The sequence below is a fragment of the Paenibacillus sp. FSL R10-2796 genome (assembly GCF_037965315.1).
GTDB lineage: Bacteria > Bacillota > Bacilli > Paenibacillales > Paenibacillaceae > Paenibacillus_AQ > Paenibacillus_AQ odorifer.
In genome coordinates this window covers 980414-1095756 of record NZ_CP150178.1, presented here as the reverse complement: position 1 = coordinate 1095756, position 115343 = coordinate 980414, and the positions used below count along the sequence as shown (strand labels likewise).

75 protein-coding genes, 15 tRNA genes, 3 rRNA genes and 1 riboswitch (1 of these 94 cut by a window edge) are annotated in these 115343 nt (G+C 46.3%); of the genes, 24 read left to right on the top strand and 69 right to left on the bottom strand.

Features of this window, described 5'->3' with window-relative positions:
• Positions 1–179 precede the first annotated feature (179 nt).
• The 3 genes from NST58_RS04890 to NST58_RS04880 all read right to left on the bottom strand — a co-directional run bounded on the left by NST58_RS04890 (position 180) and on the right by NST58_RS04880 (position 3813).
• Positions 180–953: a glucose 1-dehydrogenase gene (locus NST58_RS04890; RefSeq protein ID WP_036680744.1), complete on the bottom strand. Its 774-nt coding sequence runs from the start codon at positions 951–953 to the stop codon at positions 180–182.
• Positions 954–1030: 77 nt separating this feature from the next.
• Entirely contained in the window at positions 1031–1843 is an 813-nt protein-coding gene (locus NST58_RS04885; protein WP_081386450.1) for an acetoacetate decarboxylase family protein, read from the bottom strand.
• A gap of 29 nt (positions 1844–1872) precedes the next feature.
• A complete protein-coding gene (locus NST58_RS04880; RefSeq protein WP_339246537.1) occupies positions 1873–3813 on the bottom strand; it encodes an NAD(P)/FAD-dependent oxidoreductase in 1941 nt (646 codons plus the stop codon).
• Positions 3814–3934: 121 nt separating this feature from the next.
• Between NST58_RS04880 and NST58_RS04875 the strand changes: the two genes are divergently transcribed.
• Positions 3935–5209 carry a helix-turn-helix domain-containing protein gene (locus NST58_RS04875; RefSeq protein WP_339246534.1) on the top strand — a complete coding sequence of 425 codons (1275 nt, stop codon included), beginning with the start codon at positions 3935–3937 and terminating at the stop codon, positions 5207–5209.
• Positions 5210–5296: 87 nt separating this feature from the next.
• Here NST58_RS04875 and thrC read toward each other — a convergent pair whose 3' ends face one another.
• The 5 genes from thrC to NST58_RS04850 all read right to left on the bottom strand — a co-directional run bounded on the left by thrC (position 5297) and on the right by NST58_RS04850 (position 14595).
• Positions 5297–6688 (bottom strand): threonine synthase, encoded by a 1392-nt coding sequence (gene thrC / locus NST58_RS04870; protein WP_339246531.1) that lies wholly within the window; start codon positions 6686–6688, stop codon positions 5297–5299.
• A gap of 261 nt (positions 6689–6949) precedes the next feature.
• Positions 6950–7453, bottom strand: coding sequence for a CYTH domain-containing protein (locus tag NST58_RS04865; protein ID WP_036680734.1), 504 nt, complete (start codon positions 7451–7453; stop codon positions 6950–6952).
• A gap of 1120 nt (positions 7454–8573) precedes the next feature.
• Positions 8574–9539, bottom strand: a complete 966-nt coding sequence (locus NST58_RS04860; protein WP_076194460.1) for an alpha/beta hydrolase — start codon at positions 9537–9539, stop codon at positions 8574–8576.
• 324 nt (positions 9540–9863) lie between these two features.
• The gene (locus NST58_RS04855) at positions 9864–12017 is read right to left on the bottom strand and encodes an alpha-galactosidase (RefSeq protein ID WP_339246528.1); all 2154 of its coding nucleotides are present in this window, start codon (positions 12015–12017) and stop codon (positions 9864–9866) included.
• A gap of 25 nt (positions 12018–12042) precedes the next feature.
• On the bottom strand, positions 12043–14595 hold the full coding sequence (locus NST58_RS04850; RefSeq protein WP_339246525.1) for a glycoside hydrolase family 2 protein: 2553 nt from the start codon (positions 14593–14595) through the stop codon (positions 12043–12045).
• A 312-nt stretch (positions 14596–14907) separates the two neighbouring features.
• Here NST58_RS04850 and NST58_RS04845 point away from each other — a divergent pair, with 312 nt between their 5' ends.
• The 6 genes from NST58_RS04845 to NST58_RS04820 all read left to right on the top strand — a co-directional run bounded on the left by NST58_RS04845 (position 14908) and on the right by NST58_RS04820 (position 22227).
• The gene (locus tag NST58_RS04845) at positions 14908–16254 is read left to right on the top strand and encodes an extracellular solute-binding protein (RefSeq protein ID WP_076130663.1); all 1347 of its coding nucleotides are present in this window, start codon (positions 14908–14910) and stop codon (positions 16252–16254) included.
• 107 nt (positions 16255–16361) lie between these two features.
• Positions 16362–17255 (top strand): sugar ABC transporter permease, encoded by an 894-nt coding sequence (locus tag NST58_RS04840; protein WP_076105422.1) that lies wholly within the window; start codon positions 16362–16364, stop codon positions 17253–17255.
• Positions 17256–17257: 2 nt separating this feature from the next.
• A complete protein-coding gene (locus NST58_RS04835; RefSeq protein WP_076130664.1) occupies positions 17258–18091 on the top strand; it encodes a carbohydrate ABC transporter permease in 834 nt (277 codons plus the stop codon).
• Between the two features lie 35 nt (positions 18092–18126).
• Positions 18127–19959, top strand: coding sequence for a sensor histidine kinase (locus NST58_RS04830; protein ID WP_339246522.1), 1833 nt, complete (start codon positions 18127–18129; stop codon positions 19957–19959).
• 17 nt (positions 19960–19976) lie between these two features.
• Positions 19977–21476: a response regulator gene (locus NST58_RS04825; RefSeq protein ID WP_076187430.1), complete on the top strand. Its 1500-nt coding sequence runs from the start codon at positions 19977–19979 to the stop codon at positions 21474–21476.
• Positions 21448–22227: a fused MFS/spermidine synthase gene (locus tag NST58_RS04820; RefSeq protein WP_081394104.1), complete on the top strand. Its 780-nt coding sequence runs from the start codon at positions 21448–21450 to the stop codon at positions 22225–22227. Before NST58_RS04825 ends, NST58_RS04820 begins: the two co-directional genes overlap by 29 nt.
• Positions 22228–22314: 87 nt before the next feature.
• Here NST58_RS04820 and NST58_RS04815 read toward each other — a convergent pair whose 3' ends face one another.
• From NST58_RS04815 to NST58_RS04795, 5 genes are all read right to left on the bottom strand, one after another.
• On the bottom strand, positions 22315–23202 hold the full coding sequence (locus NST58_RS04815; protein ID WP_076310568.1) for a sugar phosphate isomerase/epimerase family protein: 888 nt from the start codon (positions 23200–23202) through the stop codon (positions 22315–22317).
• Positions 23203–23238: 36 nt separating this feature from the next.
• Positions 23239–24261 (bottom strand): LacI family DNA-binding transcriptional regulator, encoded by a 1023-nt coding sequence (locus NST58_RS04810; RefSeq protein ID WP_036686912.1) that lies wholly within the window; start codon positions 24259–24261, stop codon positions 23239–23241.
• Positions 24262–24329: 68 nt separating this feature from the next.
• A complete protein-coding gene (locus NST58_RS04805) occupies positions 24330–25907 on the bottom strand; it encodes a DUF3502 domain-containing protein (protein WP_076105428.1) in 1578 nt (525 codons plus the stop codon).
• Positions 25908–25987: 80 nt separating this feature from the next.
• Complete coding sequence (locus NST58_RS04800; protein WP_076105429.1) at positions 25988–26884, bottom strand: carbohydrate ABC transporter permease; 897 nt, start codon at positions 26882–26884, stop codon at positions 25988–25990.
• 28 nt (positions 26885–26912) lie between these two features.
• The gene (locus NST58_RS04795; RefSeq protein ID WP_305953532.1) at positions 26913–27857 is read right to left on the bottom strand and encodes an ABC transporter permease subunit; all 945 of its coding nucleotides are present in this window, start codon (positions 27855–27857) and stop codon (positions 26913–26915) included.
• A gap of 644 nt (positions 27858–28501) precedes the next feature.
• Here NST58_RS04795 and bglX point away from each other — a divergent pair.
• The 4 genes from bglX to NST58_RS04775 all read left to right on the top strand — a co-directional run bounded on the left by bglX (position 28502) and on the right by NST58_RS04775 (position 33611).
• Positions 28502–30661, top strand: coding sequence for a beta-glucosidase BglX (bglX, locus tag NST58_RS04790; protein WP_339246519.1), 2160 nt, complete (start codon positions 28502–28504; stop codon positions 30659–30661).
• A 116-nt stretch (positions 30662–30777) separates the two neighbouring features.
• Complete coding sequence (locus NST58_RS04785; RefSeq protein ID WP_076302802.1) at positions 30778–31746, top strand: metallophosphoesterase family protein; 969 nt, start codon at positions 30778–30780, stop codon at positions 31744–31746.
• Between the two features lie 186 nt (positions 31747–31932).
• A complete protein-coding gene (locus NST58_RS04780) occupies positions 31933–32685 on the top strand; it encodes a 3'-5' exonuclease (RefSeq protein WP_036686897.1) in 753 nt (250 codons plus the stop codon).
• 173 nt (positions 32686–32858) lie between these two features.
• Positions 32859–33611: a MerR family transcriptional regulator gene (locus NST58_RS04775; protein ID WP_076219776.1), complete on the top strand. Its 753-nt coding sequence runs from the start codon at positions 32859–32861 to the stop codon at positions 33609–33611.
• A gap of 84 nt (positions 33612–33695) precedes the next feature.
• Here NST58_RS04775 and aroD read toward each other — a convergent pair whose 3' ends face one another.
• Both aroD and rbsK read right to left on the bottom strand, forming a co-directional pair.
• Positions 33696–34460, bottom strand: coding sequence for a type I 3-dehydroquinate dehydratase (gene aroD, locus NST58_RS04770; protein ID WP_076276801.1), 765 nt, complete (start codon positions 34458–34460; stop codon positions 33696–33698).
• A 61-nt stretch (positions 34461–34521) separates the two neighbouring features.
• A complete protein-coding gene (gene rbsK / locus NST58_RS04765; protein WP_218641460.1) occupies positions 34522–35451 on the bottom strand; it encodes a ribokinase in 930 nt (309 codons plus the stop codon).
• A gap of 256 nt (positions 35452–35707) precedes the next feature.
• Between rbsK and glgP the strand changes: the two genes are divergently transcribed.
• On the top strand, positions 35708–37324 hold the full coding sequence (glgP, locus tag NST58_RS04760) for an alpha-glucan family phosphorylase (protein ID WP_076219778.1): 1617 nt from the start codon (positions 35708–35710) through the stop codon (positions 37322–37324).
• A gap of 262 nt (positions 37325–37586) precedes the next feature.
• Positions 37587–39044, top strand: coding sequence for a catalase KatA (gene katA / locus NST58_RS04755; RefSeq protein ID WP_076187446.1), 1458 nt, complete (start codon positions 37587–37589; stop codon positions 39042–39044).
• 151 nt (positions 39045–39195) lie between these two features.
• On the opposite strand, the gene NST58_RS04750 is transcribed toward katA, so the two are convergent.
• Positions 39196–39390, bottom strand: coding sequence for a sporulation protein Cse60 (locus NST58_RS04750; protein WP_036686883.1), 195 nt, complete (start codon positions 39388–39390; stop codon positions 39196–39198).
• Between the two features lie 396 nt (positions 39391–39786).
• Between NST58_RS04750 and NST58_RS04745 the strand changes: the two genes are divergently transcribed.
• Positions 39787–40242 carry a GreA/GreB family elongation factor gene (locus NST58_RS04745; protein ID WP_036686880.1) on the top strand — a complete coding sequence of 152 codons (456 nt, stop codon included), beginning with the start codon at positions 39787–39789 and terminating at the stop codon, positions 40240–40242.
• A gap of 69 nt (positions 40243–40311) precedes the next feature.
• Here the strand turns inward: NST58_RS04745 and NST58_RS04740 are convergent, their stop codons facing one another.
• From NST58_RS04740 to NST58_RS04650, 19 genes are all read right to left on the bottom strand, one after another.
• On the bottom strand, positions 40312–40776 hold the full coding sequence (locus NST58_RS04740) for a YdeI/OmpD-associated family protein (RefSeq protein ID WP_076279888.1): 465 nt from the start codon (positions 40774–40776) through the stop codon (positions 40312–40314).
• Positions 40777–40877: 101 nt separating this feature from the next.
• A tRNA-Gly gene (locus NST58_RS04735) sits at positions 40878–40948 on the bottom strand.
• Between the two features lie 12 nt (positions 40949–40960).
• Positions 40961–41034 (bottom strand) — tRNA-Pro (locus tag NST58_RS04730).
• A 32-nt stretch (positions 41035–41066) separates the two neighbouring features.
• Positions 41067–41143, bottom strand: a tRNA-Arg gene (locus NST58_RS04725).
• 10 nt (positions 41144–41153) lie between these two features.
• Positions 41154–41228 (bottom strand) — tRNA-Gly (locus NST58_RS04720).
• Between the two features lie 7 nt (positions 41229–41235).
• Positions 41236–41320: transfer RNA gene (locus NST58_RS04715), tRNA-Leu, on the bottom strand.
• A gap of 15 nt (positions 41321–41335) precedes the next feature.
• Positions 41336–41411 (bottom strand) — tRNA-Lys (locus tag NST58_RS04710).
• A 7-nt stretch (positions 41412–41418) separates the two neighbouring features.
• Positions 41419–41493, bottom strand: a tRNA-Gln gene (locus NST58_RS04705).
• 16 nt (positions 41494–41509) lie between these two features.
• A tRNA-Asp gene (locus NST58_RS04700) sits at positions 41510–41587 on the bottom strand.
• 25 nt (positions 41588–41612) lie between these two features.
• Positions 41613–41689 (bottom strand) — tRNA-Met (locus NST58_RS04695).
• A 71-nt stretch (positions 41690–41760) separates the two neighbouring features.
• A tRNA-Met gene (locus NST58_RS04690) sits at positions 41761–41837 on the bottom strand.
• 15 nt (positions 41838–41852) lie between these two features.
• Positions 41853–41928 (bottom strand) — tRNA-Val (locus NST58_RS04685).
• A 6-nt stretch (positions 41929–41934) separates the two neighbouring features.
• Positions 41935–42006, bottom strand: a tRNA-Glu gene (locus NST58_RS04680).
• Positions 42007–42022: 16 nt separating this feature from the next.
• Positions 42023–42115: transfer RNA gene (locus tag NST58_RS04675), tRNA-Ser, on the bottom strand.
• A gap of 5 nt (positions 42116–42120) precedes the next feature.
• Positions 42121–42196: transfer RNA gene (locus NST58_RS04670), tRNA-Asn, on the bottom strand.
• Between the two features lie 3 nt (positions 42197–42199).
• Positions 42200–42276, bottom strand: a tRNA-Ile gene (locus NST58_RS04665).
• A 57-nt stretch (positions 42277–42333) separates the two neighbouring features.
• Positions 42334–42450 (bottom strand): 5S ribosomal RNA (rrf, locus tag NST58_RS04660).
• Between the two features lie 73 nt (positions 42451–42523).
• Positions 42524–45449, bottom strand: a 23S ribosomal RNA gene (locus NST58_RS04655).
• Between the two features lie 262 nt (positions 45450–45711).
• A 16S ribosomal RNA gene (locus tag NST58_RS04650) occupies positions 45712–47269 on the bottom strand.
• Together the 16S, 23S and 5S rRNA genes with 15 tRNA genes alongside form the textbook arrangement of a ribosomal RNA operon.
• A gap of 472 nt (positions 47270–47741) precedes the next feature.
• Here NST58_RS04650 and NST58_RS04645 point away from each other — a divergent pair.
• Entirely contained in the window at positions 47742–48029 is a 288-nt protein-coding gene (locus NST58_RS04645) for a hypothetical protein (protein ID WP_076302934.1), read from the top strand.
• A gap of 44 nt (positions 48030–48073) precedes the next feature.
• Here the strand turns inward: NST58_RS04645 and NST58_RS04640 are convergent, their stop codons facing one another.
• From NST58_RS04640 to NST58_RS04580, 13 genes are all read right to left on the bottom strand, one after another.
• Positions 48074–50821: an alpha-mannosidase gene (locus tag NST58_RS04640; RefSeq protein ID WP_339246513.1), complete on the bottom strand. Its 2748-nt coding sequence runs from the start codon at positions 50819–50821 to the stop codon at positions 48074–48076.
• A 21-nt stretch (positions 50822–50842) separates the two neighbouring features.
• Entirely contained in the window at positions 50843–54061 is a 3219-nt protein-coding gene (locus NST58_RS04635; RefSeq protein ID WP_339246510.1) for an alpha-amylase family protein, read from the bottom strand.
• Entirely contained in the window at positions 54001–55320 is a 1320-nt protein-coding gene (locus NST58_RS04630; protein WP_076098666.1) for a glycoside hydrolase family 125 protein, read from the bottom strand. Before NST58_RS04630 ends, NST58_RS04635 begins: the two co-directional genes overlap by 61 nt.
• 36 nt (positions 55321–55356) lie before the next feature.
• Positions 55357–58515: an alpha-mannosidase gene (locus NST58_RS04625; protein ID WP_339246507.1), complete on the bottom strand. Its 3159-nt coding sequence runs from the start codon at positions 58513–58515 to the stop codon at positions 55357–55359.
• Between the two features lie 4 nt (positions 58516–58519).
• On the bottom strand, positions 58520–60814 hold the full coding sequence (locus NST58_RS04620) for a glycoside hydrolase family 3 N-terminal domain-containing protein (protein WP_339246504.1): 2295 nt from the start codon (positions 60812–60814) through the stop codon (positions 58520–58522).
• Positions 60811–61734: a carbohydrate ABC transporter permease gene (locus NST58_RS04615; protein ID WP_248549462.1), complete on the bottom strand. Its 924-nt coding sequence runs from the start codon at positions 61732–61734 to the stop codon at positions 60811–60813. The genes NST58_RS04620 and NST58_RS04615 overlap by 4 nt, the downstream gene beginning before the upstream one ends.
• Positions 61735–61758: 24 nt before the next feature.
• Positions 61759–62688, bottom strand: coding sequence for an ABC transporter permease subunit (locus NST58_RS04610; RefSeq protein WP_036684959.1), 930 nt, complete (start codon positions 62686–62688; stop codon positions 61759–61761).
• Between the two features lie 100 nt (positions 62689–62788).
• Positions 62789–64291 carry an ABC transporter substrate-binding protein gene (locus NST58_RS04605; protein WP_076130103.1) on the bottom strand — a complete coding sequence of 501 codons (1503 nt, stop codon included), beginning with the start codon at positions 64289–64291 and terminating at the stop codon, positions 62789–62791.
• 175 nt (positions 64292–64466) lie between these two features.
• Positions 64467–65987 (bottom strand): response regulator transcription factor, encoded by a 1521-nt coding sequence (locus NST58_RS04600; protein ID WP_076105357.1) that lies wholly within the window; start codon positions 65985–65987, stop codon positions 64467–64469.
• Positions 65980–67803 (bottom strand): sensor histidine kinase, encoded by a 1824-nt coding sequence (locus NST58_RS04595; protein ID WP_076208103.1) that lies wholly within the window; start codon positions 67801–67803, stop codon positions 65980–65982. Before NST58_RS04595 ends, NST58_RS04600 begins: the two co-directional genes overlap by 8 nt.
• 178 nt (positions 67804–67981) lie before the next feature.
• Positions 67982–73036 carry an S-layer homology domain-containing protein gene (locus NST58_RS04590; protein ID WP_339246500.1) on the bottom strand — a complete coding sequence of 1685 codons (5055 nt, stop codon included), beginning with the start codon at positions 73034–73036 and terminating at the stop codon, positions 67982–67984.
• An 88-nt stretch (positions 73037–73124) separates the two neighbouring features.
• Positions 73125–73346: a hypothetical protein gene (locus tag NST58_RS04585; RefSeq protein WP_339246498.1), complete on the bottom strand. Its 222-nt coding sequence runs from the start codon at positions 73344–73346 to the stop codon at positions 73125–73127.
• Between the two features lie 891 nt (positions 73347–74237).
• Positions 74238–78584 carry an S-layer homology domain-containing protein gene (locus NST58_RS04580; RefSeq protein WP_339246495.1) on the bottom strand — a complete coding sequence of 1449 codons (4347 nt, stop codon included), beginning with the start codon at positions 78582–78584 and terminating at the stop codon, positions 74238–74240.
• A gap of 168 nt (positions 78585–78752) precedes the next feature.
• Between NST58_RS04580 and NST58_RS04575 the strand changes: the two genes are divergently transcribed.
• Positions 78753–78878 (top strand): DUF4023 domain-containing protein, encoded by a 126-nt coding sequence (locus tag NST58_RS04575; protein WP_051491363.1) that lies wholly within the window; start codon positions 78753–78755, stop codon positions 78876–78878.
• 98 nt (positions 78879–78976) lie between these two features.
• Here the strand turns inward: NST58_RS04575 and NST58_RS04570 are convergent, their stop codons facing one another.
• Entirely contained in the window at positions 78977–79681 is a 705-nt protein-coding gene (locus NST58_RS04570; protein ID WP_076130101.1) for a hypothetical protein, read from the bottom strand.
• Between the two features lie 186 nt (positions 79682–79867).
• On the bottom strand, positions 79868–80389 hold the full coding sequence (locus NST58_RS04565) for a GNAT family N-acetyltransferase (protein ID WP_036684918.1): 522 nt from the start codon (positions 80387–80389) through the stop codon (positions 79868–79870).
• Between the two features lie 169 nt (positions 80390–80558).
• Here NST58_RS04565 and NST58_RS04560 point away from each other — a divergent pair, with 169 nt between their 5' ends.
• Positions 80559–82154, top strand: a complete 1596-nt coding sequence (locus NST58_RS04560) for an AMP-binding protein (RefSeq protein WP_036684916.1) — start codon at positions 80559–80561, stop codon at positions 82152–82154.
• A 91-nt stretch (positions 82155–82245) separates the two neighbouring features.
• Here the strand turns inward: NST58_RS04560 and NST58_RS04555 are convergent, their stop codons facing one another.
• Together NST58_RS04555 and NST58_RS04550 are read right to left on the bottom strand one after the other, a co-directional pair.
• The gene (locus NST58_RS04555) at positions 82246–82824 is read right to left on the bottom strand and encodes an SMI1/KNR4 family protein (RefSeq protein WP_076305196.1); all 579 of its coding nucleotides are present in this window, start codon (positions 82822–82824) and stop codon (positions 82246–82248) included.
• Positions 82825–82835: 11 nt separating this feature from the next.
• Positions 82836–83273: a HEAT repeat domain-containing protein gene (locus tag NST58_RS04550; protein WP_036684913.1), complete on the bottom strand. Its 438-nt coding sequence runs from the start codon at positions 83271–83273 to the stop codon at positions 82836–82838.
• 227 nt (positions 83274–83500) lie between these two features.
• Here NST58_RS04550 and NST58_RS04545 point away from each other — a divergent pair, with 227 nt between their 5' ends.
• The 3 genes from NST58_RS04545 to NST58_RS04535 are packed head-to-tail and all read left to right on the top strand — an operon-like array spanning position 83501 to position 86553.
• The gene (locus NST58_RS04545) at positions 83501–84001 is read left to right on the top strand and encodes a DUF4358 domain-containing protein (RefSeq protein WP_036684911.1); all 501 of its coding nucleotides are present in this window, start codon (positions 83501–83503) and stop codon (positions 83999–84001) included.
• A gap of 6 nt (positions 84002–84007) precedes the next feature.
• On the top strand, positions 84008–85393 hold the full coding sequence (locus tag NST58_RS04540) for an MBOAT family O-acyltransferase (protein WP_339246492.1): 1386 nt from the start codon (positions 84008–84010) through the stop codon (positions 85391–85393).
• Between the two features lie 20 nt (positions 85394–85413).
• The gene (locus NST58_RS04535; RefSeq protein ID WP_076305194.1) at positions 85414–86553 is read left to right on the top strand and encodes a DHHW family protein; all 1140 of its coding nucleotides are present in this window, start codon (positions 85414–85416) and stop codon (positions 86551–86553) included.
• Positions 86554–86724: 171 nt separating this feature from the next.
• Here the strand turns inward: NST58_RS04535 and NST58_RS04530 are convergent, their stop codons facing one another.
• From NST58_RS04530 to NST58_RS04500, 7 genes are all read right to left on the bottom strand, one after another.
• Entirely contained in the window at positions 86725–88134 is a 1410-nt protein-coding gene (locus NST58_RS04530) for a HAMP domain-containing sensor histidine kinase (RefSeq protein ID WP_339246489.1), read from the bottom strand.
• Complete coding sequence (locus NST58_RS04525; RefSeq protein ID WP_036684906.1) at positions 88118–88765, bottom strand: response regulator transcription factor; 648 nt, start codon at positions 88763–88765, stop codon at positions 88118–88120. Before NST58_RS04525 ends, NST58_RS04530 begins: the two co-directional genes overlap by 17 nt.
• Before the next feature lie 84 nt (positions 88766–88849).
• On the bottom strand, positions 88850–90127 hold the full coding sequence (locus NST58_RS04520) for a cellulase family glycosylhydrolase (RefSeq protein ID WP_076219448.1): 1278 nt from the start codon (positions 90125–90127) through the stop codon (positions 88850–88852).
• A gap of 136 nt (positions 90128–90263) precedes the next feature.
• Positions 90264–91199 (bottom strand): catalase family peroxidase, encoded by a 936-nt coding sequence (locus tag NST58_RS04515; RefSeq protein ID WP_339246486.1) that lies wholly within the window; start codon positions 91197–91199, stop codon positions 90264–90266.
• A 64-nt stretch (positions 91200–91263) separates the two neighbouring features.
• A complete protein-coding gene (locus NST58_RS04510; protein WP_143762704.1) occupies positions 91264–91758 on the bottom strand; it encodes a hypothetical protein in 495 nt (164 codons plus the stop codon).
• A 2-nt stretch (positions 91759–91760) separates the two neighbouring features.
• A complete protein-coding gene (locus NST58_RS04505; RefSeq protein ID WP_339246483.1) occupies positions 91761–93125 on the bottom strand; it encodes a Dyp-type peroxidase in 1365 nt (454 codons plus the stop codon).
• Between the two features lie 239 nt (positions 93126–93364).
• Positions 93365–93919, bottom strand: coding sequence for a hypothetical protein (locus tag NST58_RS04500; protein WP_339246481.1), 555 nt, complete (start codon positions 93917–93919; stop codon positions 93365–93367).
• Positions 93920–94092: 173 nt separating this feature from the next.
• Between NST58_RS04500 and NST58_RS04495 the strand changes: the two genes are divergently transcribed.
• Complete coding sequence (locus NST58_RS04495) at positions 94093–94311, top strand: hypothetical protein (RefSeq protein ID WP_339246479.1); 219 nt, start codon at positions 94093–94095, stop codon at positions 94309–94311.
• An 80-nt stretch (positions 94312–94391) separates the two neighbouring features.
• On the opposite strand, the gene gshAB is transcribed toward NST58_RS04495, so the two are convergent.
• Both gshAB and NST58_RS04485 read right to left on the bottom strand, forming a co-directional pair.
• On the bottom strand, positions 94392–96722 hold the full coding sequence (gene gshAB / locus NST58_RS04490; RefSeq protein ID WP_076306719.1) for a bifunctional glutamate--cysteine ligase GshA/glutathione synthetase GshB: 2331 nt from the start codon (positions 96720–96722) through the stop codon (positions 94392–94394).
• A gap of 19 nt (positions 96723–96741) precedes the next feature.
• Positions 96742–98094, bottom strand: a complete 1353-nt coding sequence (locus tag NST58_RS04485; RefSeq protein ID WP_339246476.1) for an MATE family efflux transporter — start codon at positions 98092–98094, stop codon at positions 96742–96744.
• Between the two features lie 318 nt (positions 98095–98412).
• Between NST58_RS04485 and NST58_RS04480 the strand changes: the two genes are divergently transcribed.
• Positions 98413–99324: a winged helix-turn-helix domain-containing protein gene (locus NST58_RS04480; protein ID WP_076306717.1), complete on the top strand. Its 912-nt coding sequence runs from the start codon at positions 98413–98415 to the stop codon at positions 99322–99324.
• Positions 99325–99393: 69 nt separating this feature from the next.
• A complete protein-coding gene (locus tag NST58_RS04475; RefSeq protein ID WP_076279426.1) occupies positions 99394–100668 on the top strand; it encodes an MFS transporter in 1275 nt (424 codons plus the stop codon).
• A 318-nt stretch (positions 100669–100986) separates the two neighbouring features.
• On the opposite strand, the gene NST58_RS04470 is transcribed toward NST58_RS04475, so the two are convergent.
• The 5 genes from NST58_RS04470 to NST58_RS04450 form a co-directional block, all read right to left on the bottom strand.
• Entirely contained in the window at positions 100987–101715 is a 729-nt protein-coding gene (locus NST58_RS04470) for an ECF transporter S component (protein WP_036684891.1), read from the bottom strand.
• A complete protein-coding gene (locus tag NST58_RS04465) occupies positions 101697–103367 on the bottom strand; it encodes an energy-coupling factor transporter ATPase (protein WP_339246472.1) in 1671 nt (556 codons plus the stop codon). The genes NST58_RS04470 and NST58_RS04465 overlap by 19 nt, the downstream gene beginning before the upstream one ends.
• Positions 103340–104230 (bottom strand): energy-coupling factor transporter transmembrane component T, encoded by an 891-nt coding sequence (locus tag NST58_RS04460; RefSeq protein WP_081387201.1) that lies wholly within the window; start codon positions 104228–104230, stop codon positions 103340–103342. The genes NST58_RS04465 and NST58_RS04460 overlap by 28 nt, the downstream gene beginning before the upstream one ends.
• Complete coding sequence (locus NST58_RS04455; RefSeq protein ID WP_076130086.1) at positions 104230–105219, bottom strand: DUF4430 domain-containing protein; 990 nt, start codon at positions 105217–105219, stop codon at positions 104230–104232. The genes NST58_RS04460 and NST58_RS04455 overlap by 1 nt, the downstream gene beginning before the upstream one ends.
• Positions 105220–105290: 71 nt before the next feature.
• Positions 105291–110900 (bottom strand): S-layer homology domain-containing protein, encoded by a 5610-nt coding sequence (locus tag NST58_RS04450; RefSeq protein WP_339246466.1) that lies wholly within the window; start codon positions 110898–110900, stop codon positions 105291–105293.
• Between the two features lie 162 nt (positions 110901–111062).
• A riboswitch (cobalamin riboswitch) is annotated at positions 111063–111264 on the bottom strand.
• 341 nt (positions 111265–111605) lie between these two features.
• Between NST58_RS04450 and NST58_RS04445 the strand changes: the two genes are divergently transcribed.
• Positions 111606–113327, top strand: coding sequence for a cellulase family glycosylhydrolase (locus NST58_RS04445; RefSeq protein ID WP_339246463.1), 1722 nt, complete (start codon positions 111606–111608; stop codon positions 113325–113327).
• Between the two features lie 69 nt (positions 113328–113396).
• Here the strand turns inward: NST58_RS04445 and NST58_RS04440 are convergent, their stop codons facing one another.
• The 3 genes from NST58_RS04440 to arcC all read right to left on the bottom strand — a co-directional run.
• Positions 113397–113690: a transposase gene (locus tag NST58_RS04440; protein WP_076128620.1), complete on the bottom strand. Its 294-nt coding sequence runs from the start codon at positions 113688–113690 to the stop codon at positions 113397–113399.
• Between the two features lie 21 nt (positions 113691–113711).
• Positions 113712–114293: a hypothetical protein gene (locus NST58_RS04435; RefSeq protein ID WP_076128618.1), complete on the bottom strand. Its 582-nt coding sequence runs from the start codon at positions 114291–114293 to the stop codon at positions 113712–113714.
• Positions 114294–114485: 192 nt separating this feature from the next.
• A protein-coding gene (arcC, locus tag NST58_RS04430; protein WP_076128616.1) for a carbamate kinase crosses the window boundary here: on the bottom strand, positions 114486–115343 show its 3' portion. It continues 93 nt past the right edge of the window; the window shows 858 of its 951 coding nt (coding positions 94–951); the start codon falls outside the window, past its right edge; it ends in the stop codon at positions 114486–114488.

The following is a 115343-nucleotide window of genomic DNA, read 5'->3' as shown; positions in this document are numbered from 1 at the left end:
CTTTTTAAGGCAAATTAACGACAATTTCTGATAAATTCAGCAATTCTCTTGTTACTGGCGGAGCACCGCTCATCGTACAACGCAAAAAAAGGCGTATCCCAGCCACCCTTTCATGGCTTTTGAGATACCCTTTTTTTGGAGTTACAATCATTCCCCGAGCTTACAGAACCAGATGAACTCTATATAATTGTCCAGCCGCCATCTACAAACAAGGTCTGACCTGTAGTGTAGCTGGAAGCATCTGAAGCAAAGTAGAGCACGGCGCCGTTTAATTCTCCCGGATTACCAGGGCGCCCCATCGGACACACTGCGTTGTACATTTTTAGCGCTTTTTCTGCAAATAACGTATTCTCAGTCATTTCAGTTTTGAACAAGCTTGGTCCAATCGCATTAACAGTGATACCATGCTTAGCGTAAGTTGCCGCCACCCCTCTTGTCAGATGGATCACTCCACCTTTAGCAGCATTGTAAGAATGCGTAGGAACCGAAGCAGAAGCTGTAAGGCCTAGCATTGAGGCTGTATTGACGATTTTGCCGTAATTCCGTTCCTTCATATGCCGGATCACATGTTTCGACATCAGGAAAACACCTTTTAAATCCGTATCCAGTACCCGATCCCAAGCTTCTTCTTCCAGCGCCTCAATCGGAACCGCATCCACCACACCAGCATTATTCAACAGAATATCAATTTTGCCAAAGGCTTCCATAACCTTTTGAACAGCCACAATAATCTGGTCCTCTTTTCTTACATCACACTCGATAGGAATTATTCTGCGTTCAGGGTATTTAGCCCGGATATCCTCGGCTACTGCTACAAGCTTGTCATATCTTCTGGCCAAAATAGCAATGTCTGCTCCTTGCTCAGCAAGCATCTCTGCGAATTGTACCCCGATCCCACTGGATGCTCCTGCGATAATAGCTGTCTTACCCGTCAAATCAAAAAGGTTAGTCATTCTAATTCCTCCTAATGTTTAGTTAGCCGATCCTTCTTCGGTTTCATTTCGCACAAACTCACTTCAAACACGTAGGCTTATACTGAGGAAACAGGTTGCAAATTGTTCTCCCACCAGTCCCAGCGGAGATAGCAGTATGGAAGATACTCCATTGGATTCAGAGGCTCCAGAATTTTACCTTTTTCAAGCACATTTGTACTGACGGTGTAAACCGCGCCCAGCATATTCACAACTTCAAGCTCACTCCAAGGATCATGCGGGGAGTCTTGGAAGGTGATAGAGGCTTCAGCCGCTTTATAGACTTTAACCTCACTTACTAAACGCTGTGTGACCAAGGTTGGCATCAGATCGAAGCCGTTTCCGTCAATTGCATTGGCATATTTGATGTTATACAAAGGGATATCTTTGCCGTAATATTCCTCCAGAATCTTCTCGGCTCCATTGTCATTGAAGTGTCCATCCATAGTGGCTTTTACGTTGAAAAAGTCAATGCCATGCCGGCCGATTGCCCCATCAATGCCATCTTCTGAGGTGTTCATACGCACATCGGCCATTTTCTTAGGCAGCCCACATACTTCCCGGCCCATAGCCATCCCGATATCGCTTGTAATAGGCATCGACAGGCAGTAGTTGCCTAATTGTCCGTTATAGTCCGCTAGAACGAACAATCCAGCTTCACGATAAGGTGGACAAAAGTTCGTAGCTGGGTAATTGGCGATAAAAGCATTTACCAGCGGCCGGCTTGTTGGCTTCAGTGGCTTCGGCAACAAACGCTCGATAATCTCTGGTTTGGTCTCCCAATACACCGTCAGCATCTCTGCATCATAAAAGGTGGTTGGCTTGCCTCCGTATTTCTGCATATCTGCGAAACTTTTCACAAAACTCACCATGAATGAACCCTCCTTAGATTAGTAACCCTTTAGTTCAGCACAAAAGCCGTTTCGAATCCAGATTGAATGGCCTGTCCGATTCGGCCTGGCTTGCCTGCATCGCCGATCACCTTCACATTGGGCAGTACTTGCTTCAACTCATCAACAAATGAGCGATCGGGTGTAACACCAATGGATAATACAACAGCATCCGTCTTTTTCAGCGAAGTTTCCCCCGTGGACGTATTCTCAAGCACAATCGCGCCATCCTGCACTTCTACCAGCTTGGTTGATGCTAGAAGCTCCACGCCGTTCTTTTTCAGTCTAGTCACAATGTCGATCAGATTTGGCAGATAGGCATCTGGACCAACCCTCGGCTGCATTTCCACCACCGTGACCTGATTTCCCATATCGGCTAAATATTCAGCCGTTTCCAGCCCTGTCATGCCGGAGCCGATGACCACAGCCTGCTTGTTCTTAATCACAACTGACCCACTAAGTACGTCAACAACGGTGCAGACCGCTGCCTTCTTTACTCCCGGAATAACAGGCACTATAGGCTGTGCCCCAGCAGCAACAAATACCGCATAAGGGTTCAGTTGCTTCAGTTGTTCCAGCGTAGGTTTCGTAGAGAGACGGACATCAACATCCAGATCCTCTAACTGATGCTGCATATTATCAATAAACCAGTTGAGCTTCTCCTTCAATGGTGGCCGGCTTCCCAGCTCCACGCTGCCGCCTAGCACATCTCTGGCTTCGAACAATACAGGTTTAAAATCTCTGAGCGCCAGAATCCGTGCTGCTTCCATACCTGCTGGACCCCCGCCGATCACAGCTACTACTTTGCCATCGCCATCCTTGGTTGGTTCTGCAAATTCAAGCTCCCGGCCCACTCTGGCATTGACAGCACACTTGATTACCTTGCACTCCATCACTTCCTGAATACAGTACAGGCAAGAGATACAGGTTCTTATCTCTGCTTCTTTGCCTGCTGCCGCTTTGTTACCCCACTCCGGATCGGCCAGTTGGGCTCTTCCAAGGGCTACAAAATCCGTATTTCCTTCCTGTAGTAGACTCTCAGCAAATTCAGGCTTACGGATCACATCACAAGCAATCACTGGAATTTGCACCGCTTGCTTAATGGCTGCGGAGAGATGTTTTTTCCAGCCTTGCGGGTAGGATATCGGCTCAATGATCGTATTGGATGATTCATAAGTGCCGGAGCTTACATTTATGCAATCCACTTCGATGCTTTCCAGATGTTTCGCAGTCTGGATAGCCTCATCCAGTGTAATCCCGCCTGAGACAAATTCATCGCCGTCGATTCGCACCGATACAGGGAATCCTGCGCCACAGGTCTTTTTGATGCCAAGCACAATTTCGTTCAGGAATGACATTCTACCTTCCAGTGAACCGCCATATTTATCAGTTCTCAGATTGGTAAGTGGGCTCAGAAACTGTCCTACGAGATAGCCGTGGGCACCATGGATCTCCACGCCATCAATACCTGCTGTTTTAGCTATATAAGCTCCGAACACAAATTTACGAACTAACTCTTCTACCTCTTCAGTAGACAGCTCCCGGGGCATTTCCCCAATCGCTGAAGACATCACTGCGCTAGGAGCAACAATTTGTTTGCCTCCAATAAGCCGTCCGTGATTTTGCCGGCCCGGATGCTGGAGCTGAAGAAATATTTTGCTGTCATGACGATGCACAGCTCTTGCCAGTTTCTCCAGACGCGGCACAAACAGCAAGTCACTTGCATTCAGCTGGTTCGGTGTACCTACTCCGGTCTCATTATCCACACGCGTAATTTCCGTAATGATTAGACCACAGCCACCCGCGGCACGTTCCTCATAAAAAGCAATCATTTCATCCGACGCTTCACCACTGGCCGCGGCCAGTGACGTTCCCATAGCCGGTAATACAATTCTATTCTTAAGTTCAAGGCGTCCAATTTTACCTGCTGCAAACAGTTTTTCATATTTCATCTGCTTAGCACCTCCACCTTTAGTTTAAGGCGTCCAATACTTTGTGAATATATTTACAAGCACCAAAAATCACTTCTTTATAGTGCATATTGCACTATTATTGAAACAGGGGGCGATATGAATGGATGTTTCCTTAAATGAGCAAGTATCAGGTAAAATCGAAATGGAGCATTATACCGCATCTTTGTTTACTGCATACATTTCAGGTGCAGGCCTTTCAGCTATCGTACAGACAGCTGCCGAGCTACTGCAGAATCCCGTCATTGTATTTGATTGCAGCTTCAAAATTGTAGCTCACTCTGACCTTTCCGATATCGACGATTACATATGGAGTAATAATATCCGCAAAGGTTATTGCTCTTACGACTTCATTGCGGCTGTGAGCAAAATGAACAGTGTCCAGCGTGGGAAACAAAGCGATGAATCTTATGAGGTAACCTGCGAGGAAACATCAAACTCCAAACTGATCTCCAAAATAAAAGTAGCCGGCAAACAAATCGGCAATGTATTGCTTCTAGGATGCACAAATCCTTTTCGCGCCAGAGATAACGAGCTGCTGTCCATCACCGCTACCATACTTGCCGAAGAGATGGGCAAAAATAGCTACTATCGCAACGCCAAAAATATAAAAGTTGAAGATTTTATCTGCGCATTGCTAGAGGAACAGCTTCAGGACAACCGGATTATTCAGGACAGGATGCGGAGTGCAGGACTAAAGTTCGGGAATCAGCTGCTTGTGCTGCTGTTCGATCTTACCTGGTATGAAGGTTCAGGCCGTTATGATGATTATTTAAGAGAACGTTTGCAACAGCTTTTTCCGGGCAGTCCTTCCACCTATTATGACGGGCAGATTGTAATGATCCATGATGGAAATCTCTCCAAAGAGCTTGTAAATAAGCAGCTGCAGGAATTTCTAGCCCAAACCGGCATCTCGCTTGGCATCAGCAATATGTTCACTAATCTTACGCAATGTAGGAGACACTATCTTCACTCCCGAAACGCTATTCGGATCGGTACCATTCTCAGCCCGCAGCAGCAGCTGACTTACTATTCAGATATCCAGCTCTATGAGATGCTCTCTGCTGATGTTGTGTTTAACGAGGATAATAACTACTACCATCCAGAGCTGCTCAAGCTTCAAGAATACGATACTGTGCACCAGTCCAATCTATATCATACCTTTTACGTTTATCTCAAAAATAACCGGAACATGCAGATTACCTCAGACGAGCTGTACATTCACCGGAATACACTCAGATATAAGCTCGATCTTATCAGCAGACTGCTGGACACCGACTTTACCGATTCTGAAAAAATGCTGTCGTACTATGTCTCTTACAAGGTCGCTGCTTTTTGTGAAAAAGCTAGGGAGCAGACCCGTACGCCGCAACGTTAATGTTAGAAGCTACTATAAACACACAAACAGCCCCCGTTCTTATCCCAAGAACGGGGGCTGTGCTGTGAAGTAGAACAGTATATGATATTACAATCCGTAAAAAGCTTGCAGCTGACGCACGATTTCATCCTTGTCATGATCCACTACGGTTTGATGTTGTGGCATCTCGAACAATGCTTTAATCTGTGCCGGGAATTCCTGCTTAATATCGATCAAAGTAATTGCCTCATCGAACTTAGCTGGATGTGCAGTCGCAAAGGTAATGCCAATCTCATCTGGGCCATTAAAGGCTTCGTAAGCCGCGATTCCACATGCTGTATGTGGATCAAGCAGGTAGCCGTATTCTTTTTGATACTTAGCGATCGTATTCAAGCATTGATCATTCTTTACACCCAGCGCTGCAAAATCCTTCTGCACCTGCTGAAGCGCCTCGCCTTCAACCGTAATCTTGCCTTCGGTTTGCAGCTTAGACATATACGCGGATAAATTCTCAGAATCCTCGCCTACCAGATAATACAGATACCGTTCGAAATTACTTGCCACTTGGATGTCCATCGAAGGGCTGTAAGTGCTTGTGAAATTACCTGGTTTGTATTCGCCAGTATTCACGAAACGCTCCAAAATATTATTTTCATTCGTAGCAATGATCAGCTTGTTAATAGGAAGCCCCATTTGCTTAGCCAAATAGCCCGAGAAAATATTACCGAAGTTACCGGAAGGCACGCTGATATTAATCTTCTTCTCGTTGCTGCCATCGACATGCAGATATGCATAAAAATAATAAACAGTCTGCGCCAGAATCCGCACAAAGTTAATGGAATTGATTGCACGCAGATGATACCGACCTTTAAAGTCCAGATCTGCGAACAGATCCTTAATCACCTTCTGGCAATCATCAAAGTTACCATGAACAGACAAATTCAATACATTGCTATCGTCCACCGTAGTCATCTGCAACTCCTGCACTTTACTTACCTTACCATGTGGATGGAGAATACAGATCTTGATGCCTTCTTTGCCGCGTACACCTTGAATGGCCGCCGCTCCAGTATCCCCAGAGGTTGCACCGAGGATGTGGATGATTTTGTTTTGTTTTTTGGAAATATATGAATACAGCTCACCCATAAATTGCAGCGCTACATCCTTGAAAGCAAAAGTAGGCCCATGGAACAATTCAAGGACATATAAAGAATCATCCACTTGGTGTATAGGTGTTACTTCAGGTGTGCGGAAATTGGCATAACTGGTGTTGACCATTTCCTGCAAATCCTCGTAAGGAATCTCATCATTGGTGTAATAGGCAACAATCTTCAGGAACAACTCCTGATAGCTAAGACTTCTCCACTCTTCCAACGTTGCTGCTGAAACCACTGGAATCTCGGATGGAACCATCAGCCCACCGTCGTCCGCAAGACCCATCAACACCGTATCAATAAAACCTTTAGGTTCCACATTACCTCTTGTGCTTATAAACTTCATGCTCATCCTCCTGAACCCCTCGTTAATATATGACAAGAATATATGACAAGAATATATGATAAGAAGAAACAATGTTGTCGTCCTATATAGAAGACAACTGTTTCTCGCAGAAATATAAGGCTATTATAGTTGCACCACTTATAAATTCTTATAATTAACTATAAGTTTCACCCTAAACGTTATCCTTAAGCTAGCTAGGGATGATAAAGCTATTTCTGCTTGTTTTCCCTATATACTACCACGTTTACGCGCTAAAGTCCGTTAATTCTTTGTCTTATTTTGCAGCTCTCTCCAGACCGTTTTGTTGCTGTACTGCCGTTCTGTACTAACATCTTTACCGAACCATTCCGGCTCTTTAAAGCTTTCCGCTTCCTCCAGAGATTCAAATTCAACCTCCAATACGGACAATTTCAGCTGGGAATATACGTCGATCTCAACCGTTGTGCCATTCCACACCGCTGTAATTCGCTCTTTGACCAAAGCTACCGCATTTACCGCTTCGATCATCTGATTATATAAACCCTCTGAGATAAAATATTCGATCTCTTCGCGTTTGATCCCTTTGCCATCCTTAAACGTATGCGTGTAGGTTACCTCACCTGAGTCCAGATCCGTAATTTTACGCACGCGAAGCTCTTGACCACCATCTATCGCCAGATATGTCTGATCGATATTATGACGGGTAACAATCTTCAATTCTCCCTTTTGAATCAGCTGCTCCGGAAATTCCGGCAGCAGAAACTTGCGTTCGATCTCCAAAGCCATGATGTTTCGCTCCTCTTCGTGTCATATATTTTTATATTAATAATCATCATAGGGGTGTGACAAACCCAAGTCAATGTGGATTATAGGGAAATAGGACATGCTCTAGCTTAAAAAAGGCTACCGTGGTGTTCATTGTGGGATTTATGGAGGTTGTGGAAAGATAGGGCTCACCGTAGATTACTGGAAACTACGGATAATTAGCGAGTCAGCCGGCGATCATTGGAAAGTACCATTCGATGAGTTGCTCCGTGTGCCACTGGTGAGGCTCCCCCATTCGATGAGTTGGTCACGCTCCACTGGTCGTACTCACCCATTCGATTAGTTGGTTACTCGCCACTGGTCGTACTTACCCATTTACTTACGGACCGTATAGCCACTATTTGCGAAAAAAACGCATATTTGAGATGGTATCGGACTCAGGTGCAGCTATTTACTCCAAAACACCCCATCCGGTCGCGATATTAGCCAATAACGTCGCTGGGGTCCGAAAGTAACCTCAATTGCCTCTTTTCTAGCAAATAAGGACTCCTGAGTCCGATCCGAAGCAGGGTACCTAGGAACCTAGCAGCAACCAAGGGAACTCTCCATCATATGTATTCGGCGCCTTCTCATTCTTATCCCCGACCAGACCATAATGATTGGAGCATCGTTAACTGGGGGAACCCCATCATACTCCCTCATACTTCCTCATACTTTCTCATACTTTCTCATACCACCCCTACTCCCTATTTACTTACGGACCGCACAGACGCTATTTGCGAAAAAACCGCATATTTGAGATGGTATCGGACTCAGGTGCAGCTATTTACTCCAAAACACCCCCATACGGTCGCGATATTAGCCAATAACGTCGCTGGGGTCCGAAAGTAGCCTCAATTGCCTCTTTTCTAGCAAATAAGGACTCCTGAGTCCGATCCGAAGCAGGGTACCTAGGAACCTAGCAGCAACCAAGGGAACTCTCCATCATATGTATTCGGCGCCTTCTCATTCTTATCCCAGACCAGACCATAATGATTGGAGCATCGTTAACTGGTGGCACTCCCCCATATCTTACAGAATAATAAAAACCCGAACGAAAATCAGAGGAAATCCTGAAATCCGGTCGGCTCGACGGCAGCACTTATTTTATTTCTTTCATAAATGCCTGAAAGTCTTTTACGATTTCTTTTGCTTTAGTGCGATATAAATAATGTCCCTCTTCAAACTTCACTATTTTTCCATGCACAGAGTCCTTGATTTGCTTTTCATGCTCTGGTATCCATCTATCCGTTGCTGGTTGATTCGCTTGTATAAAGAAAATAAGAGGAAGATTTTTAGGAAATGTTAAGCTTTCAGCTGATTTAAAATTAGAATACATCATTCCAGCTTCATTTAATTGGGTGGGATTAAATATGTTTTTGCGATTGATCAGTCTCATTTGTTCTTTTGTTTTATCATCAAATGGTAGTTCAGCAATTGGGTCAGCACTAAATTTCATTTGCAATCTGATTAAACCGGATTTTTTGAGCAGATTTATAGCTCTTAATTCCGAAGCTTCGATCTTCCTCTCGCTTATCGATGGAACACTACTATCAAGCCCGACAAATGCACTCACTTCATTTTCATACTTGTTAACATAATCTAGTCCATATATCCCTGAAATAGAGTGGCCCATTAGAATATAACGGTCAATATTAAGAGCCTGTAAAGCTTCATGAATTTCACTTACAATATTCTCTGTGCTGCGCTCCTTTTTGGTCAGATCACTTAATCCATACCCAAAAGGCTCAATCATGACAACTTTGTAAAACGGCGACAGTTCATCTATTAATGCTTTAAAATCAAGAGCTGGCGCTGCTGTGCCATAACCCGGTAGTAGCACGACTGTTTCTTCACCTTTTCCTTGAATATAAACATTCATGTTTTTCCCATCTACGGGTACTAACTGACCATAGGGTTCTATTTTATTTTGTTCCGATTTATTGCTGATTAAATTAACTGTGTAGACAATAGCGAGAAAAAGCACGATTGCGATGATTATTGCTCCTACTACTTTAAGTAGTATGTTTAGTATTTTACTTGTTCTCGTGCCCGCCTTCATTTTCATTCTTTCTTTTATTTCCACTCGTATCTTCTCCTGTCATCAGCTGTGTTTTGGACTACCATAACTAACTGCTAAGCTAAGATTAACCAATGAAGATGTACTCTCTATGACCTCAATATGAACGGAATATGAACATGCAAAAAAGCTATAGCGTCATGCACAAGGGTAGCTGCACAGGATGCCATAACAGGAGAAATATATGTGTGGAGGTGGATACGATCAAGGCTGCCTTGCCATCCGCAGCTTCAGCTGATTCAAATTCATCTTTGAACAAAAAAAGCAAACCACGAGCTAGGCTCATGGCTTGCTGATGACTTGCAATAAACTCTATTCCTGCACCTTCAATTTATAACATCCGCTAACAAAATCCTGCTGGATATCCGGCAGAGCCAGTCCAGCCTGCATTAGCCGATCACCACCGTAAACCTCACCACTTGCCTCCAGAATGTAATCCAGCTGCGGATTTAAACCATTCAGCTTCAGGCTACGGCGGGGCGGGTGCGGCACAGCCATTACCCGGAAGTAATAAACTAATGCCTCTCGCTGATCATCGGACACGAACATCCATGCTGTCTCATTGCCCTCAAACGGGCTTTGCAGCCGGTACAGATTACCTTGCTGCACAAGACTGCGGATTTGTTTATAGTTCGCAACCTGCTCCTTCACAAGTTCCTTCTCTTCGTCTGTAAACTTCGTAAGATCCAGCTCATAACCGAAATTACCGGACATAGCTACATCTCCACGAAAAGACAGCGGGGTGATCCGTCCTACCTGATGATTCGGCACGGCAGACACATGCGCGCCTATCGAACTAACCGGATACACCAGACTTGTTCCATACTGAATCTTCAGTCGTTCCACAGCATCGGTATCGTCACTGGTCCAGGTCTGCGGCATGTAATGCAGCATGCCTGGGTCGAAGCGGCCACCACCACTACAGCAGCTCTCGAACAGGATATGCGGAAACTCTGAAGTTATTCGCTCCAATAGCTCATACAGACCAAGCACATAACGATGAGCGGTTTCCCCTTGGCGTTCAGAAGGTAACTCTGCAGAGCCAATCTCCGTTAAACAACGGTTCATATCCCATTTCACATAACTAATGGGCACGGTCGAGAAAATCCGGGACAGTGACTCATAAATGTACTGACGTACATCCTCCCGAGTATAGTCCAGCACCAATTGCCAGCGGGCTTCGCTACGGCGGCGTCCCGGCACATGCAGACACCAGTCGGGATGCTTACGATAGAGCTCGCTGTCTGGCGAGATCATCTCCGGCTCGAACCAGAGGCCAAACTGCAAGCCTAGATTGTTCACACGCTGCGCCACATCAGATAATCCGCCAGGAAGCTTGCGCAGATCCTCTACCCAGTCTCCGAGAGAGGAGTTATCTGCGTCTCTTTTGCCAAACCAGCCGTCGTCCAGCACGAATAGCTCTATTCCGAGTTTCGCTCCTTCCGCCGCAATCGACTCCAATTTATCCGCATCGAAGTTGAAATAGGTGGCTTCCCAATTGTTGACGAGAATGGGCCGTTCCTTATCTCTATATAACCCTCTGCATAAACGGGTCCGGTACAAGCGATGATAGGTTCTCGACATTTCCCCGATCCCCTCGGAAGAATACACCATCACTACTTCTGGGGTCTGGAATTGTTCGCCTGGCTCCAGCAGCCAGGCGAAATCAAAAGAATTCAGCCCCATCGTAAACCGGGTCATCCCGAAGGAATCGACCTCTGCCTCAGCTTCAAAGCCTCCACTATATACAAGACTGAAGCCGTAGGCCTCTCCATGATTTTCATCCGTTTCAGGTTTCACCAGCGCTGCAAATGGATTTAACTGGTGGCTGCTCATCCCTCTGCGGCTCCCAATGGTCGTACCCCCTTGCACCAGACGTCTACGGGTCAGATTACCTTCCCTTGACCAAGCTCCTGCCAAATAGATCATATCCATATCGCCAGACGAGAAATCGACACTAGCACTCAGTGCACGCTGCAATCGCAGCTGTGTTTCCCCCGCATTGGTGAACTCCACAGAGCGGGTGATTACGTTGGTATGTTCAAAAACCGTATAGCGCAAAATAACACTCAGCTTGGCGTAATCATCCTTAAGTGTAAGCTCCAACGTCTGTGCTTCTTGCGCAGACTCAACATATACAGATGGCAGACCCGGCAGTGAGGGTTTACCCTCAACTACCCGGTACCCGCTGTATTTCAGCTCTGTAATACGAGTGCCGTCTTCGAGCCTAACTTGATAAGCAGGTGTTCTGAAATCTCCCGTGCCGTATTGGGGATATTCCTGCGGGAGCCGGTCGAGACCCCTATTTCCTCCCAGATTCAACAGCCCTTCCAAATTGCTGCCACTACGCAGCTTCTTGCCCCAATACACATGTGCCGGATAATCATTAACAAGCTGAAGAATATAACTCATCCCTGCGCTCTGTAAATGGAATAATCCCTTATCTTCCTGAACTAAAATCCCCATGTGCCAGTCCTTCTCTCCTTAGGATTTACAGCAAATCTTCGCTCACAAAATCAACCATCGATTGAACCTTTAGCCCTTTAGGTGCGGCAGGAATCCAGTCTCTTCCATCGTTCCCGCGTTGTGAGAACTCTATCGTCTTGGTCTGACCTGGGAGAAGGTCAAAATAATTGTCAGAGAATATTCCTTCCTCTTCCGAAGTCAGGTATACACCTCTAGCCAATACATCACTGGTCACGGTGAAGCTTAATCCACCGCTCTCTGGAGTTTCCAGCACGGTAATTACTGAGCGCTGCAATGGAATTTCTTTTTCCGGAGTAAAATAATGCAGCTTGTGATCTATCACCTGGCCATCCGCCTGCAAGCAAATTCCAAGCAATACATCACCCACCCCTTGACCTTCTAGCAGCTCTGCCACAGGAGACGAGAATACGATAGCAGCAGAATCAGCTCCCAGCTCAACGGGATGTGCCCACTCTCGCAGCACCGAACCGTTAAACTGATACAAAGTAAGCACCAACTCAGCGCTCACTGCTGTTCTTAAATCAGATACGACATGAATGTCTACCTTCTCACGGTCTGTACCGTCGATAGACAACAGAACATCTTTGAAGCTTGAACGCACGGTATATTGCAGGGCTTTCCAGCGCCCGTTATAATCCATGCCCGCCCAAGAAGCCACCGGCCAGCAATCATTCATCTGCCAGTATAAAGTGCCCATACAATAAGGTTTATTTCTTCTGTGGCTTTCAATCGCGATTCGGATCGCTTCGGCCTGCAGGATTTGACTCATATATAAAAAGGCTTTGAAGTCCTTTGGCTGCGGCAGATACATATCCATATATTCTTTGATCAGCAGATTACCGCGACCATTCTTCTGATGCGCCAGCATCACCTCTGAGGTAAGCTCCAAATCCTGCTCTTCTGCATAGCTCATTACCGTTTTTAGTTCCGGGAACGACTGGAAGCCATATTCACTCATGAAGCGGCCAACCTTTGTATTATAGTTCTCAAAAGGCTCGATCCCGTGCCACACGCCCCAGTAATGCACATCCCCTTCGCCCACAATCCGTGTCGCATGCTGATTAATATCACCAGTCAGCTCCCGCAGCGGCGAAGACGGCCAGTAGTCCACTCCCGGATGGAACGCGGCTACAGCCTCCGGCAGAATACGGTGGAAGATTTTAATATAATCGGCCCACATTGTCGTTCTTTGCTCAGCGCCGAGTTTTTCTTTCCAGCCCCAGCCCATATTTTCCTCGAACTGTGACCAGGCCGAATCAATCTCGTTGTTGCCACACCATAAGGCGATGCAGGGATGATTGCGCAATCTTTTGACGTTGTATTCGGCTTCTTTTTTCACATTTTCAAGGAACGCCTCGTCTCCGGGATACATACTGCAAGCGAACATAAAGTCCTGCCAGACCAGCAGTCCGTATTCATCACAGAGCTGATAAAAAATATCTTCTTCATATATACCGCCACCCCAAACGCGCAGCATATTCATATTCGATTCTACTGCCGTGGCAATTTCATGCCGATACCGCTCCTCGGTTACTTCTGTGGTGAAGCTGTCATTTGGAATATGATTGGCACCTTTGGCGAAGACGGAAACTCCATTCAGCGCAAAAGAAAACGAAGCTCCTTTGACATCACGCTCCCGAATCAATTCAATACTGCGGAGTCCGGTTTTTACACTTTTGCTAACCTCTACTTCCGCATCTTGTATCAATTCTGCCTGGAATGTATATAAATGAGGCTCTCCGAACCCTCTGCACCACCAGAGCTGTGGCTCGGATATAACAATATTCATCACTAATTGCTGCTTGCCTTCTTCTAAAGTAACCGCTTGCATCCACTCCAAACCATCGGCACTTATTCGCAGCATTCCCCGCCAAGCAGCAGGAGCATCCACTTCTACAATTGCGGTCAGGCGAGCTTCTTCCTTAGCAATCACATTTTGACGGATATAGAGGTCTGTAATTTGAACGGTGTCACGTCCCACCAGAGCTGCCGCACGCCATATTCCACTGGTCAAGAAACGCGGGCCCCAATCCCAGCCGTAATGATAAGGTGCTTTGCGCGCAAAAATACTAATCCGTTGTTCATCTAATCCCCCAAGCTCGGATTGATCATTCGAGGCAGGCAGCGCGTAACCCAGCTTCGCTAATTTCGGTAAATCTTCCTTAACCACAGAGCGGAACTTCACCCGTATATTATTTTCTCCAGTCTTTAACTGATCTTTGACATCCACTTTCCATGCCAGAAACATATTATCAGCAGCGAGCACATGTACATTATTCACGTACACATCTGCATAAGTATCCAGTCCCTCAAAAACTAGCTCCGTACAAGCAAGCTCCTGCCACTCTTCCCCCAACTGCAACGAGGTTTGATATTCCCAGTCCTTCTTATCGATCCACTGTAGATCATGTTCATTTGTTCCATAAAAGGGGTCTGAAATCTTCCCGTTCTTTAGTAAATCCGTATGGACTGTACCTGGCACAGTCGCCGGAAGCCACTCCTCATCACCACAGCCTCTAAATTCCCACTTCGCAAGATCCATATGCAAATGTTTCATAATACCTCCTAAAAGTTTTGTAAGCATAGACTTCTCTGAATGACTTCGCGCAAAACTCGCTTCGGAAGCAGATGCCTAAAGTTTTGTAAGCATAGACTTCTCAAAAATAGCATAAGACTTCAATTAATTCATTGAACCCTTTTGATATTCTTTGTATTTTGTTATCTGATTGTTAGGTACATGCTAATTATAAACGCAGAAACAAAACAAATAAAGACAATAAATAATAATACAATACATTTATTAACGGCTCCGATAAAGCTATAATGTTCATGTAAACGCTAACAATAAAAACGAAAAGGGGATTAAACTATGAGAAATAAGTTATTTTCGTTATCCTTTGTTATGATTATGGTCTTATCTTCAACACTTGCTGGTTGTGGTTCGAATAATGACAACACCACGAATAACGGTGCTGCCGCAACTGAAAAGCCCGCAGCAACTAACGCAGAGAATACCGGCGGTGACACGAATGCAACTGCCGAACCTGCAGCAGGAGCTGATATCAGCGGCAAAATCACCTTCCTAACTAACAGAACAGACATGATCGGCAAAGAATATGACGAATATTTAAAGCGCTTTAATGAAAAATACCCGAACATTAAAGTCGAATTCGAAGCTTCCCAAACCGACTATAACCAACAGGCTAAAGTCAGAATGGCCAGCGGCGAGCTTCCAGACGTTATGTTTATTCCTTCCATCCCTAACTCCGACCTGCCAAAATATTTTGCTTCACTGGATGATCTCGGCTTGAACGATCAGATCACCTTTAAAGACTTCAAATCCTTTGATGGTAAGCTTTACGGAATTACTACAGGGAACTCTACTTCCGGTATTGTTTATAACAAAACAGCATTCACTGATGCCGGCATCACCGAAACGCCTAAGACTTGGGATGAATTCCTGGCTGCCTGCGAGAAGCTGAAAGCAAAAGGTGTTATTCCAATGTCCTCTAACTTTAAAGACAAATGGCCACTTGGTACTTGGGCTTATGACACACCACGCTTAATTGAAGGCAATCCTGATTTTCCAAATGCTAAGCTGAACTCTGAAACACCATTCACTATGGACAACGGTTATGGCAAAGCCTTCAGCCTACTTAGAGAGCTCAATGAAAAAGGCTATCTGGAAAAAGACATCAACTCCACCAACTGGGAGCAATCGAAAAAGGACATCGCTTCCGGCAAATTCGCTATGTACTATCTTGGCAACTGGGTTATTAACCAAGTTATCGGAGCAGGCGCTTCTTCAGACAATGTTGGCTTCTTCCCATTCCCTTATGACAATTCGGGTAAACCATCTGCTACCCTTAGCCCTGACTTCTTCTATGCCGTTGCCAAAAACAGCAAAAATTTAGAGGCAGCTAAAGCCTTCGTAAAATGGATGATTGAGGATTCAGGTTATGAGGATTTCGCCGGCTTTATCTCTCCATTAAAAGGCAAGGAATCCAATCTGACTCAGCTGAAAGAATTCCAAGCTACCGGAGTAGAACTGGTAGAAGGAACTGTTGACGATGCAAAGGTTACAGAAATCGGCAACAAGGCACAGCTGGATCTCCCTGCTGTTGTACAGGAATTTGTACTTGCCAAAGATCCACAAACCGTATTAGACAAGTGGAATAAAGCTTGGGCTAAAGCCAAGAAGGACCTCGGTTATTAATTTGAGCTTTTGATTCGAAGTACACTACGGAGCAAAATGGATTATTGCTTTTACGGATAATCCATTTTGCCTTTCCATACCACGTTTTTATGAAAGAAGGGCTAGCGATGTTCGGAACACTTTCCTATAACAAACAGAAGACGATTATCATTGTATCCTTCCTCACGATTCCTTTGTTGCTGCTCGCAACATTCACGTATTATCCGGCACTCAAGCTGATTTATTACAGCTTTACGAACTGGGATGGCTATAGCCCTGAGAAGCCTTGGGTCGGTCTCGATAATTACCGCGAAGTCTTCTCCAACCCCGATATTTTCAAGGTATTTACCCATAACTTTGCTTATTTCGCGATGGGAATTCTCCAGAATATCGTCGCTATTTATTTTGCGATTGTGCTCAATAGTAAGTTAAAAGGAAAAAATGCATTTCGAATCTTACTGTTCCTCCCTTACATTATGAACGGTGTCGCCGTCGCCTTTATGTTTGGTTATGTCTTTGACACCACCAATGGCTCTCTGAATATGTTCCTGAATAGCATTGGTCTTACCGGACTAGGACAGACCAGTTGGCTTGGAACAGAAGGACTGGTTAACTATTCTCTGGCGTCCACAGGATTTTGGCGTTTCATGGGTTATAACATGGTAATCTACATCGCCTCCTTACAGGCCATTCCAAACGATATCTATGAGGCCTCAAAGATCGATGGTGCCGGACCTTTTCAAACACTTTGGAGAATTACTTTACCGAATATGAAGCCAGTCATCCAGCTTAACTTATTTCTTACCGTCACAGGGGCACTGGAAGTATTCGATCTCCCCTTCGTGTTGACCAAGGGCGGCCCCGCAGGCGCCAGCGAAACATACGTACAAAAAGTTGTAGATACTGCATTTGCTTACAATAATTACGGCCTCGCTTCTGCCATGAGTATTATTTTGCTTTTCTTTGTCGTCATCGTACTGTTAGTACAGCAACTAGTTCTAAGCCGGGGAGGGGACAAATAGATATGACATACTCCAAATTTCGCTTCACAGATGTTATTAAATACTTCTCGCTGCTTATCGGCGTATTTGTTGTACTCTTTCCTCCGTATGTGGTCATCGTCAATGCCTTTAAATCCACTGACGAATTTAACAGCAGCAGCTCCATGGCACTGCCAAAAAGCTTTTTGAATTTCGATAATTTCACTGCCGTTTTCCAGCGTGGGGGTCTACTTAACGGATTTGGTAATGTGTTAATCATTATAGCTATTACTTTAATTCTGAACATTCTGTTCGGCACTATGGTAGCATTTGTATTGGGACGCTTCTCTTTCAAATTGAAACCCGTAGTCTTTGGTGCATATCTAGTAGCCACCATTATTCCTAGTATCACGACACAAGTAGCGACTTTTGGTATCATCAAAAGCATGGGGCTTTACAATACACTTGGCGCCCCGATCGTGCTTTATATTGGAGCGGATGTAATTCAAATTATTTTATATCTGCAATTTATCCGTAATATTCCCGTGGATCTCGATGAAAGTGCGATGGTAGAAGGTGCCTCTCTGTTCAGAATCTATCGGTCGATTATTTTCCCTTTACTTACGCCAGCTACGGCTACTTTGATTATTCTGAAAACCATTAGCATTTACAATGACATGTACATCCCTTACCTCTACATGCCGAAACAAAGCCTTGGTGTAGTTACGACGATCCTAATGCGTTTTCAAGGGGTCAATTCGGGGGAATGGAATTTAATCTGTGCGGCTATTCTGCTTATCCTGCTGCCAACAGTAATTCTATATTTCTTCCTGCAGCGTTACATCTTTGAAGGCGTAACCAGTGGAGCGGTCAAATAAGGTAGGTAGCTTATTACAGGAAAGGAACAACGCAAATGCTATCATACATCCGGTTAACTTTACGCAAAATGTGGTTGTTCCTTGCCAATCTACCGATGGAGCGCAAGCTGATCGTTATCTTTGTCTTTCTGATCTCTCTGCCGATCACTTATGTAAGTTATCTATCGTCCCGCTCCATGTTCAACTCGGTTCTTGTGAATGCGACTGACGGTGCGGGTCAAATGACATCGAATGCTTCAGATACCATCGACCGATATATTGCCGACCTCAAAAGATATACAGCCCTGCCGCTGTATAACACCGATGTGCAAGTCTACCTGACACAGCAAAATACCGACTGGGAAAAAAATACGGGCATGGCGATGTTCCTTAGCTATTTGAATCATACTAAGGAAGAGATCATTGCCGTGTATTTGGTGGATCAGTACGGTTCTGTCTTTTATGATAAAGACGCTGGAATTAATGAACTGTATCCAGAGGAACGATTAGCCAAATGGAGAATCATGAGTGAAGATGCCGGAGCAGCGCCTGTCATTCAGGGCAGACATACGATCCGCACCAACTCGAATGTCCATAAAGAGGTCTTTAGTGTTCTGCGTACGATTAACTCTGTAAGCACATTGCAGAATATAGGAATTCTCGTTTTCGATGTAGACATCAATCTGTTTAAGGGCATTATCGATCCCGTAAATGCAGTTACGCAAGGAAACACGTTCATTGTAGATAACAATGGAGATCTGATTTATGCCAGTGAAGATTCCGCGGTTCCGAATCTGGCTGCCGATACACAAACTCTGAATACAAAGCTGTTGCTGCAGCAAGTAAATCAGCAGCAGGATCATTTTCAAATAGACTTGAATGGCCAGTCTTATCTTGCAGTGTATACCGTCTCGAAACAGACCGGGTGGACCACTATGGTTACGATTCCTTTAACACGTATCCTGTCCCCTGTACAAAAGAATCGTAATACGCTTATCTTGACCACACTGATTATCATTGCTTTTGCACTTTTTGTTGCGACTATAATTTCCCATGCCCTGACCAAACCCCTTAAATCCTTGGTCCGCTTAATGAAACGGGTGCAGCATGGTAATCTGGATGTCTGGCAGCATTCCAAATATAATGATGAGATTGGGATGCTGGGCAGTCATTTTAATCGGATGATCATAAGGATCAAAGATCTGTTACAAGAAGTGTCCATCACGGAGAAACGGAAGCAAAAGGCTGATATGCGGGCGCTTCAAAACCAGATTAATCCCCATTTTATTTATAATACGCTGGAATCCATCCGCATGCTCGCAGAGAGCAATGATGATCCACGTGTGGCGAAGCTAACCTATTTACTTGGGCTTCAAATGCGTTACAGCATTGTCCGAAACGAAGAGGCTGTTACAATTAGACAAGAGCTGGATCATGTGAGAAATTATTATCAGCTGCTGGAAATCCGATTCCCAGACAAGTTCAGACTTAACATCGACGTGCCGGACGAATTCCTTCATCTTCCTGTTATTAAGCTTGTCTTTCAACCGATCGTAGAAAATGCTGTCTTTCACGGTCTGGATCAAAAGGTAGGACCGGGCACCTTGAGCATCACCGCATGGAGCGAGCATGGAGATGCCGTATTCTGTGTAGAAGATGATGGGATCGGTATGGATGAAGCCACCCTTCGTTCCTTAAACAATAGTCTGCAGACTGGAACGGACAATGAAAGGTTCGGGATTGGACTACGAAATGTAAATGAAAGAATTCGCCTGCATTACGGCAGTTCGTTTGGTCTGCTTGTTGAGAGTGAGCTTGGAATCGGCACTCGTGTTACCCTGCGCATTGCGGATATTAACGCTAAATTCAGTGAAGATGAATTTATTTAGGAGAGGGGCTGCTCAGATTGCTGCGTATTGCGATTGTGGATGATGAGATCTTAATCCGCGAAGGACTGGCACGAATGATCAGTAAAGAAAGCGCCGAATTTCTGGTCATCGGCACCTACTCCGACGGAAAACATCTATTAGATAAGTTAAGCACACTTCAACTTGATGTTGTGATTACAGATATTCGTATGCCGCAAATCAATGGCTTGGAGCTGATTAAACAGTTAAAAGCCACCCATCCGCAGATCTACTCTATTCTAATGAGTGGATTTGTTGAATTTAATTATGCCCGAGAAGCCATCCGCAGCTCAGCTGTAGACTATTTATTAAAACCAATTAATAAAGAGCAGCTGTTCGAGCTGCTTTATCGGCTAGACAAAGAACGGCAGCTCGCGCGCGACAAGGAAGAACGCCACCGTTCCGGGCTTTTATTGACAGTCTTACATATCGAAGAGCCCTCTTCCCCTCTCCTATTATCCAGCCTTACCTTGCCCCAGCCTTATTTCTCGGTCTTTGTCCTCAAAGGGAGCGCCAGAGAAACCGTCTGCTCCTGCGCAGACAGTCTGCGGCAAGAGAAGGCGTTGAGCTTCGACAGCTTGGAGATTCAAAAAGGACTCTACGTCTGGATTGTATATTCTGCTGAGCCGCTGTCAGACAACGATTTAAAAGATATCGGTGACATTATGCGGATATCTGCACACGGAAAGATCCTACATGTAGGTACCAGCGGTTGTTATAATGAGGTATCCAAGCTTAGACAGGCATACCTAGATGCTAAACAAGCCTGCAACATGGGCATATATAATCCGGAGCCTGTACATTACGCGAATATTCAGAACATTCAACAGCCGGAGATGAACCTCCTGGATCACTTTAATACAATTAGAGAACCGCTGATCCATAATCTGCAGATTCTGAATGTGACAGGCATCTTAGAATGGATTCATGACCTGTTCTCAGTGCTGAAAGCACAACAAGCCGGTCCTGACCAAATTCTCCGGGTCTGTCGATGGGTTGAAGAAACTGCACAAAAGGAACTGCAAGAATTCGAGGCCCGCAATAAAAGTGCTCCCGACCTCAGGTTGGATGACAGAATTGCGTCCAGCATGAGCTTTTGCGACATTGAGGAGATGTTTACCGCTCATTTCACAAACATTCTGACCGAAATCAGAACCCATCGTCTGGAGATGTCCGGCACAGCCATAGAAACCATAAAACGCTGGATATCCGCTAACTATAATCAGCATGCGGATCTGAACACTTTGGCAAATATGGTTTTTTTGACTCCAAGCTATTTAAGCAAGCTGTTCAAGCAAGAGACCGGACTTACACTGACGGACTACATCACGGAAATTCGGCTGCGCAAAGCCAAACATCTGCTCAAGAATGCTCCCGACCTGAAGGTTCACGAGATTGGGGCAGAGGTTGGATATGGCGATCCTGCCTACTTCAACAAGCTTTTTAAACGTGTTGTCGGGGTTACACCCAATGAATATAAACGAATTAGTATTGTATAAGGAGATCGATCACTTGCATTCAGAGCTTCAAAGAAATAGCGAAAATCATGAAATAACCGTCTACGATACAACAGAACTATATGGTGAAAAAGGCTCCTTCCGTGTTATGCAGTTCTCGAATCATGCCACTCAAGGTGCGATGGATCTTAATGACCCGCAACGAGTTCTCTTTGAATATCCGCGGGCCATCATTCACTTCATGGAGTTCAACCTCCCTTCTTTTGAGGATGTTTTTCTTATTGGGCATGGAATTGGAACAATTGCCGGACATTTTCCGGAGAAAAGATTTAAAGTAGCCGAGCTAGACAAACAAGTAGTCGAATTAAGCCGCCGCTGTTTTGGATATAGTCAAGATAACGTAGTGATCGGTGACGGACGTCAGATCCTTGAAGGCGAAGACCCGCAGGTATATGATTACATCATTTTGGATGCCTTTACTGCCGCTGGTACACCAAGGCATTTGATCTCCCGTGAATTTTTCAGTATTACCCGTTCGAAGTTGAACACAAGCGGATATATTCTCATGAATCTAATGGGAAAAGGTGAACATGACCCGCTGATCAACGCGATTTATACAACGCTTGCCGAAGAGTACGCCTATATCAAAGCCTTTTCCCTGCCTTCAGAAGGGGCCGCCGATATCCAAAATATCATTATGGTTGGCGGCAGCACCCCTATCCGCTTTCAAGCCCGCCATTTGGCTGGCTTCAAAGAAATACAGCTGGGACAAGGATATCTGATTCAGGATTAAATCAGGATTAACTATAAAAAATGACCTCATCCTCCACTTCACTGTGGATTTCGAGGTCATTTTTGGGTTGTTTTCATACGGCACCATTTAAACCGGATTAGGCACAAAGCTGCCACCACGGCAATATTTCAAGTAATTCAATGCATGCACCTGGCCGGTCATTTCCAGCTCATCACGATACACTGGATCATGCCAGCCTTCGATATCAATCGTACCTTTATAACCCGCTTGGCGCAGGATGGTGATTACATCTACCCAATTGGTATCCCCGAAGCCAGGGGTCCGGTCCCATACATAAGGTTTGGGGCCATGAATACCGTATTCCTTGACGATGTCCCAAGCGATGGTCGCATCCTTGCCATGCACATGGAATACTTTATCCATCCATTTGCGCAGCTGCGGAAGCGGATCAATCAATGCGATCATCTGGTGGCAAGGCTCCCATTCCAATCCCAGATTATCCGCCGGAACGGCATTGAACATCTTCTCCCAGGCCGAGGGATTGTGAGCGATGTTCCACTCTCCGCTCTGCCAGTTTCCGCCCATAGCGCAATTCTCAAAAGCAATCCGCAGGCCACGATCTGCCGCTCTCTTCGCCAATTCTCCGAACACCTCTGTAAACTTCGGGATGGACTCATCAATGGACAAACCTGGCAATCGACCGGTGAACCCGCCTATAATATCTGTGCCAAATAAATGTGCATGATCAATCAGCCGCTCCCAGCTGGCCAATGTGTCGGCATTGTCGCCGCTGCCATTCAGCGGATTGCCATAGATGCCCACAGAAGAGATGACAAAATCATGTTCAGCAGCTAACTCCCTCAGTCGTGCAGCCGTTTCTATCAAATCGGTTTCGCCGGTGGTCTGCCAAAAGTTCAGATTAAATGATTCAAATCCATGCCCCACAATTTGTGGAATGACCTTAACGGCTTCTCCACCACGTACAATCGTACCTATTCTCAGTGTATCTTGCATTTCGGTTCCACTCCAATAAAGGTTTATAGTGTGATCTTAACGAGGTTTAATCATCTTGCAGGAACCACGCTTGAGCAATACCGCATCATAGACAATATGCTGATGGTTTGAACGTCCGGAAATGAGATCAAACAGAACACCTACACTGGATAAGGCCATTTCCGTACCCGGCTGGCTGATTGTATCAAGAGAAGGATGATAATATTCAGCCATCTCGATCCCGTCAAAGCCAATGATCGAAATATCATCAGGGATAGATAACCCCGCGGTAAGCACCGCTTTGGCAGCACCGATGGCAATCGTGTCGGAAGCGGCAAATATAGCTGTAATTCCCTTATTCTTGTTGAGCAGTCTCCGCGCAGCATTAAATCCCGAGCTGGGACTGTATTCACAATCCTCAACCAACCCTGAATCATAGGGCAGACCCTGCTCTTCGAGTGCTTTTTTGTAGCCTAAATACCGCCGGTTGCCCGTGGTTTCATCCAATAATGGAGACTTGGCTAAAAAGCCGATATTCGTATGACCTAATGAGATCAAATAATTGGTAGCCTTATAGGCTTCCTTCGTTTCATTGATAATAACGCTGGAAAAAATAAGCGGGTTCACCTCCTGCGTTGAGGTGATCGTTGTCAGCACAAACGGAACCGTCAGTTGTTTGAACTTCTCTTCAGAATGATCATAGGTTCCACCCATGAAGATAATCCCACACAGATTCTTCTCCTTCACCAGTTGAATTGCAGCATTGATTTCATCGGTCCCATCCTCTACTTGCTGGATAAGAAACGGGTAGCCCCGCAGATTGACCTGCCGTTCAATTTCTCTGATCATATTAGAGAAAAAAGGATTGGTAATCCCCTTGACCATAAGTGCAATGTTCTTAGATTGTGTAGTTTTCAAATTCCGCGCGTTGGAATTGGGAATATAATTGTATTCCTTAACCACACTCATCACTTTCTCACGTGTAGACTTGCTCACCGGTCCCTTGTTATTGATTACCCTGGAGACCGTCGAGATGCCCACACCGGAAATCCGCGCGATATCCTTGATATTTACATCCACTTTACTCCCCCATTTATGGGTAAAGGAGCTATATCGAATTATAGCTCCCTTACACCCCTTAACTTTCTTTAGTTGACAGGAACAAACGCAGCCAATTGCTTCTCTACTTCGGCAATGACCTTGTCAACTCCTGCTTTTTTCAGCTGATCGCGGTACTCTGCAACAGCTGCTTTTGGATCTTTGCTTGTTTTACCAAGCATCAATTGAATACCGAGCTGTGAATTCACGTTGGAAATCGAAGCAATTTCAGTTGTAACATTGGTTGGATCAAAGCTGAAGCCATTGTAAGGATCATCGATAGCCACTTTATCCCATTCTGCGAATAAGGAGTTACGGATTGGGTTTTCTGTATCCGTAGGAACTACGAATTTGTCATTACGAAGTGACCAAGCAGCGAAACCTCCGCCGTCCGTTTTATCGTTGAAGCCTGCAGGCTGCTTTTTAACACCATTTTCCATAACATATTGTTTGCCTTCAATACCGTTTTGGATGAGGTTGTAGTAGCTTTCATCGGTCATGAACTTCTCGATCACCATCAGAGCGCGCTCTGGATTAGCTGAGTTCGTGCTGATTACAGTCGAGTTGTCAACGCCCATCTTACGTTTGATCTTCTTATTAGCTTCCGCAAAAGTAAAGAAGTAAGGATCTGATTCCGGTTGTGCCTTCAAATCCGCACCGTATTGGCCGATCCAGTCCTGAGCATGAGTCAAATAACCTGCGGAGTTAGCTGCTCTGAAGTTATCCTTGCTGCCTAGGGTCGCAGACAGCACATCTTTACTCCAGTAACCCTTATCCGCCCATTCACGCATCTTCACAGCCCAATCTTCAAATTCCTGAGTGAAGGCTGGATGGAAGACGGTCTTGTAGTCCTCTGGACTTTTGGTCACAAGATTCAGCTCATTCAAAGATATACCAGGAGCGTTAAGCCACATCCCTGTAGTATCTACGAGCATTCTGAACATATTGGCTGCATCTTCTGCCTTGCCGTTAATTGGTGGGAAGGACTCATTAGCAACCACATTATCCATGTATTTAACCATATCATCAATGGAAGTGATTTTGTCCATTCCATATTTCTTCAGCAAGTCAGAACGATAGGCATAACCGGCAGGTGTGTATTCGCTATAAAGACTTGGTACACCATAAATTTTGCCTTTGTATTTTGTATTCTCCCACACACTTTCCGGGATTTCCGCTTTTAGCTTAGGAGCAACTTTATCCAGCATATCTGTAAGGTCCACTAGAGCGCCTTCACTAGCCAATGTGAAATAAGACACCGGAGCTCCGGGAGATGCATGCGACATATCAAATTCTTCGCCTGAAGCAAATAGCAGCGGGTACTTAGTAGCGATATCCGGCCAGTCAATATACTTCACTTCAATCGTAGCGTTTAGATCAGCCTTGAGCTTCTTGTTAATCTCAGCGAGGATTTCTTTATTTTTAACTCCTTCGCTGCCCCACAGGTAGTACACCAGCTTAGCTTCCTTGGAAGTATCCACTCCGCCTGCATTGGCTGAAGCCTCTGGAGCTTTCGTGGCTGCCGGATCATTACTCGGCTCATTGTTGTTCTTGGATGTGCAGGCTGTCAGTGCTCCAGTAAGCATGAGGACAGCAATTAAAGAAGACGCGATCTTTTTACCTTTCATTTAGGTAAGCCTCCCTTTTCTCTTCTATTTATGAAACTTTCATTTATAATAAACGCTCTTCGAAAAGAAGATTGCGTCCATTAACCCTTTACAGCCCCGATGGTGAGGCCTGTTACGAAATAACGCTGTACAAATGGATACAGGAGAATAATCGGTCCAGTGGCCAGCACAGCTGTAGCCATCTTGATGGATTGCGTCGGAAGATCAGCAGTATTGATGACCGCTCCCGAGTTGATTAACGCTCCTAAGTTCGTCTGATTGACCATTCGCTGCAAAAAGTATTGGAGCGGATATTTCGTCGGACTGTCAATATACAACATCCCGTTATACCACTCATTCCAAAAGCCTAGTGCTGAGAAAAGCCCAATAGTAGCCAAGGATGGAACCGCCAGCGGAATAAATATCCGCCAATAGATGCGAAAGTCGCCAGCACCGTCAATGGTAGCGGATTCATATAAGGAATCCGGAATCGCCTTCATGAAATTACGCATCAGGAAGATGGACCATGCACCAACTACACCCGGAAGAATCATGGCGAATAAGCTGTCCTTCATATGCAGGTGCTTAACCATCAGGATGTATGTCGGAATCAAGCCGCCACTGAATAGTGTTGTAAAGTAAATCAAGAAGGAAAAGAAGTTGCGGTACTTGAAATCCTTACGGTTGAGCACGAATCCGGCCATCGACATCATAAACAGTCCGAGTACCGTACCCACTACGGTGATGAAGATAGTTACCTGATAAGCATTCACCAGCTGAGTAGAGTTGTTGAATAGCATCTCGTAAGCCTTAAAGGAAAATGCCTTCGGCAGCAGCTTGTAGCCTTCACGAACAATTTCCTGCTCGTTCATGAACGATGAGGAGATCATCAACGCGAAGGGAAATAAACAGAATAGCGCAAAGATAGCGATACAGATATAACTGACTGCTTTTATGAGAATGCTTCCGGAATCCTGTTTGATTGTACTCTTTTCCATATTTATCACCCCTGTTTCGTGTCTAGTCTTAGAACAAAGCGCTGTCCGGTTCTACCTTGCGTACAATAAAGTTAACTACAAGCACCAGGATCAGACCGAATAAGGATTGGTAGAAGCCCACTGCGGCACCCATAGAGAAGTTGAATTGTCCCACCAGTGAACGGAAGACATAGGTATCGATGATATCTGTCTGCGGATACAGTACAGAGTTCGTACCGATCAGATTATAGAAAAGGTCAAAGGATCCCTTGAGAATTCCACCCATACCGAACAGTAGAAGCAGAATAAAGGTTGGCTTCAGAATCGGCAAGGTCATATAACGGATTCGCTGCCAGGTAGTCGCTCCATCCATATAAGCAGCCTCGTACAGATCATGATTAATCCCTGTGATCGTTGCCAGATAAACAATCATTCCATATCCGGTACCCGCCCAGATCTTGAAAGCCACAATAATATATTTCCAGATGCCCGGATCGGAATAGAACTCGTAACGGTCTAGCCCCATTCCAGTTAACATCGTATTGATAAACCCGGAATTGAAATTGAATATATTGTAGGCAAACACACCGACGATAACCATGGAGATGAAATTCGGTAACAGGATAACGGATTGTGATATTTTTTTGAACCACTTGCCTGAGATCTCAGACAACATAATGGCAAATACTATTTGAATGATATTACCTAAAGCCAGGAAGACGATATTATAGAGCAGCGTATTCTTGGTAATATTCCATAGATCCCCATTTTGAACCAGAAACTCAAAGTTCTTAAGGCCGATAAAGTTACTTCCAAAAATCCCCTTATTGAGCTTGTAATCTACAAATGCGACGTAAGCTCCAGGCATTACAGCATAGTGAAAGATAACGAAATATACGATTACAGGCAGCAACATTAGAAAAAGAACTTTGTTCTTAATGACTTCCCGAACAATGTTTCCACCCACAAGCTTCAGTCTCGCCAAAGTGCCCACCTCCAATTTGAAAGATGCATTCAGTCACATGCATAAATTACCTTCCTTTCTTGTCCAGCAGCCAGAATAAAAACAGTTTGCCCAACCTTCATAAAAAAGTGTATCGAGCGATGTAGAAACGTTTCCAGTGTTTCTGTAAAACTCTCTGTGTGAGAAGCATACTCCCAAAATGTATGCGCTGTCAATTCATTTTATTTTTGAATTACAAGTACTAAAGTTACATATTTCACGTAAAAAAATATAAATTAGCTGTTTTTCTAAAGGCGATTGACTTTTTTTGGTGTTCAGACTAATATCGAGGTGTATCGTTTGTGGAAACGTTTTTATACTTTTCTTTCATAGACATGTCAGTCTCCATATGTAACATCTTAATGATGCAATCCTCTTCTGATTTAATTTATGCCTCAGCCCTGTATCCGAAGAGAGAAATGCTATGATTTTCACAACAAATGAACCTGATCATAGCTCAGGCCCATTCCGCATCTCGGAGCTGTGTGCCAGGAGAGTAAACGGTTCACTCCCATCCTTAGTCGCCTATCTAACGTAAGTTTTGCTAATAAAATCATGCTTACGCTGCCCGGCGGGGAACTACACATCTATTTAACAAACTAACTTTCAATGCGCTCACGAGGAAGGAGTTAACCATGACTAAAACGTTTATCCAAGATCTTGTGAACGATATGACCCTGGACGAAAAGCTGGCCCAATTAACCCAGCTAGGTCCTCACTATTGGGGTTTGGACGATACCGTGGATTTAACTGGTCCATTTAAGGAACTGAATATTAAGCCGCAGGTAATGGAGAGCATCGGAAGTGTTCTGAATGGTATTGGAGCCCGGAATGTAATCGAGCAACAGACCCGACATTTGCAAACCAGCCGACAAAAGATTCCTCTGCTCTTCATGGCGGATGTCATTCACGGCTACCGGACCATCCTCCCGATTCCGCTGGCCATGGGCAGCAGCTTTGACCTTGAAGCCTGTGAAAGGTTTGCTGAAATCGCCGCCAAGGAGAGTGCGGCTGCCGGCATTCACGTCACCTTCTCGCCCATGACTGATCTCGTACGCGACCCGCGCTGGGGACGCGTCATGGAGACATCTGGTGAGGATCCCTATCTGAATGCCCGTGTCACCGAAAGTATGGTGCGGGGGTATCAGGGCAAAGACCTAAAAGAAAAAGGACGCATCGCTGCCTGTGTGAAGCATTTCGCTGGTTACGGTGCTCCCGAAGGCGGACGGGAATACAACACGGTGGATATGTCTTCCGGCGTATTGCGTGAGTTCTACCTGCCAGCCTATAAGGCTGCCGTAGATGCTGGTGTGGCCATGGTGATGGCCGCATTTAATACCATTGACCGTATCCCGGCAAGTGGTAATTCCGAACTTCTTCGCGGGATTTTACGGGAAGAATGGGGCTTCAACGGCGTTACCATCGCCGATTTCAATTCCGTTAATGAGCTGATTCCCCATGGCGCCGCGATAGATGGCCGTGAGGCAGCCGAAAAAAGTCTGGCTGCTGGGCTGGATATTGAGATGATGTCCACTCACTATCTAAACCACGGCGCTGCTCTGGTCGAGGAAGGAAAGCTTGATATCGCCTTGATCGATGAAGCTGTTATCCGGGTGCTTGAGCTCAAGGACGCGCTTGGCTTGTTCGATAATCCATTTAAGGATGCAGATCCGCTGGTGGATGAGGCTCCGAAACCTAGCGCGGAGCATCTGCAGGCCGCACGGGAGCTTGGAGCTAGCTCAGTTGTACTGCTCAAAAACGACAATGATGCTTTGCCCCTTAAACGTGGCATGAAGATTGGTCTGGCTGGTCCTTTCGCCACCTCCATTCATGTGCTGGGCGGTTGGGCCGGGACAGAAAAAGATCCGGCTGTATCACTCTACACCGGCCTTTCGCAAAAAACATCTGCCGAAAATATTTATACGGCCATGACTGGTGAGCTGGGAAGCATGCTTGAGGGTGTTTTTGATGTGGAGGATGAAATTGAAGACGCCTACCAGGCGCTGAAGGATTGTGATGTAATTCTCGCCGCTGTCGGTGAGAACCAGCAGGATACCGGGGAAGGCGGAAGCAAATCCAATCTCCGCCTATCAGCCAATCAGGAGAAGCTGATCTGGCGTCTGAAGGATACCGGAAAAAAGGTCGTCACCATTGTATTCAGCGGCAGACCACTGGAGCTGAAACCCGTTCTTGATGCCAGCGACGCTCTGCTGCAGGCTTGGTTTCTGGGTACAGAGTCAGGAAATTCGCTGGCCGATGTGCTGTTCGGAGATTATAATCCTTCCGGACGTTTATCGATGAGCTTCCCCTACTCGGTTGGGCAAATTCCTGTCTATTACAATGCTTATCAAACGGGACGTCCTTATGATCCTATGTATCCTAATGTGCGTTACGTGACCCGTTATCTGGACTGCCCGAATGACCCGCTGTTCTGTTTTGGTTATGGCCTGAGCTATTCCAAGTTTGCTTACAACAGCTTCAATGTTGAAGCTGCGGATCGGGTGGTTGCCTCCATTGAAGTAGAGAATACTTCGGACATCGCCGGCAAGGAAACCGTTCAGCTCTACATCCACGACGTCAGCGCAAGTGTCGTGCGCCCGGTCAAGGAACTGAAAGGCTTCCAGCAGATTACACTCGCACCGCATGAGAAACAGGTGGTTTCCTTCGAAATCACCAGAGAAATGTTAATGTTCTACGGAAAAGACGATCAGTTGGTCTTCGAGCCTGGGGAATATGATATTATGATCGGTAGAAACTCTGGAGATCATTGCACTCAGCGGATCTGGATCGGCTGACCTGCGTATAGCTATGCTTCTAACGACGTCAGCCCTTATTGCCCTCTTGGCGCAATGAGGGGTTGGCGCCTCCACAGCTTGCTATTCAATATTCGATAGTAAGGGAGATTATTCTAATGAGACACAGTTTATCATTTCAGCAAGATGGCACTTTTAAAATCGTACAATTTACCGATCTGCACTGGATGGATGGAAGAGCTGAGGATCAGCTTACCGAGGCACTGATGGAACGCATTCTGGATGCGGAACAACCTGATCTTGTGGTTTTCACGGGAGATCTTATTTACACGGGTCCTGTATCACCGGGAAACAAGGCATGCGAGCACCCCGCACAAGCTTTTCGTGAGGCTGTCGCTGCCGTGGAGAGATCCGGCATCCCTTGGACCTTTGTATTTGGCAACCATGACACAGAAACTCTGATTTCAAAGAGTGAACTGATGCAAATTGCCCTGGAACATCCCCACTGCCTGACCGAAGCCGGTCCAGAAGAGCTGGAAGGCTCGGGCAATTACACTCTTGAAATTAAAGATCAGGAAGACCACTCGGCTGCTATTTTGTATTTTCTGGACTCTGGCGGCTACTCCGAGTATGAGGATATCCCGGGCTACAATTGGATTGGGCGGAATCAGATCAACTGGCTGACGGCTGAATCTGCGCGGCTGAATCCGAAGACTGCTGAGAACAGGCTGCCTGCCTTGGCTTTCTTCCATATTCCAATTCCCGAATATCGGGATGTCTGGTCTACACAAGTCTGTCATGGGCATAAGTTTGAGCGTGTATGCTCACCTGAGGTGAACTCGGGCTTATTCTCAGCTTTGCTGGAAATGGGTGATGTGCTTGGCACCTTCTGCGGACATGACCATATCAACGATTTTAGCGGTAACCTGTATGGCATACGTCTTTCTTATGGCCGTGCTACCGGCTACAATACTTATGGAAAAGAAGGCTTTATGCGGGGAGCACGCGTCATCGAACTGGTCAAAGGCACTCAAGACTTCAATACCTGGCTTCGTCTTGATGACGGATCCGTTATAAATGAACAGCCGATTCATATGCCTGAACCTGCTGCCGATTCAGGACATTAATCTTTTATAGGATTAAATTTTAATAGTGATTAAATGAACCAGTGCGCAGATGTTACGCTGGTTCATTTTTTTGTGCAAATATTAGCTTGTCTCCATATTCCCCATTACATCACTTTTTTTGTTAAAATAGAGAAGTCGACGTATTAAGCACTACAGCGTCAGTCATGGAAACGGAGGCAAGTACCTGTGGATTATATTATTCTGGACATCGAATTCAACGGCCGTAAGTTTGCCAGCGAGCACCCTATGGAGGTCATTGAGATTGGAGCCGTCCGGTTAGACTCTTCACTGCAGTATAAGGATGAATTTTCTTCCTTGATCAAACCTATATATTTCTCCACCCTGAATTCCTTTATTAAGAAAAAAACGGGTATCCCTCAAGAGGAAATCGACATTGCCGCCCGCTTCCCCAAAGTCATCACTGCTTTTAGAGAGTGGCTTGATCTAAGTACAGACGGAGTTCTGCTGCTTACCTGGGGTGGCGAAGACATGAAGCGAATCATTCAGGATGTGCGCATGCACAAGATGGACGAATCCTACTGGATGTCCGCTACGTATTTCGATTTGCTCAAAGGAGTTCTTCGTGCGCGTGGTCTTAGCAATGATGTCAGCGTGGAAAGCGCGATGGCATTGTTTGAGCTTGAGCCTACTGGATCTGCACACCGGGCGCTGGATGATGCACGGATGACGTCAGAGATCTTCCGCGCCGTGTTTAAGGATCTGGATTTTGAGCGTTCACAGCATTACGTAGATACCTTCTCCAATGCCAAAGAACGCAAAACAGTTAAGGTAGCCATAAAGGCTATGACCTCACAAAAAATTGTACCTACCTGGGACCTTGTCGTTGAACACTACTTCTCAGACAAAGCAACCCTTGCGGACCCTCGTAAGCTGGAGGAATTGCACAATTATTTCACAGCACAGATGGGCCATAAATAAATTCAAGCAGCAAAGCTCAACATTATAGACTTATTCATAGCAGCGGCAGACTTCCCCATGATCATTCAGAGGGTAGCTGCCGCTGTTTTGGATATGCTAAAAAAACCATTTGACCTTCACGTTACGTAAAGGTGTACATTTGATTTGTAGGAGGTGATACTACGGAATACACAGTGCAGAAGCTCGCAGAGTTAGCTGGAATCAGCACACGGACCCTGCGCTACTACGATGAGTTTGGCATTCTTAAGCCGGCGAGAATCAACTCTTCGGGGTATCGTATCTATGGCCGTACCGAAGTAGATCTACTACAGCAAATTTTATTTTATCGGGAGCTTGGCTTAAGTCTGGAACGTATCAAGGCTATTATGACAGAGCCCTCATTCGACGGAGCCAAAGCGCTGCGGGAGCATCATGACAAGCTACTGGAAAAAAGACAGCAATTAGATCTATTAATCGCTAACGTCGAAAAGACGCTGGCTCAAAAAGAAGGGAGAATTAGCATGAGTGATACTGAAAAATTCGAAGGCTTTAAACAAAAGCTGGTAGATGACAACGAAAAGAAATATGGCCAAGAAATAAGGGAGAAATACGGAGATGACACCATTAATCAATCCAACCAAAAGCTTAAAGGAATGACAGAAGAACAATATGCCGCTATACAACAGCTTGAGGAAGAGATGTTCGAAACACTCTTGCAAGCAATGGAGCATGGAGACCCTGCCAGTGTATTAGCGCAAAAAAGTGCAGACCTACACCGTGAGTGGCTCTCCTTCTACTGGAATTCCTATTCCAAAGAAGCTCATGCTGGTGTTGCACAATTGTATGTTGATGATGAACGTTTTACCGAATACTATGACAAACGCCGCCCTGGACTCGCTGCGTTTCTAAGAGATGCCGTACATGTATATACGGGAAAAAATGCGTAAGCGCACGAACAATATTTTAAAATAGAAAAAGGCATCCGGATACTCCGGATGCCTTTTTTTTGAGGCAATAGCAATCAGCAGAAATCACAGACTGCGGTGCAGCAGCGACAATGTATTCCGAAGCTCAGCGACAGCTACCTGGCCAGGTGCAGAAGGTTTATGTGCAGCTCCGAAGGTAAGCGCTGAACCAAAAACTTCACCTGCCAAACGGCTGATCACCCCGGCTCCCGCCATAGACATCGTTATAATCGGACGGTCTGCATATTTTTCCTTCATGATATGTGTAGCTTCCAGCAAAGTTAACACATCGCCTGCATCTTGGGGCATAACGGCAATTTTGGGCAAATCCCCGCCAAGCTCCTGCGCCTTGCATAACCGTGAGATGATCTCCTCTTTAGGAGGTGTACCCTGAAAATCATGATTTGAAATAATGACAGACACGTTATGAACATGAGCAGCTTCGATCAGTAGCTTTACATCCTGCTCATCATTAAATAGTTCAACATCTATTATATCTACTAGACCGCTCTCGGCAGCAGCTTTATTCAGTGCTGTGTAATATTCCGTGCTGACTTGCTTCTCTCCGCCTTCTTTTGCACTCCGAAAAGTAAAAATCAGCGGCAGATCTGGAATCACAGAACAGATTTCGCTTAGTGCGTTCTTTACAGCTGCAACGTCTTCCACTTCAGCAAAAAAATCCGTCCGCCACTCCACCAAATCAGGTTGCAGTACTTTCAGCGCTTCCGCTTCCTGCTTCAGCTCAGACAAGGTCGCTCCAATTAGCGGAACACATATCTTAGGGATTCCTTCGCCGATGATCACATTTTTAACGGTTACTGTTCTGCTCATTATTTAAGCTCCTTATCCTATCTCATCTAGTATAGATCTTGAATATCCTGTACTGTCTATTCTACAGCGATTTACGTTTTAGAAATTGCTCGACCTCGGACAACTGCGGCAATGAAGGGATCGCCCCTTCTTTCCCTACAGCCAATGCACCTACAGCATTAGCGAAGCTCACGGCTTCCTCCAAGGTCTTCCCTAAGACCAGCTGCTGGGCTAATGCGCCATTAAATGAGTCACCGGCAGCAACTGTATCTACCGCCTTTACCGGAAAGCCTGGAACAGCCTTGGCACCTTCAGCATTCACAATCAGGGCACCTTTTGAACCCAAGGTTACAATTACGTTCTGTACTCCTTTTTGCAGCAAAATACGGGCTGCCTGCTCAGCAGTCTCTGCGCTATCCACAGTCATTCCGGACAAAATCCCGGCTTCCGTCTCATTAGGTGTCAGGTAAGATACCTGAGCCAGCATCTCATCCTTTAGCACTCTAGCTGGTGCAGGATTAAGGATGACCGGAATCCCCTTACGATGGGCAATCGCGATCGCCTGCTCACTCATCGCCAGATCCATTTCAAGCTGCAGCACAATGATCTTAGCCTGGCTAATCACAGCCTCCAATGCCTGAATATCCTCTACCGTAAGCTCAATATTCGCTCCAGGTACCACGATAATCCGATTTTCTCCATCTTCTTCAATAACGATTGAGGCGACTCCTGTTGCCTCATGTTCACTTACAGAAATATGCTCTATATGAATGCCTTCATTCCTGATAATCTCCAGCATTTCGCTACCAAAGGTATCTTTTCCAACTCTTCCGATCATACTAACCTCTGCACCCAGACGTGCTGCGGCAACGGCCTGATTTGCCCCTTTTCCGCCAGGAGATAGAGCAAAGGCTTGTCCAATCAGGGTTTCTCCTGCATTTGGTGACCGGTTTGTACGTACCACCATATCCATATTCAAGCTTCCAATCACAACTATATCCAACTTAGACACCACCATTAATTATTTCTTCAATCTCTTTATCTTAGGGGCTTCTGTCCACTTTATCAATCAATTCCGCTCAATTGGATTCAAAATGGTTGTTTTCACCAAATTGACGTTATGCTTTTATTCATCGAGTGTGCTAGAATAGTGGTGCAATCGCTTCCACAATGATTGCCTGCACTATTTTGAGCAAACGTTTGCACCTAAGATAATGCCCGCAGCTTCACTGCAATTTAATCTAATCCGTGATTAGGAGGCTTATCAAGTGAACGAACAAAAATTACCGTCAGTCGCTTATTTTAGTATGGAGTACGGGCTGCATTCCGATTTCAAAATGTATGCCGGAGGTCTGGGCATTCTTGCCGGAGACTACATCAAGGGTGCAAAAGATATCAACGCCCCTATTATCCCTATTGGGCTGAAGTGGAAACAAGGTTACACGGACCAAAAGATTGATGCCAATGGCAATCCGTACGACTCCTATCACAATTATGTTTATGAGTTTCTTGAAGATACAGGGGTTAAGGTAACTGTTAAAGTCCGAAAAACCGATGTGGTATGCAAAGTATGGAAAACTGATTATTTTGGCAACAGCACATTGTATTTACTGGATACGGATATTCCCGAGAATAATGATGCCTGGATCACAGGCCAATTGTACGGCTGGTTCGGCGAAGAACGGATCGCACAAGAGATCGTGCTTGGGATTGGTGGAGTCAAAGCTATGCGTGCGTTGCAAATCCCTATTGATGTCTATCACTTCAATGAGGGTCATGCGGCTCTAGCGGCTATCGAGCTAATCCGTGAAAAAATGTCCGGAGGCCACACCTTCGAAGAAGCGTGGAAAGCCACTCGCGAAGAAGTCGTATTCACTACCCACACACCAATCAAAGAAGGCAACGAAACCCATCCTCTCGACCGACTTGAGTATATGAGTGCGTTCAACGGCTTAACCCGTGACCAGATGGAGCGGATCGGCGGCGAGCCATTTAATATGACGGTTGCAGGTCTAAGACTATCACGTATTTCCAACGCAGTAGCCCAGCTACACGCCGATACGGCTAATAAAATGTGGAAGGAAGTAGCCGGAAGATCAGAAATTATAGGCATTACTAATGCCATCCATACTCCTACCTGGGTAGATGATAGAATGACGCAAGCCTACGAACAGGATGGAGACTTATGGGCAGTGCATAAAGAGATCAAGGGCGAACTGATCCAGTTCATCAAAGAACGTTCCGGCATTAGCTTAAATGCTGACAATTTACTCATCGGCTTCTCACGCAGAGCAGCTCCATATAAACGAAGCGACCTGATCTTCTCACAGCCAGAAATTATCGAACCTTATCTGGAGTCTGGAAAGATACAAATTGTATTCTCCGGCAAAGCGCACCCACTCGATGATAACGGTAAAAAAATCGTCAGTAACCTAGTAGCGATGATGAAAAAGTATCCAAAGAGTGTTGTGTTCCTCGAGAATTACGATATGACGATTGGCGCCCAGCTGACGCGCGGTGCTGATATTTGGCTCAACAATCCACGCAGACCATTGGAAGCCAGCGGCACCTCCGGGATGAAAGCAGCTATGAACGGTGTATTGAACTGTTCTATTCTGGATGGCTGGTGGCCGGAAGCCTGTATCGATGGCGAGAATGGCTGGCAGATTGGAGACGGCTTCGAAACTACAGACTTTGAGGTGCTGGATAAGCATGATAGTGATGCACTGTACAACACCTTATTGAAACGTGTGCTCCCAACCTTTTACGAGAATCGTGAACAGTGGGTACAAATGATGAAAAAGAGTATCGAAACCACCCGTACGGAGTTTGCCACCAAAAGAATGTTAGATGAATATTACAACAGAATGTACATTAAAGCCTAAGTACAAGAACCGAATATCTTCTATATCAAAAAATGCAGCGCACCCCTTCAGTGATGGTAGGGATGCGCTGTTTCTTTTTTAATTCTGCTAAGTAATTAATCACTTTGTCTATCATATATATCTGAATGTGCCAACGATGTATTGACGATTACCACATATTGTAATGAGTCAATTATTTAAAAAGTGTTGCAATTTCTCTAAAAAACATTAATATAGAACTTATACTAAATCTAAAATCAAATCTCATGAGGTGATTCTATTAATGAGCTCCAATAATAATAATCTTACAACCAGCTGGGGTGCTCCAGTAGGCGACAATCAGAATTCAATGACAGCCGGTGACCGCGGTCCCACTTTACTGCAAGATGTCCATTTGCTTGAGAAATTAGCCCACTTTAACAGAGAACGTGTTCCTGAACGTGTCGTTCATGCTAAAGGTGCTGGCGCTCACGGGTATTTTGAAGTTACAAAGGATCTAACCCAATACACAAAAGCTAACTTTTTGTCTGAAGTAGGCAAACGTACACCGTTGTTCATTCGTTTTTCTACTGTAGCTGGTGAATTAGGTTCTGCTGATACCGTACGCGACCCTCGTGGATTTGCCGTGAAGTTCTATACTGAAGAAGGAAACTATGATCTCGTAGGTAACAATACGCCTGTATTCTTCGTTCGTGATGCGATTAAATTCCCGGACTTTATTCATACACAGAAACGTGATCCACAGACACATCTGAAGAACCCGAATGCTGTATGGGACTTCTGGTCTTTATCGCCTGAATCTCTGCATCAGGTAACGATTTTGATGTCGGATCGCGGAATTCCAGCTACGCTGAGACATATGCATGGGTTCGGTAGCCATACCTTCAAGTGGGTAAATGCCGAGGGCAATGCAGTCTGGGTGAAATACCATTTCAAAACAGAACAAGGCATTAAGAATCTAGATGCAGACCTTGCTGCCAAAATCGCTGGGGAAAACCCGGATTATCATACAGAGGACTTGTTTAATGCTATTGATAAAGGAGATTTCCCTGCTTGGAAGCTCTACGTGCAAATTATGCCAATCGAGGATGCGAAGACTTACCGTTTTGATCCATTTGATGTAACAAAGGTCTGGTCGCAAAAAGATTATCCGTTAATCGAGGTTGGCCGTATGGTATTGGATCGCAATCCGGAGAACTACTTCGCTGAAGTAGAACAAGTTACATTCTCCCCCGGCTCTTTCGTTCCTGGTATTGAAGCTTCGCCGGATAAATTGCTACAAGGCCGTCTGTTCGCTTATGGTGATGCACACCGTCACCGGGTTGGTCCCAACCATAACAGTTTACCTATCAACCGTCCAAAAGTAGAAGTGAAGAACTATCAACGTGATGGTGGTATGGCCTTGGGCAACAATGGCGGTTCCGGTGCCTATTACGAGCCTAACAGCTTAGGAGGACCTAAAGAATCACCGCAGCATAAAACATCGCCGTTCGAAGTCTCTGGTTATGCGGATAGTGTCTCCTACAATAGTGACGATCACTATACACAACCAGGTGACTTGTACCGTCTAATGTCTGAAGAAGAACGTACCCGTCTAGTTCAAAATATCGTTGGCGCTATGACTCCTGTTGAAAGTAACGATATCAAACGTCTCCAGATTGAGCATTTCTTTAAAGCTGATCCAGACTTGGGACAGCGTATCGCATCCGGTTTGGGTTTATCTGTACCAGACGGAATGTAAGATTGTAAATGCACTTATAAACTAAAGAGGACCTTTGCCCGTAGATGGGAAAGGTCCTCTTTTTGCTAATTAGCTGAAAACATAATAAATGATGACAATCACAACGCCCAGCGTGGAGACAATGGATAGACATGAAAAAAACGTGTTCCAGTTATTGCCTTTCATTTGTCTTATACACGACCAGTATAGTGGTTCTTTGGTGCTCTGCCCCATCACGTGATGATTTAACTACCGAACCGTAACAGATATTCACAATCTGTTCCTCCCGTAGTCCTGCCAGGAACTCATTAGCTTTATTCTCTGCATAAGAATTGTCAGCATCTACAAACTCTTTAACTTGAATCATCCTGATCTCCTCCTTTAATAAATTAAGTAGTTATTTTATAGTTCTGGAATCTATATGTGAACTCAACGAAATGTACATGGCGTATCACTCCCCAGGTAACAATTAATGTAAAAATATCTTCAAAATACAGTATAGGCATTTCGCAGTTTTCTACGAAATGCCTATGCATCAGCCTATCATAGCACCCAAGTATGTAATAGTCAAAGGTTTTCATTACAATATTTAGAAGGTTTTAATTCCCCTTTTAAAATGGATTGGATTTACAAATAGAAGCTGGTATACTGATCAGAAGGTCTCCATTGGGGGACCTCTATTTGTATAGGAGGGATTTTAAGATGGCAACACACCATAACAGGTTTACAAGGAATGTGCTACTTAGAGGGGGTGAAATCTACTATGAACCATAGTCTTATCTATGAAGGCTCACGGACACAGCTGCTTCAGCAGCTTATCTATTTTGATGAGGAAAAAATCGCATTTCTAAATCAGTACTTTCCGGTACGGAGCAAGGATAGAAGCAACGCTGAAACGCTGTTATCCCGTTATTGCTCCGAGCTGGAACAATTACTAACTGAGTTCAATGGTGAAGATTTAAATTCACAGGTCTTTATCGGAAGTCAGCTGCAGCTTCGTTACTTGGACGATAATACTACAGATATCTATACCATCGTATTTCCTAACCAAGCAGAACCTAACGATAACAAGATTTCTATGTTGTCACCTATAGGCATGCAGCTGCTGCTGGCTGAGCTCGGCAGTACTTGTCAGCTAGCGATTCCTTCAGGTCAACTAGAGGTGAAGATCGAAAGCATTAAGTTCGTGAATAATGGTGAAGTAGGCGTTCTTATATAAGGACGATCCCTTATATACCCACTACAGCAGCGTCCCTTTCCAGATATTAAGGAGGAGGACGCTGTTCTATTATTTAAGCCTCAAACCTTCTTCCAGCTTATTAACTGACTTCTGGATCCTTGCTGCTCTGGTTTCCGGTCTTTTCGCCCCTTCGATCCAGCTCACATATTCCTTCCGATAGGAATAAGCCAAGCTGTTATAATATACCTCTGCCTGCTCATTGCTGCTTAGTGCGTCCAGAAAATCTTCTGGAGCTTCTATCTCTCGCAATTGATGATCTTGTTCCATTGTCACCCGAACTATATCTCCAGGTTGAGCATGGGCTAAGTCTCGCAGTTCTTTTTTCACGACCATAAAATGTTTCCCATTACCATGCGGCATGAGTGTTCCTCTATAGGGAATGTCATTCAGGCTTCCTTTAACTTGTATCCTTGATTTAGTTTCATATATTTGTTCAGCGTCAAAAGGAACCGTAAGATATGTCCAACTCCCATTCGTATCTGGTCTGACTAACCTTGCTTCAAATTCAAACATTGGCCCCTCCTCAAATAAAATCTCTAGTTCCTATTGTATCCATACGTGCTTAACTATACAAAAAAACACCCGCCTAATACCGGCAGGTGTCTCTCTTTATAAGCGGGTGATGGGAATCGAACCCACGCTATCAGCTTGGAAGGCTGAAGTTCTACCATTGAACTACACCCGCAAAGGTATAAAATCGGGATGACACGATTTGAACATGCGACCCCCTGGTCCCAAACCAGGTGCTCTACCAAGCTGAGCTACATCCCGTTAACAATACTATAACTGCTTAGTAATAAAAATGGCGCGCCCTGAGAGATTCGAACTCCCGGCCTTTTGATTCGTAGTCAAACGCTCTATCCAGCTGAGCTAAGGGCGCAAAATCTATATGGAGCGGACGACGGGAATCGAACCCGCGACCCTCGCCTTGGCAAGGCGATGCTCTACCGCTGAGCCACGTCCGCAAAAACATGGTGCGCGTGAAGGGACTCGAACCCCCACGTCGTGAAACGCCAGATCCTAAGTCTGGTGCGTCTGCCAATTCCGCCACACGCGCACACTTTAAAGAAAATGGTGAGCCATGAAGGACTCGAACCTTCGACACCCTGATTAAAAGTCAGGTGCTCTACCAACTGAGCTAATGGCTCTCATAAATGGCTGGGGATATAGGATTTGAACCTATGCATGACGGAGTCAAAGTCCGTTGCCTTACCGCTTGGCTAATCCCCAATAATAATTAACTAAATGGCGGAACCGACGGGATTCGAACCCGCGATCTCCTGCGTGACAGGCAGGCATGTTAGGCCAACTACACCACGGTTCCATAGACATAATGCATAAGTGTAAATTGGTTGCGGGGGCAGGATTTGAACCTGCGGCCTTCGGGTTATGAGCCCGACGAGCTACCGGGCTGCTCCACCCCGCGTCATTAATTAGTATATACTATTCATTTTCACCATACCAGCTTATCCCTAAACATAATGTATAAGAGTAAATTGGTTGCGGGGGCAGGACTTGAACCTGCGACCTTCGGGTTATGAGCCCGACGAGCTACCGGGCTGCTCCACCCCGCGTCAGTGAAAATAATATGGTGGAGGCTGAGGGGATCGAACCCCCGACCCTCTGCTTGTAAGGCAGATGCTCTCCCAGCTGAGCTAAGCCTCCATGATATGACCCGTATGGGATTCGAACCCATGTTACCTCCGTGAAAGGGAGGTGTCTTAACCCCTTGACCAACGGGCCATGCTAATAATTTTTATGGCGGAGAGAGAGGGATTCGAACCCTCGAGACGCTTGTGGCGCCTACACGATTTCCAATCGTGCTCCTTCGGCCAAACTCGGACACCTCTCCATAAATGGCTCCCCGAACAGGACTCGAACCTGTGACAACTCGATTAACAGTCGAGTGCTCTACCAACTGAGCTATCAGGGAATATGGTGGGCCTTAGTGGACTCGAACCACCGACCTCACCCTTATCAGGGGTGCGCTCTAACCAGCTGAGCTAAAGGCCCTTCTAAGACATATTAATATTAAGGGCAAAAAAAATACCACGGGTAATGTGGTTGTCCGCTTGGCGGCGTCCTACTCTCCCAGGACCCTTCGGTCCAAGTACCATCGGCGCTGGAGGGCTTAACGGTCGTGTTCGGGATGGGTACGTGTGGAACCCCTCCGCTATCGCCACCAAACGGGCATTTACAGCGTAAATGCTCAGGCTTGATGCCTGAAAACTGAATCCGAAACGAATTTGCATTCTAAGTATAGGATAAGCCCTCGACCGATTAGTATTGGTCAGCTCCATGCATTGCTGCACTTCCACCTCCAACCTATCTACCTCGTCGTCTTCAAGGGGTCTTACTAATTGGGAAATCTCATCTTGAGGGGGCTTCACGCTTAGATGCTTTCAGCGCTTATCCCGTCCGTACGTAGCTACCCAGCCATGCTCCTGGCGGAACAACTGGTGCACCAGCGGTACGTCCATCCCGGTCCTCTCGTACTAAGGACAGCTCCTCTCAAATTTCCTGCGCCCACGACAGATAGGGACCGAACTGTCTCACGACGTTCTGAACCCAGCTCGCGTACCGCTTTAATGGGCGAACAGCCCAACCCTTGGGACCTACTTCAGCCCCAGGATGCGATGAGCCGACATCGAGGTGCCAAACCTCCCCGTCGATGTGGACTCTTGGGGGAGATAAGCCTGTTATCCCCAGGGTAGCTTTTATCCGTTGAGCGATGGCCCTTCCATGCGGTACCACCGGATCACTAAGTCCGACTTTCGTCCCTGCTCGACTTGTAGGTCTCGCAGTCAAGCTCCCTTATGCCTTTGCACTCTGCGAATGATTTCCAACCATTCTGAGGGAACCTTGGAACGCCTCCGTTACTCTTTAGGAGGCGACCGCCCCAGTCAAACTGCCCGCCTGACACGGTCCCCGTACCCGGTAAGGGTACTAGGTTAGAACCTAGATACGATCAGGGTGGTATCCCAACGGCGCCTCGACCGAAGCTTGCGCTCCGATTTCTACGGCTCCCACCTATCCTGTACAGATCGTACCCAAATTCAATATCAAGCTGCAGTAAAGCTCCATGGGGTCTTTCCGTCTTGTCGCGGGTAACCTGCATCTTCACAGGTATTAAAATTTCACCGGATCTCTCGTTGAGACAGCGCCCAAGTCGTTACGCCATTCGTGCGGGTCAGAATTTACCTGACAAGGAATTTCGCTACCTTAGGACCGTTATAGTTACGGCCGCCGTTTACTGGGGCTTCGGTTCATAGCTTGGGTTACCCCTAACCACTCCCCTTAACCTTCCAGCACCGGGCAGGCGTCAGCCCGTATACTTCGCCTTGCGGCTTCGCACAGACCTGTGTTTTTGCTAAACAGTCGCTTGGGCCTTTTCACTGCGGCCCCCTCGTGCTATTCACACTACCGGGGCACCCCTTCTCCCGAAGTTACGGGGTCATTTTGCCGAGTTCCTTAACGAGAGTTCTTCCGCGCGCCTTAGAATTCTCTTCTCGCCTACCTGTGTCGGTTTGCGGTACGGGCACCTTCTCCTGGCTAGAGGCTTTTCTTGGCAGTGTGAGATCATGACCTTCGCTACTATAATTTTCGCTCCCCATCACAGCCCAGCCTTAATGATGTGCGGATTTGCCTACACATCAGCCTCACTGCTTAGACGGACATCCATCAGTCCGCGTCACTACCCTCCTGCGTCACCCCATCGCTCATAGCGGATTACGGTGGTACAGTAATTTCAAACTGTTGTCCTTCGACTACGCCTTTCGGCCTCGCCTTAGGTCCCGACTTACCCTGAGCGGACGAGCCTTCCTCAGGAAACCTTGGGCTTTCGGCGGATCAGATTCTCACTGATCTTTTCGTTACTCATACCGGCATTCTCACTTGTGTAGTGTCCAGCGCTCTTTTCAGTACACCTTCAACCCCTACACAACGCTCCCCTACCCCAGATACATAGTATCTAGCCATAGCTTCGGTGGTGTGTTTAGCCCCGTTACATTTTCGGCGCAGAGTCACTCGACCAGTGAGCTATTACGCACTCTTTCAATGGTGGCTGCTTCTAAGCCAACATCCTGGTTGTCTGTGCAACTCCACATCCTTTCCCACTTAACACACACTTGGGGACCTTAGCTGATGGTCTGGGCTGTTTCCCTTTTGACAATGGATCTTAGCACTCACTGTCTGACTCCCGGCAATAAGTATATGGCATTCGGAGTTTGACTGAGCTTGGTAATCCTTGCGGACCCCGCACCCAATCAGTGCTCTACCTCCACTACTCTTATACCGAGGCTAGCCCTAAAGCTATTTCGGGGAGAACCAGCTATCTCCGAGTTCGATTGGAATTTCTCCGCTACCCCCACCTCATCCCCGCACTTTTCAACGTACGTGGGTTCGGGCCTCCAGTGCGTGTTACCGCACCTTCACCCTGGACAGGGGTAGATCACACGGTTTCGGGTCTACGTCCACATACTAAATCGCCCTATTCAGACTCGCTTTCGCTGCGGCTCCACCTTCTCGGCTTAACCTTGCATGTTAAACGTAACTCGCCGGTTCATTCTACAAAAGGCACGCCATCACCCATTAATAGGGCTCTGACTTTTTGTAAGCACACGGTTTCAGGTTCTATTTCACTCCCCTTCCGGGGTGCTTTTCACCTTTCCCTCACGGTACTGTTTCACTATCGGTCGCCAGGTAGTATTTAGCCTTAGCAGATGGTCCTGCTGGATTCATACGGGGTTTCACGTGCCCCGCACTACTCGGGATCCGTCTCGGAGAGAATACAGTTTAGGTTACAGGGCTTTTACCTCTATCGCGGGCCTTTCCAGACCTCTTCACCTACCATATTCCTTTGTAACTCCATGTGAGACGTCCCACAACCCCTAAGAGCAAGCTCTTAGGTTTAGGCTGTTCCGCGTTCGCTCGCCGCTACTGACGGAATCACTATTGTTTTCTCTTCCTCAGGGTACTTAGATGTTTCAGTTCCCCTGGTCTGCCTCTACACATTTCCTATGTATTCAGAAATGAGTAACTGCGAATTACCACAGCTGGGTTTCCCCATTCGGACACCCCCGGATCAAAGCTTGCTTACAGCTCCCCGAGGCAGTTTCGTTGTTCGCCACGTCCTTCGTCGGCTCCTGGCGCCTAGGCATCCTCCGTGTGCTCTTATTAGCTTAACCTTGATTTTTCCGCAGGAAAATATCATACGATGACATTCTCTTTGGAATCATCTCACTAATAACATTTACTTGTTTACACAAGTTGCTAAAAGATGTTCTAAAACGCAAATTCGTTTCGGTATCCAGTTTTCAAGGATCAAGTCTTACTTGAGAGCTTAAACTCTCAAAACTGAGCAACGAGTGAGTAACAGGCCTAAACCTGAGTTTTGGAAGCTGAGCTTCCGATTTGAATGTCCTCATTGCAGAGAACGATTCTCCATAGAAAGGAGGTGATCCAGCCGCACCTTCCGATACGGCTACCTTGTTACGACTTCACCCCAATCATCTACCCCACCTTCGGCGGCTGGCTCCCTTGCGGGTTACCCCACCGACTTCGGGTGTTGTAAACTCTCGTGGTGTGACGGGCGGTGTGTACAAGACCCGGGAACGTATTCACCGCGGCATGCTGATCCGCGATTACTAGCAATTCCGACTTCATGCAGGCGAGTTGCAGCCTGCAATCCGAACTGAGACCGGCTTTGATGGGATTGGCTCCACCTCGCGGCTTCGCTTCCCGTTGTACCGGCCATTGTAGTACGTGTGTAGCCCAGGTCATAAGGGGCATGATGATTTGACGTCATCCCCACCTTCCTCCGGTTTGTCACCGGCAGTCACTCTAGAGTGCCCAACATTACTTGCTGGCAACTAAAGTTAAGGGTTGCGCTCGTTGCGGGACTTAACCCAACATCTCACGACACGAGCTGACGACAACCATGCACCACCTGTCTCCTCTGTCCCGAAGGCCGCCACTATCTCTAGCAGATTCAGAGGGATGTCAAGACCTGGTAAGGTTCTTCGCGTTGCTTCGAATTAAACCACATACTCCACTGCTTGTGCGGGTCCCCGTCAATTCCTTTGAGTTTCAGTCTTGCGACCGTACTCCCCAGGCGGAGTGCTTACTGTGTTAACTTCGGCACCAAGGGTATCGAAACCCCTAACACCTAGCACTCATCGTTTACGGCGTGGACTACCAGGGTATCTAATCCTGTTTGCTCCCCACGCTTTCGCGCCTCAGCGTCAGTTACAGCCCAGAAAGTCGCCTTCGCCACTGGTGTTCCTCCACATATCTACGCATTTCACCGCTACACGTGGAATTCCACTTTCCTCTTCTGTACTCAAGCCACCCAGTTTCCAGTGCGACCTCAGGTTGAGCCCAAGGTTTAAACACCAGACTTAAATAGCCGCCTGCGCGCGCTTTACGCCCAATAATTCCGGACAACGCTTGCCCCCTACGTATTACCGCGGCTGCTGGCACGTAGTTAGCCGGGGCTTTCTTCTCAGGTACCGTCACTCCGGTAACAGTTACTCTACCGGACGTTCTTCCCTGGCAACAGAGCTTTACGATCCGAAAACCTTCATCACTCACGCGGCGTTGCTCCGTCAGGCTTTCGCCCATTGCGGAAGATTCCCTACTGCTGCCTCCCGTAGGAGTCTGGGCCGTGTCTCAGTCCCAGTGTGGCCGTTCACCCTCTCAGGTCGGCTACGCATCGTCGCCTTGGTGGGCCGTTACCCCACCAACTAGCTAATGCGCCGCAGGCCCATCCCTCAGTGACAGATTGCTCCGTCTTTCATTCTTCTCTCAGGAGAAAAAAGAAATTATCCGGTATTAGCTACCGTTTCCGGTAGTTATCCCAGTCTGAAGGGCAGGTTGCCTACGTGTTACTCACCCGTCCGCCGCTAAGTTATTTTGAAAGCAAGCTTTCAAAATAACTCCGCTCGACTTGCATGTATTAGGCACGCCGCCAGCGTTCGTCCTGAGCCAGGATCAAACTCTCCAATTAGTATTGAAAAGAGCGATATGCTCATTTTGAAACATCTGACGAGAAAATTAATTCTCTAATTTGGATTTCACTTGCGTGATTTCCTACTCACTCGTTGTTCAGTTTTCAAAGATCAAGTTCTCGTTGGTGCCATTTAATGTCTCAGCAGCAACTCTTATACTATATCATGTTCGGCTATTTAATGTCAAGCTCTTTTTTTAACTTCTTTTTCGAGCTCGGCATGTGTACTTCTTGGCCGGACTTAGAATATATCATGTATAGAGATCCATTGCAAGCTTTATTTTAAAAAAACTAAACACATACTTCTCCGCAATTGTATCGCAACCGTATTCCCCTTTTCCGCGTCTATCTATTTAACATCAGAGCCCCTTCATACATAGGTATCAATTCCATTATTTTTTGGCAAAGAGGTGATTCATATAAAGACCTTGCATGATCTCTAGCTTCCCTCTAAAAGGAGGTTGGAGAATCAATGAGCAGAAGTGTGAAAAAGCAACCCGTGTGCAGCGACCAACAGAAAGATGGTTCATCATGGGCTAAAAAACAAGCCAATAAAGCCGTCCGCCGTTACCCTGGCGACATCCCTAAAGGGAAATGGTATCAGAAACTGTATAACAGCTGGAACATTTGCGACTACAGCTTTTACCAAACTAAACAGCAGGCGATTCATGAATGGGAAACAAACAATTGGATCCAGATGAGATTCCCCTCCCGCCAAGAGGCCATTCAAGATTGGCACAAGTCTTATAGAAGAAAGTAAATCAAAAGATGCCCCGGCAGGGAAGCCCCGGGACATCTTTTTACTTAGAAGCTTAATTTCGCACCTACAGTTACAATCTCAGATGGTCCGACCTCTAAGTGGTGAACCGAAGACGTTGCTCCTTGTAAAGCAGGGTTAGGCTGCTCTAAGATATTGCTTTTAAATAAATACTCTTGAGGACTGTTCACTTTCAGTTGCAACTCTGTCTGCTGAGCGGACATATTGTACCAACGCAAAAACAAGTCGCCGGAAGCTCCGTTCATTTTCATGGATGAGAAGGCCATGTTGTCTCCCTCCCAAACCAATGGGGTATATCCAGAGTTCAACTTCCCGCTATGCAGGCCGGTCTGACATACCGTCCAAGGAGTCTGGAATTGATAGGCCTCTGTAAATGCCCGTTGTTCACTTCCCTCACCAGAATGAGGAATCAGCTCCAGTTGTGCTGTGTATTCGCCCAGGCACTGAGCTTCCGGTGTTGGGAACCAGCCCCAATCCCCCAATTCCCCTACGCTGCGTAGCAAGGTGACGGCAATAGTATTGCGTCCATCCCGCAGAACCTCATATTCGTTCAATCCCTGATTGGCTACCGTAAGTCCTACATCGCCATTGCTGACATCCACAAAGGATTGCTGATGTTGAGTGTTGCTCGGATTTGCCCATTCTGGTGCTGGATTATTATCTCGGGTAGCCACTTCAAACATAGAATCCACACGATGCACATCGGTAGACAGATCGGTCGGGAACAACATTCGTATCCGGTGATCCTTGGCTTGGTTATTAATTGTGGATTCAATATGCACACCTTTGCCTTCCCGCTCCAGCGATACGACGGTACGAAGCTTCAAAACCACCGTATTTACACTCCGCTGCGCTTTACGCTCAGGATAATACACAAGTGCACGCTGTTCCGCCTCCAAGGTGTCATCCGCCGAAGCCGGAATCTCCCAATCTATTCGGATCTCAATGGCCGCACGGAAGGGAGAGTCTTCAATCTCCTTAATAACTGCAGGCTGGCCTTTGGTCGTCAGCGCTTGTTCACCTTCTGGCTGCTTGTACATGTATTCATTGCCTACATCTCCGGTATTCTCGTAAATCCCCAACTCACGATAAGTGGTACCGCTATGCTTATCCAATAACGTAAATGAACCATCCTCAGCAACAACTACCTTGAGAGATGCATTCTCCAAGCTGCGCTCTCCTTCTATTAAAGAGCTTTCCTGAGTGGATTCCGTAGTTGATTGTACCCAAGCGTAAGTACAGAGCCCAAGTGCAGGCACATTGCGTGCTTCAAAAGTAAGTCTCACCTTGCGGCACATATACGGCTGGCGGAATTGGTCATCAGGCAGATCATAACCAAAGCTTAAACCCAGATCTTCCACTGTAGACGCTAATTCCTCCCCTGTGTGATCGACGAGAATCCTGCCGGACAAATCAACAGCCAGCATTCTGCGGGCGGTCTCATCCAAAGGATAACCCTCGCGCAGATATAACCGTTCAGCATCCAGCTCTATAGTTACCGTTCCCGTACGCTTCCACCCCGTGGTATTCATCACTATAAAAGGAACTGCATCTTCCCCGTATGCGGAAAAGCCAGAAGTCTCCACTTGATCTGCGATAAACTTAGCACTGTCATCTATGATGCTCTCAGCAACATGCCGGCTTTTATCAAAACGAGTTACCATCTCACGATGCACTTCATCCACACTACAACCACAGATACTGTCATGCGGATGGTTCTGCATCAGCGTCTTCCAGGCATAGGTGAATAGATGGTGCGGGTAGTCCTGTCCGGACAGGCGGGCGATGGAGGCCAGCGGCTCGGCTACTTTTTCCAAAAGAGTCTGGCCCAGCTGGTTCATCTGCTTCAAATAAACCCGGGCTGAGGCTGTGTTCACTAAGGTGCCCCATCCGTCTGTACGCTGGCTGCGCAGTTCCCCTGTAACGGTGGAGAGCTCCTGCTGACCCGAGGATAATTGCTGATCCAAGGCTTGCAGATAGTCCGGGAAATTTGAATGCACGAACTTCACTTCAGGGTATAGCTTTTCGGCGGTGCGGATAGCTTCCGGCAAATCCAATTGCAGAGGCTGGTGGTCGCACCCGTTCATGAACAATAACTCCCCCGTTGAAGCATACTTCTCTGCATCAGCAAGCTTACGGTCCCAGAATTCCCGAGCCGCACCTTCCTCAACAGGAACTTCATTGCCGTTAGAATACCAGTTGGCAAATAGGATACCGAGAATTTTGGATCCATCCGGCCCTTCCCAGATCAGCTCGGAGAAAGAGGACTCATAACCTGCATCCGATACAGTGTTGTTAAATCCCGTAGGCTTCACCCCGCGTCCAAAAAAAGCATTCGTAATCCCTGACTGCAACATCAGCTGCGGAGTCTGTCCGACCAATCCAAAGGTATCAGGAAAATAACCGATTTTGGAAGGCTCACCGTATTTCTCGGCATCCTGATGGCCGATCTGCATATTCCGCACATTTGCCTCGCCGCTCGTCAGGAATGCATCCTGCAAAATGTACCAAGGTCCAATCAAGATTCGCCCATCCCGGATATACTTCTCCAGCTTCTCTTTGTTCTCTGGCCGAACCTGAAGATAATCCTCCAGAATAATGGTTTGCCCATCGAGGTAAAAACTGCGGAAGGCGGAATCTCCGTCCAGCTTGGCAAGCAGTGCATCCACCAGCTGAACCAGACGGACGTGGTGTTTCTCATAGGGCAAATACCATTCACGGTCCCAGTGAGTATGGGACACGATATGGGCTGTTTTGGTTGTTGTGTGGGTCATCTGTGTGTACACCTCAGTTCTTCAGCATTTATTAAGCGTAATGTTAACCTCTTCAGGTCTGTAGACAGCTACCAGCTTGCCCGCTGAATCAGCTGCAAACAACACCGAACGTTCTTTCTCCAGTAAAAATGAGTAATGAGCTCCAGTTGCAGGATCTTTTATTTCAAGTTCGGCATCCCAGGCGTATTCAGATACGAAGATATACAATGAACCTTCTGCAAAAGCAAGCTTTCGCCCGTACACACCTGGCAGGTCTCCACCGCTGATCCATTCCAGCCCGGTTTCGATACCTGCGGCTTGTGCAGCATATTGGTAGAGCGCGGCGATCGGCTCGTCGCGGTCATTCAGTTCTAAAGGTAGCGGGCACCAGATCAGGCGACCTGTGCCAAGCTGGCGTTCGATGAGGTGATCACCCACACCACCTGAGCTAGACGAATCAACATCTGCATTTGCTGGCGTTTCTTTGACTAGCTCCGCGATTCGCTTCTGTCCATAGGACACCGCAAACTTGCGTCCGTTCAATAGAAGCTGCTCCTCACGGCGCATGTTGCCAAGTTTACGGGCTCCTACTATTGCGTCCATACGATCCGAAGGCTGCCAATACGCATCAACCCCCAATGCTCCAGTAATGAGCAGAACGGCACCTGTACGCTCCACTATGTCCAGCAATTGCTGAAGGGCGTCATTATCCAGATTGTGCACACTCGGCAGGAGAATCAACTTAGCCGGCTCTGCCTCCAGCGGAGCCAGATCGTATTCCGATACGGCGCGGAAAGGCAAATGAAGCTGATAAGATAAGATCCGCGTCAGGCGGGTAGTCGCATCATAGGCGAGCTTCCGGTTAGAGAAGTCATTAGAGTAAGGGAAAACCACGGCAATCTCTTCCAGCTTCCGCCCGTCAAATAATCCCCCGGCTTCGCCGATGAACCGCCCAAAATCATAAGACACATCCGCTTCCGGCTTCTCAGTCCCATCGGCCCGCAGCGCACCGATCTGTGATTCATTGGCATTATCCATATAAAAGTTCGTGTTCCAGATCCATTGCACAGCCCCGGCACCTCCAGAAGCAAACGCATAGGCATATTTGCGCTCCAGCATGGCCCGCAATTCTTCCTCACTGCGTTTAGCCCGTCCGTCTGGCGTCTCTACGTACATGATGCCGGTCTCCTGAATGAGGTTCGGTTTGTGATGGGTTTTGGCAAAAATTCCATCCCAGAGCAGATTGTCATTCAACCACCAGCTGTGAACAGTGGTGTAATCGACTTCGCGCTCATAAAAGAACGGCGATGGCCGTTGGGCACCTAAAGCCTCATCCTGCCCTACGGTCACTAAATGATCTGGGCAGAGTTCCTTGATAGTCCCGCTAAGCTCCCTTGCCCATACGTTGTGCATGTCCATGGAGAACAGGCAGTAGTCGAGCCAACGTGTGCCGCGCTTCCCGGAATGAATATCCTGCACACTAAAGTTAATCTCTTCTTGCTCAGGAGGTTGTGCAGCCGCAAAATCCGGCAATTCCAGCGGCGTCATATTCCAGCGCTCTTGCAGCGAAGTTATATCACCATGGCGTTCTTCCAGCCAAGCAGAGAAAGCAGCGCGTTCATATTTATCACGCGCCGAGCTCGGTCCGTCCGAGAAAATCCGCGGCGGATCGAACATTGACGGTTCATTGATCAAATCCCAATCGACATGGGTTGTCGTGCGATGCCGTGCAACGATCGAGCGGATGAACCGTTTTTGCGCTTCTACACTGCGCGGATCGAGATAAGGATTCGTCCCTTCCCAAGTCTCGGGCGTAAAGGAGAAGAACGTAAAGGTAACCTGCAGCTCATGCCGCTTCGCAGTCAGTAGAAAAGCATCAATCGCCCGCAGCACTTCTTCCGAGGCATGACCGTCTACCTGCATAATATTGCGGTAGGCTGTCCAGATACCGGTACGAATCCAGTTGATGCCTGCCTTCCGCATCTGTGCCATATCCCGATCCCAGACATCAGCATTTGGCAGGAATAGAAACTTCCGCGCTACGTCAGAGGTCATATAAGTCATGCCGACAACAGGTAAAGGCTGACCGTCTTTGATAAAATAATCTCTTCCAGCCTTAATCGGTTCCCCCTGCGATAACAGGCCCACGTCATATCCCCAAAAGCCTTGACGCAACATCCGCACTTCGCCTTCTTCCGATACAGCATGGCAAGAAAGATGATACAGGCCAGGTTGAATTTCTATAGCAAGCGGTACACGTAGGAAGTTCAGATCGCGACTGACCTCAAGCTTGCACTCGTGAGTGAAACATGGGATAGACTCCCCGTCTTTGCTCAGAGTGATGTTCAGGGTCCACTGCGCTGATGTCGGTGAAGATTGGCTACGGCTTAGCCGCTGACCCTGCAAAAACAGCAGCGGCCGCTCGCCTTCTTCATAAGAAGCATAGTTAGGCTTCAGCCACAGCTCTGTTACTCCCCGAGCGGCAAAGGTTGCCCAGCGGGTTAATGCTTCCGTTCCGCCTTGATTCCAGAAATCAGGCGTAAGCGGTTGGCCGATAAAGATCCAGCGGCCACCGGCAAAAGGCCCGCCGATATGCTCCCACAGCACAGCTGGAGCTGAAACTTCCCTTCCGGCGGCGGTAATGCCCTTAAGCAGCGGATAGATCCGCGTGTCCATGGGTCCACTGGAACCCATCTGCTCCGGCAGGTCACTGCTTTTAGTGACATGCGGCACCAGGTTCCAGGTATCCGACAGGGCCAGCAGCTGCTCATCGCCTACGAAGAGCGGAATGTCTCTAAGCGCGACATGCTGCTGTATGCGATCTGCGCTGCTCACCTGCAGCGCTTCATGGATATGCAGCTGGCGGTGATAGGCAGTCTGCTCAGCTTCGATCCGCCACTCTTCAGCGACTAGGCGGACTGGATGCTTAAACGGGGCACCGCCAATGCTGATCAAGCTGCCGCCTCTGCTCAAATAGGCGACGATGGAAGGCCAAGCCTCCTTCGGGAAGTACGGAGCATGGAAGCTAACGAAGCAGTCCCCGGCCTTGGCGCTGTCCAGCGTTTCGGCCAGCTGTGCTGCATGAACAGGAGGGTCAGTATGATGTATTCCTATAGACTGTGCCTGTTCCGCTGTCAGTCCGCCCGCTGCGGTATACCCGGGAAAAGACGGGTCCGCGAACAGGATGATACGGCCCCCGCTCACAGAATACCTTCCTTCATCGCCCGATAGACAAGCTGCGAGAACAAGCTGTTCGACCATGCAAACCAGCTGCGGGTAAATACACTAGGATCATCCACATGGAAGCCTTCATGCATATATCCGGTTCCGGCATCCGTACTTTCCAGCATCGCAATCAGTTCCAGCTTCTCTTCGGCAGTCTGAGCCGTAATGCCCTGCATGGACAACGCCATATGCCAGATATAGTTCTCCGGAGTGTGCGGGCTGCCGATCCCTTTGGCAGCTGTGCCTTCATAATAGAACGGATTTTCTTTGCTCAATGCGAAACGTCTGGTGTTCTGGTAGATGGGATCATCCGCCGAAGCGTAACCCAGATACGGAATGGAGATCAGTCCGGGCGTTCCCGCATCGTCCATCAGGCAGTAATTGCCGAAGCCGTCGGTCTCATAAGCATAAATCGGACCAAACTCCGGATGGCGATAAATGCCGTAGAGCTTAATGCCATGGTCTACTTCAAATTCCAGCTCTTTAAGTTCAGCCAGGAAGTCTAGATCGCGGAAGACCCACTCCGCGAATTCCTGCATCTGGCGCAGCGCGACAACAGCGAACATATTGCCAGGAATGTTGTAGTGGAAATCACAGGCATCATCGCTGGACCGGAAGCCCGACCAGATCATTCCGGTATAGTTCACCGGCATGCCGAGACCGCTATTGCGCAGAGAATCTTCCGGAATGCCGTTATTGCGGCTGAACCGGTACGGAGACTGCTCGAAATGCCGCTGTTCTCTTTTGAACAAATCGAAAATCTGGCGCATGGCCGACTTGAACCCAGCGTCGAAGAAATCAGTCAGGCCCGTCTCTTTCCAGTAGGTATAAGCGAGGCGCACAACAAAACATAACGAATCAATCTCAAATTTACGCTCCCACACCCATGGCGACATCTCGGTCACATCCGTAGTGTTCCAGTGCCAGTCATTGGCCGACTCATTAAATGCATTGGCGTAAGGATCGATATGAATATACTGAATATGGCGTTTGATAAGACCGCCGATAATGCGCTGGAGATCGGGATCGTTTTTGGCCAGAGGCACGTATTGAATTACCTGCTCCACTGAATCACGCAGCCAGGAGGCCGGAATATCGCCGGTAATCACAAAGGTGGTTCCGTCATCCAGCAGTTTAGTCGTCGTCTCCAGCGTATTCGGAAAACAGTTCTTGAACAGCTGCAACAGCTTCGGGCGATGTGCCAGCTTCTCCTCTGCTTCGGCAAGTACTTCTTGTACAGCCTGCGGCAGCGGCAGCTGGGGCATTGCTATTTTGGGTAATCGGAATTGTTCCAAGTGAGATATGCTCCTTTGCATCTGTGATGTGATTATTTAATTTCTGATGTAGATTGTTTTGATCTCGTAAGGGGCAAAGTGAAGTTCCAATTCACCGCCAGCCGTATGTTCGATCAGTTCCAGCTGCTCTTCCAGAGCATTGGACAGGTAGACGCTCTGAACTGGATACTGCCATTTGAGCTGAACCCGCTCGCGGCCTCCCGAGGATTCGTAGAAACGGAGAACAGTCCCCTGCCCGTCCTCGGATGGCTTAATCGTATCCAGCACCACGTGCTCACCGGAGAATCCGATAAATGAGCCTGTTGGCAGCAGCTGCCCCTGTGTTGATGAAGGGGCAAAAGTATACAGCTCATGATTTAGCTCTGCTGCACGGCGAACAGTATGAGCCTCCCGCCAATCCCCACGGTGCGGATATAGCGAATAGGTGAAGTCGTGCTCGCCGAGATCCGCAGTAACATCCGGCCATTTCGGCGCGCGCAGGAGCGACAAACGAATGGTACTGCCTTGGATGTCATAGCCGTATTTGCAATCATTCAGCAGACTGACGCCATATCCACGTTCCGATACATCCGCAAAACGATGCCCGCAAACCTCATACTGCGCCTGCTCCCAGCTGGTGTTGCGGTGGGTCGGACGTTCCAGCGCACCAAATGGAATCTCGTAAGTCGCCTTATCCGTCACAACATCAATCGGAAACCCTACCTTAAGCAGCTTATGGGCTTCGTTCCAGCTCACCTGCGTCTGGAAATCAATCCGGGGATTATGGTGATGTAGAATCATATCCTGAGTAATCTCGGATTGGCCCAGCTTCCAGCGGAAGCGCAAAATATCCTGCACCGCACCAGTGCGGACCACTGCCTTTTCTATAAGCTCAGCCTCCCCGGCGGGTTGGGCTTCATAACGGTTGTCAATGTCCCAGGCATCCCAAAGCGTCGGACGGTCATGGAAAAAGTGGAAGCGGTTCGCCGGCTCACCGGATTTTACGATCTCCCGGTTTCCTTTTTTATCAAAAAGACTGGTGATTTCTCCCCGCTCGTTAAAGGTAATACGATAATAGTCCGTCTCCCAACGGTCGCCGAAGGGAACAGCTCCTACAGCAGTTTGATTATGTTCAGCAGCCTCAAATTCTGCATTACTTTCATCGGATGTGTTCTGAGACAGATCACGAATCCAGATTGTTTTGTAGCCAAAGGCCGGAATCTCAGGAACGAGAACCGAGACACCAAAAACTGCTGCCTCCTCCGTCAGGACATCTGCTTCCAGCAGTACGTTATCCTCGCCATACACCGCAAAGTTTCCGCTGGCGGCTACTTCTTCGCTGAGAGCAAGTTCGACCACGGCATCCCGCGTCCAACCCAAACCATTAAAAACAATGTAAGGTGTACCCTCGCCTGACGTGTTAATGTTCCCGGCCAATGCCGCAAGCCCCGGCTGAAGCGCAACACGGCCAAGCTCAAACACCTCTGCGTATTCCTTCTCCGAGGTCTCGTATGCTTCGGTAATCGCCGAGCCCGGAATAATATCATGAAACTGGTTCAACAAAATTAGCTTCCAGCCCTGATGCAGCTGCCCGGCAACTACGGCATGTTGCTCCGTGTCCAGCTGCGGCGAAGCTAATGTCTGCCACAGCTCCGCTTCACGGTACAACACTTCCGCCTTGCGGTTGTTCCGCTTGTTGCGGCCGTGCGTAGTGTAGGTGCCGCGGTGCAGCTCCAGATACAGATCGCCCCGCCACTGCGGCAGCTGCGGCTGACTGCGCGTAATGCCCGCGAAGAAATCCGCGGCATTACTGTATTTACTCTCCGGCTGGCCGACCATTAGCTCGGCACGCTGGATATATTCCAGCATCTCGCGGGTGACCCCGCCGCCGCCGTCACCATGCCCATAGAGCAGCATCTGCTCATTATGTTTATCTTTTTCGCGGAAGGACTGATAGTGTTCATGAATATCTTTGGGCAGCGTATTCTCATTGACCCCATGATTCAGGTAAGACAACATCGGCGTGCCGTCAATGCCGACCCAATCGAACAGATCGTAAGGGAAGACATTGGTGTCATTCCAGCCCAGCTTGGTGGTCATAAAATATTTGATGCCACCATGCTGCAGAATCTGCGGCAGAGAAGCACAGTAGCCGAAGGTATCCGGCAGCCACTCAATCTGTGAGGTGCGCCCGAACTCTTCCAGATAAAAGCGTTGGCCATACAACATTTGCCGCATTAGCGATTCTCCGCTCGGAATGTTCAGATCCGGTTCGATCCACATCCCACCGACCAGTTCCCAGCGTCCTTCACGGATGCGTGCCTTGACCTTCTCATAGAGTACCGGGTCATTGTCTTTCAAATATTCGAACAGCAGCGGCTGGCTCTGCGCATATTGATAGTCAGGATATTCGTCCATCAGGGCATTCACCGTCGAGAATGTCCGGCTCGTCTTGCGCACGGTCTCGCGCGCAGGCCACAGCCAGGCAATATCGATATGGGACTGGCCCACCATGTGGATTGTTCCTTCGGCATGACTGCCGATCTCCCCGACTCTGCCCCGCAGCTTCTGCTCGATTCGCGAAATCTCACCACCCTCGCGGATCTCCTGCGTGGTAAGGCCAACGAATTGATCCATTGCCACATACAAAGCTTCCAGCATCCGCTTACGGCGCTGGTCCTGCTCAGGCAGCAGAATTGCCGAATCGCGAATCACTACTGCCGTGTACATTAGACTCTGCACAGGTCTATTCACCAGCACCAGCTGGCTGTGGATCATCCGAATCGGCGGCTGGATCACCGCCTGTTGATTTAATGGGTCCACCGGCTCGGGGACCGGATCGAAGAGTTCGATTTCCAGGTCCAACGGACGGCCAGATGGATCACCTGTCAGGGTCACAAAGGTATGATTGCGGTCAAGTCCTTGCCGCGATTCACCGTTCACCCGCAGCAGCCCTTCCCCACCTGAAGCAAAAATCAGCCCGATGTGGCCCGGCAGCCAGTTAGCCGGAATCTCCAAAGTACGGCGGAAGAAATAGGTCGTTCCTTGCACACTCGGGAACAGATCATAATTGCTGCCGTCCTTATAAGGCTGCAGCTTGTCATACTGTCCCGGCAATTGATACACCGAGGACAGAATCTCCCAATCGCGCAATTCCTCCACCTCTAGCCATTGCTGCTCGGAGAGCTCGCGGATGAAGCGTTTAATGCGTTCCATGTCTTTACCCCCTCACCGTCAAATCGGTGCTCAGTGTATCATTTACATGCTTACCCACCAGCACTTTAAACGCTCCTGGCTCTACAACTGGTCTTAAATCCGGTCCGATATATTGCAATTGCTCCGGTCCTACCGTGAACAACACGGTTTGCTTCTCACCCGGAGCCAACTTGATTTTGTCAAAAGCCTTCAATTCCCTGGCAGGGCGCGTGACCTTACTGGCGACATCTGAAATATACAGTTGCACCACCTCTGCGCCCTCACGGTCTCCTGTATTCTGAACGTCCACGGAAACTGTAGCCGTCTCCCCAGCCGCAATTACTTCCGGTTCCACCTTCAACCCGGAGTACGTAAATTCAGTGTAGCTAAGCCCGAAGCCGAACGGATATTGAGGCTGGGAATCGGCCTCCAGATATCTTTTGCCACGGGAACGTTTGCCGTTGTAATAGACCGGGAGCTGGCCCACATGCTTCGGCACGGATACAGTCAGCTTCCCGGACGGGTTCACATCGCCGAACAGGATATCTGCAACAGCGTGCCCGCCTTCTTGGCCTGGATACCAGGCTTCCAGAATGGCATGTGCATGCTCGTCAATCCAAGGCTCACTCACCGGACGGCCGTTAATATAAACAACGATCACAGGTTTGCCGAGCTGATGAACCTGCTGGATCAGTTCCAGCTGCACTCCCGACAGGGTCAATGACACCCGGTCAATGCCTTCGCCGCAGTCCATATCATTCCAGGCATTCTCCGTCACCTTGGACGCGCCTGTCTTAAGATCAATACTGCCTTCCCCGAAATCGCGTGCACTGGAGCCGCCGACGACCATAACAACGGTATCGGCCTGCTCTGCACAAGCGAGCGCGGCTTCAAAACCTTCGCGCGAATCGCCTTTGATCCGGCAGCCCGGTGCATAGAGCACCCGCTCCGGCTCTGCAGCCAGCTTGCTGCGGATGCCGCTGAGCACGGTCGCTACCTTAGCCGGAGGCTGCGGTGAGGTATAATCGCCGAGCTGGTTATACCCGGCATCGGCGTTAGGGCCAATGACGGCGATCGTGCCGGCGGTCTTGGACAATGGCAGCACACCTGCTTCATTTTTCAGCAGGATGATGCTCTCGCCCGCCACTTGCCGGGCCAGCTCTTGATGCGCTTTGCTGCCGATGACGCGTTCAGCCGCATCGGGATCAGCGAATGGTTGCTCGAACAGGCCCAGCCTGAACTTGAGCGTCAACACACGGCGGACCGCCCGATCCAGCAGTGCCGGGTCCAGCTTGCCTTCACGAACGGCATCCACCAGGTATTTGCCGTACATTTCCCCGGACATCTCCATGTCGATGCCGGCTTCCAGTGACTGCACTGCTGCATCCATGCCATCTTCAGCCACATCATGGCCAGAGGCCAGCATCTCTATAGCTCCGCAGTCGGTAATGATTAGACCCTCAAACCCCCATGCTTCGCGGAGTATATCCTCTAGTAGTTCTGTATTTGTCGTGCAAGGCACGCCGTCTATTTCGTTATAAGCAGGCATAATGGAGACTGCACCCGCTTCGACCGCTTTTTTGAAGGGCAGCAGATCCACTTCCAGCAGTTCACGCCAGCCCATGTGCACAGGTCCGGCATTCCGGCCGCCTTCTGAGCTGCCGTATCCCACAAAATGCTTCAGCGTAGCCCCCACGCTGCCGCCGCTCTGCAAGGATTCCCCCTGCAGACCTTCAACAGCCGCAACCGCCATCTCGCTGATCAGGTAAGCGTCCTCGCCGAAGCACTCCTCGGTGCGGCCCCAGCGGGAATCGCGCACCACATCCAGCACCGGCGAATACGTAACCGCGCCGCCCTGACTGCGTGTCTCCAGCGCTACGGCGCGGCAGACCTCACGATACAGCTCCACATTCCAGGAGCTGCCGAGCGACAGGGGCACCGGGAATACGGTGGCCCCGATCGCCATGTGGCCATGCGAGCATTCCTCGCCGATCAATACAGGAATGCCCAGCCGCGAATGCTCCAGCACATACCGCTGGAGCGTATTCACCGCTTCCGCACCTTCACGCGGAGACAGGCCAGTAGCCAGCGTCACACCGGTCCACGGGTCAGCGCGCAACATCCCGTAAAGCGAGCCTACGCCGCCCCCGGCAACCTTCTCCTTGAAGCTTTCTGTCAAGGTCATCTTACCGTCTCTATGTTCATAGGCCTGCCAGCCAAAAGGCTGAATCAGCTGACCGGCCTTCTCTTCCAAAGTCATCAGTCCGAGCAGATGCTCCGCCCGTTCTTCAGCAGGTAAATTCGGGTTTGTATAACTCATTCCTTAACAGCCCCTATGGTAAGACCTTGAATGAAATAACGCTGGAAGAACGGATAGGCAAAAATAATCGGCCCTGTCGCCAGCACGACCATCGCCATCCGCGATGTATCCTGCGGCATGGAGCGAAGAGCTTCCAGACTTAGCGAACTGTTCTGGGAGTTCTGCAAAATAAACTGCATACTGGTCTCGATCCGCATCAGCATCGATTGCAGCGGGACTAAATTCGGGTTGTCGATGTACAGCAGCGCATTGAACCAGTCATTCCAATAGCCGAGGGTGCTGAACAAAGCAATCGTAGCCAGACCGGGCAGTGATAAAGGCAACACCAATTTCAGGAAGATACGGAACTCGCCCGCCCCGTCGATTTTGCCGGATTCGATAATGGCATCAGGCACACTCGTGCTGTAGAAGGTGCGCAGAATCATAATGTAAAAAGCATTCACCGCCAGCGGCAAAATCAGCGCCCAGATCGTATCCTTCAGGCTTAGAAACTGCGTAACGATAATATAAGTCGGCACAAGTCCACCGTTGAACAACATGGTAAAAAACGCGAAGAACGAGAAAAAATTGCGGTAACGGAAGCTTTTCCGGGAAATCGCATACGCATAAAAAGCGATAAACAAAAGGCTGATGATCGTCCCGATCACCGTTACAAAAATCGTCACACCATAGGAACGCAGCAGCATATCTCCGGATTCAAACACATAACGGTATGCGCCGAGACTCCATTTTGCCGGAATCAGCTTATAGCCATCCCGCGCCAGCGCCACCTCATCGGTGAAGGAGATGATCACGACGAACAGAAACGGAAACACGCACAGAAATGCAAAGATGCCGGCTATCAGATTAAAAGTGATATTCCAGGGCGTTGAGAGATGGTGGAAATCACGTTCTTTTTTAGTCTTAGTAATGGAAGACATATGGCCCACTCCTTTCATGAGGTTCTAGAACAAAGCGCTATCCTTGTTATATTTGCGGACAATATAGTTGGAGGTCATGACTAGCGTAAAGCCGACAACCGATTGATACAGACCTGCGGCAGTGCTCATACCAATCTCACCCGTTGTTTTGAGGCCTTGATAGACATAGGTATCAATAACATTCGTGACACTGTAGAGCGTACCGGAATTACGAGGCACCTGGTAAAAGAGACCGAAGTCGGCGTAGAAGATTTTACCGATGGCCAGCAGGGTCATGATCGTGATAATTGGACTCAGCAACGGCAGTGTAATATTGCGAATCTGTTGGAACTTACTAGCTCCGTCGATCATCGCCGCTTCATACAGCGACTTGTCGATCCCCATAATAGCTGCGAGATAAACTACGCTGTTGTAACCAACTGCTTTCCACAGATAGACTAGGATCAGGATGAACGGCCAGTAGGCTTTTTCCGAGTACCACTGAATTGACTCTGCGCCAAAAAAGCCCATGATCTGGTTCAGCATCCCGCGTTCGGAGCTCAGGAAACTAAATGCAAAATAGCCGACAACGACCCATGACAGGAAGTAGGGCAGGAACATGCCGGTCTGATACACTTTGGCCAGCTTCTTGTTCACAATCTCGGACAGCACAATCGCCATCAGAACCGACAAGATCAAGCCAAGCAGGATAAATGCTCCATTGTAGAGCAAGGTGTTGCGGGTAATAATGTACGCGTCATTGGTGGTGAACAAAAACTTGAAGTTGTCTAACCCCACCCATTTGCTGTTGATAATACTCGCCCAGAAGCCGTCGCGGCTAAAGCGGTATTCCTTGAAAGCAATAATCGTCCCTATCATCGGCAGGTAAGAGAAAAAGAGAAACCAAAGCGCACCTGGTAAAACCATGAGCAGCATAATCTTGTTATTCATAATATTTTTTATAAATCCGCTGATTGTCTTCACACTTAGATCCCTCCTGTATGTCCTTATATTTCAAAAAAAGACCGGGTCCAGAGGCCACGCCCCTGCCCCGATCTTCTCTTACGTTGATGTTTTACTTGTTGTTGGACGCTTTCCAGGCATCAATTTGCGATTGCGCTTCAGCGATAATTTTGTCCAAACCAGCTGCCTTGAATTTCTCAATAGCTTTCGGTAGATACTCGTCAGGATCAACGGTTCCAGTCATCAGTGGTGACCAGTATTCTTCTTTTACGTTCTGAACCGCAGCGATTTCAGTAGTCACCTTGGAAGTGTCGAAGTTAAAACCAAGCAGCGGTGCATTTACACCGGATTCATTAAACTTTTTGAACTCTTCCCATTTGTTCTCAGGGTCACCCTCGTTCAAATAGTTGATCATGATATTGCCCAGCGAGAAGGTTGGCATGTCATAGTTCTTGGATTCATCCAGGTTCTTCATGGAATTCTCACCAGTCTTCTCGTAGTGCACGCCTTCGATTCCGGAGTCAATCATGTTGCGCAGCACCGGATCGGTGTTGAGCAGGTTCAGGAACTCCATCGCTTTCTCCGGATATGCGGAGTTAGCCGAGATGGCTTGCATCGAACCCATAACGGACCAGTTGTAAATGTAAGGTTTGCCAGCTGGCGTGGAAACTACAGGATAGCCGTAGCTTGCCGACCACAGATTGTCCGCCATCGGCTGGGTAGCCGCACGATCCATGAACCAGTTCGAAGATTTGTAGAGATCATCCACCGAAGTTGTAGTTGCTACTTCCGGCGAGATATAACCTGCCTTGTAATATTTGCGAACGGTTTCAAGAGTGCTTTTGAGTTCTGGTGTTTCCAGAATGTTCACGATCTTGTAATCCTTCGTGTCCATATAAACAGCCATTGGCATCTTTTCAATGATGTAGTCGAACGGCAGCACTGGCATGAAATCCTTCACCATAGCGTAAGGCGTGATGCCCGGTTCATTCTCTTTGATCGTCTTCAGCAGTGGTTCAATGCTTTCCATTGTGTTCACCCCGGAAATGTCGAGGTTATATTTGTCGAGCAGCTCTTTATTAAAGCGCCAAACTTCTTGCGCCGGAAGCTCTTTGTTGGCAGGTACGGCATAATTATGTCCATCTACCTTGGAGCCTTCCAGGAACGCCGGATCAATCGTGTCTACGATGCCTTTTCCATATTCATTAAGCAGGCTGTCCAATTCCATAAAAGCGCCTTTGCGGGCATTTTGCACATAATCGAACGCCCAGGAGCACGTAAAGAGAATGTCCATGGGTTCGCCAGCGGCTACTTTGACCTGCATTTTTTGTGTATAATCACCAAAATCAATCATATTCATCTTCAGGGTGACATTTATCTTCTCTTTAGTGTACTTATTGACTTCTTCCACGACACGGTCCAGATCCTTCTGCGGTCCGCCGATCGTGTACCAGATCAGTTCGACTGGTTTCTCGGATGATGCACCGTCGCCGCCCGCTCCTGAACTGTTAGTTGCCGCGTTGTTTGAATCGCCGCCACATGCGCTGAGCGCAAGCGAGAATGCCATAAGTGATGTCAGTAACAGGGAAAACCTTTTTCTTTTGTTGTTGCCCATTCCTGTATAACCTCCCCTTTGTTTACCTCAAGATCGCTGGCCTAATCCGGAATTAAACCAGCAGCTTTCTCCTTCAAGGACTATCTTTACTGTAATTTATGAAAGCATTTTCAAACAGAAGATAAACTAAATAAATCATGTAGAAAATAAAGAAAAAGCTTGCAGCGGGGGTCCGCTAGACAAGCCCTTTGTACTCCGTAGGAGATATACCGACATGCTTCTTAAATTGTTTGTAAAAATAGCCGGTCTCCCAATAGCCTACTTTGAGAGCGATTTCATGAACTTTAAGTGAGGTATTCCGCAGCAGCTCCTTCGCCTTCTCAATCCGGTATTTATTGATATATTCGGTGAATGACTCATTCACCTCTTTATGGAACAGCTGTCCCAAATACACCGGGTGAATATGGTATTGGGCACCGAGGGTCTTCAGTGACACATCTTCATTGTAGGACTCATGGATATAATTCAGCACCTGCTGCACGACTGGACTCTTTACGTCCCGAACTAAGGCGTCTACCGTAATGGTAGCGGCTTCCTGAATAATCTGAGTCAGTTCATTTATGGAAACTGTAGAGCGAATGAGGCCAAAACCGTCTGCGAAAAGCTCCGGTTCTTCCACATGACGAATCTCCTGCAGCTGCATCTTGAAGCGGATCAACCATTCCATGGCAATGCCTTGCAGCAGCACGGGTGTAATCCCCTCCATCCGCCGCAGCTGCTCAAAATGATCCTGGATCCGCACCAGCAGCGCTTCCTTATCCTTCGCCATAATCAGCTTGAGATCATCTTCCCAATTCAGCGGCATGCCTTGGACGGCAACCTCATGCCTGTCCTGAACTTCCTCATAATGCAGCAAATTCCGCTCTGGAAACAGCATGAAATATTCCTGAGTCATCTTTGCATGGGCATAACTCTGAGCCGCCGCCTCCTCCATCTCCTCCACCGTTCCTACGGACAGACGCATTGGCGGACCGCCAGTTAGGGATAACAGCAGCTGCGCATGAAGCCTTTCCACCGCTTCTTTACCCTGCTGATACTCACTAAGCAGATGCAGCAGCACGGTATCTCCATCCATATCCCGGAATGCAATCAAAGACGGGTTACCGCCTACAACCTCTTCCACCGCCTGAAATAGCTCGGCAGCGTCCTGTTCAGGGCGAAGCAGGGCTACTTGCACCAGCGGCTTATCTAGTCTAAGTCCCAGAAAATCAGTCCGTTCACTGAATTCCTTCGGCCCAATCTGGCACCGCAGCCAGCGGTACATCACATTATCGCGCAGAATGGAAATACTATGCGCATTGAATTGACTCTCTTGACGGGAGACACCCAGCTTCTCGGCGGCAGTCACTAATGTTGCCCGGAACTCTTGCAAATTAATAGGCTTGAGCAGATAATTTTCAATGCCGAGCGCCATTCCTTCCTTAAGATAACCGAACTCATCATAGCCGCTGAGGATAACAACTTTGATCTCCGGCTGAATCTCCCGTACGGCCCGGATCAGATCCAGCCCGTTCATCAGCGGCATGGAAATATCCGTAATCAGAATATCCGCTGGAACAAACCGCAACGACTCCAGCGCTTCCTGTCCGTTCTCGGCGTGGCCGACAATCTCCATCCCCAGTGCTGCCCAATCCACAATGTCATATAATCCTTCGATAATAAAAGGCTCGTCGTCCACAATGAAAATTTTATACATGGTTTGGATCATCCTCTCCCAGATCGGGAAAATACACAGTCACGGTTGTGCCGGTACCCGCTTCGCTTTGTAATTCAATGCCATACTCACTGCCATAAAGCAGCTTCAAACGTTCATGAATACTGCGCAGGCCGAATGATTCCGATTGTTCATCTGGCTGCAAAAGACCTTCTTTGAGCTGGACCAATCTGTCCGGGGCAATCCCCCGCCCATTGTCTGTAACTACCGCACGCAAATATTGGCCATCCTTGGCCACAGCCACACTGATGTGATTATCATTCTTGTCCACTCGCATCCCATGTAGAATGTAGTTTTCAATGATAGGCTGCAGCGACATTTTGAGTACAACTCTTCCGGTAAGCTCTTTCCCGCATTCCATTGTATAAGAGAATTTATCCTTATAACGGATGCGGAACAGCTCCAGATATAAACGGCAGGCCTCTAGTTCATCCTTCATCGTATGCTTGGGTTTCTGGTGAACATAGCTTTTGAACAACACCGACAAGCTGTAGATCATCTCCCCGACATCTGAAGCTCCTTGAGAGATTGCCCTCATTCGGATCACCTCCAAGGTATTGTAGAGAAAATGTGGGTTTACCCTGGCTTCAAGCGCGGCGATTTCGGTATGTTTTTGCTTGATTTCAGCCTTGAACACACGGTCTATATGAAGATTCAGCTCATCCAGCATATCGTTGAAGCTCTTGGAGATCTGCCCCAGCTCGTCTTCTCTGACATCGGTAATCCGGGCATCCAGGTCACCGTTTTTCACTTTGCGGGTGAACTTGATAATTTTATGAGTCCGTCTGGCAAAATTATTGATAAATAAAGTGGGTGTAATAATCGCAAACAACAGGCAGATCAAGCAGATAATGAAGATCATGTTCCGCAATCCCCTATAAGTGGCGGCTAATTCCTGCTTAGGTACAGCACTCAACACAGTAAATCCGCCTTGGGTGTGAGTCTGCTTAGTAATGATCATCCCGCCGACTTCTTCACCATCTGTATAGGCAGAATTCATCTGCTCGGGATAAGGATAGCGCTTTCCATAATAGGTGCCCGAGGTATCAAATAACACATCCCCATCCGCTGCCAGCACCAGAATCTTTCCCTTGAAGTCATCCTTATAATTGCCCATACTCCCCCAGACCTCGCTGGCATCAAAATAGACTAGAAGCTGACCAATGTTGCGAAGTGATATCTTGTTATTGACCGGGGTACGAACCGTAAACATCGGCCCCTCCGGAGATGAGATCGCCTGACTGACCCAAGTGTTTGGAGCGGTGACACTGCCTTCCTCCTCCAGATACAGCGCATCCGGTACGAAAGAGTGGGCTGCATTAGTGGAAATAATCTGAAATTTGCCTTGGTCATTATAGACATACAGCTGCTGTTCAGCTGCACTGTAGAGCATTAAACTGCGGATATCAGGATCATCTTCAACTTGATTGCGAAAAAACTGCACGGTATCCGTCGTAGCATTACTTTCGTTGAAATAGCGGTCCAGCCGGTACCTCACGTAATCTTCATACGGATGCTCCAGCAAATACGACGTATTAGCAGTCAGCTCCGTGTCCCGGTACACGTCCCGCATCATAGACTGTACAGAGTCATATTTCTGCTCAATATAGCTGTTGATGCTCTCCACGGTACGTTTCTGAATCTCCATCTGCCGCTGCACTACAGCCTGAGACATGAGCAAGAACATCAGGTAGGAGAAGGTGATAATGGTGACCACGGCAATGACTGAGAAGAGCAGGATGATTTTCATAAACAGATTATTCTTCAGATACTTTCTGTACAATTTCCCCGGAAACATCAGCAACCTCCTACAGCAGGGGGAAGACTAAGCTTCGCTGCTTGTCATTATGAATAAAGTATAGCATGAGGTGCTTCCTGCCTGTGGCTGGTAAAAGCTTGCAATCCTCCGCCAAGCAAAGACAGTCTGCCCATGGAGCAAAGGGCTCCTTGGGCAGACCGTGGTGAGGCAATATAATCTACCGGATGTAATTCAAGATGAACTGCGCAGCCTCGGCACGGGTCGCCAAGCCACCGGGAACAAACTTCCCGTCCGTGCGGCCATTCACCAGACCCAGTGATGAAGCAGCATTCACGCTGTCTGCCGCCCAGGCTGCTACCTCACCGGAATCGGTGAATGTTGTCGGGGCTGATGACTGAAGCGCTCCATGCTCCAGTACATAGGCACGCATTAGCATAGTGACAATCTCCTGGCGGCTGATGTTCGCACTCGGATCGAACTGCTCAGCAGTGCGTCCACCTACAATACCTGCCCGGACCAGACGCGCCAGGTCCTGCTCATACCAGACACCAGAAGGCACATCACTAAATTTCAATTCCGCCTGATCTTGCAGTCCCAGCACGCCAGCCAGCAGCTTCACAAATTCCGCTCTTGTAATCCTGCGGGCGGGTTCAAATCCATTTTCGGAAGTGCCTTGTACCAGATGTTTAGCCGCCAGCTGGCGGATAGTGTCCGCAGCCCAGTGAGTAGACGGAACATCAGCGAAGGATTTATTGTACTCCAGCACAGCCAGCCTGCCTGTTCCGCTAAACTCCCCTTGCAGGAAGCCATTCGCATACACTCCGCCGAGATAGGTAAGCGAACCCCCTTCAGCAATAGCATATAAACCAAGCAAATTAGTATTATAATCCGTATTTGTTGCACTCCATTGTAAGGTTACTGGTTTGCTGAAGCTTGGAAGACGGCTAGATGTGCCATTCCCCGCGATGACGCTCAGATCAAACGTCATACCCGTACCCCGCAAGACCACCCCACGCTCTGCTTTCAGTGTGCTCATGTTCAAAGTCTCCGGGCTGAGCTTCACCTGAATCTTGCTGCCTGAAGCTTGGGCTTCATTAAGCAGAGCCTTCAATTGCACCAGCAATTCCGGCGCAATACCAAGTGTGGTTCCCGAAGCGGACAATTCAAGTTGACGGATCCCTAGCAACTCACCTGCATTTACAGGCAGCTCGATAGCTATAACGCCTGCCGGCACCTTTACCGTCACTTTGCCGTTCTCAGTAGATGTACTGAGTGCACTTGCTGGAACTGTCAAAGTTGTGCTAGTAGGACTTGGAAGCGGCGTTGCTGTCGCTGCCGGAGTCGTTCCACCAGTTCCCGTACCTGTCCCTGGAGCCGATGTCGGCTGCGGTGTAGATACAGGAGTATTGTGGACCTTGAAATTAATAATTCCGCTCTTTTGAACAGCCGTATAAGGGTGACCATTCAGTATTTTGGTGTTGGTGACTACGGCCGTGTACTCGCCGCTGTCTGTTTCTTTTGCAGAAGGAATCGTATAATTACGCTCCACAGCACCTTCAATGGCCTGCCCGTCTTTCAACCATTGGTAGCTTAACTCGCCATAAACTGCAGAAGCTACTACGGCAAAAGACACCTTATCACCTACAACTGCCGGATTCTTATCTACACTATTAGAGGTGATAATTGGCGCATCGGGTGCCGGATGTACTGTCACCGTAAGTTCATTACCGGTTCTTGTTGAAGGCTCCGTTCCCTCTTTTCCAGTCAGAACCACACGGAACTGCGTACCGCTGTCTGTTTCAGAAGCAGTAAATGCGTATACCGCCGAAGTCACGCTCTCCGCCACAGTCCATTCCTCTGCGGTTGCTGCCTTCGTCTCCCAGCGAACCGATTCCACATCCCCGCGGATCTGTACGAACAGCTTCACTTCTTCACCAGTAATGACATCAAGTGCAGACGGAAGATCGGTTATGAAATCAGGCGCTTCCCATGGTGCTTCAGCCGGAGTTAAGTTAATTGTGTACTCTGCTTCACTGCTGTCACCAGATTCATTGGTGACGATGACCTTGTACTTATTGCCATCCATCCCGGTAGTCAAAGCAGGGATAGTATAGGAGGCGGACACTCCCAACGCATCTCCATAACCGCTGCCTGTGTCCGCATACCAGGCATAAGTCAGCTGCCCTGCGCCAGTGGCAACTGCCGTTAGTGTCGCGGACGTATTTTCACGGAAGGAGCCTTCCCCTACGATCTGCACCTTTGGAGCTTGCAAGGCCCACTTCGCCTGCAAGTTCAGTTCACCGGTTATTAGATCTTCGGCAAAATTCCATCTTCGCGCACCTTCTCCTTCTCCAACATACCAGCCTTCCAGGTCATAACCCTCTCTGGCAATGCCTGTAGGCTCCATCAGCAAAGTGCCATACACAGCCTCGGCCACAGTATTTGCTGGTTCACCCCCATTAGCATCAAAGAGAACGGGATAGCTTCCTTTCAGATAGACAGGTTTGGAGCAGTTGCCTGCATAATCCTCCATCACCACATGCACAACTTTTGCCGACGAGGTGAAGCTTAAGCTCGCCTTAGTTGTCCGTCCACGGATAATCATCGGCTTATTGCCAGAGCTATACGTTGTGGCAAAAGATTTTGCATTCCCATCCTCATACACATACATATACCGCCAGTCTCTGGTATTCGGCATCGGCAGATTCAGCTTACCGTCCGTCCAGGACCATTCTTCCGCGTAAGGTTCCGCGACCGTGTCGATGAACTGGCCGCTGACCGAGACTGGATCGGTGTTGCCTGCGGTAACGGTGACAATGTAATCATCGCCGTTTACCGGCATCCCCGTGAACAGCGCAGTGCTTGCACCTGCCGGGACAACCACTTGCTGTGACACCGGTTCGGATGTCGTAATCCAATTCAAAGACTGCACTCGAACGGTAATGTCACCGGAAGCTTGGGCGGAGTTCGTCCAGTTCACAGTCAACTCCCCGTCCGGACTTGAATCCACCTTCACTCCGGAAACCGCCGCATCCAGATCAAAAGCCAGCGTTGCCGCTTCACCCTCCACTCCATCCGCACCCACTGCAACCACTTTAAGGGTTCCGGATTTCACCGGGAGATGCTTCAGGTAGAACACCTCATCGTATTTGCCGCCCATAAATACATCATTCACGTACACATTATATTGCTTGATCTTAGTGTAATCGGGATCTAGCTTCCACTTCACAACCATCTCACCTGTATCTGTAAAAGCTTCCGCAACTGCTAATTCCGCAGGAGCTGCGGGCTTTACGGCAGACCCGTCATAGACGCGCAGCTGTCCGACGTTCATCTGGTAGGTGGACGCTGTTCCTTGCCCGGGATCGAAGACCAGTCCAAGGGCTGCAATATTATGACCCGCGTATGCACTGAGGTCCAGCTCCTTTGTCAACCAACCGTCCGAGTGCTGACCACTGTTTGGAACAGCGACCTCTACGACGGTATTCGGATCATCAGCCAGGATGAGTCCTACTGCCATCGCCGAAGCATCTGTGGCAGATGGCTTGTTGAAGCTGATCGACAGCTTGGAGTTGCCATTGACCCCCAACTCTGTTTTGTACAGACGCAAGAAGTTCTTCGCATTCAGATTGCCGTTCACCACCAGTGAACTGCCACCGTTATACGCACCGATCTGCTCATAGTTGTAACGGTTTGTACTCGCAAGGTTGTACTCCGGTCCATAATCAAAATCTACAGTAAGCTTATTGCCAGCAGTATCCTGCCACCACTGCCAAGTCACTGGGATATCCTGCAGGCTCATATTAGACCACTCATCCGGGTTCGATACTTCACCGTTCACGGAATAGGACAAGCCCTGTCCAGTGTTAAAATTGGTGTAAAAGTTCTTGTCCTTAATCACCGAACGCTCCGCAATGACGGACGAGATTCCCGGCCAGTAACGGTTGTCGGCATAAACATCGGCAACGGTATTGGTTGCCGATTTGACCGTATTCTTAGGGTCCACGTTCGGGCCTGACCACCATAGCTGCTCACGCAGTTTTGTCATCCATTGGTAGTCATTTTCGGATCTGTGCGAGACCGGGTAAGACAGGTTCATGTCCTCATCCAGACCGGCATGAACAAAGTCCGCACCGAGTGTAGCCAAGCTGAGCCGCGGCAAGCCATTGCTGTCCAGCTTGTTCATCAACGCTGTTCCGTTAACGGACTTGAACCGGTCACGACCTGCTTCCAGCCCTGCAAAACCAACTTCAAACAAGTTGTAGCTTGTTCCCAGACTGGCATTCAGATTGCTTAAGTAATTAGCCGCGTTGGTAATCTGTGTATTGCCAGCCCCGTAGTCGAAGAAAAACGAATTGGAGACGGGTTCCTTGGTGCTTTTATCCACTAAAAAGGAGATATTGGTATCATTAATCGTCCGGGCGAACGTATTAGCACCGGTATTGGTGTTCAACGAGTCGTACCACTCTACATACAGGCCGCCCTCTTGCAGCACCTTCATAAACGCGATGTAATCGGGGATATCCTGGGTCGCTACATTCGGATTCATCTCTTCCTGATTTACAAAATAACCGTCAAACCCGAAATACCCGGCCATCTCGATCAGTTTATCCGCCACCGGAAAATTACCATTCTCATCTTTAACTATCATTTGTTTGTACGTCTGCTGTCCACGGTCATTATTGGAAAAAAAGATTCCTGCCAATGACAACACGCCGTTCTTATGCGCTGCATCGGTGTAGGTAGGGTTCGGGATGTTCAGCATGCCGAATTCGAACCATTTTTGCTGCCAGTCCTTCTGGGCCAATTCATCATAATATTCCGGCGGGGTATACGCAGTCGCTGTACCATGCCAGTAGGAGTAGTAATCGATATATTGCCAAAAGTTAAAATGATACTGCGCAAACTTGTTCGTATACGGCGCGTTCTCAATAAAAGCATTCCCGTAGTCGCCAGCAACGTTGATCATCTGTGTATCTGCGCTAAGCGCTGGGTTAGCTTGGGTTGCAGCAAATGGGGCATTCCGCTTCTGCAGCGGCACCCGCGATCTCAACAGCTCTGCATCCGGATCGGTTGCCGGACTCCAGTTCGCAATATGGCTGCTCGTATATCCATGTACATTAGGCTGATTGGCACCCGGCGCACTGTCTCCTGTAAAAGGCCACGTATCGCCGGCGTAAGCCGTTAGGGGAAGTCCTGAAACTAGCAAAGCTGCCGCCAGAACAGCTGATGTCAGCTTACGACGCGCCTTTTTACCGGTGTGAAGGTTCATTTTCCACTCTCCTCGTCCTGTAGTTGTTTCGGTTACTCTCATCCATGAAGCGTAATGTGTCTCACTATGTCGCCGAACAGCAAGTAGATTACTTCTGTTGTCCCGTCCCTCTGCTGCTCCTACCCTCTTCTACTTCTACTTCTACTTCTTCTTCTTCTACTTCTACTTCTACTTCTACTTCTTGTTCTTGTTCTTCTTCTTCTTCTTCTTCTTCTTCTACTTCTACTCTCTTCTGCCTACAGATTCTGTATCCAACCACATTCGTGCAAGCACATTCTGTATTCAACCCCGATCGTGCAAGCGCATTCAATTTTGTCGGCACCCCTCCTGCCTTACTTTGATTAGTCCACCCTAATCTAACCCAGATCTTTCCTTACAAATAGCCGCAAAATTAAAGATATGCTGGATAAATTAAAGATTATCGTGCTATCAGGGCTCGATATCCTGGCAATGAGTGGGTCGTTAAACATATGTTGGTTGAAAATATAAAGAGGATGAAGGAGCGTGGTCTCTTTTGCCTCTCTTTCACGCCAATCCACCGCATTCGCTCATTTCTGAGGCACTTTTGCCTCTCTTTCACGCCCATCCGCCATATTCACTCCAATCAGAGGCTCTTTTGCCTCTCATGTCCGCCAATCGCCGGATTCGCTCATTTCTGAGGCACTTTTGCCTCTCTTTCACGCCAATCCGCCGTATTCGCTCAAATCAGAGGCTCTTTTGCCTCTCTTTCACACCCATCCGCCGTATTCACTCCAATCAGAGGCTCTTTTGCCTCTCTTTCACGCCCATCCGCCGTATTCACTCCAATCAGAGGCACTTTTGCCTCTCATCTCCGCCACTCCGCCTCATTCACTCCAATCAGAGGCACTTTTGCCTCTCTTTCACGCCAATCCGCCGTATTCGCTCAAATCAGAGGCACTTTTGCCTCTCATGTCCGCCAATCGCCGCATTCGCTCATTTCAAAGGCATTTTTGCCTCTCTTTCACGCCGCATCGCCGCATTCGCTCAGATCAGAGGCACTTTTGCCTCTCTTTCACGCCAATCTGCTGCATTCGCTCATTTCTGAGGCACTTTTGCCTCTCTTTTCCTCCACACCACCGTATCGCTTCCTCCCTCACACTACCCAGCTATGAAAAAAAGATTGCCTCTCCGTCATCAACGATGACCTTGAGGCAATCTTTTTTCAAACCATCCGATTTAGTTACTTTCCTTGCTTCTCCAGCAAGTTCAGAATGATTGTTACTGCTTCGGCCCGGGACGCTACCTGGTTAGGTGCGAAACGATTTTGTCCTATGCCATTCACAATGCCCGCTTCTGCTGCTGCCGCAATATAAGGTACTGCCCATGCGGGTACATCCTTAGCATCATTGAAGGTTAAGGTCGCTTTTGGATCTACTGTAATACCCAGAGCCCTAACAACCATAACTGCTAATTCAGTGCGAGTAAGCTCCTGCGTAGGACGGAAGGTACCATCATCATAGCCGCTGATAATTTGCAAAGCTACTGCCTGAGCTACAAAAGACTTAGCCCATGCCGGAATCTTCGCTGAATCTTTAAAGCTTGAAGTACCACCACTGTCTGGCAATTGCAGGGCACGAGCCAGCATAGTGATAAATTCAACCCGATTTACTTTCTGATTAGGACGGAAAGTATTATCCGGATAACCACTAACGAAGCCCCCTGCTACTGCTTTCTCAATAGCCGCTGCTGCCCAATGGCTGCCAGTATCCGTCAATGATGGTTTGACTACTGGTGTTGCGGTTGGTGTAGGCACCGTTGTTGGTGCTGGTGTAGCTGTTGGTGCTACTGTTGGCGTTGGCGTTGCTGTCGGTTTTGTTGTTGCCACTGGTCCTGTTGATGATCCTGTTGTTGGTGCTGTCGTTGGCGCTGCCGTTGGCGCCGTTGTCGGTTCCGTTGTTGGCGCTGTTGTCGGTTCCGTTGTCGGCGCTGTTGTTGGTTCTGGTGTTGGGTTTACTTCAGGATCTGCTTCCTTAATAATACCGAACTCTTCCAGAACGTACGGTTTAGCATCATTAATATTCTGATCGATCTCATAAGATACAGCTGTTAATTTGCCAGCATCTACAGTAATACCTACAAAGGTCTGAACTTGACCGCGTTTGGGACGCGTAGCATCACTTGGGTCCGGTCCGTATTTAGCTGCTGTATTCTCATTTGCTACTTCGAAGAGATTATAATACGCATCTCCCAATTCTGGTTTCATGTTCTTGTAGTAAACCTTCGCTCCCGCTGTAGCCGGGATCAGATAGATCGTTCCATCTGGATTTACTGTGTACTCTACAGTTTGACCCTTGAAGCTTTCCTTGATCTTCACTGTGTCTGCCGCAGTTCCATCAGCTTTAATTGGCTTGGTCCGGGCATAAATATGGTCGTGGCCTTGAAGAACTAAGTCAATGCCCAGTTCAGCCATCATTGGAGCAACCTTCGCTCTTTCTCCATTTGTACCCATAATGTCTTTGTCAGTAGCATGGTTAGAGGTTGTGTATGGACCTTTATGCATAGCTACGATAATCCATTTCGCACCAGCAGCTTTCGCTGCTTTTACGTCAGCCTTCATCCAATCCAACTGTGCTTGGCTGAAGTTAGCAAATTCATCGGAATTCTCATTTGTATTCAGGACTACAAAGTGAGCATTACTGTAATCATAGGAATAATAAGCTCCCGTTTCTGTTGCAGAGCCCGGTGCTTCCTTAATATTGTAGTGCTCATAGAAGGCATTTGCCTTATCCTCATGATTCCCTGCCACTGGCACGATTGTCGTGTTAAGCAGGGTGTCTTGCGAATGACCAAGCAGCCAATTCCATTGGGATTCATTAGTTCCGGTATCCACGATATCTCCGTTAATCGCCACAAACTCAGCATTCGGGAACGTCGTAAGTGCTTTTGCCATCGTTTCACCGGAAAGAATCGCTTCATCTTCGGTCTTAGCCTGTGTATCAGCCAAATCGATAAAAGTAAATGCTCCTGTCTTAGCGGCAGTTTCAAAAGTTCCCACTGCACTCCACAGGCCTAGTGCTTTATCCCCTACACGGAAGTAGTATTTTGTATCAGCTTTCAGGCCAGAAGCTTCCGCTTTATGAACTAATTCATCCTTTGAATTTCTGGAAACCGCCGAACGTCCTGTAAACTCAGCAGCCTTAGCAAAGTCTGGAGTAACGCCCGTATTTTCTACAACCTGCAGATCGTTTCCAGTAGACTTCAACGCTGTGTACCAAGTGAAGCCTTTTGCACTCACTGGGTCGCCATTAAAGGTAACTGTAACTTTTTTAATCGAATCCGTTGAAGCGATAGCAGCTTCTGAATTTGTTCTTTCACTTACAGCTTTGATAACAAATTGATAGGTTTGGTTTGGATTAGTATTTTCTACAGTGTAAGTATAAGAAGTTTTACCTTCTTCATTAGGAACACTGGCCGTCCAATTTGCGGATACCAGATCATTTTGCTCATAAATACGATATCCAGACACTGGTGCACCGGAAGCTGGCGCATCCCAAGTCAACGTTATTTTAGCACCATCTGCTGCAGTAGCCTTGGCATTTTGCACAGGTTTAACTGCTACTTCCGATTTATGAATGCTGTAGTTATCATACAAGTCTGTAGAACCACCAGTTGTTGTGGTGTAGGCTTCGTAAGAAAGCTCATCATTCGTTACCGTCATCCCCGTGAACATTTCCTTACCAGGCTGTCCGTATTTAGCTGCAAAAGGGAATGTTCCTGAAGCTACGTTGTATTTCTTATTGCCCGCTGCATTTGTAATCAGATATAAAGTACCTTTAGGATCAGTTACTACTCCGTTTGAATCCGGAACAATATCCGTCAATGGCTTGTTGTTGTACATCTGATAGCTTCTAGCAAAGGTGTGGTCATGCCCGCCAATTACCATGTCAATGCCAAGCTCGTCAAATACCTTCGTTAATTGCGCTCTGTAAAAGAGTACATCTGTATCATTGGTGTGATTGGCAACGGAATAAGGAGATTTATGCAGAAGCACAACCTTCCATTTCTGATTGCTTTTTGCCGCTTCGCTACGAAGCCACTCCACTTGTTTATTGTAAATTTCGTTATTCTCAAGATTTGAGCTTGCACCATAATATTCTGTATTAATTACCATAAAGTGTGCTGAACCGTAGTCAAAAGAATATACAGAACCATCAGGTTTCGCACCTGTATTCGATACGTTCGGCAAATTAAAATGAGAGCTATAATTGCTATAATTTTTACTTTCATGGTTGCCTACCAAAGGAACCAACGGAATATTCGCTAAAATATCCTTAGGCTTATTGAAAAACCATCCCCATTGCTCCTCAATATCACCGTTATCCACCAAATCACCAGAATTCAGGATAAACTCACTTTCCGGGAATTTAGCTAATCCTTCTTCAAGGGTATGATTCCAGATATCAAAATCTTCTTCAGTTGTTCCTTGGGAATCCGTTGTATATAAGAATTTATAAGCCTGATTACTGGAGCCTTCTGTCTTAAAAGTTCCTACGTCGCTCCAGTTATCAGCTTGTCCATCCCCAGCACGGTAAGCATATTCCGTTCCCGGCTGCAGATGATCCGCTATTACCTTATGGCTGGTTAGCACAACTGGTTTTTTAGCTGATTTATCCGCTTTTGTCATATACACACTAGTTGTAACGGATGTCCCTTCATAAGATTGAGCGCCTGCCGGAGGAAACTGGCCATTCTCCAATTTAGAAGCTTCTACTACTTCCAGTTTGGTGCCAGTCACACTTTCAGGTGCATACCAGTTGAATCCCATACTAGTCTGCGGGTTGCCATTAAAAGTAATTGCGATAGAATCAGGCTTCCCAACTCCAGGTTCTACTGTCTCCACTACAGGATAAGCAATCAGGCTCATATCCCAATAAAGGTCAGAGCTAGTGTCGCCCGTCTGGTGAACTTCAGCTGAAAGCTCATTACTTCCATCCTTCAGATTGGCTTTTACGATTTCCGTTAGGTCAACCTTTGTATACTCATTTGGATCACTGCCATTAGTTGTACTAAGTGTCTGATAGTCGATTTCACCAGCTGGCATAGCCTCGCGGTAGATTTCTGCACCATTCAGATACAGCACTACTCCGTCATCAAATGCAAAATTACCTAATACTTTATCCGATTTCGTAATTTCTTCCTTATTCACAGTTACATTTGTCCGGAAATAGGAAGTACGATATTTCTTCTTTTTATCCGTGCCGTAGCTTATATTTGTATTCAGAGCACCAAATTGCTTGCTGCTGACTCCGGCCCCAGAATCTTTATAACCAAGCGGCGCTTGGCCTGATGCCCATGTAGAATCATCGTAAACAGACCGCCATACCGAACCTTGATCCGTTCCGTTATCTAGATATTTCCATGTAGAATTGCCCGCCAGTAGTGTTATTGGCTCTAGCGTTTGTAATTGCAGTAATCCAGCATCCTCATTGCTGTCTTCTGCAAAAGCTGGCATTCCTGTAAATGTAAGTCCCAGTACCATAACGAAGGCTAGTGTCATGGATACTGCTTGTTTTAATAACCTGTTCATAATCAGTCTCCCTTACTGTTATTATGAAATGCTTGCATCCATTCATAGTAACTACTAAATATTTTCACAATGTACGGATTGATCCACTAGTTTGTAAAAACGGCTTGTGTATTTAATCAGGCAAAAGTGGTTACAGTAACGGCAAGGTTATGATCAAGGAGGACAAACATGGACGATACTCAGGCTTTTGTAGACAAAGTACACGACACCCAGAAGAAAGCAGAAAAGAACAAACAGAATCACGGTAAAGGAACACCAAGCCAAAAGCTGCCTAATAAACAGCACAGTAAATAGAACACGCCTACACGAAAACAAAAAAAGCAGCAAGCCCTCCCGGATCGGAGTGACTTGCTGCTTTACTTTTTGTATATTGAGCTTTGCTTTTAAAGGAGTTATTTACTCCATTTCACCACATTGACGGCTACCTTCTCTAATTGCGCCTTGCTCAAAGCCTTGTCTGGAGAACTAATCGTCACAAAACGATCATCCAGTTTATAGGTCAAAAACAATGAATCGCTGGTAGGGCTGTACCACTTAGCTTCTGTACCATTGGAAAGCTTTACGGTATCGCCTTTGTAATCATAGGAGTAGTCACGTGGAGAAACGTTCACCCTCATATGGTCGAACAAAAAGTACACTCCATCTTCAGAGCTAGCTGCTTTTTGAAAAGCGTCTCCACTCACCATTTGTGCTGGTGCATAAACCGTTTTAAACCCATCGAAATTTGCAAAAGCTTTAGAAATTTGTTCTTTTTGAGCGTTGCTGTACTGTACTGGTGTTAATGTATCTTTATCCGGCACCACAGTTCCAGTACCCAGAATGACCTGATTCGCTGCCGCATCAAAAGTCACTGGCACCTTCAACACATCAGCCAAGGCACGTACAGGAAGATAGGTTGTATTGTTATAAGTAATCGGAGCTAATGTGTTACCTTTATTATCAACAGGCGTATAAGCTGCACCATTCACTTTAAATCCAATGCTGTGATTGAGGTATGCGGTGATTTTTTGCAGCTTAGTTCCTGCGTACACACCAGCCGAACCTGTAATTGCCATCCCAAATACCATCGTTGCTATAATGAACTTTTTACTTTTCATATGTTATGCCTCCTTAGAAGATCAATCTCGGTTTTTACTTTAGCTCAAGTTTTAAAGAAATATGTCTCTAAGTTGTATTTAACTTGTACCCAATTTGTAAAGAAACTATTCATCTGGAGCTCTGGTTTGTATAAGAAAAACAGCAACCCGCTTATCCCATAAGGATTTAACGGATTGCTGAGGGCTTTAACCTTGATACGGAGTTGTAACCTTATACACTTCTGAATATAAAATTTCTCTATAAAGTTGGAATTCTTCTTCATCAACAGGGTTAGGGTAAGTCATAATTAAGAGTGGTAAATCTTCATTTCCTTCACGCAAAGGAGGCTGCACATAATCGTAAGGGTTCAAATGAAAGCCCAGCCGCTCATAAAAGCCGATTCTCCGCTGCTCCATTTCACCCAGTGGCCGCTCAACTTCCAAAAGGACAGGCTTGTTAGATAGACTGATGTATTCAGTCATCAGCTTTTTGCCAATTCCTCCACCTCTGATGCTCGGGTCGACTGCTATATGTTCTACAAAACGAAAGCCGGGAAACTCCCAGCAGGCCATAAAAGCAACAATTTTACCCTCAGAATTCATCTCGGTAATGAGACGATAATCTGGAACGTCCAATAACTCCTGTTGTCCCTCAAAGGTTCTGATCTCAGAAGTAGGAAATGAGGCTTCCATAATAGCGAATATTTCATCAAAAGTTGTGTGATTCATAACATAAGTTCTCACTTTCTGGATTTGTGGTCTACTATAAGTTTACCTTACACATATTATCTTAACCCGAAATTCATTAAGAACTCAAGGTACTAGTACCTGGTACTAGGATAACGTGATATACTAAATAGAACAGTTATACACATCTTGTTTGATATAGGAGAGGTTCATATTGGATAATCAGCAATGGATCGCACCTGAGTTCTACAATCTCACTTCGGAAATGGAAAGCCATGCTCCTGAGAAGATTGCGCTTAAGTGGTTAAATGAGCAAGGAGATTATGAGGAAATTACTTACGGTGAATTACGCAAACAAGCTAACCGGCTGGCCGGAGGACTTGCGAAGCTTGGGCTGCAACAAGGGGATCGTGTTCTTGTTATGGTTCCACGCCGCATCATCGCTTATGTCATCTATTTAGCTTGTCTGAAACAAGGACTTGCCATCATTCCATCCTCAGAAATGCTGCGTGCCAAAGATTTATCCTACCGCCTGCGCCATTCTGAAGCCAGAGCCGTTATTGCTTGGTCCGAAGTAACCGGGGAAGTGAATAAAATCTCAGAGGATCTTCCTGCTCTCGATTACCGTCTTTCCGTATCTGGCAGCTCAGACGAACTCGGTGAAGGCTGGCTGGATCTAGAAAGTCTGATGGTTGGACAACCAGATACCTTCACAGCAGTCGCAAGCCGCCGGGATGATATGGCTATTCTCGCTTACACCTCAGGTACTACCGGCAACCCTAAAGCGGTCGTTCATAGTCATGGCTGGGGTTATGCTCACTTGCGGATCACCTCACCTCAATGGCTGGATATTCAAGGATCTGACACCGTCTGGGCAACAGCAGCTCCCGGCTGGCAAAAATGGATCTGGAGTCCCTTCTTAACCGTTCTTGGCAACGGAGCTACAGGTTTTGTATATAGTGGATCCTTTCATCCCAAAAAATATTTGCAGCTATTGCAGGATCACAAAATTCAAGTATTATGCTGCACCCCAACGGAATATCGTCTAATGGCTAAAACAGAAGACTTAGGTCGTTACGACTTGTCTACCCTGCGATGTGCAGTATCTGCCGGAGAGCCATTAAATCAAGAGGTCATTAACACCTTTCAGCGTGAGTTCGATATCACAATCCGTGATGGTTACGGCCAGACGGAAAGCACCCTAATTATCGGAACACTCAAAGATACTCCAATACGCATTGGTTCTATGGGTAAATCAATCGCTCCCGGCTTAGTCGAGGTTGTGGACGAAGACGGCAAGCCACTGCCTGCTGGAGTGGTTGGTGATATTGCCGTACATTTGAGTATGCCAGCCCTGTTCCACACTTATTACAAAGATCCCGGTAGAAAAGAAAGCTCCACACACGGCGAATTCTTCATAACCGGCGACCGGGCAAAGAAGGATGAAGATGGTTATTTCTGGTTCGAGGGTCGTGGAGATGACATCATCATTAGCTCAGGTTACACTATCGGTCCTTTCGAGGTAGAAGAAGCATTGATGAAGCATGCCTCCGTCAAGGAATGTGCGGTCGTAGCCAGTCCAGACGAGATCCGTGGGCACATTGTTAAAGCATTTATCGTGCTCAAGGATGAGATTGTTGGTTCACCAGAGCTTGTAAAAGAGCTGCAATCCCATGTTAAAGAGTGGACAGCCCCTTATAAATATCCGCGCAAAATCGAGTTTATTCAGGATCTTCCGAAGACGACCTCCGGTAAAATACGGCGAGTAGAGCTTCGTGAGCAGGAGAACCAAGCTGCGCAGGAATAAACATAGCCATATAAAATTCACCTTATTAAAAAATAAACAAGAGCAGCAATCCATAATGGACTGCTGCTCTTGTTTATTTGGCATCAGGCCGTTACTCGGACCAATATTTCGCATCCGGGTTCAGTGCCGCACCAACTTCGCCTTCTAATACTAAATCGCAATCGAGGTAGCCCTCTTCATCCAGGAAATAAACCTCCTGCTTGTAGAACTCGCATAAGGTCTCTAGGAATTTATCAGGCGAATCATACATCACAATTAAATCGCCGAAATCATGGAGCAGGTCACATACCTGTTCCACACCCTCAGCAGACTTATAATAACAAATGAAATCACTGCCATAGTTCGTTAAGATAGGCAAGATAACTCCATCAGGATGTTGACCTTTTTCCTCCAATATCCCAGCTAATACCTTCATCTCCTCTTCATATTCATCCATATGAATCAGGCGGTACCCTGGAATAAATTCGATAAGGCTTGGTTCCTCTTCCTCACTGCTTGTCCCTGAGACAGTGCTATAAATAGCTTTCAGCAGTTCAGGAGTCTCCGGCAAAACAGCCGTTATCTTTGCTTCGTTATCACCCTTGCCCAAGCTGGCAATATAATCAGGGCGTAATTCTGCGGACAGCTTAAGGTATTCTTGAAATTGTTCTGTCAATTTATTGGTGTGCATATTGTCATCCTTTACTTATTTGCGGAAGTCCACATCTTCATCAGCCACGTATCGAAGTCAGCGCCTTTTTCACCTTCATAAGCGTCGTACACGTCAACTCTCATCTTCTTCAGCTTCTCTTTGAAGTCCTCGTAAGAATGATCTCTTGGCAGGCTCTTTTTAATTCTCAGCAGGATCTTGGATACGCCTTTAACTAGTTCAGGCTTGTTCTTCGATGGCACCTTAACGTCTTCACCAAAAGCCTTCAGCTTAAGGTAAGCAGCTTCTTGAACTGTATATACAGGATCGCTCTCCATTAAACGCGTCAGGATATCGATAATTTGTTTGTGGTTGGTCTGTCCCAGCTCTTCAACTGCTTCTAGACGCGCTCTCCAATCCGCAGAGCGGTTGGCAGCTTTCTTTAATTCCTCATAATTCTCCGGTAGTTCATTGTTCAGTTCTTCGATCATTCCGTTCAATCCCCTTCTATTAAAAACTATCTATCTTACAGTAACAGTATAACCAACCATTGCGCAAGCTAAGAGAGGAAGATCTTTGCATGAATTCATGTGAATATCATATTTCCGCAAAAATATGGGTAAAGTATCCGGAGTAAGTACCCAGCGCAACATTCTATCGACTATATACGTTAGTAACTAGAGAAATTCAGACAATACATCAAGGAGAGTGACCTAAGTTGAAAAAGCATACCTTCATGCTAGCGTTAACCATTGTACTAAGTGTGGTGCTTGGCGCCTGTTCCAGCAACAACAGTAACAATGGAGCTGCCATTGAAACGAATCTAACTGCAAAAGAAATGGTCGATCAAATGCTGAGCAAAGTAGAGCAGCCATCATTAATGGAGCTTGATGCGGCTACAGTCGAACAGCTATATCATCTCAACCCAGAATTGCTTGAAGATTATAGCATTAGAATGCCTATGATGAATGTGAAAACTAACGAAATCGCCGTTCTGAAAGTTAAAGATGTAAAAGATATGACTACTGTTGAGGATGCCATCAAAGCGCGTGCAACAGATGTTCAAAAACAATTCGAAACCTATCTGCCTGATCAATACGAAAATGCCAAGAACTATAAACTTATTAAAAAGGGTAACTATTTCCTGTTCGTTATTGCTGATCCTGCGGATCAAGATAAACTCGTAGCAGACTTCGATACTTACTTCACAGAAAAATAAATAACCATGGTATTCAGCAGCCTACTTTTCCTATTCCTATTCCTGCCGGCTGTCCTAGCGCTCTATTATGTTTCGCCCTGGCGAATCAAAAACCTCATATTGTTTTTAAGCAGCCTGGTTTTTTATGCTTGGGGCGAACCTGTCTACATTGTAATCATGTTGCTGTCCACCATTACAGATTACAGCTTTGGTCTACTGCTCAGCAGACCAAAGCTGACTGCGGTGCAGCGCAAGTGGATTGTGGTTAGTTCCGTCATTATTAATCTAGGCTTATTGTCGTATTTTAAATACGCAGATTTTCTCATCCAAAATATAAATGGACTCCTCGGTACACATATTCCTTTAACGGATTTACCTTTACCTATTGGGATTTCATTTTATACTTTTCAATCCATGTCCTACATTATTGACGTCTATAGAGGAACTACGAAAGCACAACGCAATTGGATTGATTTCGGTACATTTGTAGCCCTGTTTCCACAGTTAGTAGCAGGTCCGATTGTTCAATATAACACCATTGCCGGGCAACTACGTGAACGTTCGGTCGATATCCCCATGTTCGCAGAAGGTGTACGGAGATTCATAATCGGATTAGCCAAAAAAGTACTGCTCGCCAACAACATCGGTATGCTCTGGCACACCATATCCAGCTCCAATCTAGATTCCCTGCCTGCTTTTACCGCTTGGCTTGGGATTATTGCGTTTGCTTTTCAGATCTATTTTGACTTCAGCGGGTATTCGGATATGGCTATTGGTCTCGGTCTCATGTTCGGCTTCCGCTTTAATGAGAACTTCAACAAACCTTATATCTCTCAGAGTATTACTGACTTTTGGCGAAGATGGCATATTTCCCTTAGCAGTTGGTTTCGTGACTATGTCTACATCCCGCTTGGAGGCAACCGCCAGGGGTTAGGCGTTCAAGTGCGCAACATCCTCATCGTATGGCTGCTCACGGGTATCTGGCACGGGGCCAGCTGGAATTTTCTGCTCTGGGGATTATACTTCGGGGTCATTCTTATCTTTGAAAAATGGTGGGGATTAAAGCTATTAAGCCGCCTCCCCCGTTGGACAAGACATTTATATGCTGTAGTACTTATACTCATCGGATGGGTCTTGTTCGCTTTTGAAGAACTTCCTCTGGTCATTGGCTACTTACAAGCGATGCTTGGCTTTAATGGACAGCCGTTATGGAATAACACCACTTTATACTTCACTTACACGAACGCAATTCTACTCGTGGTGTTAACCTTTGCCTCTACACCTGTGAAAATCTCCAAGCGGATAGATTCTAGATCGGTTCCTGCTCTTGTTTGGTATGGCGTGTTATTTTTCCTATCTGTTGCCTACTTAGTAGATGCAACCTTTAATCCATTTTTATATTTCCGGTTCTAACCATTAGGGGGTGATTGTTTATGAAGCAGAAGACGGATCGAATCCTGGTTGGGGGATTTGTTGCAACGTTATTTCTGGTCGCTATCCTCTTTTTCTTACTGCCTGTTCAGCGTTTCTCTGAGCTTGAGAACCGGTATTTGCAAAAGGCCCCCCATCTGACATGGGACAATTTATTATCCCATACCTATGCGGAAGAGGCCGAAAGCTTTGTAACTGATCATTTTCCATTTCGGGCCAAATGGGTATGGGTGAAATCGGCGGTGGAACAGATGAGGCTACAGCAAGAGAATAACGGAATCTATAAAGGAAAAGACGGCTATCTTTTCGAAAAATTCGCAGCACCTGATTACACTAAAGTTCAGCAATATGCAGCAGCTGTGAAACGCTTTGCCGATAACAATCCCGATGCAAACACCACTTTCTTATTGGCACCTACATCGGTTGGCTTGTACAAGGAACGTCTACCCTGGTTAGCTCCTGTCTACTCGCAAGCTGAGGTGAATCAAACAATAGCTAAGGATGTAGGAGATAGCCTTACTTTTATAAATGGATTTGATGTTCTTAGCCCACATGCCGCAGAACCCATTTACTATCGGACCGACCATCACTGGACAACCTACGGTGCCTACTTAGCTTATGTAGCCTATGCTCAAAGCATGGGCTGGCAGCCTCTGTCCCAGAGCGAATACCAGATTCAGACTGTGAGTAATTCATTTCTCGGAAGCTATCATACCCGGGGGCAATTTATCGGGGTCACACCTGATTCCATTCAAATGTACAAACCTAATCATGAGGTATCCACCCAAATGTACATTCAAGATACCGGTGAGACTTTAAAAAGTATGTATGACCTAAGTTATCTGGAGAAAAAGGATAAGTACTCTTATTTCTTAGGGGGCGTACATGCGCTAATGAAAATCACCAGCCAGCTTGATCCAACAACGGTCAAACAGAAAAAGCTGCTCGTCATCAAGGACTCTTATGCACATAGCGTTATTCCTTTCCTGACTCAGCATGTGCCTGAAATCCATGTGATCGATATCCGTTATTATAATGGAAACATCAGTGATTATATGGCTCAAAATGATATCAAGGATGTCTTGCTGCTTTTTAATACGGCTACTTTTATTGATAATGCGGCGCTATTGAAGTTAAATTAAAGGCACTCAGGGAATAGGTGTTGTGCGTAACTGCGGGAATGTTGAACTTTCGGTCGCTGTTGTCTCCAGATGTTTTTGATTTTACCGCTATCAGCGGATAACATCCGGAGACAGCTTATGCTTCCGATGCGAGCTTTCCTTCGGAAAGCTTTCAGGCGAACGCTAACGCTCCTACTGTTCCAAAATTCCCTCCTTAACTTCAAACCAAATACTAAAACTAATATATGAGTCCTCTAATCTGGACTCGTATTTCAGATCGTTTTTAGCAAGTATCTCCGCGACTATGGACAGGCCAAGTCCAGTACCGGAGATTTCTTTATTTCGAGACTCTTCAATTACATAGAATGGGTCCCAGATATACGCTAAATGTTCCGTTTTCAGGCGAGTGGTTTTATTAAAGATCGTAAATTTTAATGTACGCGTAGTGTCACTCCGTAGTTTTATTTCAAAAAAATCCTCTTCACCATATTTAATGGCATTACTAATTAAGTTGTTGAATACTATCTCGATTTGGCTGATATCTTCTTCAACGATTGAGGATTCAAGCGAATGAAAGTCGCTCATTAAGGTTATGTTTTTATTTTTTAACGTAATATTATATTGTGAGATCACTTTTAGCAGAAGCTCTTTAAGATCAAAAGGCTCTTTATGCACTTCTGACTTCTGGATCTTGGACAATTTAATTAAATAATCCACCATATCCGACGTATACTTCACTTGCTCCAAAATGATATCCGTATACGTGCCATCATCCAGACCGTCCTGAATGCCAATCGTATAGGCTTGGATTAAGGATAATGGTGTTTTCACTTCATGCGAAATGCTTGAGATAAGGGTATTTAAACTTTGATTTTTCTCCTCTAATTTGGCATGGGTGCTCTTTAGACGCTGACTCATCTGATTGATGCTTTTCGAGAGCTCTTCGATTTCATCCCCCGTTTGAATCGTCACTTGTTTAAAATCGAGATTGGATATATCCTTCGCGACATCCTGTAATTGTTCTAACGGTGTAATGATCTTTTTTGAAAAATAAGCCACTAACAGCAAACTGATAATAATCCCCAGTAGAATGGAGTAAAAGCTGAATTGATTTACGAGGGTCAAGGCATCTGTATTGTGCACAACCACAGTTCCTATGAGGATTAGACTGCTATCCTGCTCGTATATTTTCGTTAACAGACTCGATTTCAATTTGCCCTGATTAAATAAAAGATTAACCGTGTTGCCTTGTTTTACTTTTTGTAATACCTCATCTGTGATCCAAAATTTATTAAGTGCCACCTTATCTTTAAACAACGCAAATTGAATATTTTCGTTAATTTCTGCTGTACTTCCACTGTTTTCAACCCTAACAATCGTTACGTTATTATTGTTCTCGATCCTGCTTTCATTTTCCATGAGTTGATCCAAACGGAGATCCTTTACTTCGTCATAAATGGTGTTGATCTTGGTTTTCATTTTGTATAGGTAATAATCTGCTGAGAAATAGTTGTGCAGGAAATAAGACGTACCAAAAACAATCAGCAAAATAATGCTCACCATGATCAATAACTTCGTACTTATTTTATGAATTTTTATCATGGAAGCTGTACCCCATTCCCCTATGCGTGATCACGTGGTCGGCCCCAATCTTATCGCGCAGCCTCTTAATATGCGTATCTACCGTTCTTTCTTCACCCAGATAATCCATTCCCCAAACCGCAGACAATAAGGCATCTCTGGATAAAATACGTCCTTTATGCTCATACAGGAAGGTTAGTAATTCAAATTCTTTCTTATATAACGCCAGTTCGGCCCCATTCTTGTACACTTTCTTCCGCTCAAAATCGATTTCTAAATCCCTAATCGCAGCCACTTTTTCAGTGCCTAGCATTTTTTTAATTCTAAGCATCAAAATCCTTGGGTCGAATGGTTTTCTTATATATTCATCTGCTCCTATATCCAAGGCACTGAATTCATCATCATGGGAAGACCTTGCGGTCAGCATTACAACTTTAGCCAAACTAACCTTCTTGATTTCATTACAAACCTCAAGCCCGCTTCGCTTAGGCATCATCCAATCCAGCACCACAAGATCAATCCTATTGGAAAAAAAGAGCTCTAGCGCTTCCTCACCATCCGCTGCTGTCCAAACGTTATAGCCTTCTTTTTCAAAATAAGTCTTCAATATAGTGGTCATGTGTTTCTCATCATCCGCAATTAAAATATTCAAAGTAGATTCTCCTTCCTATAATTATCAGAAGAAAAAGGCGAAATCCTTTACAGGTTTCACCTTTTCATATATTTTCATGCTACGTTATTGCAACTTCTCTACACCTAATCCCTTCGTCAGTACGTTCCATATCGGGTTATCGACCGTCTTTCGATCAGGCTGTTCACCCTTCTCTATCGCTTCCCAATACTCCCAGGTTGGTGGCTCAGTGCCAAGTTCATAATCCATGCCATCCCAAGTATCCTCCCGGAACGCATAAAACGCCCAGTGCCAGCCGTAATCAGCAAAAATCGAGATTAAATCAGCCAAGTATTGATCTGCACCTTTTACAAGCCGGTTCGTGCCAAATTCTTCAGCGACAATACGATTAGCAGGGATGTTATTTTTTTCTGCCCACTGTGCGATAGGTTCTAGAAAATCCTTTAAGGCTTTCTTATTGAATGCTTTTTCCGTCTTCTCCTCACCTACTTTAACTGTTCCAGGATATTCATAGGTTAAGCCTTTTTTCTTATTTTGGCTGGTGAGTTCGTAGGGTTCGTACATATGAAAAGCATATAATACATTCGCATCATCGATGGGTTTCAAATATTTAAAGGCCCATGGTGTAGCATACAGACCAGAATTGACGATAATAGGGGTTTCCGTATCTACGGTTCGAATCGCTGTCACAATAGTCTCATATAAAAGATTCAAATCCGCCGGAGTATTCTCCACTGAGCTATACCATTCGTTGTAATCCTCTGTCCAGAAATCATTAAATCCAGTAGCTTGTTCAGGATGTGGCTCATTAATCAGATTATAGCCGACCACCGCAGGATGATCCTTTAATCTTTCCGCAAGATCCTTCCAAAACGTTGCCGCTTGTTCATGATAACTGAAATCCTTCCAGATTCGATCATCATTTGTATAATCATTAAACTGTCGCCACCGATCTCCAGGCAGACTAAGGACTGTCAGCACTACTTTTGAACCCCGCGCCTCGGCTGCATCCAAGTCTGCTTTTAACGCTGTAAAATCATCCTCAACAAGCCCCTCGTATTTATCTGCATTCCCTATTAAAAAATCTTTATCTGGATTGGCATCCGGTTGATCGTTAAACAGGAAATCACTATCTTTTGCCCATTTATCTGGCGCAAGTCGAATGAACTCTATATTATTTTCTTTCGCTGCATCATAATTTTCGGGTATAGATTTGGAATTCATGAAATTTGTTCCTTTACGCTGTTGATCCCAGAAAGCGATCTTCTCATTGACCTCTTTCTTTACCTCCTTCTCCGGTTCAAGATTTGCTTGTGGTGTTGCTGCACTGCATCCTACGACTGCCAACAAAATCAATACGATAAATCCTTTAAACTTCTTCATTCTCTCACCTCGTAACCTATCGTAGCCAATCTCTGTTACAAGAGTGTCACAAGACATACCTAAAAAGACTGCCCTAAGGATGTCGGCAGACATTCTAGGACAGCCCGATCATATTCATAGAATATAAAATAAATGCTTACTGATTAATACTTCGACGGGAATGTGACTCCGCATAGGCATCATGACGAAAGTTCAGAATAGGATCTTCAGAGCATTCAATGCCGGCAGGTACAACTGTCGGATCAAAGACGTACTCTTGAGCCTTCTCGTCTGCCACGCCGGTGATCGACAAATGGCCGACAACAATCCGTTCCCGGTCTTCAGGCCAAGCAGACGTCGGGTCATCCGTAGGATCTCCCTCCTGCCCGAGGATTACTGTCAATTGAAACGCCACAGGACCTTTGGACAGTCTCTCGATTAGTTCATCCTCCAAATAATCGGGAGATCGATTCTCCACCTCTTCCTGGGCCAGAAAGTGCAGACCCGCTTCCGGTTCCCACTCATATTTAATAGCCCGCCGCTCGCCAGCAGCATTGGTGAAGTAATAGGCATGAATGGAATGATAAAGGTTGGTTGCAAAACTGAGTGGCGGTTGCAGCATTTTCACGGCTTGAAGCCCAGCCCGGCTTTCCGAATACTTCTCCATAACGGCTTTGAATTTGTCTGCAATGGTCGCTCCCTCAAACGAATTTTCTTTAATTGTACGTAAGATATTAATAAAGGATTGCGGTGTTTTGGCAAAAAAGATCGGCAATGTAATTGTCACCAAACTTGTCACGCCCCCATCAGGCAATACAAACTGAACCGCCATTCCTTTTGCAGGCGAAAAAACATCAGGGATGGACGGATTAGTCGAGCTATTGGAGAAGCGTACGAGAGCTTGCATCTCTTGATTTTGCAAATGTGCAGCTGTTGTTAAAGGACCCGCTTGGCCGTTAGGGGTGAACACCGCCTGGTAGACAACACCTTTGGCGTGCGCGCGTCGATAACCCGGATATTTGCCTGCTACCTCCTCAATGGAGTTTACCGCTTCTTCTGCGAGTTCAGACGACACTGATTTATTATTGTTCATTTTCGTTCACCTCTTTGTAATTTATCAGGAAGGAAAAGGGGACAAGGCCCCCTTTTCTAGTTTTTTAGCTTTGTGATGCGTCGAGCAGGTCATTCCAGGCCTTCGTAATTCGCTGTCCGCGCCAAATATCTCTGACCGTGGCATCGGGATAAGCACTGTACCAGCCGGATGCAGTGATCTGATGGTTGGCGATGAAGTCTTTCGCTTCCGAAGATTCAATTCCCGGAAAATCCTTCACTTCATTAAACATGTTATTCAACAACTCTGGAATTTCAGTTCCAAAATCATCGATATAACTATCCCAATCTCCATCATAAGCCGTCGCGAACAACAGCCGCGTGTCGTTATCAAAGATTACGAAGCGCATGTCGTGAACGGTCGCGATCTTCGCCATCGTTTCGGCTTGTCTCGATGCACTTTTTTTCAGCTTCTCACGGAGACGATCCGCCCCACCTTCTTTAAGCGGCGCAATGATGGTAAGCTCAGATATTTCACCTTCCCGCAGGCCGGCACGTCCAGCGCTTGTAATTGGATTAGTCTGATCTTGTGCTTCTAACATGTTTATTCCTCCTTAGATGTATGTTGATCCAACTCTGCCATCCACCGCAATGCAGTCATGCTGGGAACAAAGAAATACTCCCCGCCTTTGGTGATTGAAAAACTTGGAATTTCTTTCATCCGGTGGCGAATAGGTTTGTCCGGAATGGTAAACATCCCTTCCCCCTCATTCTTACCGGTAATAGGGTCTTTCTCGGTTGACATGCCCGCGAAATTGCCTCCATTTAACCAATCGCTCTTGATAAACTCGAATTGGCGGGACAATGAGCTGCATATACCTGCAAAAATAAGGCCTCTATCCTGACCATCATCCTCCATTACACCTTTTGGCAGTATAGGGCCATACATCGTTGACCGCCGGAGCAACCGGTGAATGTTCACATTAACAACCGAATCCTGCAAGCTGTCTCGGGGAAATGCACGACGGATATGCGAGCTTACCGGACATTTCAACCCTTTATGATCATCCCCATACGTAAATGCGTTCCGTCGGCTGACATCTTCGCCCAGTGCCGGATCATCTGCTTCAGGAGCCAGACTTAAAGGGGCTCCGCTCGGCCATCTTCCTACCATTTTAGCGGCCAAAAGTTCTTCCTCTTCCCGGTTATCCGCATGCTCCCGCAAATAACGACGGAAAGTCGCGACCCTCATATGCAATTTACGGAAACTGAGGTAACTTCCATTGTGGCCAAGTTCTGCCGGCTGTGGTCCCTGTGTTATAGTGCCGGATTCATTTAAATGCCCGAACAGGAATTCACCGGCTTTAATCTCCGCTTCCTGCCCCACCGCATTGGGTATATGGTTTCCTTCGATTCTCGGATTGCTGATTCCATCCATGAAGCCCAGATGAGTACGTCCGTCAGGATTCATTCCGACATCCAGCTGGTAAACGACGGATACACCATTCAGTTCGCAGTGGATTCGATGGGCTGCTTCTTCTGCTTGAAGCAGCGCTTCTTTGGTGGGCGCGAACAGAGCAAGCGCCACATCGACTTTGTCAGTACCCAGCGGGTCTTCCCAGTGCTCCGGGCTGCTTTCGTTTACATCCCCTAGCTTAGCTGCCCGGGCAGCCATGCCCTCCCGGAACTCCAGGTCGAAGCTGTTGAGTGACTCCTTGGGAATCCCCAGCTTCTGGAGTCCTTGATAGGTAAAACCAACGTTGACCCAAGCACCTTCGTGAGGATTATTCCACTGTCCGGCCGACGTCACTTCGTCGAGAAGCCGCTTCAGCATCACTTTCCCGTCCTGTTGATGATCGATAGACAGCAATACATAGGTTCCTACGTAGGGGGTAGGCCGTTCTTGTAAGACGATTCCTTGAATGTCATCATAATTCAGTTCTTCCGTTTCTGTACCTATGACGCTCACTCCTCCCTCGTCTTAAAGTTGTTTTCATAATATTAAAAACGGGTATTCTCTCATCCGTCTCTCGATCTAATTAAACTTAGCCCTAAATGGTTAATCAGGTTAACAGTCCTCCCCAACTAGACAATAACGGTACATTGTCTAAAAAATAGACACATCGTTAGATTTGTCTAAAATCGAGACAAAAAAGAGATATTCTAAAACCGGACCGGCTTTAGAACATCTCTTATCTTCGACTAACCTCACAAATCATATTCATAGTTATCAAACTTGCCATCTGATGCGAAGACATATTCGCAGATGTTCTCACCCCATCTAGCTATAACACTAAAGACGCGACCCGAAGTGGGAATATCACTGGTGGATGCTGGAGGGTTCACAAATTCATATTTCCCTTCGACGAGTGTTACAGGAACTTCTACAATTGGAAGCTGCGATTCATCAAAGCTCTCAGTTAGATAGGCCATCTTTACTGTGACTTCACTCGGTGCGTAATCTCCAAAGTCGACCTGCAGTTTCTCCCCTGGTTTCAAACGATGCAGCCTCGTTAGAAGCGTAGGTTCACTATGCCAAGCCGTATAGTAAAAGGAAGCCCGATCATATTCCGCTCCATTCCAGCTCGTCTTTAGAATGACATAATTATCTATAGCATCTGTACTATTCTCATGTGTAATGATAAGGGGCGACGGTTCAGCAGGACTTTTGAAAGAGCTCTCGGATTTACTCATTATTCCTCCGCGTTCCCCAAGCACCACCGCACCAATGATAACTACTGCCAACAGCATCAATGAAATCAATAATATCCTTTTAGACTTATTCCTATATTTGATAATAGCTCCCGCCTTTCCTTAAACTTCTAACCCTTCTTTCATTTAACACTTGATCATCAAGCCATGCAAGTAGGTAGCTGATGAATTATATAGAAAATCCAAGAGTTAACTCTCCTTCTATCATATTCTATTTCTAGGAGGTGAATATAATCATTTTCACCACGACATTTGGGGTTGCGATCAGCAGAGAAAATGAAGCTTTCGGTTTTACAGCAGTAGATATTCCACCACCAGCGGCTGTCGCAACAGGTCAAATTCAGTACACAGCAGAGATCTTCACAAATGCAGCTGCAACAGATCCCTTTAATAATGTCCAAGCCAGAAACTTTAGTGGCGTTGCAGCTGCGGGTAACTCCTAACATGAACATGTAGTGGGTGAGGGAGCGAATTGCCCCTTTAAAAACAGAAGCTCAACCAAAGGTACTGGTTGAGCTTCTGTTTATTCCCCAAATAATAGATTCAGAATCCGTTCATCCGCCTTTCGGTTCTTCCCTTTATAAGGATAACAATGAATATGAATCGCTGGATTAAAGTTAATCTCAATAACGCTATAGTTCGTATCATTGGCTTCTTCCTTGATGTCATCAATCATCATATCCACTCCACAAAAAGTGGCGCCCGCAGCTTTAGCCGCTTGAATCGCCAGAGCCTTATAACTATCTGGGATCTCATCTGTAAAATCCAGGCTGTCACCACCCGTGCTAATATTAGAGTTCTCCCGAAGATAGATGACTTCGTTTAATGGAGGAATATCACTCCAAGCCTGAGCGTGGTTGTTCAAGAACATCGCTTCTGCTTCACCGATCTGAATTTTCTCAAGTGGTGTCTTGTACCCACGGCCTCTTAACGGATCCTTATTCTTCTCGTGCACTAGTTGTTCAATCGTATGTACACCATCTCCAATCACATTTGCAGGAACCCTGTGCAATACTCCGACTACTTCATCACCCATGACAAGAAAACGATATTCTTTACCCGTCATGAATTCCTCTAGTAGCACTGTTCGATCAAACTCGAAGGCGATTTCGAAGGCTTTTTGATAATCTTCTTTAGAGAAGTCGTCTGTAAAAATAGTAATGCCGAGTCCAAAATTGGTTGATTTGGGCTTAATCACAATAGCCTTGTTACGGTAAGTGCCATGCGCATTCATTGCCTCTTCCAGATTTCGAAAAGCTTCTCCTGCGGGAACACGAATGCCTTGCTGTTTAAGAACTTCTTTCGTAACGATCTTATTCTCCATGATTAATACCGTACTATAAGAATCAAGGGAGGTCTTCGTAGCTTGCTTAATATATTCTTTATGATCACCTTGCGTAAGAACTACAAAGTTCTCTTCCCGATCGATCAATTGAAACTTAATGCCACGTTTAACCGCTGCCTTCAAAAGAAGCTGTGTAGATAGCTCCAGATCCTCATATCCCACAAAACGGTATCCATTCGCAAGACTTTCCTTAGCATATTGTTTAGCTTTATTCAGATGGTATTGTACAAAAGAGGATTGTTGAACTTCCGACTTCACAATAGCTGCAAAACTCCGGTCTGGCTCTACAATTTTATTCTTAGCTCCATGCAATACGTTCAAAAACACTTCATTCTCCGGGTTCAACAGTTGGATCATATTCTGCATCTCATGAATACAAGTTAATGCCTGCTGCTCCATCGTTGTACATGAATCCCCGTAATCATGCAAACATCCCTTTATTCCTTCCATGATTAGTTGATCATGATTAAGATTCGCCATCTTCTGATCCTCTACTCCGAACGGTTCGTCCTCCTTCAGCAGCATATACAGGATAAAAAGATGAATGAAAATCATCGTTTCTTTGCCGATTCCTATTTTGTAGAGTGGATTCAGATCAATAAACCGAAGCTCCAAATAAGCTATCCCATCTTGCATCAGTTCCTCTAAAGGGTGTTTGCCTCTTGCTGTCTTCACTCTAACCGGACTATAAAACTCTTTTACACTTAATAATTCTTCCGATTCGATCAAAGCTTGTAAATCATGAACATAATCCTTTAACGAAGCAAAAGATACATAAAGAGGTTTTTCATTTCGATACCCACATTCGCTATTCCGCAGTGAATTCATATTCTGATAATAAAAGCTTTTGTCGTCATCTGTTTCCCCGCGAGCTACACATTGTTCCATATAAGTCTTATCAAAAACAGGGCTGGCGCCTGTTAAATAGATAAGAAGCCAACGGTACCGCAATAGGTTACGGGCTATTTTTAAGTAGGTAGCGTCTTTGAATTCTTTAAAGCTCACCTGTGGATCTGTTATGTCATGAAGCTGTCTCAGAAATTGTTCATCAAAAGAGAAATTGTAATGGATTCCGCTCAGCAATTGTCTTTTGCGACCGTATTTGTCTGCTAGCTGATGTCTGTATTCATCCTCAATCGGATTACCCATCTTGGCAATGGGGATGTCCTGATCATTCGGTAGCCTTGGAGGATTACTACTTGGCCACAGATATTCTTCCTTGAGCTCAAGCGACACAATATCCTGCAGCGCCTCCAGAAAGTTATAAGTCTCATCAATAGAATCAAAAGAAGGGGTGACCATTTCAATTTGACTCTCTGAGAAATCGGTTTGAATATACGGGTTCTCCATTTTGTTGCCAAAAGCTTTAGGATGTGGTGTCAGCGCAAGTCTTCCCTCTGGATCCACTCTGACATTTTCTTTTTCCAATCCAAATTCGCCGTGAAAAAGCTCCTTATTCAAATGGTTATCCCTCAGAAGCTGTATGAGTTTACGATTTAATAAAGCCATTTCAACGATCATCCTTTGCTTAGTAGTTTATCTGCTGTTTGTTCATTTTGAATAAAGATCTATTAAACCAGAACACAAGAATAACCCCTTTAAACACACTGCTTAGAGCAATCGACATCCACACCCCATTCAAGCCAAAAGGTTCGGATAAAATCAAGGCTAGTGGAATTCGCAGTGCAGTAAATGTAATACTGAAGATCGGCGGGATATGAGTTTGGCCAATGCCGTTAAAAGCACCTACTGTCATCAATTCCATACACATAAATAATTGTGAGTAGCCAATGATGCGCATATAATCAGTGCCTAATTCCAGGCTTGTCTGATCTGATAAAAACAAGGAAAATAGCTGCTGCGGGAACGCAATAAATATAAGCGATATGATCACGCCAAAGATGGAGGTTAAGATCAAAGCCTTACGATATCCCTGCCCTATACGGTCCAATCGGCGTGCTCCATAATTTTGTCCAAAAAAGGCAGCAATAGCTCCCTGTAGTCCTCCAATAGTCATATAAGAAATAGATTCAATTTGAATCCCTACTTTTTGCACCGCAATCGCATCCGCCCCAAAACGTACAATGATCTTAGCAATGACGATCGATATGAGCGTAAAGGTGACCCGTTGGATTGTGATGGGAAGTCCCATACGAATTACTTCTTTCATTTGACGACTGTCCCATGCTGATGTGTTCGAAATGATTTCTGACTTTCTTGTCTTTATGATAAAAAGAGCCGTAACTAAGATGTTCGCTGTCAATGTTGCCGTGGCTGCCCCCGCTACTCCCCAACCTTCAAAACTGCCCCAGCCAAAAATTAAAAATGGATCAAGGACGATATTAACCATAAGACCAACGGAGTAGATCTGAAACGGTTGTTTACTATTTCCCATCGAGTTTAAGAGTGTGGCAAACAAAGTATTTACGATGGAAAATACCGTCCCGAAGATCGAAATCACTAAAAATTGTCGTGCCATCCGTTCAACTTCATCACTTCCAAGATCAAAAAAACCAATCAACTGATTGTTGGTCAACAGAACTAAGCTCATATAGAGAAGTCCTAATAAAATAGACATCATAAACCCGTTCTTAATATATGATTTAGCCTTCTCTATCTGGCCAGATCCCATACAAAACGCAACCTTAATCCCTGTACCGATCGTAATCATAGTCGACAATGCAATCGCTAGATTAATGAAAAAACTCGCCGTGCCAATCGCGGCAACAGGACCACTTCCCAATCTTCCAACCCAAATCATATCGACGAGGCCATAGGTTGTGGAGATGAAATTCGTCGCAATAATGGGAAGCGTTAATTTCATTAAGGTAGGCATAATAGGACCCTGAGTCAAATCATTCATGCCCTGAAATTCCTTCAAATCTAAAAACACCTTCTTCATCTGAGTTTCAGATTTATTATATAACCAAACACTTATATAATCAATTGATTATATTTGAGCAATCTACTCAGAACTCCTAAAAAGTATATAAATTGTGTAGACGTCAAAAGACAGTTCCTAGTGCACAAAATGTGCCTACCGGAACTGTCTTTTTTTCGTAATTAAAATTTCTTTTGTTTTCAGTCGAAAAGCTATTGAAAATGGAATATAGTTCGTTTACAATAAAACCAATAAAAAGTTCTATAATTATAGAACTAATAAATGTTTCAGTAACTTACTCAAAGGATGGAGAAGCTCATGGAATATAAAGTAGAAGTCGATTTTGCCCCCATGTATGAATGTGTGAACAGTATGACTGCTTTTCTAAGCAAGCAGAACCATACTGCTATGGATTCCGGTAAGCTCTGGGTACGTGAAGTACAAGCAAGATTTGCACCGATGTTGCTTCGTAAAATGCAAGAGGTCGTTAAGAAACTTGATGATTTCAGTTTGGCTCCCTACATTTGGTGCTGTCCAGTAGAACGTTCGGTTAGCAGCTTTCTGGATTGGTTTGATGGGTTAACTTCGGGTGAACTGTATGAAATATCTGGACGTTTCGGCCAATCGGTCCCCTCTAATCTTTCCGAGCTAAGGGACACTGCCTCTGACATCCTGCGCGAATGGAACGCGGGTTACTTCAATGGAATCGACCCTAATATCCTCAAAGGGCTTGAACAGGAAGCCGAGTCAAGACGAACGATACTGAATGGGAACAATGATATGGAAGTCTTTGAAGCAGCAACCGACGGAATGCGCCTCTATCCAACCGAACGTCTGAAGCAGGTCATTATCATTCCGCAATATCATGCCCGCCCACTGGTCACCACCTCTATGTTTGATGAATTCGTGTTCACTAGCTACTCTTGTGATGTTCTCCCTCCGGAAGCTGGCCGGCCTGCTCCAGCACTACTTCGCCTTACCCGGGCACTCTCGGATGAGACGCGGCTGTATATCCTTCGTTTGCTTACAGGCAAGCAGTTGAATTTCACGGAAATCGTGCGGGAAGTCGGACTTTCTAAAAGTACAATCCACTACCATCTGATCGCGCTGCGCGCAGCAGGGCTGGTCATTGTCCATACCAACGTTAAAAGCACATCGTATAGCCTGCGATTGGAAGCCTTAAATGGGCTACCGCAACAGATTGGGTCATATCTAGAGAGTCAAGCATAAACGCCTTAAGCGTCCTTATAAGGACGCTAAGCGTATATGCGAGAAATATAAGAAAGGAGCGAACAGGCTATGATAAAACGCAGCTATTATGGTTTACTCTCAACCATAACTTTAAGTGCTTTTGGGGATGCTTTTGGCTTGTTGGCTATGGAATGGCTCGTCTATGAGCTGACGGGTTCCAAACTAGCGATGGGAGCACTCGCACTCAGCTCCGGCATACCTGAGCTGCTGCTGCGCTTGCTGGGCTCGCCGCTGTCCGACCGACTCCACCGGGTACGCTTTATGGCCTGCTTGGCAGCCATTCGCCTGCTGGCTATAGCATTACCGCTTGGCATGGGTCTGGCTGGCCAACTGCAGCTGTGGCATCTGTTTGTCGCCGCTGGTCTCAGCGGGGCCTGCGCCGCCCTGTTCATGCCAACAGCCATGGCTGTTATTCCCGGCGTTGCCGATAGCCGGAAGCTGGTGCGGGCTTTTGCTATCATCGATGGCAGCAAAAGTGCAGCAGTCTTGCTGGGCCCCGCCCTGGCTGGGGCGTTGACCGCTGCCAGTGGCGCGCTGCCAGCCCTTAGCATCAACATGTTATGTTACGTTGCGGCCATCACTACCTTGCTGTGCCTGCAGAAGCTACCCAAGCCCTCTCCAGCTCCAGGCCGTTTCTCCATTGCCATCTACGTTCGCGAAATAGCTGAGGGTTTTACCTTCTATAAACAATTCCCCGCCATGCTTACGATAATGATGATGGCCTCTATTAGTAATCTAAGCTCAATTGCCGTCTGGACCATGATGGTTCCTTTTGTACGCGAAGTGCTCCACCGTGATGCGGCGACGATGGGCACACTTAGTACAGTTTTCGCACTTGGAACCTTAGTCGGGCTAAGCGTCATTTCCATGATAGGGGAAATTAAAAAGAGGCGGTTTGTCATGCTCGGAAGTCTGGGGACCATCGGTTTAGTTACAACATTATGGGGGTTATTTCCTAGTTTTTCTTTTGCTCTCGCCGCCGTATTCGCCACCGGAACGATAGGTCCCTTCTTCGGCTCCTTAAGCTCTTCACTCCATGGACGTCTGGTTCCGAGCAATCTGCAAGGAAGAGTCAACTCCATCCGTTTTTTAATCGGTGGCGGTTTACAGCCTTTTGGTGCTTTTGCCGGCGCCGCGATTGCTGAACTCTATGGTGTGCCTGCGCTTTTTGTCATCGCCGGCTTGCTTCCAATGCTCTGCGCCAGCGCAGCCTTGCTGCTCCCCGGACTCAAAACACTGGACGGTGACCTCTCCACACTTGAAGCCACTCATAAGCAGCCCGATGCCGGGGTTCCCCCGCACAAAGTTGTTGCTGAACGTTAAGTGAATCAAAAAAACAGGCGATACCGGATACCGGAACATCGCCTGTTTTTATAAGTTTTCACCTAGGAGCATCGCTACTAGGTATATTCTCTTTTCAGTGGCTTGTCACAGTGGCCTGATTCGTAGCCACTAGTTCCCCTCCCCCTTCCGGTAAAAACCGAAGCGGGAGGCGTTGAGCCTTTAGTTTGTGTTTGTGTGTTGGTGTTTTGGAATTCGCGCTGATAGCAGCGGAGAGAACGGACTGATTGTGGAAAAGCGGAGCGTCCGCCAGCGTAAAAAGCCCACAGCGCACAACGTCCAAAAGCTAACACCAAGAACCTAAGGCTCAATCAACCCATATTTCGTTTTTATCCGATCCAACTTCTCAATCATAGGATTAGCAATAAAAAACAAAAACACCACCGTCGAGATCGCATGCACCATATCAAACCAAAAACCTGAAATATAAGTGGTCATTAAAGCCGGCCATGAGAACTCTGAAGTGAACATCATCAGCGAGCCTATATTGATAATGCCTCCGTATACGAAAAACGTCGCTAAGCCTCCGAATATACACAGCGACAGCTTATTCTTTTTAAGCAGACCCTTCTTGAAGAAAATGCCCGCCAGGAAGCCAATGATGCCAAAACAAAACATTTGCCAAGGCGTCCAAGGCCCCTGCCCAAAGAAGAAATTCGAGACAAAGCCTGCAACAGCGCCAACCAGAAACCCTGCCTCCGCACCCAAGCTTACCCCTGCGATGATGACAATAGCAACCACTGGCTTAAACTGCGGCAACATAAAAAAGGCTGCGCGTCCCGCCACGGCAATGGCTGCTAACACCGCTATAACGATCAGCTCCCTCGCCTGCGGCTTCCGGTTCTCGAATACCATCGCAAAAGGAATCATCGTATAGATAACAATTAATAGACTGATAAAATAATACTTCCGATCATTTAGCACAAAGATGCCTAATAAAATCGTAGCTGGAATGACTATGAGGATTAGTAGTGCCGCTAATAAAGTTCGACGACTCAAACGACGATCCGTTATCTGCTTCTTTGACATAAATCAATCACACCCTCTATCGTTACTCCCTCATTCCATACATGACGCGCCATACGGTTGGCGGCCGTTGTATAGAAGCTGTTTCCCGCAAAAAACTTCTGTGCTTCATTCGTAGTGATGATACTTCCATCAAAAAACATGGCGCAGACCTCAGCGTATTTGGCACAAAATTCAACATCATGCGAGACCATTACAATAGTAACGCCTTCGGCATTGAGCTTTTGCAGGAATACGGCTAGCTTCTCTTTGAAGGGTCCATCCAGTCCTTTGGTCGGTTCATCCAACAGCAGAATCTTTGGTTTTAACAAAAGCACCTTCGCCAACGCTGCACGCTGTTGTTCTCCCCCACTGAGATCATACGGATGCATGGAGAGGAGATGTTCCAGTTCTGCGAACTTTACCACAGCTTCAACTCTGGCGGTTTTTTCTTCCTTCGTCAAAGAGAGCTGGGATAACATTTCATATAAATCTAGCTCGACTGTTTTTTTCACAAATAAGGTTTGCGGATTTTGCGGGAGGATGCCCAGATTGTTAGTAAACAACGCTTTGGCATTCATCTTCGCAGGGTTGTTCCCACCGATTAGAACTTTCCCTCTGTAAGGCTGAAGGATCCCGCTCATCAGCGACAGCGTTGATGTCTTCCCCGTCCCATTCCCGCCAACAATACAATAAAATTGCCCTTGCTTCACTTCAAACGACAAATCTTTAATGATATCCGGGCCATTTTTATCATATTTAAACCATACGTCCTTAAACTTTATGACTACAGGGCCGGCCTCTTTCGTGCTAGGCTGAGTTTCTGCCATCGTTGCAGGAGTCTTACCCTTTAGAAAAGCATCCAACCATTGGCGCCCTTCCTTCACAGTCACAGGCCACGCTAAGTCATGATCTACTCCTGCAACAATCTGCATCGGTGAGGGCATGGACAGAAACATCGGATGGTTCAGCTTACTTAAAGCCTCGCCCACCTTTTGCGGGGTATCATCGGCGATCACAACTCCCTCATTCAGCACAATCAACCGATCTGTAAGCGGAAGAACATCCTCTAGACGATGCTCGGTCATGATCACGGTTGTTCCCAGCTCACGATTTATTTTTTTGACCGTCTCCAGAAAATCGGAAGCCGCAATAGGATCTAGCTGGGAGGTAGGCTCATCGAGGATTAGAACCGAGGGATGCATAGCCATTATGGAGGCTAAGTTAAGCAGCTGCTTCTGGCCGCCTGATAACTCGGTCACACTTTTATGAAACCAGGTCTGGATCCCAAAAAAACTGGCCATTTCCGCCACACGCAGACGAATAGTAGAATGATCATACCCCAAGCTCTCCAGCCCAAAGGCAAGCTCATGCCATACTTTATCTGTCACTATTTGATTGTCCGGACTTTGGAGTACATAACCAATTTCCGCTGCCTGCGTTCTTTGATCAATCTCCTCTACAGGTTGACCCTTATAATAAATTGCCCCTTGGCGACTGCCATGTGGGGTTAGAATTGTTTTCAGTTGTCTAAGCAGAGTGCTTTTGCCACAGCCTGACTTTCCACAAATAGTAATGAAGTCTCCACTTTCAATCGTAAGATTAATATTCGAAAGAGCCGCTTGCTCTTGTTCAGGAAAAGTAAAGCTTAGTTCTTCGATTCGATAGATTTCCATTTCATTGCCTCCACCATATTGATGAGCACTGGGATCATACATAACGCAAAATAAGCGATATATATAAGAATACTAAAAGGCGTAATTGCGCTCGCTTTAATCGACGGATAGAATCTCATGGTGTTCTCACCCATCACTGCCCCTACGGCTACCAGCGCAATTAAACCTGTCATGATCAAGAGGGCTACTTTGTCTCGGGCATCTAACCGAAAGATAGAAAAGCTTGTACGGCCCGGCAATCCATACCCTCTCGATCTCATGGAATCCGCTGTCTCAATCGCATTTTCCAAAGCCCAGGTGGTCATAATGGAGAGGATCGTAATGCCATTCCGCGCACGCGCGAGGAGATTTCCCTGTGAGACATCCCGGCCTATACATTTTTGAGCATTAGAAATCACCTTGATTTGCGCTAAATATCTAGGAACAAAACGAAGCACCATCGAAAAAATCAACGACAGTGCCGGCAGTATTTTTCCGAATATATAAATAAACTTATCCGAGGTCATCACGACGTTATAACAGGAGAACCAAATAATTACCGTCACAAACATACACGCCGCTGCCACGCCATAAAGAATCGATTCCTTCGTAATAGGGTTCCCGTTGTTTAAATAGAACAAGATCGTTACCCCTTGATGATTAAAAACAGGATTCATCACTGCCATAAACAGCAGAAAAGGAATCATGTAAAGCAGATTAAATCGGATGCCCTTTTTTCCTTTTAACATAATTGAGTAGGCTACAGCACTAATAAGGGCAATCACTTGAAATATAGGATGCATGAACACCATGCTAAACAGCAATACAACAACAAAATATAGAAAATTCACAAACGGATGAAAGGCAGAAAAGCTATCCTTCATTATTTCTGAGCTCCTCCTGTGGTTACATAACCACCCACATCTCGACCTAGATCACAAGTGTATACCCAATCAATGACATCGCCATCTTTGAGAACATAACGGCTACTGCCGTAGTTAGGGAACCAGCCATTTACTTTGTACATCCATCCACTGAGCTCTCCAGCGTCGAATTCATACAGATTATTTATGCCTTCAATATAATTACTGTTATAGATCGGCGTCATGCTAAATTCCATATGGATTTTATTCTTTTTCATTTCTCTTAGTAAAACATCAAACACAGACTCACCTTCATAAAAGGTTACCTTCTGCGCTTTATAAATGATACCATCTGCCGGCAATACTTCAAGCTTATCCTGATTAAAAATATCCATGTTATCTAAAATTGTTGCCGCTGAGACGGACAAGGTAGCCGTTAATTGCTTCTTCTTATCTACCGTTGCATCTTGCCATTCCACTGGTTTAGGTTTCCCGCTTGGCACTGGATCGGTAAGAAATTTATCCTTTTTCGGTTCCTGCTTGGTTTCTGTTGTCGCTACTTTTGAATCAGGTTTTGTTACGGGTTTTGCCGTCGCTTTCGTTTCCGGCACGGACGTTTTAGCCGCTTTCGGCGTTGCGGTCGGTTGCTTCGTTGCAGCAGGTTTTGTTGTTGCGACCGGTGTTACAACTTCTGTTGGTGCTGCAGTTCCTGTTGGTGTTACAGCTTCCGTTGGTGTTGCCGATTCATTTGGTTTTAGGGTTTCAATGGGCTTAGCTGTTTCACTTGGCGTAGCTGACGGTGTTATCTCTGTTGTCTCGGTAGCGATGGCCTCAGTGGGTTCAACATCATCATTTGTTGCGGAAGCAGTGTTCTCTGGCTCTATAACCTGTGTCTCAACGCTACTATTTGCGACCTTGTTTGGGCTCTTCTGGTAATCCCCGCCCCAAAAGAAGGCGATAGCCAATACACCTATGATTAGTATCGCTGTTAACCATTTCTTCTTGTTCATTTCTCTAGTCCCACCTTAAATAATAAGCAAGGGTATACACGCTACCCTTGCTTATCTCTCTAAATAAAATTCTATTTGACGTCTGTCATATCATAAAGACGTGTCTGGCCATTAACGAGCCGATCATAGGAAACCAGTGCATACATCGCCTGATCCGTAGCCATAAGATCTACTTCTCCTGGTTGCGCGCCTCCATTGCCTACTCCACCCTGCTTCACGTGATAAAAGCCACCTTCAGGTGCAGCAAAACTAAGCAATGCGTCTACTGCGGAATGTCCATTTTTGATAAATCTGGAATCCTTATGCGGGTCAATACCAAGGCCAGTTAAAGCTACAATCACCTGAGCGATGCTTTCGGAATTTGTAGATTCCCAGCTTGCAAAACCACCGTCTGCAGTCTGTGTTTTGGATAACCAAGCAATCCCCCGGTCCACAGCAGCTGTTACTTTGGCGTTGGTTTTGTAATAAGGCGTTAAGCCTTGAATGACCATCCCCGTGATATCTGGATCAGCCGCTGTAGCATTACTGCCTAGTGCCCATCCACCGCCGCTGATCTCTCTGCCCAAAATATAATCAATGAGCAGCTCTCTAGTCGTCTGCGTCTTTACACCCTTAACCACTGGAATGTCGTAATGATTACTGTCCAGTGCAATGAGAGCAAACACAGGTCCATTAATACCTTGCTTAATTACAGTATCAAAATCCGCGAGCGGTTCCAGTAGGTTATAACCCGCCACTTTATCAATATTTTTGTTGATTGAAGTTAATGCCAAAATAACTCTATCATATTCCGTATATTTTACGCTATGCAGCTTCCCAGCTTTTTCTTTAAGAGTTGCTTCTACATTCGCGTAGTACTTAGTGTAATAACTATCTGGAACCTTCACGCCTGAACGTGCCAGCCCGAACACTGTCCAGTCCCCGCCAACCGAGGAGATAACCGGGTTTGTTACTGTTTTTTGCAAAAAGGCAGCTGTGTTCTGAATATAAGAACTAACTGCTTTATTCTGAATAGTCGGACTAACCACTTTGTTCCCACTCTTATAATCATGGGTTCTGGTAGCTACAACGGCCGCCATTTCTCTAGTTACAAGCTCTTTAGGTTTAAATTGATTATCATCACCTAACATCAAACCAGTCGCAACAACGGTCTCTACATCTGCTTTGGCCCATGCCGATACTGTGTTGATATCTTTAATCGCTGTTCCTGGCTTCGTCGCCGGGATGGCCAATGCTCTGACGATAATTGCTGCCATCTGCTCACGAGTAATCTTGTCATTTGGCTTAAATTCATTATTAAAGCCTGTGATTAGACCTGCCTTATGCGCAGCATTCACATATGGATAGAACCAATCGCCTAGAGCGACATCCTTATAGGTAATGCCTTTATCACTCTTAATATCAAGTTCTAATGCAGAAACGAGAATCTTAGTGAACTCCGCTCTTGTGATATAAGCTTTCGGATTCACCTGGCCATTATTACCTTGGATATATCCTTTTACTGTAGCTGTTTCAATCGCTGAATAGGCCCAGGAAGAGATCTTATCAGCATCTGTATACAGTTGTTTAATATCATTCGTGTTCTGGGTAGGATCCTTAGGAGTCACTGTTGGAGATGGACTCACATTTGGATCAACGCCGGCTTCCGGATTAGCTCCCCCACCAGGAGCAGGAGTAGCACCAGGCTTAGGCGTTGGGGTTGGGCTTGTAGTTGGTATCGGTGCATTTAGATCCACACCCAAATTCGTAGTATAACGCCACTGAATTCTGTCCCCGGAACTTAGGTCATATGAAGATGCTCCATAATTAGGATATTTCCCATTCACATTATACATCCATCCACTGCCGCTGCCATGGTCAAATTCCCCATCACCAGCTATGGATTCAACATATACACTTCCAAAGTCACTGTTCCAGGAATCTCTATAGTCGATACCGCGGCTATCCAGCACTCTTTTTAGTACAGACCACACTGTGTCACCAGATTGTAGCTCTACCTGTACAGATGGAACAACATATCCCTTATTAATCGTAAGCTTATCCACGGACAGGATTACATATGGTTTCGATGGAGTGGTTCCGCCACCATTGTTGCCACCATTGTTGCCGCCATTTCCTTCACCATTTCCGCTACCATTACCGTTACCACCGTCGCCGCCAGGTGTTTGTACTGCACTGGAAGCATACGCAATGTAGTCAGTGAAGTGATTGGTTTTTACAATTAAGTCATTTCCACTATCATAGGCATACTCAGACTTACCGCTTGCAAAACCTAAGTCATCACTTGCAAATTTTTGAATGGCATGAGGGGTGCCATTTTGAATATAAGCAGCTTCTTTTCCTTTAAGGTCCTTAAAGGTTAACGTAATAAATTGACTAAATTCTACTCTTGCACTACCACCCATGGAAAATGCTTGAAGAATGTTATCAAGCTTCTTGTCCCCAGGAATAATCTGATTCACACTATCTTTTAGTGCAGATTCTGCACCGGTTAAAGCTGAAATCAGTTCAATCGTTGAGGCATCCCCACTCGTAACTTTTGCACCCTTAGGAATGACTACAGATACGTTACCTTTTATGGCCTCTATCTGAGGAAGGTCGCTGTTACTTGGTAAATTGACACTAACCTTTGATTGATTTTCTTCTGAAATAGCTACTGTGATTTCTTTGTTGCTATCTCCAGCGCTGATCGGAACGATATAATCATTAGCGTCATTTGGGATTTCAACTTTCGGGTTCTCCCCAGAAGGTAACGGAAGTTCTTTCGGACCCTCTGGTTGCCCAGGCCCCGGTTCTTCTGGTTGTTCCAGTTGCACATCATTCATATCAAAGAGACGGTTGCTATGATTGATCAGACGATCATAGGACACAAGAGCATACGTACCTTGGTCCGTCGCCATATTGTCCACTTTGCCTGTGAGGATATGCTTAAATCCACCCTCAGGTGCAGCAAAGCTAAGTAATGCATCAATAAGCGAATTTCCACTTTTAACAAATCTAGCGTCAGTGTGCGGATCTACGCCTACACCAGTTAAGGCTACAATTACCTGCGAGATACTCTCGCTGCTAGTGCTTCCCCAGCTTGTAAATCCGCCTTGATTGTTTTGGTTATCGGACAGCCATTGGATGGCCCGATCCACGGCAGCTTTTACATCATCACGGGTTGCATAATAAGGTGCAAGAGCTTGCATCGCCATCGCAGTCATATCGACATCGGCTTTGGTTACGCCTAATTCCCAGCCACCAGCTTCTGCTGTACCTTTTTTAACCTCTTTATCTAAAATGTACTGAACTAGTTTTTCTCTTGTGGTCTGTTCTGTAACTCCATCAACTACAGGGATCTCATAGTTATGGCTATCTAACGCAATCAGAGCAAAAATCGGACCATTATTGCCTTGCTTTTGGATATATTGATAATCAGCCAGTGCTTTTCTCAGATCATATCCCGCAACATTTGTGATATCTTTTCCGATAGAGGTAAGTCCTAGAATCGCTCTGGAATTCTCTGTGCTTTTATTGGCGTCGAGTTTTCCATCCTCTTTAATGGTTGATGCTATTTTCGTAGCTACATTGTTGTAATAAAGATCGTAATAACCGTTAGGTACTGTATAGTTCGCCCGTGCCAGAGAAAGGATCGACCATTCTCCGCTGCCTGTTCCAAACGTTGGATTCTTTACAGTATTTAAAATATAAGCAAGGCTTTTATTTAATTGTTGTTTGGCTACAACAGTAGTAGGTTGTTCTAATTGTACATCATTCATATCAAAGAGACGGTTGCTATGATTGATCAGACGATCATAGGACACAAGAGCATACGTACCTTGGTCCGTTGCCATATTGTCTACTTTGCCTGTGAGGATATGCTTAAATCCACCCTCAGGTGCAGCAAAGCTAAGTAATGCATCAATAAGCGAATTTCCACTTTTAACAAATCTAGCGTCAGTGTGCGGATCTACACCTACACCAGTTAAGGCTACAATTACCTGCGAGATACTCTCGCTGCTAGTGCTTCCCCAGCTTGTAAATCCGCCTTGATTGTTTTGGTTATCGGACAGCCATTGGATGGCCCGATCCACGGCGGCTTTTACATCATCACGGGATGCATAATAAGGTGCAAGAGCTTGCATCGCCATCGCAGTCATATCGACATCGGCTTTGGTTACGCCTAATGCCCAGCCACCAGCTTCTGCTGTACCTTTTTTAACCTCTTTATCTAAAATATACTGAACTAGTTTTTCTCTTGTGGTCTGTTCTGTAACTCCATCAACTACAGGAATCTCATAGTTATGGCTATCTAACGCAATCAGAGCAAAAATCGGACCATTATTGCCTTGCTTTTGGATATATTGATAATCAGCCAGTGCTTTTCTCAGATCATATCCCGCAACATTTGTGATATCTTTTCCGATAGAGGTAAGTCCTAGAATCGCTCTGGAATTCTCTGTGCTTTTATTGGCGTCGAGTTTTCCATCCTCTTTAATGGTTGATGCTATTTTCGTAGCTACATTGTTGTAATAAAGATCGTAATAACCGTTAGGTACTGTATAGTTCGCCCGTGCCAGAGAAAGGATCGACCATTCTCCGCTGCCTGTTCCAAACGTTGGATTCTTTACAGTATTTAAAATATAAGCAAGGTTTTTATCTAACTGTTGTTTGACGGCAACTGTAGTTTCCAGTTTGTAAGTAACCTGATAAGTTACATTTGTTTTGTTTCCAGCTCCGTCAAGAGCCGTTACAGTAATTACATTACTGCCTGAATTCAGAGTAGCTTTGTACTCCCCATTTGCAGGTGATAAAGTAACTCCATTCAGCTTCACTTCTGGAGTAATGTCACTATATACATTGTCTGTGACAGCTACTTTGAAGCTTATTTCTTTATTGGATACTTCCTGTTTATCTTGTATGCCACTTACTGTAATAACAGGGGGTTCTATGTCTAATGCATTATTAAGACCGACAAGCGCATGATCTACACTTATTTGAGAGCTTGCCATGTTTTCGAGCACGGAATAGGCTTCATAAACTGCCGATTGCACTACTGGTCTGTCCAAAATAGTTTCTTTATTAGGGGCACTGTTAATCTCGGCGATTTCCGCAGTTAAAGCATCCTTATTGGCAAGTTGAACTGGGATTTCCCCCCAGCCGCCAAGATCAGAACCATAGCCATAAGTGGTGAACTGAGTTCGAATGATGTCACCGTCTTGAGGCTTATAATCGGTCATCCCAAACGGAGGAAACACATTATTTACTGCATACATCCAACCCGACATGGAGGTGTAGTCAAACTGACTTAACCACTCGGGGTCTGCTTTAGTGCCGACTGTATTCCCATCGGCTGAAATCATATCTAAAATATATTGTGGAATATTGACTTCGCTTCTGCCACTATCTTTAACTTCTGATAAATAAAAACCACTATCTATATTTCCTAAATATCTATAATTCCCATCACCTAGCGCACGTGTTATTAAAGATGCGCCATTATCGCCTTCATAAATCGGAACTTTAATAGGTTCCTTAATATACCCTTGGCCTAAGGTGAATTTCTCTACGGATACAGATACATACCCTTTAAGGGTAGAGCTTGCTCCATCTGCTTGAGCCGGGATTACACTTGTAGAGAATGTCGTAATAAATACAGCTACAATAAGTAACCACGCTAAAAACTTATTTTTCTTCATTTTTCCATAACCCTTCCCTTCATACCTATGATAAAAAACAGAATAAACTTTCTCATAACCACAAAAAAACCACTCAACATAAACGTCAAGAGGTTAAGATAGTGAACCACAGTAATAGCTGGCAAACACTATTCAAGCACCTCTCTATCGATCGTAGAGTTTGATGGTGTAACAGAAAAAGGCAGATATTCTGGCTCAAGTATCATCACCCTTGCTGCCTTCCCAGTTTCCCAGTGGCATTTTGCAAGGACTCCTCTTTCACAGCGGCGGGACCGCGCGGGATTCACACCCGCTTTCCATTTAACCAATCTATGATTGTACTTCCGCAACATTCATAGTTGGCACCTATTTCTAATTTTAAATTTTCATGCTTCATCATATCTAATATATATGCTTTTGTCATGTTATATTTCTTTTTTGTATAACGGGCAGCTAGAGATAATCCTATTGAATAACCAATTTCTACGAGTAGGGTTATTCAAATAATTTCTTTATCCAACTGTGGGGTAAATTAATTTAAATCACTAATTCTTATATGAATTTACCACAAATTAGTAAGGTACTCGCTAAGTGTATTCTATGTTAGGGTATATTAAGAAAGCGTTTACAAAATAAAACTGGAGGTGTTTGTGTTCATCTAACCACCGAGTACAGCGTCAAAACCAGGTCCAAGCATCCTAAATTTATCTCACAAAGGAGAATTCAATGACTACGCGAATCCAGAAATCCTTCTTATCATTGACACTTGTCACCGCTCTTCTGCTCTCTCTGTTCTCATCCATGGCCGCAGCTGCAACTAAGGACGAGCAACAAGCTAAGGCAGCGCCAAAGAGTAAGATCCAATCCTATGTAGACGAAATGCAGCCCGGATGGAACCTTGGCAATACTTTAGATGCTACAGGTGAGGATGAAACCTCCTGGGGCAATCCACGTGTGACCCAAGATCTTATTAAAAAGATCGCCGCTCAAGGCTATAAAAGCATTCGGATTCCTGTGACCTGGGATACTCACATGGGTGCGGCACCAGACTATACCCTAGAAAAGGCCTACCTCGACCGTGTGGAAGAAGTTGTCGGCTGGGCACTGGACGCCAAGCTTTATGTCATGATTAATGTCCATCATGATTCCTGGCTATGGGTAAGCCATATGGAAGAAAAACACGATGAAACGCTGGCACGTTATAATGCAGCCTGGACTCAAATTGCCGATCGCTTCAAGGACAAATCCGATAAGCTGATGTTCGAGAGCATAAATGAACCTCGGTTCACCGATGGTGGAAGCACAGACGAAGCAAAAATGGAGCAAATGCTTACTGAACTTAATAACTCTTTCTATCAAATCGTGCGGAAATCCGGTGGGAAAAACGACCTCCGCCCACTTGTATTACCTTCATTAGAGTCTTCACCTACGCAAACAAGAATGGATCATCTCTATAAGACGATTACGGCTCTGAACGATCCAAATATTATTGCGACCGTTCACTTCTATGGCTTCTGGCCGTTTAGTGTGAACATTGCCGGCTACACCACATTTGAAAAAGATACAAAAAATGATATCACTCAAACTTTTGATAACGTTTACAATACATTTGTAGCTAAAGGCATCCCTGTCATCGTCGGCGAATTTGGTTTATTAGGTTTCGATAAAGACACGGGTGTGATTGAACAGGGCGAGAAGCTTAAATTCTTCGAGTATCTGACTTATTATTTGAAAGAAAAGAAAATGACTTCCATGCTCTGGGATAACGGGCAGCATTTCAACCGTAAAACTTATAAGTGGTCTGATCCTGAACTCCACAATGTATTAATGTCTGGTCTGAAGGAGCGTTCCTCCAGCACCGAAAGCGATTTGGTCTACCTAAAAAAAGGTGCACAAATCAAAGATACCAAGGTTAAGCTAAACCTGAACGGCAATAAGCTAACCACCATTAGTGCCAACGGAAAGTATCTGACCAAAGGTAAAGATTACACCTTAAATGGTGAGGAGCTTACCCTCAAAGCCAGCCAACTCAAAAAGCTCACAGCTTCCCAAAAATACGGTGAAAATGCCGTGCTGACTCTGAAATTCAACAAGGGTGTTGCGTGGAGACTTAAGGTCATTGTGTATGACACAGCTAAATTAAGCGATGCAAAAGGCACGACTGAATCCTTTGCCATTCCGACCACCTTTAATGGTAACCAGCTTGCCACAATGGAAGCTGTATATACCGCTGGTGGCAATGCAGGTCCGCAGGACTGGACTCCATTTAAGGAATTCGGCAATACCTTCTCACCTTCTTATAACACTAAAGAAATCAAGCTGCTTCCCGCGTTCTTTAAAGATGTTAAAGACGGCGAGGTAATCCTGAAGTTCCACTTCTGGAATGGTGATATCATCACCTACAAGATCACGAAGAGCGGAACAAACGTTGTAGGAAAGTCCTCTTAACCCCCCGTCCTGTTAACAACACAAATAGGGGTGTCCTTCGCAGGAACATCCCTATTTGTATTGCACCGATCACATATAAACCTCATCATACGAAATTATCATCAATCGATAAATTAAATATACGCCAAGATAGGCTCCGGTAATAAGAAACATTGGATTCAAAAATATCGCATGGATCGAGGTCATAAACACAGCGCGATCTCTTAATATCTCGTAAATCGCCAAGGCGGAAATATTTCCAAAGATAATCGCACTTAAGACCGAAACAACATTAAAAACCATACGCCACTTTATCGATTTCCCCTGTAACATCAGCATAACAATGGGAACAAGAATACTACCAAGTACGATTAGAAATTTCATCCAGCTCACCTCGGTAAATTTTTAATCGTCCAATTCCACACTTTCGATTTGTCCATCTGCATTTACCGTCCACTCGATTTCAACGCCATTATTCAATCCGAGCTTGTCTTCATCTTCAATGACTATATGATCAGGAATCGTTAAGGTTTGCTCTTTACCGCCCTCCACTTGAACGGTAACCTGTTTACCCTTAACCGCAGTGATCCTTCCGTCATATTCAATCTGCTGCAAAACAATCTTTTGATTCGGATCTGTAATGGTGACCCGCTTGCCTCCGTCAGTTAGCAGCTCAACCTTTTTATGATAGTTATCTTTTAACGAAACCTCCTTGATAACTCTCTGAACGCTAACCCCCTCTGGAAGTTTCCCAGTATTTGAGCCGGGTGACGCAGATGTTAGAGGTTGTTCTGTTGCGTTATTCGTAGGTACAGGTGTAGTAGCTTCTGCAGAAGGTGCTGCGGTTTCTACTTGAGCTGTTGGAGTAGGCACTTGAGTCTCATCCGCTGCTTTAGTGCATCCACTTAGCAATACCGTACATGCACAAATACAACAAAGAATTGTAGCCCTGGTAAAACGTTGTGTTGTTCCTTTATTCGATATCATCTTTTACCCCCGCATTTTAATGTATTTTTTTCTCTATAGTGGACATAGTTTTACCTCTTATCTTCCTTTTATTCACCAGAATATGGCCATCTGAAAGCAACAGTTAAATAACAATTCATGAATATGTCAAAAAACCGCCCTGATTTAGATCAGTGGCGGTCTCCATGAAATGATGAGATAAATTAGATCCTATTAATTTACAATATGTGTGCCAGCCTGTTGGCTCATCGCAGCTTTCATATTTTCCGGATTGGTAATGATAACTCTGCGTCCCTCTTTTTTCAAAAAGCCAAGACTTGCTTCAATTTTAGGCTGCATACTGCCAGCAGGAAAATGACCCTGCTCCGCATATACCAACATTTCTGCCGCTGTAACTTCTTCAAGAGCCTTCTGCTCAGGCGTACCGAAATTCACACATACCTGAGGAACTCCTGTTGTAATGATAAGAGATTCTGCATCGATCTGTTCGGCCAGCAGACTTGTAGCAAAGTCTTTGTCAATGACTGCATCGATACCTTCGTAGGTATTATTTTCGGTTTTGATCACAGGAATCCCGCCTCCGCCAACAGCGATTACCACATAACCCGTCTCAATGAGTGATTTAATGACGTCTTTTTCAACGATATCAATCGGCTTAGGCGATGGAACAACACGGCGGTAACCTCGTCCTGAATCCTCAATGATGACCCAATCTGGCTTGGCACGCTTCATCTCCTCTGCTTGCTCAAGCGTGAAGAAGGAGCCCACTGGTTTCGAGGGAGACTGAAAATTCGGATCATTTTTGCTAACCTCGACCTGAGTAATGACTGTGGCAACCTTTTTGTCTAATCTGCGATGAATGAATTCATTTGTTAAGGCCTGCTGAATTAAATAGCCTATGCCCCCTTGCGTGCCCGCCACGCAATTGACCAGCGGAGTAACATCCATTCCAGTGACTTCCGAAGCCACCTCGCTTCGTCTCAGCTCGAATCCAACCTGTGGACCGTTGCCGTGAGTAACCACCACATCGTTGCCTGCTTGCACCAGATCAGCGATATTCACAGCAATTTC

Coding starts and splice junctions, on each gene's coding strand:
- NST58_RS04890 (WP_036680744.1), bottom strand. CDS start 953: ATGACTAACCTTTTTGATTTGACGGGTAAGACAGCTATTATCGCAGGA.
- NST58_RS04885 (WP_081386450.1), bottom strand. CDS start 1,843: ATGGTGAGTTTTGTGAAAAGTTTCGCAGATATGCAGAAATACGGAGGC.
- NST58_RS04880 (WP_339246537.1), bottom strand. CDS start 3,813: ATGAAATATGAAAAACTGTTTGCAGCAGGTAAAATTGGACGCCTTGAA.
- NST58_RS04875 (WP_339246534.1), top strand. CDS start 3,935: ATGGATGTTTCCTTAAATGAGCAAGTATCAGGTAAAATCGAAATGGAG.
- thrC (WP_339246531.1), bottom strand. CDS start 6,688: ATGAAGTTTATAAGCACAAGAGGTAATGTGGAACCTAAAGGTTTTATT.
- NST58_RS04865 (WP_036680734.1), bottom strand. CDS start 7,453: ATGGCTTTGGAGATCGAACGCAAGTTTCTGCTGCCGGAATTTCCGGAG.
- NST58_RS04860 (WP_076194460.1), bottom strand. CDS start 9,539: ATGAAAATGAAGGCGGGCACGAGAACAAGTAAAATACTAAACATACTA.
- NST58_RS04855 (WP_339246528.1), bottom strand. CDS start 12,017: ATGGGGATTTTAGTTCAGGAAGATAAGGGATTATTCCATTTACAGAGC.
- NST58_RS04850 (WP_339246525.1), bottom strand. CDS start 14,595: ATGAAACATTTGCATATGGATCTTGCGAAGTGGGAATTTAGAGGCTGT.
- NST58_RS04845 (WP_076130663.1), top strand. CDS start 14,908: ATGAGAAATAAGTTATTTTCGTTATCCTTTGTTATGATTATGGTCTTA.
- NST58_RS04840 (WP_076105422.1), top strand. CDS start 16,362: ATGTTCGGAACACTTTCCTATAACAAACAGAAGACGATTATCATTGTA.
- NST58_RS04835 (WP_076130664.1), top strand. CDS start 17,258: ATGACATACTCCAAATTTCGCTTCACAGATGTTATTAAATACTTCTCG.
- NST58_RS04830 (WP_339246522.1), top strand. CDS start 18,127: ATGCTATCATACATCCGGTTAACTTTACGCAAAATGTGGTTGTTCCTT.
- NST58_RS04820 (WP_081394104.1), top strand. CDS start 21,448: ATGAATATAAACGAATTAGTATTGTATAAGGAGATCGATCACTTGCAT.
- NST58_RS04815 (WP_076310568.1), bottom strand. CDS start 23,202: ATGCAAGATACACTGAGAATAGGTACGATTGTACGTGGTGGAGAAGCC.
- NST58_RS04805 (WP_076105428.1), bottom strand. CDS start 25,907: ATGAAAGGTAAAAAGATCGCGTCTTCTTTAATTGCTGTCCTCATGCTT.
- NST58_RS04800 (WP_076105429.1), bottom strand. CDS start 26,884: ATGGAAAAGAGTACAATCAAACAGGATTCCGGAAGCATTCTCATAAAA.
- bglX (WP_339246519.1), top strand. CDS start 28,502: ATGACTAAAACGTTTATCCAAGATCTTGTGAACGATATGACCCTGGAC.
- NST58_RS04785 (WP_076302802.1), top strand. CDS start 30,778: ATGAGACACAGTTTATCATTTCAGCAAGATGGCACTTTTAAAATCGTA.
- aroD (WP_076276801.1), bottom strand. CDS start 34,460: ATGAGCAGAACAGTAACCGTTAAAAATGTGATCATCGGCGAAGGAATC.
- katA (WP_076187446.1), top strand. CDS start 37,587: ATGAGCTCCAATAATAATAATCTTACAACCAGCTGGGGTGCTCCAGTA.
- NST58_RS04750 (WP_036686883.1), bottom strand. CDS start 39,390: ATGATTCAAGTTAAAGAGTTTGTAGATGCTGACAATTCTTATGCAGAG.
- NST58_RS04745 (WP_036686880.1), top strand. CDS start 39,787: ATGAACCATAGTCTTATCTATGAAGGCTCACGGACACAGCTGCTTCAG.
- NST58_RS04740 (WP_076279888.1), bottom strand. CDS start 40,776: ATGTTTGAATTTGAAGCAAGGTTAGTCAGACCAGATACGAATGGGAGT.
- NST58_RS04645 (WP_076302934.1), top strand. CDS start 47,742: ATGAGCAGAAGTGTGAAAAAGCAACCCGTGTGCAGCGACCAACAGAAA.
- NST58_RS04640 (WP_339246513.1), bottom strand. CDS start 50,821: ATGACCCACACAACAACCAAAACAGCCCATATCGTGTCCCATACTCAC.
- NST58_RS04635 (WP_339246510.1), bottom strand. CDS start 54,061: ATGGTCGAACAGCTTGTTCTCGCAGCTTGTCTATCGGGCGATGAAGGA.
- NST58_RS04625 (WP_339246507.1), bottom strand. CDS start 58,515: ATGGAACGCATTAAACGCTTCATCCGCGAGCTCTCCGAGCAGCAATGG.
- NST58_RS04620 (WP_339246504.1), bottom strand. CDS start 60,814: ATGAGTTATACAAACCCGAATTTACCTGCTGAAGAACGGGCGGAGCAT.
- NST58_RS04615 (WP_248549462.1), bottom strand. CDS start 61,734: ATGTCTTCCATTACTAAGACTAAAAAAGAACGTGATTTCCACCATCTC.
- NST58_RS04605 (WP_076130103.1), bottom strand. CDS start 64,291: ATGGGCAACAACAAAAGAAAAAGGTTTTCCCTGTTACTGACATCACTT.
- NST58_RS04600 (WP_076105357.1), bottom strand. CDS start 65,987: ATGTATAAAATTTTCATTGTGGACGACGAGCCTTTTATTATCGAAGGA.
- NST58_RS04595 (WP_076208103.1), bottom strand. CDS start 67,803: ATGTTTCCGGGGAAATTGTACAGAAAGTATCTGAAGAATAATCTGTTT.
- NST58_RS04590 (WP_339246500.1), bottom strand. CDS start 73,036: ATGAACCTTCACACCGGTAAAAAGGCGCGTCGTAAGCTGACATCAGCT.
- NST58_RS04580 (WP_339246495.1), bottom strand. CDS start 78,584: ATGAACAGGTTATTAAAACAAGCAGTATCCATGACACTAGCCTTCGTT.
- NST58_RS04575 (WP_051491363.1), top strand. CDS start 78,753: ATGGACGATACTCAGGCTTTTGTAGACAAAGTACACGACACCCAGAAG.
- NST58_RS04570 (WP_076130101.1), bottom strand. CDS start 79,681: ATGAAAAGTAAAAAGTTCATTATAGCAACGATGGTATTTGGGATGGCA.
- NST58_RS04565 (WP_036684918.1), bottom strand. CDS start 80,389: ATGAATCACACAACTTTTGATGAAATATTCGCTATTATGGAAGCCTCA.
- NST58_RS04555 (WP_076305196.1), bottom strand. CDS start 82,824: ATGCACACCAATAAATTGACAGAACAATTTCAAGAATACCTTAAGCTG.
- NST58_RS04550 (WP_036684913.1), bottom strand. CDS start 83,273: ATGATCGAAGAACTGAACAATGAACTACCGGAGAATTATGAGGAATTA.
- NST58_RS04540 (WP_339246492.1), top strand. CDS start 84,008: ATGGTATTCAGCAGCCTACTTTTCCTATTCCTATTCCTGCCGGCTGTC.
- NST58_RS04535 (WP_076305194.1), top strand. CDS start 85,414: ATGAAGCAGAAGACGGATCGAATCCTGGTTGGGGGATTTGTTGCAACG.
- NST58_RS04530 (WP_339246489.1), bottom strand. CDS start 88,134: ATGATAAAAATTCATAAAATAAGTACGAAGTTATTGATCATGGTGAGC.
- NST58_RS04520 (WP_076219448.1), bottom strand. CDS start 90,127: ATGAAGAAGTTTAAAGGATTTATCGTATTGATTTTGTTGGCAGTCGTA.
- NST58_RS04515 (WP_339246486.1), bottom strand. CDS start 91,199: ATGAACAATAATAAATCAGTGTCGTCTGAACTCGCAGAAGAAGCGGTA.
- NST58_RS04510 (WP_143762704.1), bottom strand. CDS start 91,758: ATGTTAGAAGCACAAGATCAGACTAATCCAATTACAAGCGCTGGACGT.
- gshAB (WP_076306719.1), bottom strand. CDS start 96,722: ATGGCTTTATTAAATCGTAAACTCATACAGCTTCTGAGGGATAACCAT.
- NST58_RS04480 (WP_076306717.1), top strand. CDS start 98,413: ATGGAATATAAAGTAGAAGTCGATTTTGCCCCCATGTATGAATGTGTG.
- NST58_RS04475 (WP_076279426.1), top strand. CDS start 99,394: ATGATAAAACGCAGCTATTATGGTTTACTCTCAACCATAACTTTAAGT.
- NST58_RS04470 (WP_036684891.1), bottom strand. CDS start 101,715: ATGTCAAAGAAGCAGATAACGGATCGTCGTTTGAGTCGTCGAACTTTA.
- NST58_RS04465 (WP_339246472.1), bottom strand. CDS start 103,367: ATGGAAATCTATCGAATCGAAGAACTAAGCTTTACTTTTCCTGAACAA.
- NST58_RS04460 (WP_081387201.1), bottom strand. CDS start 104,230: ATGAAGGATAGCTTTTCTGCCTTTCATCCGTTTGTGAATTTTCTATAT.
- NST58_RS04455 (WP_076130086.1), bottom strand. CDS start 105,219: ATGAACAAGAAGAAATGGTTAACAGCGATACTAATCATAGGTGTATTG.
- NST58_RS04450 (WP_339246466.1), bottom strand. CDS start 110,900: ATGAAGAAAAATAAGTTTTTAGCGTGGTTACTTATTGTAGCTGTATTT.
- NST58_RS04445 (WP_339246463.1), top strand. CDS start 111,606: ATGACTACGCGAATCCAGAAATCCTTCTTATCATTGACACTTGTCACC.
- NST58_RS04440 (WP_076128620.1), bottom strand. CDS start 113,690: ATGAAATTTCTAATCGTACTTGGTAGTATTCTTGTTCCCATTGTTATG.
- NST58_RS04435 (WP_076128618.1), bottom strand. CDS start 114,293: ATGATATCGAATAAAGGAACAACACAACGTTTTACCAGGGCTACAATT.